This window comes from Brachybacterium aquaticum, assembly GCF_014204755.1.
GTDB classification, from domain to species: Bacteria; Actinomycetota; Actinomycetes; order Actinomycetales; family Dermabacteraceae; genus Brachybacterium; species Brachybacterium aquaticum.
Genome location: NZ_JACHLZ010000001.1, coordinates 57,672 through 173,014, shown reverse-complemented (window position 1 = coordinate 173,014; position 115,343 = coordinate 57,672). Strand labels below are relative to the sequence as shown.

Annotated in this window: 85 protein-coding genes, 1 tRNA gene, 5 pseudogenes and 1 riboswitch (2 of these 92 cut by a window edge); of the genes and pseudogenes, 43 read left to right on the top strand and 48 right to left on the bottom strand. The window is 70.6% G+C overall.

Going from position 1 to position 115,343, the window contains the following annotated elements:
* A protein-coding gene (gene pknB, locus HNR70_RS00700) for a Stk1 family PASTA domain-containing Ser/Thr kinase (RefSeq protein ID WP_184323962.1) crosses the window boundary here: on the top strand, nt 1-2,192 show its 3' portion. It extends 121 nt beyond the left edge of the window; the window shows 2,192 of its 2,313 coding nt (coding positions 122-2,313); its start codon lies beyond the left edge, outside the window; it ends in the stop codon at nt 2,190-2,192.
* On the top strand, nt 2,179-2,841 hold the full coding sequence (locus tag HNR70_RS00695) for an anthranilate synthase component II (RefSeq protein WP_184323961.1): 663 nt from the start codon (nt 2,179-2,181) through the stop codon (nt 2,839-2,841). The genes pknB and HNR70_RS00695 overlap by 14 nt, the downstream gene beginning before the upstream one ends.
* 66 nt (nt 2,842-2,907) lie before the next feature.
* Here HNR70_RS00695 and HNR70_RS00690 read toward each other — a convergent pair whose 3' ends face one another.
* Genes HNR70_RS00690 through HNR70_RS00680 form a run of 3 tightly spaced genes read right to left on the bottom strand, consistent with a single transcriptional unit; the run spans nt 2,908 to nt 4,720 of the window.
* Entirely contained in the window at nt 2,908-3,099 is a 192-nt protein-coding gene (locus tag HNR70_RS00690) for a hypothetical protein (RefSeq protein WP_184323960.1), read from the bottom strand.
* Nucleotides 3,099-3,869 carry a class E sortase gene (locus HNR70_RS00685; RefSeq protein WP_184323959.1) on the bottom strand — a complete coding sequence of 257 codons (771 nt, stop codon included), beginning with the start codon at nt 3,867-3,869 and terminating at the stop codon, nt 3,099-3,101. The genes HNR70_RS00690 and HNR70_RS00685 overlap by 1 nt, the downstream gene beginning before the upstream one ends.
* On the bottom strand, nt 3,866-4,720 hold the full coding sequence (locus tag HNR70_RS00680) for a DUF881 domain-containing protein (RefSeq protein WP_246375112.1): 855 nt from the start codon (nt 4,718-4,720) through the stop codon (nt 3,866-3,868). The genes HNR70_RS00685 and HNR70_RS00680 overlap by 4 nt, the downstream gene beginning before the upstream one ends.
* Nucleotides 4,721-4,837: 117 nt before the next feature.
* Between HNR70_RS00680 and HNR70_RS00675 the strand changes: the two genes are divergently transcribed.
* From HNR70_RS00675 to HNR70_RS00665, 3 genes are all read left to right on the top strand, one after another.
* On the top strand, nt 4,838-5,362 hold the full coding sequence (locus HNR70_RS00675) for a cell division protein CrgA (RefSeq protein WP_184323958.1): 525 nt from the start codon (nt 4,838-4,840) through the stop codon (nt 5,360-5,362).
* Between the two features lie 150 nt (nt 5,363-5,512).
* A complete protein-coding gene (locus tag HNR70_RS00670) occupies nt 5,513-6,637 on the top strand; it encodes an LppM family (lipo)protein (RefSeq protein ID WP_184323957.1) in 1,125 nt (374 codons plus the stop codon).
* Between the two features lie 108 nt (nt 6,638-6,745).
* Nucleotides 6,746-6,818, top strand: a tRNA-Arg gene (locus HNR70_RS00665).
* Nucleotides 6,819-6,998: 180 nt separating this feature from the next.
* Here HNR70_RS00665 and HNR70_RS00660 read toward each other — a convergent pair.
* Nucleotides 6,999-7,346: an ArsR/SmtB family transcription factor gene (locus tag HNR70_RS00660; protein ID WP_184323956.1), complete on the bottom strand. Its 348-nt coding sequence runs from the start codon at nt 7,344-7,346 to the stop codon at nt 6,999-7,001.
* Nucleotides 7,347-7,404: 58 nt separating this feature from the next.
* Between HNR70_RS00660 and HNR70_RS00655 the strand changes: the two genes are divergently transcribed.
* Nucleotides 7,405-8,511, top strand: a complete 1,107-nt coding sequence (locus HNR70_RS00655) for a cation diffusion facilitator family transporter (RefSeq protein ID WP_184323955.1) — start codon at nt 7,405-7,407, stop codon at nt 8,509-8,511.
* Here the strand turns inward: HNR70_RS00655 and HNR70_RS00650 are convergent.
* From HNR70_RS00650 to HNR70_RS00620, 7 genes are all read right to left on the bottom strand, one after another.
* The gene (locus HNR70_RS00650; protein ID WP_312857526.1) at nt 8,498-9,730 is read right to left on the bottom strand and encodes a Gfo/Idh/MocA family protein; all 1,233 of its coding nucleotides are present in this window, start codon (nt 9,728-9,730) and stop codon (nt 8,498-8,500) included. The two genes, HNR70_RS00655 and HNR70_RS00650, sit on opposite strands and share 14 nt — an antisense overlap.
* Nucleotides 9,720-10,484 carry a ThuA domain-containing protein gene (locus tag HNR70_RS00645; protein ID WP_184323954.1) on the bottom strand — a complete coding sequence of 255 codons (765 nt, stop codon included), beginning with the start codon at nt 10,482-10,484 and terminating at the stop codon, nt 9,720-9,722. The genes HNR70_RS00650 and HNR70_RS00645 overlap by 11 nt, the downstream gene beginning before the upstream one ends.
* A 431-nt stretch (nt 10,485-10,915) precedes the next feature.
* Nucleotides 10,916-11,344 (bottom strand): hypothetical protein, encoded by a 429-nt coding sequence (locus tag HNR70_RS00640; RefSeq protein WP_184323953.1) that lies wholly within the window; start codon nt 11,342-11,344, stop codon nt 10,916-10,918.
* The gene (locus HNR70_RS00635; RefSeq protein WP_184323952.1) at nt 11,341-12,108 is read right to left on the bottom strand and encodes a histidine phosphatase family protein; all 768 of its coding nucleotides are present in this window, start codon (nt 12,106-12,108) and stop codon (nt 11,341-11,343) included. Before HNR70_RS00635 ends, HNR70_RS00640 begins: the two co-directional genes overlap by 4 nt.
* 32 nt (nt 12,109-12,140) lie before the next feature.
* A complete protein-coding gene (locus HNR70_RS00630; RefSeq protein WP_184323951.1) occupies nt 12,141-13,847 on the bottom strand; it encodes an FAD-binding oxidoreductase in 1,707 nt (568 codons plus the stop codon).
* Nucleotides 13,844-15,061 (bottom strand): lysophospholipid acyltransferase family protein, encoded by a 1,218-nt coding sequence (locus HNR70_RS00625; protein WP_246375111.1) that lies wholly within the window; start codon nt 15,059-15,061, stop codon nt 13,844-13,846. Before HNR70_RS00625 ends, HNR70_RS00630 begins: the two co-directional genes overlap by 4 nt.
* 4 nt (nt 15,062-15,065) lie before the next feature.
* Nucleotides 15,066-15,842, bottom strand: a complete 777-nt coding sequence (locus HNR70_RS00620; RefSeq protein WP_184323950.1) for an SDR family NAD(P)-dependent oxidoreductase — start codon at nt 15,840-15,842, stop codon at nt 15,066-15,068.
* Nucleotides 15,843-15,986: 144 nt separating this feature from the next.
* On the opposite strand from HNR70_RS00620, the gene HNR70_RS00615 reads away from it, so the two are divergent.
* Entirely contained in the window at nt 15,987-18,293 is a 2,307-nt protein-coding gene (locus tag HNR70_RS00615; protein WP_184323949.1) for an HAD-IB family hydrolase, read from the top strand.
* Between the two features lie 273 nt (nt 18,294-18,566).
* Nucleotides 18,567-19,502: an endonuclease domain-containing protein gene (locus HNR70_RS00610; protein WP_184323948.1), complete on the top strand. Its 936-nt coding sequence runs from the start codon at nt 18,567-18,569 to the stop codon at nt 19,500-19,502.
* A 202-nt stretch (nt 19,503-19,704) separates the two neighbouring features.
* Here HNR70_RS00610 and HNR70_RS00605 read toward each other — a convergent pair whose 3' ends face one another.
* From HNR70_RS00605 to HNR70_RS00585, 5 genes are all read right to left on the bottom strand, one after another.
* Nucleotides 19,705-20,529: an amino acid ABC transporter ATP-binding protein gene (locus HNR70_RS00605; RefSeq protein WP_246375110.1), complete on the bottom strand. Its 825-nt coding sequence runs from the start codon at nt 20,527-20,529 to the stop codon at nt 19,705-19,707.
* Entirely contained in the window at nt 20,529-21,521 is a 993-nt protein-coding gene (locus tag HNR70_RS00600) for an amino acid ABC transporter permease (RefSeq protein ID WP_312857525.1), read from the bottom strand. The genes HNR70_RS00605 and HNR70_RS00600 overlap by 1 nt, the downstream gene beginning before the upstream one ends.
* Entirely contained in the window at nt 21,518-22,450 is a 933-nt protein-coding gene (locus HNR70_RS00595; RefSeq protein ID WP_184323947.1) for an ABC transporter substrate-binding protein, read from the bottom strand. The genes HNR70_RS00600 and HNR70_RS00595 overlap by 4 nt, the downstream gene beginning before the upstream one ends.
* Nucleotides 22,451-22,837: 387 nt before the next feature.
* A complete protein-coding gene (locus tag HNR70_RS00590) occupies nt 22,838-25,033 on the bottom strand; it encodes an ABC transporter ATP-binding protein (protein WP_246375108.1) in 2,196 nt (731 codons plus the stop codon).
* Nucleotides 25,033-26,769: an ABC transporter ATP-binding protein gene (locus HNR70_RS00585; protein WP_376768811.1), complete on the bottom strand. Its 1,737-nt coding sequence runs from the start codon at nt 26,767-26,769 to the stop codon at nt 25,033-25,035. The genes HNR70_RS00590 and HNR70_RS00585 overlap by 1 nt, the downstream gene beginning before the upstream one ends.
* Nucleotides 26,770-27,024: 255 nt before the next feature.
* On the opposite strand from HNR70_RS00585, the gene HNR70_RS00580 reads away from it, so the two are divergent.
* Together HNR70_RS00580 and HNR70_RS00575 are read left to right on the top strand one after the other, a co-directional pair.
* Entirely contained in the window at nt 27,025-27,702 is a 678-nt protein-coding gene (locus HNR70_RS00580; RefSeq protein WP_184323946.1) for a DUF6318 family protein, read from the top strand.
* Nucleotides 27,703-28,103: 401 nt separating this feature from the next.
* Entirely contained in the window at nt 28,104-29,099 is a 996-nt protein-coding gene (locus HNR70_RS00575; protein WP_184323945.1) for a type IV toxin-antitoxin system AbiEi family antitoxin domain-containing protein, read from the top strand.
* Nucleotides 29,100-29,267: 168 nt separating this feature from the next.
* Here HNR70_RS00575 and HNR70_RS00570 read toward each other — a convergent pair whose 3' ends face one another.
* The 4 genes from HNR70_RS00570 to HNR70_RS00555 form a co-directional block, all read right to left on the bottom strand.
* Nucleotides 29,268-30,197, bottom strand: a complete 930-nt coding sequence (locus HNR70_RS00570; RefSeq protein ID WP_184323944.1) for a class I SAM-dependent methyltransferase — start codon at nt 30,195-30,197, stop codon at nt 29,268-29,270.
* A gap of 68 nt (nt 30,198-30,265) precedes the next feature.
* The gene (locus tag HNR70_RS00565) at nt 30,266-32,149 is read right to left on the bottom strand and encodes an ABC transporter ATP-binding protein (RefSeq protein ID WP_184323943.1); all 1,884 of its coding nucleotides are present in this window, start codon (nt 32,147-32,149) and stop codon (nt 30,266-30,268) included.
* The gene (locus HNR70_RS00560) at nt 32,146-34,383 is read right to left on the bottom strand and encodes an ABC transporter ATP-binding protein (protein ID WP_184323942.1); all 2,238 of its coding nucleotides are present in this window, start codon (nt 34,381-34,383) and stop codon (nt 32,146-32,148) included. The genes HNR70_RS00565 and HNR70_RS00560 overlap by 4 nt, the downstream gene beginning before the upstream one ends.
* Nucleotides 34,380-34,892, bottom strand: a complete 513-nt coding sequence (locus HNR70_RS00555) for a DUF456 domain-containing protein (protein WP_184323941.1) — start codon at nt 34,890-34,892, stop codon at nt 34,380-34,382. The genes HNR70_RS00560 and HNR70_RS00555 overlap by 4 nt, the downstream gene beginning before the upstream one ends.
* A 335-nt stretch (nt 34,893-35,227) precedes the next feature.
* Here HNR70_RS00555 and HNR70_RS00550 point away from each other — a divergent pair, with 335 nt between their 5' ends.
* On the top strand, nt 35,228-35,617 hold the full coding sequence (locus HNR70_RS00550) for a hypothetical protein (protein ID WP_184323940.1): 390 nt from the start codon (nt 35,228-35,230) through the stop codon (nt 35,615-35,617).
* Between the two features lie 4 nt (nt 35,618-35,621).
* Here the strand turns inward: HNR70_RS00550 and HNR70_RS00545 are convergent, their stop codons facing one another.
* The gene (locus tag HNR70_RS00545) at nt 35,622-36,623 is read right to left on the bottom strand and encodes a beta-ketoacyl-ACP synthase III (RefSeq protein WP_184323939.1); all 1,002 of its coding nucleotides are present in this window, start codon (nt 36,621-36,623) and stop codon (nt 35,622-35,624) included.
* A gap of 100 nt (nt 36,624-36,723) precedes the next feature.
* Between HNR70_RS00545 and HNR70_RS00540 the strand changes: the two genes are divergently transcribed.
* The gene (locus tag HNR70_RS00540) at nt 36,724-37,518 is read left to right on the top strand and encodes a VanZ family protein (protein ID WP_184323938.1); all 795 of its coding nucleotides are present in this window, start codon (nt 36,724-36,726) and stop codon (nt 37,516-37,518) included.
* Between the two features lie 124 nt (nt 37,519-37,642).
* Nucleotides 37,643-37,999: a TetR-like C-terminal domain-containing protein gene (locus HNR70_RS00535; protein WP_184323937.1), complete on the top strand. Its 357-nt coding sequence runs from the start codon at nt 37,643-37,645 to the stop codon at nt 37,997-37,999.
* A gap of 70 nt (nt 38,000-38,069) precedes the next feature.
* Here the strand turns inward: HNR70_RS00535 and HNR70_RS16340 are convergent, their stop codons facing one another.
* Together HNR70_RS16340 and HNR70_RS00525 are read right to left on the bottom strand one after the other, a co-directional pair.
* Nucleotides 38,070-41,354 carry an AAA family ATPase gene (locus HNR70_RS16340; protein WP_184323936.1) on the bottom strand — a complete coding sequence of 1,095 codons (3,285 nt, stop codon included), beginning with the start codon at nt 41,352-41,354 and terminating at the stop codon, nt 38,070-38,072.
* Nucleotides 41,351-42,529 carry an exonuclease SbcCD subunit D gene (locus HNR70_RS00525; RefSeq protein ID WP_184323935.1) on the bottom strand — a complete coding sequence of 393 codons (1,179 nt, stop codon included), beginning with the start codon at nt 42,527-42,529 and terminating at the stop codon, nt 41,351-41,353. The genes HNR70_RS16340 and HNR70_RS00525 overlap by 4 nt, the downstream gene beginning before the upstream one ends.
* Nucleotides 42,530-42,656: 127 nt before the next feature.
* Nucleotides 42,657-42,748: riboswitch (TPP riboswitch) on the top strand.
* A gap of 29 nt (nt 42,749-42,777) precedes the next feature.
* Here HNR70_RS00525 and HNR70_RS00520 point away from each other — a divergent pair.
* From HNR70_RS00520 to HNR70_RS00500, 5 genes are all read left to right on the top strand, one after another.
* Nucleotides 42,778-44,520: a bifunctional hydroxymethylpyrimidine kinase/phosphomethylpyrimidine kinase gene (locus HNR70_RS00520; RefSeq protein WP_312857524.1), complete on the top strand. Its 1,743-nt coding sequence runs from the start codon at nt 42,778-42,780 to the stop codon at nt 44,518-44,520.
* Entirely contained in the window at nt 44,517-46,052 is a 1,536-nt protein-coding gene (locus HNR70_RS00515; protein ID WP_184323933.1) for an MFS transporter, read from the top strand. Before HNR70_RS00520 ends, HNR70_RS00515 begins: the two co-directional genes overlap by 4 nt.
* Nucleotides 46,049-46,849 carry a hydroxyethylthiazole kinase gene (gene thiM, locus HNR70_RS00510; RefSeq protein WP_246375106.1) on the top strand — a complete coding sequence of 267 codons (801 nt, stop codon included), beginning with the start codon at nt 46,049-46,051 and terminating at the stop codon, nt 46,847-46,849. The genes HNR70_RS00515 and thiM overlap by 4 nt, the downstream gene beginning before the upstream one ends.
* Nucleotides 46,846-47,532, top strand: coding sequence for a thiamine phosphate synthase (locus HNR70_RS00505; protein WP_246375104.1), 687 nt, complete (start codon nt 46,846-46,848; stop codon nt 47,530-47,532). Before thiM ends, HNR70_RS00505 begins: the two co-directional genes overlap by 4 nt.
* A gap of 96 nt (nt 47,533-47,628) precedes the next feature.
* Entirely contained in the window at nt 47,629-49,233 is a 1,605-nt protein-coding gene (locus HNR70_RS00500; RefSeq protein ID WP_184323932.1) for an FAD-dependent oxidoreductase, read from the top strand.
* Nucleotides 49,234-49,499: 266 nt separating this feature from the next.
* On the opposite strand, the gene HNR70_RS00495 is transcribed toward HNR70_RS00500, so the two are convergent.
* From HNR70_RS00495 to HNR70_RS00475, 5 genes are all read right to left on the bottom strand, one after another.
* Entirely contained in the window at nt 49,500-50,180 is a 681-nt protein-coding gene (locus tag HNR70_RS00495; protein WP_184323931.1) for an SRPBCC domain-containing protein, read from the bottom strand.
* Between the two features lies 1 nt (nt 50,181).
* Complete coding sequence (locus tag HNR70_RS15540) at nt 50,182-50,688, bottom strand: ArsR/SmtB family transcription factor (RefSeq protein ID WP_312857523.1); 507 nt, start codon at nt 50,686-50,688, stop codon at nt 50,182-50,184.
* 530 nt (nt 50,689-51,218) lie between these two features.
* Nucleotides 51,219-52,592, bottom strand: a complete 1,374-nt coding sequence (locus tag HNR70_RS00485) for an APC family permease (RefSeq protein ID WP_184323930.1) — start codon at nt 52,590-52,592, stop codon at nt 51,219-51,221.
* A gap of 191 nt (nt 52,593-52,783) precedes the next feature.
* Nucleotides 52,784-55,576 (bottom strand): ExeM/NucH family extracellular endonuclease, encoded by a 2,793-nt coding sequence (locus HNR70_RS00480; protein ID WP_184323929.1) that lies wholly within the window; start codon nt 55,574-55,576, stop codon nt 52,784-52,786.
* Between the two features lie 213 nt (nt 55,577-55,789).
* Entirely contained in the window at nt 55,790-58,345 is a 2,556-nt protein-coding gene (locus tag HNR70_RS00475) for a bifunctional metallophosphatase/5'-nucleotidase (RefSeq protein WP_184323928.1), read from the bottom strand.
* Nucleotides 58,346-58,906: 561 nt separating this feature from the next.
* On the opposite strand from HNR70_RS00475, the gene HNR70_RS00470 reads away from it, so the two are divergent.
* The gene (locus HNR70_RS00470) at nt 58,907-60,367 is read left to right on the top strand and encodes an NAD(P)/FAD-dependent oxidoreductase (RefSeq protein WP_184323927.1); all 1,461 of its coding nucleotides are present in this window, start codon (nt 58,907-58,909) and stop codon (nt 60,365-60,367) included.
* Nucleotides 60,368-60,591: 224 nt separating this feature from the next.
* Here HNR70_RS00470 and HNR70_RS00465 read toward each other — a convergent pair whose 3' ends face one another.
* From HNR70_RS00465 to HNR70_RS00455, 3 genes are all read right to left on the bottom strand, one after another.
* Nucleotides 60,592-63,189: a transglutaminase TgpA family protein gene (locus HNR70_RS00465; RefSeq protein ID WP_184323926.1), complete on the bottom strand. Its 2,598-nt coding sequence runs from the start codon at nt 63,187-63,189 to the stop codon at nt 60,592-60,594.
* Between the two features lie 61 nt (nt 63,190-63,250).
* Nucleotides 63,251-64,630 carry a DUF58 domain-containing protein gene (locus HNR70_RS00460; RefSeq protein ID WP_184323925.1) on the bottom strand — a complete coding sequence of 460 codons (1,380 nt, stop codon included), beginning with the start codon at nt 64,628-64,630 and terminating at the stop codon, nt 63,251-63,253.
* Nucleotides 64,627-65,655 carry an AAA family ATPase gene (locus tag HNR70_RS00455; RefSeq protein ID WP_184323924.1) on the bottom strand — a complete coding sequence of 343 codons (1,029 nt, stop codon included), beginning with the start codon at nt 65,653-65,655 and terminating at the stop codon, nt 64,627-64,629. Before HNR70_RS00455 ends, HNR70_RS00460 begins: the two co-directional genes overlap by 4 nt.
* Nucleotides 65,656-65,787: 132 nt before the next feature.
* On the opposite strand from HNR70_RS00455, the gene HNR70_RS00450 reads away from it, so the two are divergent.
* Nucleotides 65,788-67,101 carry an LPXTG cell wall anchor domain-containing protein gene (locus HNR70_RS00450; RefSeq protein WP_184323923.1) on the top strand — a complete coding sequence of 438 codons (1,314 nt, stop codon included), beginning with the start codon at nt 65,788-65,790 and terminating at the stop codon, nt 67,099-67,101.
* 65 nt (nt 67,102-67,166) lie between these two features.
* Here HNR70_RS00450 and HNR70_RS00445 read toward each other — a convergent pair whose 3' ends face one another.
* Both HNR70_RS00445 and HNR70_RS00440 read right to left on the bottom strand, forming a co-directional pair.
* Nucleotides 67,167-68,420: an MFS transporter gene (locus tag HNR70_RS00445; RefSeq protein WP_184323922.1), complete on the bottom strand. Its 1,254-nt coding sequence runs from the start codon at nt 68,418-68,420 to the stop codon at nt 67,167-67,169.
* Complete coding sequence (locus HNR70_RS00440) at nt 68,417-69,109, bottom strand: TetR/AcrR family transcriptional regulator (RefSeq protein WP_184323921.1); 693 nt, start codon at nt 69,107-69,109, stop codon at nt 68,417-68,419. The genes HNR70_RS00445 and HNR70_RS00440 overlap by 4 nt, the downstream gene beginning before the upstream one ends.
* Nucleotides 69,110-69,302: 193 nt before the next feature.
* Between HNR70_RS00440 and HNR70_RS00435 the strand changes: the two genes are divergently transcribed.
* The 6 genes from HNR70_RS00435 (at nt 69,303) to HNR70_RS00410 (ending at nt 75,272) form a co-directional block, all read left to right on the top strand.
* Nucleotides 69,303-70,127: a sugar phosphate isomerase/epimerase family protein gene (locus HNR70_RS00435; RefSeq protein WP_184323920.1), complete on the top strand. Its 825-nt coding sequence runs from the start codon at nt 69,303-69,305 to the stop codon at nt 70,125-70,127.
* Nucleotides 70,124-71,260, top strand: a complete 1,137-nt coding sequence (locus tag HNR70_RS00430) for a Gfo/Idh/MocA family protein (RefSeq protein ID WP_184323919.1) — start codon at nt 70,124-70,126, stop codon at nt 71,258-71,260. The genes HNR70_RS00435 and HNR70_RS00430 overlap by 4 nt, the downstream gene beginning before the upstream one ends.
* Nucleotides 71,261-71,656: 396 nt before the next feature.
* Nucleotides 71,657-72,733, top strand: a complete 1,077-nt coding sequence (locus HNR70_RS00425; RefSeq protein WP_246375103.1) for a patatin-like phospholipase family protein — start codon at nt 71,657-71,659, stop codon at nt 72,731-72,733.
* A gap of 227 nt (nt 72,734-72,960) precedes the next feature.
* Nucleotides 72,961-73,620 carry a hypothetical protein gene (locus HNR70_RS00420; RefSeq protein ID WP_184323918.1) on the top strand — a complete coding sequence of 220 codons (660 nt, stop codon included), beginning with the start codon at nt 72,961-72,963 and terminating at the stop codon, nt 73,618-73,620.
* 138 nt (nt 73,621-73,758) lie between these two features.
* Nucleotides 73,759-74,589 (top strand): M23 family metallopeptidase, encoded by an 831-nt coding sequence (locus HNR70_RS00415; protein WP_184323917.1) that lies wholly within the window; start codon nt 73,759-73,761, stop codon nt 74,587-74,589.
* Between the two features lie 101 nt (nt 74,590-74,690).
* A complete protein-coding gene (locus HNR70_RS00410) occupies nt 74,691-75,272 on the top strand; it encodes a GNAT family N-acetyltransferase (RefSeq protein WP_184323916.1) in 582 nt (193 codons plus the stop codon).
* A 34-nt stretch (nt 75,273-75,306) separates the two neighbouring features.
* Here HNR70_RS00410 and HNR70_RS00405 read toward each other — a convergent pair whose 3' ends face one another.
* The gene (locus HNR70_RS00405) at nt 75,307-76,080 is read right to left on the bottom strand and encodes a DUF6270 domain-containing protein (RefSeq protein WP_184323915.1); all 774 of its coding nucleotides are present in this window, start codon (nt 76,078-76,080) and stop codon (nt 75,307-75,309) included.
* Nucleotides 76,081-76,484: 404 nt separating this feature from the next.
* On the opposite strand from HNR70_RS00405, the gene HNR70_RS00400 reads away from it, so the two are divergent.
* From HNR70_RS00400 to HNR70_RS00360, 8 genes and pseudogenes are all read left to right on the top strand, one after another.
* Nucleotides 76,485-78,215, top strand: a complete 1,731-nt coding sequence (locus tag HNR70_RS00400) for a glycosyltransferase family protein (protein WP_246375101.1) — start codon at nt 76,485-76,487, stop codon at nt 78,213-78,215.
* A 50-nt stretch (nt 78,216-78,265) separates the two neighbouring features.
* Nucleotides 78,266-79,936: a hypothetical protein gene (locus HNR70_RS00395; RefSeq protein WP_184323914.1), complete on the top strand. Its 1,671-nt coding sequence runs from the start codon at nt 78,266-78,268 to the stop codon at nt 79,934-79,936.
* Between the two features lie 328 nt (nt 79,937-80,264).
* Nucleotides 80,265-81,347, top strand: coding sequence for an IS110 family RNA-guided transposase (locus tag HNR70_RS00390; protein WP_184323913.1), 1,083 nt, complete (start codon nt 80,265-80,267; stop codon nt 81,345-81,347).
* Between the two features lie 62 nt (nt 81,348-81,409).
* A pseudogene (locus HNR70_RS16555) lies at nt 81,410-82,391 on the top strand (IS3 family transposase); the annotation flags it as partial.
* 44 nt (nt 82,392-82,435) lie between these two features.
* Nucleotides 82,436-82,920: pseudogene (locus tag HNR70_RS15680) on the top strand (helix-turn-helix domain-containing protein); the annotation flags it as partial.
* A 118-nt stretch (nt 82,921-83,038) separates the two neighbouring features.
* On the top strand, nt 83,039-84,289 hold the full coding sequence (locus HNR70_RS00370) for an IS256 family transposase (protein WP_184323911.1): 1,251 nt from the start codon (nt 83,039-83,041) through the stop codon (nt 84,287-84,289).
* 43 nt (nt 84,290-84,332) lie between these two features.
* Nucleotides 84,333-85,295 (top strand): annotated as a pseudogene (locus tag HNR70_RS00365) (IS30 family transposase); the annotation flags it as partial.
* 10 nt (nt 85,296-85,305) lie between these two features.
* Nucleotides 85,306-85,617, top strand: a pseudogene (locus HNR70_RS00360) (integrase core domain-containing protein); the annotation flags it as partial.
* A 105-nt stretch (nt 85,618-85,722) separates the two neighbouring features.
* Here HNR70_RS00360 and HNR70_RS00355 read toward each other — a convergent pair.
* The 5 genes from HNR70_RS00355 to HNR70_RS00335 form a co-directional block, all read right to left on the bottom strand.
* Nucleotides 85,723-87,036, bottom strand: a complete 1,314-nt coding sequence (locus tag HNR70_RS00355) for a polysaccharide pyruvyl transferase family protein (protein ID WP_312857702.1) — start codon at nt 87,034-87,036, stop codon at nt 85,723-85,725.
* A gap of 321 nt (nt 87,037-87,357) precedes the next feature.
* Nucleotides 87,358-91,014: a bifunctional glycosyltransferase/CDP-glycerol:glycerophosphate glycerophosphotransferase gene (locus HNR70_RS00350; RefSeq protein ID WP_184323909.1), complete on the bottom strand. Its 3,657-nt coding sequence runs from the start codon at nt 91,012-91,014 to the stop codon at nt 87,358-87,360.
* Between the two features lie 14 nt (nt 91,015-91,028).
* Nucleotides 91,029-91,421: a glycerol-3-phosphate cytidylyltransferase gene (tagD, locus tag HNR70_RS00345; protein ID WP_184323908.1), complete on the bottom strand. Its 393-nt coding sequence runs from the start codon at nt 91,419-91,421 to the stop codon at nt 91,029-91,031.
* A 54-nt stretch (nt 91,422-91,475) separates the two neighbouring features.
* A complete protein-coding gene (locus HNR70_RS16335; protein ID WP_312857701.1) occupies nt 91,476-94,859 on the bottom strand; it encodes a bifunctional glycosyltransferase/CDP-glycerol:glycerophosphate glycerophosphotransferase in 3,384 nt (1,127 codons plus the stop codon).
* Between the two features lie 90 nt (nt 94,860-94,949).
* Complete coding sequence (locus tag HNR70_RS00335; RefSeq protein WP_184323906.1) at nt 94,950-95,951, bottom strand: NAD(P)H-dependent glycerol-3-phosphate dehydrogenase; 1,002 nt, start codon at nt 95,949-95,951, stop codon at nt 94,950-94,952.
* A gap of 435 nt (nt 95,952-96,386) precedes the next feature.
* On the opposite strand from HNR70_RS00335, the gene wecC reads away from it, so the two are divergent.
* The 4 genes from wecC to HNR70_RS00315 all read left to right on the top strand — a co-directional run bounded on the left by wecC (nt 96,387) and on the right by HNR70_RS00315 (nt 101,786).
* Nucleotides 96,387-97,664, top strand: coding sequence for a UDP-N-acetyl-D-mannosamine dehydrogenase (gene wecC, locus HNR70_RS00330; protein WP_184323905.1), 1,278 nt, complete (start codon nt 96,387-96,389; stop codon nt 97,662-97,664).
* Entirely contained in the window at nt 97,661-98,656 is a 996-nt protein-coding gene (locus tag HNR70_RS00325) for a hypothetical protein (protein WP_184323904.1), read from the top strand. Before wecC ends, HNR70_RS00325 begins: the two co-directional genes overlap by 4 nt.
* A gap of 3 nt (nt 98,657-98,659) precedes the next feature.
* A complete protein-coding gene (locus HNR70_RS00320) occupies nt 98,660-100,906 on the top strand; it encodes a glycosyltransferase family protein (protein WP_184323903.1) in 2,247 nt (748 codons plus the stop codon).
* A gap of 151 nt (nt 100,907-101,057) precedes the next feature.
* Nucleotides 101,058-101,786 carry a hypothetical protein gene (locus HNR70_RS00315; RefSeq protein ID WP_184323902.1) on the top strand — a complete coding sequence of 243 codons (729 nt, stop codon included), beginning with the start codon at nt 101,058-101,060 and terminating at the stop codon, nt 101,784-101,786.
* 40 nt (nt 101,787-101,826) lie between these two features.
* Here HNR70_RS00315 and wecB read toward each other — a convergent pair whose 3' ends face one another.
* The 7 genes from wecB to rfbA all read right to left on the bottom strand — a co-directional run bounded on the left by wecB (nt 101,827) and on the right by rfbA (nt 110,406).
* A complete protein-coding gene (gene wecB / locus HNR70_RS00310) occupies nt 101,827-102,993 on the bottom strand; it encodes a non-hydrolyzing UDP-N-acetylglucosamine 2-epimerase (RefSeq protein ID WP_184323901.1) in 1,167 nt (388 codons plus the stop codon).
* A gap of 126 nt (nt 102,994-103,119) precedes the next feature.
* Nucleotides 103,120-104,049: an ABC transporter ATP-binding protein gene (locus HNR70_RS00305; RefSeq protein ID WP_312857522.1), complete on the bottom strand. Its 930-nt coding sequence runs from the start codon at nt 104,047-104,049 to the stop codon at nt 103,120-103,122.
* Between the two features lie 112 nt (nt 104,050-104,161).
* A complete protein-coding gene (locus HNR70_RS00300) occupies nt 104,162-105,064 on the bottom strand; it encodes an ABC transporter permease (protein ID WP_184323900.1) in 903 nt (300 codons plus the stop codon).
* On the bottom strand, nt 105,057-106,862 hold the full coding sequence (locus tag HNR70_RS00295) for a glycosyltransferase family 4 protein (protein ID WP_184323899.1): 1,806 nt from the start codon (nt 106,860-106,862) through the stop codon (nt 105,057-105,059). The genes HNR70_RS00300 and HNR70_RS00295 overlap by 8 nt, the downstream gene beginning before the upstream one ends.
* Nucleotides 106,863-107,075: 213 nt before the next feature.
* A complete protein-coding gene (locus HNR70_RS00290; RefSeq protein WP_184323898.1) occupies nt 107,076-108,509 on the bottom strand; it encodes a sugar nucleotide-binding protein in 1,434 nt (477 codons plus the stop codon).
* Nucleotides 108,506-109,519 (bottom strand): dTDP-glucose 4,6-dehydratase, encoded by a 1,014-nt coding sequence (gene rfbB / locus HNR70_RS00285; protein ID WP_184323897.1) that lies wholly within the window; start codon nt 109,517-109,519, stop codon nt 108,506-108,508. The genes HNR70_RS00290 and rfbB overlap by 4 nt, the downstream gene beginning before the upstream one ends.
* On the bottom strand, nt 109,519-110,406 hold the full coding sequence (gene rfbA, locus HNR70_RS00280; protein ID WP_184323896.1) for a glucose-1-phosphate thymidylyltransferase RfbA: 888 nt from the start codon (nt 110,404-110,406) through the stop codon (nt 109,519-109,521). The genes rfbB and rfbA overlap by 1 nt, the downstream gene beginning before the upstream one ends.
* Nucleotides 110,407-110,800: 394 nt before the next feature.
* Between rfbA and HNR70_RS00275 the strand changes: the two genes are divergently transcribed.
* On the top strand, nt 110,801-111,265 hold the full coding sequence (locus HNR70_RS00275; RefSeq protein WP_184323895.1) for a hypothetical protein: 465 nt from the start codon (nt 110,801-110,803) through the stop codon (nt 111,263-111,265).
* Nucleotides 111,266-111,275: 10 nt separating this feature from the next.
* Here the strand turns inward: HNR70_RS00275 and HNR70_RS00270 are convergent, their stop codons facing one another.
* Nucleotides 111,276-111,425 carry a hypothetical protein gene (locus HNR70_RS00270; protein ID WP_184323894.1) on the bottom strand — a complete coding sequence of 50 codons (150 nt, stop codon included), beginning with the start codon at nt 111,423-111,425 and terminating at the stop codon, nt 111,276-111,278.
* 474 nt (nt 111,426-111,899) lie between these two features.
* Between HNR70_RS00270 and HNR70_RS00265 the strand changes: the two genes are divergently transcribed.
* The 4 genes and pseudogenes from HNR70_RS00265 to HNR70_RS16440 all read left to right on the top strand — a co-directional run bounded on the left by HNR70_RS00265 (nt 111,900) and on the right by HNR70_RS16440 (nt 114,499).
* Entirely contained in the window at nt 111,900-112,637 is a 738-nt protein-coding gene (locus tag HNR70_RS00265; protein ID WP_184323893.1) for a CoA transferase subunit A, read from the top strand.
* 1 nt (nt 112,638) lies between these two features.
* Nucleotides 112,639-113,280, top strand: coding sequence for a CoA transferase subunit B (locus tag HNR70_RS00260; protein WP_184323892.1), 642 nt, complete (start codon nt 112,639-112,641; stop codon nt 113,278-113,280).
* 42 nt (nt 113,281-113,322) lie between these two features.
* A pseudogene (locus tag HNR70_RS16330) lies at nt 113,323-114,043 on the top strand (thiolase family protein); the annotation flags it as partial.
* Between the two features lie 138 nt (nt 114,044-114,181).
* On the top strand, nt 114,182-114,499 hold the full coding sequence (locus tag HNR70_RS16440; protein ID WP_376768831.1) for an acetyl-CoA acetyltransferase: 318 nt from the start codon (nt 114,182-114,184) through the stop codon (nt 114,497-114,499).
* A gap of 256 nt (nt 114,500-114,755) precedes the next feature.
* Here the strand turns inward: HNR70_RS16440 and HNR70_RS00250 are convergent, their stop codons facing one another.
* On the bottom strand, nt 114,756-115,343 hold the 3' portion of the coding sequence (locus HNR70_RS00250; RefSeq protein ID WP_184323891.1) for a 3-hydroxyacyl-CoA dehydrogenase family protein. The gene runs 378 nt beyond the window's last position; 588 of the gene's 966 nt are visible here — the last part of the coding sequence; its start codon lies beyond the right edge, outside the window; it ends in the stop codon at nt 114,756-114,758.

Genomic DNA, 115,343 nt, shown 5'->3' with positions numbered 1-115,343 from the left:
AGGTGCTGCGCTCCGACCTCGCCCGCGACGCGAACTTCCAGGAGCGCTTCCGGCGCGAGGCGCACAGCGCCGCCGCGCTGAACCACCCCTCCATCGTCGCCGTCTACGACACCGGCGAGGAGCAGCAGACCACCATCACCGGGGCCGAGGTCACGATTCCCTTCATCGTGATGGAGTACGTCCAGGGCAAGACCCTGCGCGAGTACATCGACCCCGAGCACCCGATGGACGCCGTCCAGGCCGGGGAGATCATGGCCGCGCTGCTGAGCGCGCTGGAGTACTCCCATCGCGCCGGGATCGTGCACCGCGACATCAAGCCCGGCAACATCATGATCAACGAGGCCGGGGCCGTGAAGGTCATGGACTTCGGGATCGCCCGCGCGATCGCGGACGCGACCAGCGCCATGACCGCCACGCAGGCCGTGATGGGCACCGCCCAGTACCTCTCCCCCGAGCAGGCGCGCGGCCAGCTGGTCGATGCCCGCTCCGACATCTACTCCGCCGCGTGCGTGATGTACGAGATGCTCACCGGGCGCCCGCCGTTCACCGGCGACACCCCCGTCTCCATCGCCTACCAGCACGTGCGCGAGGAGCCGCAGCCCCCGTCGGCCCTGAACCCCGCGATCACGCCCGCGCTCGAGGCCGTGATCCTCACGGGCCTGGCCAAGGACCGCGAGCAGCGGTACCCGAGCGCGGTCGCGTTCTCCCGCGACATCGCCGCCGTCGTCGCCGGGCGCGCCCCGGCGCTCGTGGGCGGCGCGGTGCCGGGGGCCGACGACCCCGAGGCCACCACGATCCTCTCCCCCATCGACGACGCCACCGAGGCGCTGCCCGCCACCACCGGGGGCCTCGCCGCCGTGGGCGCCGCCGGCGTCGGCGCTGCAGGTGCTGCCGGTGCCGGGGCGCTGGCCGCCCAGAACTGGTCCGGCTCCTCCGCGCCGAGCCCCGCGACCGGTCCGCTGGCGCTGCGCTCGGGCGACGAGGTCGAGCCGGAGAACACGCGCAAGCGGCCCTGGTGGCTGATCATCCTCGTGGTGCTCGCCGTGGCCGCGCTGCTCGGTGCCGCCGCGTACTTCCTGTTCGCCGGCAACCGCGGACCGGACACGGTCCGGGTCCCGGACGTGTCCGGGCAGACCGAGGAGCAGGCGCGCACGGAGCTGACGGATCTCGGGCTGGACCCGACCTTCGAACCAGCGCAGTCCACCGACGTGGAGCAGGGCCGGGTCATCGACACCAACCCGCCGGCGGGCGAGAGCGTCGAGGTCGGCTCCGCCGTCACCGTCAGCGTCTCCGCAGGTCCGGACTCCGTGCAGGTGCCCGACGACCTCGAGGGCATGACCCGTGACGAGGCCCGTGCCGCGATCGAGGCGGCCGGACTGACCATGACCGAGGGCGATCCGGAGGACGCACCGCAGGAGGAGGGGACGGTCACCCGCACCAACCCCCAGAGCGGCGCGACCGTCGACCGCGGCAGCGAGGTCGTGGTGCGCTTCGCCTCCGGCGACGTGGCGGTCCCCGATGTCACGGGCATCGACTTCGACCGGGCCAAGGAGACCCTCGAGGCCAGCGGCTTCGAGGTCCCCGACCCGTCGTCCCGCGAGGACGAGGAGCAGGCGCCGGGCACGGTCCTCACCCAGTCCCCGACGGCCGACGGGGGCGTGCGCCCCTACGGCTCGCGGATCGACCTCGTGATCGCCGCCGAGCCCGGCCCCGTGGCCGTCCCGAACGTCACCGGTCGCGCTCTCGCCGATGCGCAGTCGGTGCTGGCCGATGCCGGCTTCGGCACCGAGCAGCGCACCGAGGCCTCGGACTCCGTGCCCGAGGGCCAGGTGATCCGCACCGAGCCCGGGGCCAACGAGCAGGTCTCCCGCGGCTCCACGATCACGATCATCGTCTCCTCGGGGCCTGAGCCGACGCCGAAGCCGACCACGCCCGCACCGACCACGCCGTCCCCGACCCCGACTCCGGAGCCGACCCCGGAGCCGACGGAGCAGCCGAGCGAGGAGCCCACGCCGACGGACCCCCCGACGGAGAGCGGGGAGGCCCAGGGCGCCGGCGTGACCGGGAACAGTACCGGGAACAACGGCAACGGGAACGGCAATGGGAACGGCAACGGGAACGGGAATGGAAACGGCAACGGGAACGGGAACAACGGCAACGGGAACGGGAACAACGGCAATGGCAACGGCTGAGCGGGACTCCGCGCGCATCCTGGTGGTGGACAACTACGACAGCTTCGTCTACACGATCGTCGGCTACCTCCAGCAGATGGGCGCCACCACCGTGGTGGTCCGCAATGACGAGGTGCCCGAGACGGCCGACGGCGCCGTGGACCTCAGCGGCTTCGACGGTGTGCTGATCTCCCCCGGGCCGGGCAACCCCTCCACCGCCGGGCGCTCCCTGGACGCCATCGGCGCCTGCGCGGAGCAGTCCGTGCCGATGCTCGGGGTGTGCCTCGGCCACCAGGCGCTCGGGCAGTACTTCGGCGCGACGGTCGACCATGCCCCGCAGCTCATGCACGGGCGCACCAGCGAGCTCACCCACGAGGGACGCAGCGTCTTCGCCGGCGCCCCCTCCCCCATGACAGCCACCCGCTACCACTCCCTCACGGTGGTGCCGGAGACGATCCCCGCAGAGCTCGAGGTCACCGCCCGCACCGCCGACGGCATGGTGATGGGCCTCGCCCATCGCGAGCTGCCCCTGCACGGGGTCCAGTTCCATCCCGAGTCGGTGCTCACCGAGAACGGGCACCTGATGCTCGCGCGCTTCCTCGAGCTGTGCGACGGGCAGGACGCCGTGGAGCGCTCCGCGGGGCTGAAGCCCCTCATGACCGCGGGCTGAGGCCCGACGCGATCGTCCAGCGGCCGACGGGCTCGTCGGCCGCTAACCCTGGCGCGTCGCCCGGGGTCAGGAGTGTGGGGCGGGCACCGCCGCGTGCTCGGCCCCGCCCACGAGTCCGTCGTTGAAGGGCATGTAGGGCGCGATCGCGGGGAACACCCACCCGAACAGGGCCACGACCACTGCGGCGAGCAGCAGCACCGTCAGCACGATCCGCATCCACAGCGGGCCCGGCAGGTGCCGGAAGAGCCATCCGTACATCAGTTCCCGCCCTCCTCGGCGGCAGAGCCGGCAGAGCCGTCGGAGAGCGCCTCGGGGATGCCGTCGGCGCGGTCGGTCCAGTAGGCGAACTCGGCGTGGACGATGTACCGCTCGCGCGCCGAGAACATCGGGTGGCAGGCGGTGAGGGTCAGCATCCGGTCGGTGGCCTCGACGCCGGGCTCTCCCGGGACCGGGGCGATCACCTCGACGTCCTGCGGCATCACGACCAGCGACTCGGTCACCTCGTACACGTAGAACGCCTCGTCGGTCTCGATGACGATCGGGTCCCCGGGCTGCAGGCGCGCGATGTCCTCGAAGACGCGACCGTAGGTGTTGCGGTGGCCGGCGATGGAGACGTTGCCGACCTCGCCGGGCAGCGCGGTCTCGGGGTAGTGCCCGGCGCCCTTCACGTTCAGGACGTCCTCGAGGCCGACGCCCTCGGCGAGCGGGAAGGTCTCCCGGTCGAAGGCGGGCACGTGCATGGTGCCGAACACCATCGTGTCCCCGGGGGTCGCGGGCACCGGCGGCGGGCCGTCCTGGGCCGGGGCGATCTGCTCGCGGTCCACGTCGCCCCATTCCTGCTCGAGGCCGGAGAGGATGTCGGCCTGCTCGCGGTCGGCCATCACGTCGGTCCACCACAGCTGCCACACGAGGAACAGCCCGAGCAGCACTCCGGCGGTGACGAGCAGCTCGCCGAGCACCCCGAGCACGCCGGGGCCGCGCGGGGCGGCGCGATGGGTGCGGGAGGTGTCCGTGCGGCGCGCGGTCATCGGGGCACCGTCGCATCGAGGGTGAGGGAGCCGGTGTAGGCGGGCAGGGTCGTGTCCCCGAGGTCCTCGACCTTCTCGCCGAGGCCGACGTAGTCGACCCATTCGCGGTAGACCTGCACCCCGGGGGCCTCCTCGAGGGCGGCGTTCATCTCGTCGACGGGGCCGATGACGGTGATGACGAAGGGCGGGGAGTACACCCGGCCCTCGAGCAGGAGGGTGTTGCCGGCGCAGCGGAAGGCGCTGCCGTTGATGACCCGCTGGTCCTGCAGCATCATCGCCTCCGCGCCCCCGGCCCACAGGGCGTTGATGTAGGCCTCGAGATCCTGCTGGTGGACGACGAGGTCGTTGGGCTCGGTGCCCGGGATCGCGCCGAGCGCGCTCGAGGGCGCATCGGTGAGGGTGATCCGCAGGCCCGGGCCCTCGACCTCGCTGAGGCCCACGACGTCGAAGACCTGGTCGGTGAGCGCCGCGGTGTCCTCCCCCGCGACGGCGCCGCTGCTGTCGCGCAGCGCGTCGATCTCCGCACGCTTGTCCTCGTTGTCCTCGGTGAGCTGCTCGATGGTGCGGCCGCGGTCGGCGAGCACGCCCGAGACGTCGCTGCTCTCGTCGCGGATGGAGCCGCCGCCGGAGAGGCGGGCCGTGGTGGCGAACAGGACCCCGCACAGCACCATCACCGCGGCGACGCCGACGCGGCCGAGGCGTCGGGTGCGGGCGGGGGCGGCGTCGGCGGTGGGAGGAGAAGGAGGCTCCGATGGCTCCGGGGCGCTGATGGGGTCCGGGGCGTCTGAGGGGTCCGGGGCGTCTGAGGGGTCCGGGGCGTCGGGAGTGCCGGGGGCGTCCTGTGTGCCCATCGTCGCTCCTCGCTTCGCGCCGTCCGTCGACGACCATTACCCTAAGCCAAGGTCCGCACCCCCGCGGACCCGCGCGGCGGCGCCGCGCGCACGGCCTCGTCGAGGGAGCATCAATCCATGGCCAGGAGCAGGAAGAAGTCGTCCGCCAGGGCGACGTCGAGCGCGAAGGCCGCAGCGTCCGACGCCCCCGAGGTGGAGGACCTCGACACCGATGCCGCCTCGACGGACGCCTCCGCGACGGACACTGCCGCGACGGGCACCACCGGGGACGACGCTCCTGCGGAGGAGACCTCCGCGAAGACGTCCACCAAGGGCAAGGACCCCGTGAAGCGCAAGGCGTCCAGGAAGACCGCGGGCGGCGAGGTCCCGGAGAAGGCCAAGGACTCCACCCGCTCCGCCACGGTGCGCCGCACGGCCGCCGAGGAGAGCTCGCGGACCGCTGGTCGACGCGTCGCGGCGGCCACCCAGAACCCCACCTGGCTGGCCCCGGCCGCCGTGGTGTTCCTGATCCTGGGTCTGGCCTATCTGGTCACCTACTACATCTCGGCCGGGCAGCTGCCCCTGCCGATCGGCGACTGGAACCTCGCCGTGGGCTTCGGCGTGCTGATGGTGGGCGGCGGCATGCTCATGTTCTGGAAGTAGTGCGGATCCTCTGAGGTCCGAGCACAGGCGCGCGGTGGGGAGTTCTCCCCACCGCGCGTCTGTGCACCTCCCGGTACGCTGATCGTGACGCGCGTCGCGCCCGGTGACGCTCCACAGCATCACCACGGTGCACAACCCGACGGGGGATCCATGACCAGCATCTCGAGGCGACGACGGCTCGTCGCCCTGCTCCTTCTTCCCTTCATGCTGGTGCTCGCCGGCTGCGCGAAGTTCCACGGGGACTTCGACATCCAGGACGCCGACACCATCAACATCAACTACGACTTCGCCATCGACACCGAGTACCTCGAGGGCTACTACTCCTCCGCCGAGGAGCTCTGCGACGAGATGGAGGGCGAGATCGGCGTGGCCGGCGAGATGGCGCCGACGGTCGAGCCCTACGAGGCCGACGGTCAGTGGGGCTGCCGCGTCACCGGGGTGATGACCAGCGACAACTACGGCAGCGGCTTCGACCTCGTCGAGGAGAACGGCGAGCTGCACCTCACCATCACCTCCTCCAGCACGGAGGCCGCGGCGTTCGACGACCCGATGTACACCGACATGGGCATCGACTTCCGGATGACCTTCACCTTCCCCGGCGAGATCATCGAGTCCTCCGGCGGCCAGATCGACGGCAACTCCGTCACCTACACCGACATCACCGAGTTCGCGGGCGGCGTCGACATCCGCGCGGAGGCCGGCGGGTTCCCGTGGGTCATCGTCATCGTCATCGTCCTGGTGGTGGGCTTCCTGCTCCTGCTGGCGCTCGCGGCCATCACCTTCTTCGTGATCCGCAACCGGAAGAAGAACGCCTCCGGTCAGGGCGGTGCCCCGGCGGCCTACGCGGGAGCGTCTGCCGCCGGCGCGGGCAACGTGCCGCCGGCCGCTCCGGGCAGCCCGCAGTCCGCGGGCCCGCAGTGGGGCCAGTCCTCCCCTCCCGCCGCTCCCTTCGGCGGCCAGTCGCCGCAGGGCGGTTCCGCGCCGCAGGGTGGTTCCGCGCCGCAGGGCGGCCAGCAGTGGGGACAGTCCTCGCCGCCCCCGGCCCCGCAGGGCCAGCAGGGTCAGCAGGGCCAGCAGGGTGAGCAGCAGTGGGGCCGACAGCCCGGCCAGCAGGGTCAGCCGCAGCAGCCGCAGCCCTGGGATCGCCCCGATGCCCAGCAGCAGGGTCCGCAGCCGGGTCAGCGGCCGTCGGGCGAGGCACCGTGGAACCGTCCTCCGGGCGAGGGCCAGAACCCGGGCCAGGGGCAGCAGCCCCCGCAGCAGCCGGGCTGGTGAGCCCCCGTCGGCCGCGCCGGCCTGGGCCCTGTGAGCAGGGTCATGGCCCACGGATTGGCGCAGACCTGGGCGGACCGTTAAAGTAGTTCAGGTCGGCGCGACCGACAAGCGCCCGTAGCTTAACGGATAGAGCATCTGACTACGGATCAGAAGGTTGGGGGTTCGAATCCCTCCGGGCGCACTTCGGGAAGAGCCCCGTCACCCCAGGTGACGGGGCTTTTTCGTGCCCTCCATCGGTCAATCCGATCCTGGTGACGAGGCCTTCGCAGCACCGTGACGACCGCCTCGCCACCCGCCCCGAGACCATCACCGATGGTCGTTCAGCGCCGGGGCGATGGCAGTGCGGCGCCGGGGCCGGCGCTCAGTAGCCGTGGGGGTCGTCGCCCTGAGCCGCGCCGGTCACATGCTCGGCGTGCGAGAGCGTCTCGGCCAGGAGGCGGTGCACGTGGGCATCGGACGCGCGATAGAAGGCATAGGTGCCCTCCTTGCGACTCTCCACGAGTCCGGCCAGGCGCAGCTTCGCCAGGTGCTGGCTCACCGCTGCGGCGGTCGCCCCCACCGAGTCGGCCAGGGAGTTCACGCTGCGCTCCTCCTGGAAGAGCGCCCAGAGGATCTTCACCCGGGTGGGATCGGCGAGCATGCGGAAGGTCCTCGCGGCGATCTGTGCGTGCTCGTCGTCGGGCACCGGATGCACGGGAGAGGGATGCATGGGCGCCATCCTATCGACCACCTTGCTATCTGCGCAGTTGCGCAGATAGATTGCTTTCGTGAACCACTCCCCCGCCCCCGCCGGGCACCACGACGGCGCCGCGCACGAGCCTCCGCACGGCCATGCCGATGAGCACGAGCACGGCCACCCCCACAGCCACGGCCATCCTCACGGCCATGACCACGCGCACGGTCACGACCACAATCACGACCACGGGCATTCCCACGACCATTCCGGCCCCTGGGCCCGGCTCCGTCACGCCCTGACCCCGCACAGCCACGACCACGGCGAGGCGATCCGCACGGCCGAGGAGGCCAGCGCCGTCGGCATCCGCGCCGCGTGGATCAGCCTGGCGGGGATGGGGGCGACCGCCCTGCTGCAGATCGCGATCGTGTGGCTGAGCGGCTCGGTCGCCCTGCTCGCGGACACCCTGCACAACCTCGGCCACCTCGCCACGACGATCCCGCTGATCATCGCGTTCCGGCTGGGCAGGCGCGCGCCCACGAGGCGCTACTCCCACGGCTTCCGTCGGGCGGAGGATCTCGTCGGCCTGCTGATCGGGGCGATGATCGCGCTGTCGGCGGCGCTGATCGTGTGGGAGTCGGTGCGGGCGCTGACCTCTGCGCGGGACATGACGCACCTGGGTTGGGTGCTCGCCGCGGCGCTGATCGGCGCGGCGGGCAACGAGCTGGTGGCGATCTATCGCATCCGCGCCGGGCGGCGCATCGGCTCGGCCGCCCTGATCGCGGAGGGGCAGCACGCCCGCACCGACGCCCTCACCTCGCTCGCGGTGGTCGTCGGCGTGATCGGCGCCTGGATGGGTCTGCCCTGGATCGACCCGCTGATCGGCCTGGTGATCGCCGCGGTCGTGGTGCTAGTGCTGATCTCCTCGATGCGCACCGTGGTCCGTCGACTCATGGACGGCATCGAGCCGGGCACGCTGGATGCGGTCGAGTCCGCCGCGGCGGGCGCGCCCGGGGTGCTGTCCGTGCATGACGCCCGGGCGCGCTGGTCGGGGCACCGCCTGGAGGCGGATCTCGCGATCGCGGTGGACCCGGGCCTCACCGTCGCCGCCTCGCAGGAGGTCGTCGGCGCGGTCCAGGAGCGGCTGCACGAGGCGCTGCCGCACCTGGACCGGGCCTCGGTACGGCTCACGGCCGGCTGAGGGCCTCCCGCACGCTCGGCCAGGAGCGCAGGATCTCGCGGGCGTCGTCGTCGGTCTCGGCGGCGATCGCCTCGAGCCTCGCCTGCTCCAGCAGCGGGTCGATCTCGATGCGGGTGCCGCTGTCCACGGAGGCGACCGCGGCCTCGACCATCGCGAAGCTCAGCAGGTTCTCGTGGACCTCGCACATCGGGGTGCGGCCCTCGCGAAGGGCGCTGACGAACTCCACGAGCGACGCGGCGATCTGATCCTTCTCCGGTGCGGCCTCGGCGGCGACGCGCTCGACCTCGGTCTCGGCCTGCAGACGCGCCGTCACCTCCTCGTCCTCGGTGCCGAGCACCGGGGCGCCGGTGCCGTCCCAGGTGGCCGAGCCGTGCTGGGCACCGATCCGCCACTCGCCGTTCCACCAGGTCGGCAGGCCGCGCGCGTTCCACGTGCCGTGATAGGCGAACAGCGCCCCGCCCTCCATTTCGAAGGTCGCCGTCACCGTCGCGTCGTGCGCATACACGCTCCACTTCGGGCGGGCGCCCACCGCGGTGACCGCCACCGGGTCGGTGCCGGTGATGAAGCGGGCGGCGTCGAAGGCGTGGATGCCCATGTCGCGCAGCAGCGGATGGTCCTGGCTGCGGCGGAACCCTTCATGCTCGACGAAGAGCGAGAAGAACGCGCTGGTCATCACCGTCGGGCCGTGCTCGGCGACGAAGTCGCGCAGGCGCCGCACCTGGGGGAAGAAGCGCCGCGACTGGGAGACCATGACCGGCACACCGGTCAGCTCGGTGTGCGCCATGAGGCTCAGCGCCTCCGGGAGGGTCTCGGTGACCGGCTTCTCCCCCAGCACCGGGATCCCCGCGTGCAGGGCCTTCACGGTGACCGGGTGGTGGGCGAGAGGGACCGTGGGGTTCACCAGCAGGTCCGCGCCGGTGGCGAGCGCGAGCTCGACCCCGTCGGCCCCCGTCGCGATCGCGGCGGGATCCTCCACGCCGGACTGGGCGATGACCTTCTCGGGCGCGCCCTCGACGAGGTCGGCGACGCCGACCAGCTCGGCGACGTCGCTGGCGACGATCTCGCGCGCCCACCAGCTGCCCATCAACCCGGCGCCGACGACGACCACCCGGGCGGGCCGGTCGGCCGGCAGCGGCAGGGCGACCCCGCCGGGGCGGGTGGCGGTGCGGGTCGAGGCGCCGTCGTCGGGAGGGATGTCCGAGCGGGCGTCAGATCGCACGCACGGACTCCTCGCCGCGGAACCAGTCGCGCTGGGCGTTGGCGATCCGCACCGGCTGCGCGGGGCGGTCCTCCGGACGGGCCCACTGCACGGCGTTGGCGAGCACGCGCTGGATCTCGGCCTGGTGGTAGACGGGGTACTCCTGGTCGCCGGGGCTGAAGTAGAAGATCTTGCCCTTTCCACGGCGGAACGCGGCGCCGGAGCGGAACACCTCGCCGCCGGCGAAGGAGGAGACGAACACGAGCTCGTCGGGCGCGGGGATGTCGAACATCTCCCCGTACATCTCCTGCTCGGGGACGATGATCGGGTGCGGCACGCCGCGGGCGATGGGGTGGGAGCCGTTGACGGTCCACACCCGCTCCTCCTCGCCCTCGTTGCGCCACAGCAGGTTGCAGGTGGTGCCCATGAGGCGGGTGAAGGGCTTGGAGTAGTGGGCGGAGTGCAGCGGCACCAGGCCCATGCCCTCGTGGACGCGGCGCACCACGCGGTCGGCGATCTCGTCGGGCACGTCGTCGTGGGCCATGTGGCCCCACCAGGTCAGCACGTCGGTCTCGGCGAGAGCCTCCTCGGAGAGGGACTCCTCGATGTCGTCGAGCAGCGCGATCCGCACCTCGGCCTCGACCCCGTCGGCCGCGAGCAGGCGCCGCAGCGCCTCCGCGATCACCGTGTGCATGCCCTCGGGGTAGATCTCCTGGACCCTCTGGTCGACCTTCTCGTGCCGGTTCTCGCCGAAGACGGCGATGCGCAGTGTCATGACTTCTCTCGTCCTGTCGCTGGTCGTTCGCGGTCCGCCCCTACTCTGGCGGTCCGCACCATCGTAGGGGCGCGGGGGCGGGTCGGGCGGATGGCGGCCGACGGGGCCGGGCGCCGGGGCGCGGCTCCGGCGTGGCAGGCCGGCGGGCCGGGACGGGGCGCGGCCGACGGGGCGGAGGCCCCCTTGCCCCCCGGCCGACAGGAACCGTGACCGTGATGTGACCTGATTCTCACGATCGGGCCGCTAAGGTCGACCCCAGGCTCCTTCAACGGAGAGGGGGCCTCTTCTCATGCCGGGGTCCATCGTCGCCGGGGCCTCGTCACGTCGCCGGGGCCTCGTCTTCTGTTGGTGCCCGCTTCCTCGTCTGCCGGGGCCCGCGACGCTGCGAGCGGGTCCGGCTCGCTGCGAGCGGTTCCGCGAGACGTCCGCGCTCAGGTCTCGCGGCTGTCCACCAGGCGTCCGTCGGCCGCGAAGCGCGCGGCGAGGGCCGCCGCGGTGCGGGCATGGGCGCGGGCGGCGCGGGAGCGGCCGACGGTGCCGCCGAGAGCCCGGCCGGCGGTCCTCCCCCAGCGGTATCCGATCACGGTGACCTGCCCGGCGACCGCGCCCTGCGCGTCACGCTCAGCGACGAAGGTGAGCGGGGCGGAGAGGTGGAAGCCGGAGCCGGCGAGGGCGCCGAGGAGCACGGTGCGGCGTCGGCTGCCGCGCTCGAGGACGAGGTGACCGGGCGAGTCCTCGGCCACGCGCCAGCCGCGTTCGACGAAGAAGGATGCGGTCTCCGACTGGACGGCCTCGAGGGGGCCGCGCACCCGCAGGACGCGCCCCGCCGGGGGTGCGTCGGGAGCGCGGCGCTTACTCATGGCTGCGGGGTGGTCCCGTGGCCGGCCGGGGCTCCGGACTGGGCGGCAGTCCTGCCGACGGGCGCCGCCCCACGGCCGGAGCCGAGGCGACGCAGCTCGGCGTTGCCCAGGTGCGGCACCTCGCGGTGCTCGTGCGGGTCACGGCCCTCGCCGAGGGCCAGCGCGATCTGGAGGACGTCCCCGTGGGCGACGAGGACGACCGGGCGGGCGTCGGCCGCACCCTCGGCGCCGGCGCTCGCGACGGCCGCGAGCCCGTCGGCCGACCCCCGACCCGCGGCGAGGGCGTCGGCGTCGCGCAGCGCCGCGAGCACGCGGGCGGCGACGCCGCCGACCTCCTCGACCTCGTCGGTCTGGGGCGTGCGGTCGCGGTCGCGGGCCCACACGGTCTCGTACGCGGTCGCGAGGCCCTCGTCGTGCGCGCCGAAGCTGCGCTCGCGCAGGCGTTCATCGATGGTCGGGGCGGCGGCGCCGAGCACGGCGGCGAACTCCTCGGCCGTCTGCCGCGCGCGAGCGAAGTCGCTGGTCACCACGCGCGTGTCCGGGCCGAAGCCGTGCCCGAGCGCACGGCAACCGGCCGCGCGGGCCTGCTCGCGGCCGAGAGAGGTCAGGCCCACCTCCTCGAGCGCCCGCGGGCCGGGCACCGAGACGATCAGGCCCGCGACGTTCGCGACAGACTCGCCGTGGCGCAGCACCCACACCCCACCCGCCGGACCCTGCGCGATGACGGCAGGTGCGGCGCACGGGGCGGGATCAGTGCTGGTCATGACGAGGTCGCTGGACTCGGGGCCCGAGGGGCTCAGGGCTCGAGGACCTTGCCGGGGTTGAGGTTCCGGCCCGGGTCGTTGTCCGCGAACAGGCCGCGGATCATGCGGGCTCCGGTCTCGCCGAGGTCCTGCTCCATCCAGGGACGGTGCTCGACGCCCACGCCGTGGTGGTGGGAGACGCCGGAGCCGATGTCCACGAAGGTCTGCTGCACGGCGTTCTTCGCGCCGTAGTACTCCTCCAGCGCCGTCTCGTCCGAGGTGTACGGGAAGGCGAAGGTGAAGTAGAGGCAGGCGCCGCCGTGGTAGCTGTGCGACATGTGGCAGAACATGAAGCCCGGGCCGCCTGCCTCCTTCCGCGAGCGGTAGTAGGCGTCGTACACCTTGGAGTGGACCTCGTTGAGCGTCGACCAGCTGGCACCGGTCTCGCACACGTCGCCGAAGACCTGGTAGTTCAGCAGGAAGTCGCGCAGGTAGGGGGTGTCGAACTTCTTCTGGTCGTACACCGCGCCCGGCCCGGCACCGAGGGTGATGCCGCCGTTGCGGGAGACGATCTTCTTCACGATCGCCTTCTCGCGCTCGACGCGCTCCTTGCTGCCCTCGAAGCAGACGTAGCTGATGCACATCTCCTCGGTGGTGTCCCAGCCCTTGGAGCGCAGGTAGGCGAACAGGCCGTCCTGGACCTTCGCGGCGACCTTGCCCTTGGTGGAGCTGGGCTCCTTGACCAGGGCGAGGCTGAAGCGGGTCTCGGGCCCGTCGGACAGCCGCGTGAAGGTGGGCTTGACCTCGGAGCGGGAGATCGCGTGCATGCCGCGGATCCCATGCTCCCAGTCGGGGTACATGTAGGCGATGACCTGGCGCACCGGGGCGATGCGGTGGACCTGCACGGTGCACTCGGTGATGATGCCGAGGCGGCCCTCGCTGCCCAGCACCATCTCGTGGACGCTCGGACCGGCGTCGCGGCCGGGGATCGCCTTGGTGCGCACCACGCCGTCGGGGTGGACCATGCGCAGGCCGCGCACGATCTGCTCGATGTCGCCGTACTTGTCCGACTGCATGCCGGAGGAGCGGGTCGCGGCCCAGCCGCCCACGGTCGAGTAGGTGAACGAGTCGGGGAAGTGCCCCATCGTCCAGCCCTCGGCGTTCAGCTGCTCCTCGAGGTCCGGGCCGTACACGCCGGCCTGGACCCGGGCGAGGCCGGAGGTGTCGTCGATCTCGAGGACACGGTCCATGCGGCCGAGGTTCATCGAGAGGATCGGGCGCTGCTCGGAGATGTCCGGGGTGAGGGAGCCGGAGATGCAGGAGCCGCCGCCGTAGGGGATCAGCACCAGGTCGTGCTCGATGACCAGGCGCAGCACCGCCGCTACCTCGTCCTCGTCACCGGGGTACACGATCGCGTCGACGAGGCGGGTGAAGTCGCCGTGGCGGACGCGGAACAGGTCCGGCAGGGAGCGGCCGAAGGAGTGGACCACGCGGTACTCGTCGTCGTCGCGCAGGTTCGCCTCGCCGACGACGTGCACGATCGCCGCGCGGTGGGCGGGGTCCAGGCGCGTGGCGGGGACGGGGAAGTCCGCGAGGTCGGGCTCGACAGGGTCAGGCATCGTGCGCAGGTCCAGGCCGATCTTCTCGTCGGCCAGCGGTGCGAAGCCGGGCTTGTTGCGCCAGTTGAAGGCGACGTCGTCCAGCCCCCAGCCCCACCACTTGTGCCGCTTGACGTCGCCTGCGTCCACCGATGCGCTCATGCGTTCTCCTCCTCGTCCCGCGGCGCGATGCCCAGGACCTCGTCGTGGTGCCCGTCGTACAGTTCCTTCACCCGCGCGCGGATGCGCGCGATGTAGTCCACGGCCGTCTCGTCCTCGAGGTTGACCATGGGCTCACCGAACACCACCGCGACCGGGGGCCGGCCCTTCTTCGGCCAGCTGCGCCCCTTGGGCATCGCCTCGTGCGCGCCGACGATCGCGGCCGGGATCACGGGCACGCCCACCCCGATCGCGAGCGCCGCGGCGCCGGGCTTGAACTCGGACATCTTCCCGTCCTTCTGGCGCGTCCCCTCGGGGAACACCAGGATCGGCACGCCGGCGCGCAGCAGGCGCCGCGAGAAGCCCGCGTGCTTGCGGCTGCCGCCGCGGTCGATCGGGAAGGCGTTGAACAGCAGGCGCACGAACAGGCGCCGGTGCCACTTGGTGAAGAAGTAGTCGTAGGCGACGCCGGTGGAGAGGAACCGGGCCTGCGCCCAGGGCATCCCCTGCATCAGCATCGGCGCATCGATGTGGCTGGTGTGGTTGGAGACCAGCACGAACGGGCCGCGGACCGAGCGGACGCGGCGCGGCACCACGGCCGACGTGGTCAGCTGTGAGTTCACCACCCCGCGGAAGATGACGCGCTGGAGGATGCGCCGCATCCCCGAGCGCCAGCGGGAGCGGTACTTGGCCAGCTCCCCCTCGGGCGTCTCCCAGCCCTCGCCGCGGGAGCGGGCCGAGAGCGAGGCGAACAGGCGCTTGGAGCGCTGACGCAGCTCCTCGGCGGTCATCGCCGCGGAGGACGAGGGCTTGGCGGAGGGGGCTGCCGGGGCGCCGGCTGCGGAGCCGGCGGCGGGGCCGTCGGGGGTGGGGTCGCCGGCGGAAGCGTCGCCCGGCACGCTCGTCGGGAGGTCGTCGGCCGACGGGGACTCGTCGGCGGCGCCGACCTCGGAGGTCGCGTCGGACCCGCCGGCCGAGCCCGCGCCGTCGGCCGAGCCAGCGCCGTGGATCGAGCGGGCGCCGTGGATCGAGCGGGCGCCGTCGGTCAAGCCGGCGCCGTCGGCCGACGGGGTCGGCTCCTCGCCGTCCACGAGCTCCTCGGAGCTGTCCCCGTCGGCGCGGGCATCCGTGCCGAGCGTGCCGAACACGGGCAGCCCCTCGGGGATCACCTCCTCGGGGAGGTCGTCATCGGGGGTCGTGCTCCTGGGGACGATCATGTGCTCACTTCTCCCGGCTGCGACGATGGCTGAGCAGCTCGCTCAGCCGGGCCACGAGGCCTCGTGGGGTGGTGCGCAGCACGGCGGAGATGAGCTTCCAGCGCAGCGACGGGACCGACACCGGCTTGCCGCGGGCGACGTCCTTCAGGCAGTCCTCGACGAGCCGGTCCGCGTCCAGCCACAGCACCCCGGGGATCGAGGAGCCCTTGATCCCCGCGCGCGAATGGAACTCTGTGCGCACCCAGCCCGGCATCAGCGCCGTGACCTGCACTCCCGTGCCGGCCAGCTGCACGCCGAGGGACTCGGAGTAGTTGCCCACCCACGCCTTGATGGCGGAGTAGTTGTTCTGGGTGACCAGCGCCGAGACGGAGCCGACGTTGATGATCCAGCCGTGGCCGCGGCGCTTCATCGCCCGGCCCGCCGCACCGCCGAGCTTCAGGACTGCGCGGATCATGACCTCGAAGCCGAGGTCGTGCGGGGAGATGTCCTCGTCCAGCAGTCCGGCGCGGACGGAGAATCCGGCGTTGTTCACGAGCACGTCCACGGGATCGGTGTCCGATTCGAGGCGGTCCGCCACGCGCTGCTGCGCCTCGCGATCGGCGAGGTCCGCGACGATGGTCTCCACCTCGACACCGTGCTCGCGCGTCAGCTGCGCGGCGGTCTCGGCGAGGCGCTCGGGATCGCGGGCGACCAGCACGAGAGCTGTCCCCCGCCCCGCGAACGCTCTGGCGAAGGCGGCCCCGATGCCTGCGGTGCCGCCGGTGATCAGGGCCCTATGCATGGCGGCTACGATACACTAGCGCCGCCCTGACCAGCGCGGAGAAGCCCCCTGGTGGGGAGCCCGCCGAGCGTGCCGCGCACGCGTGACGACCGCCGCCGGGCCGCCCCTCACCGCTCCCGCCGTACCCGTTCCGCAGAGGATCACATGACGCACAGCACCTCGCCCGTCGAGCCCACCGCCACCGCCGGCGGCTCCGATCACGGAGGCCGACGGATCCTGCTGACGGGCGTCACCGGGTTCCTCGGCCAGGCCGTCCTGCGCTCCCTGCTGGAGACCACCGAGGACGTGCGCGTCCTCGCCGTGGTGCGCCCCAAGGGCTCGGTCACCGGGCGCAAGCGCCTCGAGCAGCTGCTGCGCAAGCCCGTGTTCGCCTCCTGGGCCGAGGAGATCTCCAAGGGGTCCGGTGCTGAGGGTGCCGACCCGGTGGACGGGAAGGCCGTGGTGAAGTCGCTCTTCGACGAGCGCGTCGAGGTGCTCGAGGGCGACCTCACCGACATGCCCGAGATCACCGTCCCGCTGGACACGGTCATCCACTCCGCCTCCTCGGTCTCCTTCGACCCCCCGATCGACGAGGCCTTCCGCACCAACGTCGGCGGCGCGCGCAACCTCTACGAGGCGCTCCTCGCCTCCGGCCAGGACCCGCACGTCATCCACGTCTCCACCGCCTACGTCGGCGGCATCTCCAAGGGCCTGCGCCGCGAGGGCTCCCTCAAGGCCGACGTCGACTGGCGCGCCGAGTACGAGGCCGCGCTCAGCGCCCGCGAGCGCGTCGAGGCCGAGTCCCGCAAGCCCGAGACCCTGCGCTCCCAGATCCGCGCCGCGAAGCTGCGCGACGGACGCATGGGCCCCAAGGCCGTCGCCGCCTCCTCCGAGGAGGCGCGTCGCGCCTGGGTCGACGAGCGCCTGGTCGACTTCGGCCGCACCCGCGCCCAGTCCGTCGGCTGGACCGACATCTACACCTTCACCAAGGCGATGGCCGAGCAGGTCGCCGAGGAGCTGTGGGCCGGCAACGGCCACCGCGTCTCCTTCGTGCGCCCCTCCATCATCGAGTCCGCCATGAAGAAGCCCTACCCGGGCTGGATCGACGGCTACAAGGTCGCAGACCCCCTGATCATGGCCTACGCCCGCGGCATGCTCCCCGAGTTCCCGGGCCTCGCGGACTCGATCCTCGACGTCATCCCCGTCGACCACGTCGTCAACGTGATCGTGGCGCTCGCGACCCAGGAGACCACCCGCCGCGGCGAGGACGCCTACTTCCAGGTCGTCTCCGGCGCCTCGAACCCGCTGCCCTTCCACGAGATGGTCTCCGCGGTGCGCGAGTACTTCGTCGCCCACCCCCTCGAGGACGACAAGGGCAACCCCATCTCCGTGCCCGAGTGGAGCTTCCCCGCGGTCGAGATGGTCGAGCAGCGCTTCCGCGCCAAGGAGCTCTCGGCGAAGGTCGGCGCGGCCGCGGTCGCGTACCTGCCCGCCACCAGGCGCACCCGCCAGTGGACCTCCAACCTCCACAAGGCCACCTCGGGCCTGACCACGCTGCGCAAGTACATCGAGCTGTACCGCCAGTACACGAAGACCGAGATGGTCTTCGACGACGCGAACACCCGCGCCCTGCGCGAGGAGCTCCCGGCGGACTTCCTCGAGACCCACGACTTCGACGTCACCCACATCTCCTGGCGCGAGTACTTCCAGGAGCAGCATCTCCCCGCGGTCACCGACCTCACCAAGGCCTACTCCCGCGCGAAGTCCGCGCAGAAGCGCCGCGCCGCGCGCCCCGCGCCCCAGCTCGCCGAGCGCGCCGACGCCCTGGCCGTGTTCGACCTGGACGGCACCGTGCTGGCCACGAACATCGTCCAGCAGTACTTCGCCGTGGTCCGCGCGACCAAGCCGCGCCGCACCTGGCCCGCCGAGCTCAGCGGTCTGCTCGCCGCCGTCCCCGGCTACCTGCGCGCCGAGAAGCGGGACCGCTCCGAGCTGATCCGCCTGGTCAACCGCCGCTACAAGGGCTACCGCAGCGACGACCTGCGCCGCCTCATGCAGGGCGAGGCCGGGCGCCGCATCCGCGCCTCGATCCGTCCCGAGGCGCTGGAGACCATCGAGCGCCACCGCGCCGCCGGGCACCGCACCGTGCTCGTCACCGGTGCGCTGGACGTGCTGGTCGAGCCGCTGCAGGACCTGTTCGACGAGGTCATCGCCACCCACATGGACGAGGACGCCTCCGGTCAGATGACCGGCTACCTCGCCACTCCCCCGCTGGTCGACGAGGCCCGCGGCAACTGGCTGCTGAAGTACGCCGACGAGCACGGCGCGGACCTCTCCGCCTCCTACGGCTACGGCGACTCCCACGCCGACGCCGCCTGGCTGGCGCTCGTGGGCACGCCCGCCGCGGTGTCCCCGGACCTGGGTCTGTACGCCGTGGCGAAGAAGAAGCGCTGGCAGATCCTGGAGTGGTGAGGGGCCGGTGGCCTGAGCCGGGGCGAGGCTGCGGCCGGTGCCGGTGTCTCCTGCCGTTGCCGGGCGGTGCCGGTGAGGGGTCGGCCCTGAAGTTCTGTCGTCAGCGTCGGAGCAGCGCCGTATGGCGCGACCTCCGACGCTGACGACATTTTTCCAGGGCCCCTCCCCACCCGAACCGTTTCCCGGGCCCCACCTCTCCTCCCCATCCCCTGGTTCTCCACACACACCCCCCCCCGCCCACCGGACCTCGCCACCAGCGGCCACACTCGCCGCATGCAGGGACCGAGCCGACTGGTACTGCCCGCAGGGGCTTACCTCCCCACCCGACCGCCGCGACAGGGCCGCGGCACGCTTCGCCTGACCTCCTCGGACCTCGCCGTCGCCTCCCGCACCGAGCTCCTCGCCCAGGGGTGGACGGACTGGACGCTGCGGAAGGCGGTGCAGCGCGGAGAGATGCGCCGCATCGCCCGGGGGTGGTTCGCCTCTCCCGACGCAGACCAGCGGGTGGTCCGTGCGCTCGCCCTCGGACAGCGACCCACCTGCGTGGACGCGGCGCGCATGCACGGCCTCTGGACGCCGCACGACTCCGACGAGGACCGTCTGCACGTGTACCGCTACGACGACACCGTCGCGCTGCCGCGCACGATGACCGCCCACCATGCAGCGGGCCGGACCTGGCCGGAGCCCGATGCGGTCGCCTCTCTGCTCCTCGCGCTCGAGCATGCAATCCGCTGCCGCACCGGCGAGACCGCCGCGGTGCTCCTGGAGTCCGCGATGGAACGAGGCCTGCTGGATCCCGCCGAGGTGCAGCAGCTCCTGGACCGCACTCCCCACAGATATCGCTCCCGGATCGGAGAGCTCTCCACGGCCAGCGACTCGGGGTCCGAGACCAGGGTGGCGAGGTGGCTCAGACGACGCGGACTGAGAGTGGAGCAGCAGCCGTATGTAGAGAGGGTCGGGTTCCTCGACATCTACGCCGGCGAGATCTTCCTCGAGATCGACGGTCACCAGCACCATGCCGGAGAGGACGCGTTCGAGAGGGACCGGACCAGAGACCTCACCACCACCCGGCACGGCCTGCAGGTTCTCCGCCTCAGCTACGCCCAGGTGTGGAGGCGGTGGGAGCAGACGCAGAAGGACATCCTCGCCGCCATGAGCGAGGTCGGCGCCTTCGGGCGGCGGAAGGTGGAGCAGCTGCGGCGGAGGTGAGTGGCGCTGGAGCTGCTGCGGACAAGGGGCTCTGAGAAAATGTCGTGAGCGTCGGAGCAACTTCATATAGCGCGAGCTCCGACGCTGGTGACAGATCTTCAGGGCGGGGCCGTCAACATCCCCAGCATCAGCACCGCTGTCGGTGGTTCGTGCAGCAGTACCGCCGGCGGAAGCCGCAACCCCGGCAGCAGCCGGCCCGCCGTCACAGCACCGAGGCGAGGAATCCCTTCAGGCGCTCGGACCGGGGGTGGTCGATGACCTGCTCAGGGGTGCCCTCCTCGACGATCGCCCCGTCGTCCATGAACACGACGTGGTCGGCGACCTCTCGGGCGAAGCCCATCTCGTGGGTGACCACGACCATGGTCATCCCGTCGGCCGCGAGATCCTTCAGCACCGTGAGCACCTCGGAGACCAGCTCCGGATCCAGGGCGCTGGTGGGCTCGTCGAAGAGCATGAGCTCGGGGTCCATCGCCAGCGCCCGGGCGATGGCGACGCGCTGCTGCTGACCGCCGGAGAGCTCCGAGGGGTAGTGGTCGGCGCGGTCGCCGAGGCCCACCCGGTCCAGCAGCTCGCGGGCCTTCTTCTCGGCGGCGGCCTTCGGCAGGCCGCGCACCTGCACCGGCGCCTCCATCACGTTGCCCAGCGCCGTGAGGTGCGGGAAGAGGTGGAAGCGCTGGAAGACCATGCCGATGCGGGAGCGCTGGGCGGCGATCTCGGCATTGGAGAGCTTCTGCCAGCGCCCGTCGGGCAGGGGGTCGGAGCGGTAGCCCTGCACCACGCCCTCGATGAGCACGCGGCCGGCCGAGGGCTCCTCGAGCTGGTTGATGCAGCGCAGCAGGGTGGACTTGCCGGAGCCGGAGGGGCCCACGAGCACGGCCACCTCGCCGGCGCGGACGGTCAGGTCGCAGCCCTTGAGGACGTGCAGGTCGCCGAAGGACTTGTGGACGTCCTGGACCTGGATGACGACCGGCGCGCCGGAGGCGGCACCCTCGGCGGACGGGGTCTGGGCGGTGTCGTTGCTCGTCATCAGAGCTCCACCTCCGGGAGCGAGTTCTGGGGGGTGGTGCCGGCGGAGGTCACGGCGGCCTGGCGGGAGCGCTTGCCGCCCGGCGCGCCGCCGCCCTTGCCGGGGGTGCGGGCGTCGAAGCCGCGGCCGAAGTACTTCTCGAGGTAGTGCTGACCCACCATGAGCACCGAGGTGATCGCGAGGTACCACAGCGCCGCGACGATCAGCAGCGGGATCGGGGTGAACAGCTTGTTGGCGATGCCGTTGGTGGCGAAGGTGAGGTCGAGCGTGAAGGGCACGGCGAGGACCAGCGAGGTGGTCTTCAGCATGCCGATCGTCTCGTTCCCCAGCGGCGGCACGATCACGCGCATGGCCTGCGGCACGATGATGCGGCGCAGGATCCGGCCATCGCTCATGCCCAGCGCCTTGGACGCCTCGGTCTGGCCGCGGTCCACGGAGTTCAGGCCCGAGCGGATGATCTCGGCGAGGTAGGCGCCCTCGTTCAGGCCCAGGCCGATAACTGCGGCCCAGAAGGCGGTGAGCAGGTCGCGGGTGGAGAAGCTCAGCAGCTCGGGCCCGAAGGGCACACCGATCACGATCTTGGGGACGATCACCGTGAACAGGCCCCAGAACACGAGCTGCGTGTAGACCGGGATGCCGCGGAACACGAAGATGTACGCCCAGCTCACGCCGCGCAGCACGGGGTTGGCGCTGCGGCGCATGATCGCGGCGGTGAGTGCGACGACGGTGCCGAGCACCATCGACAGCAGAGTCAGCAGCAGCGTCCAGCCGACGCCCTGGACCACCTTGATGTCGAACAGGTACGTCGCCACCGTGTTCCACTCGAGCACCGGGTTGGTGACGAGGAACGAGACCAGCGCCAGTGCGAGCAGCGCGACGATCACGGCGGAGATCCAGGTGCCCGGGCGCGGGGCGGCCTTGGCGCGAATGGGGGTGTATCCCTGGGCCCGCTCGGCGGGGGCGGAGGGGCTGGGTGTCTGGGTGGTGCTCACGGCTGGGGGTTCACTTCCGCGGTCGGGATCATTCCTGCCTCGTTGCCCCATGCAGCGAGGATGCGCTCCATGTGGCCGTTGTCGATGAGGTGCTGCAGCGCCGCCCGGATCGCCTCGGCCAGCTCGGGCTGGTCCTTGGCGACGACGATGCCGTTCAGCGCCGACTCCTCGATCTCGCCGATCTCCTCGAGGGTCCCGCGGGAGCGGGCCACCGCATACGCGGTCACCGGGGAGTCGGCCATGAGGATGTCGCCCTTGCCTCCGGCGACGTTGGTGGCGGCGTCGGAGTTGGAGGCGTAGGCGAGCATGTCGTAGGCCCGCTCGCCCTGGTCGCGGCACTCCTGGGAGCGCTCGATGGACAGCTCCTCCTGGTAGGTGCCCACCTGGAGGGCGACGCGCTTGCCGCACAGGTTCTCGGGGTCGATGTCGTACGGGTTCCCGGTGCGCACCGCGTAGGAGATGCCCGCCTGGAAGTAGGACACCATCGACACCGCCGCGAGGCGCTCCTCGTTGATGGTGAAGCTGGAGATGCCGACGTCGTACGTGGAGCCGACGGCGGGGATGATCTGCGCGAACACCGCTGCCTCGGTGCGGGTGCGCAGGCCGAGGACCGCGCCGATGCCGGCGAGGATGTCCATGTCGTAGCCGATCGCCTGCCCGTTGGAGCCGACGAACTCGCCGGGGGCGTAGTTCAGGGCGGCGCCGTTGACGATCTCGCCGCGCTCGCGGATGTCCGCGGGGACGAGGGCCGCGATCTCGGGGACCTCGGCGATGTCGCTGAGGTCGACCTCGGGCACAGCGTTCGACTCGGCGTCCAGACGCTCGGAGGCCCGGGTGCAGGAGGCCAGCGCCGGGGTCAGCGCGGCCGTGGCCAGGGCCAGGGGCGCGGCGCGCAGCAGGGTGCGGCGGCGGGGTCGGGAGGAAGTCACTCGTGAATAGTATTCACAACACTGCATGACCACAACTCGCTGTCGGGTGGGTCACCGCCCGACGGGGCGCGGTGCAGGGGCTGATGCCGTGGACAGACAGGTCGCGTCCACGCTTCGCCGATCCGGCGCCCCGTCTCACCCCTCCACATCGCCACCCCGCCGGGCCACGGTGCCTGGTGCGTCGCTGAACTCGCCGTGTAGCGACGCCTCAAGCACCGTGGCTAAGGAATAGCGACAGCTCGAGCACCGTGGCCGCGCGATAGCGACGCGTAAGGCACCGTGACCGTGAGGCAGCGCCGCGCCGCACGCCCTTACCGCGGCACGGCGACGCCTCACGCACCGCGGCACCCGCGCCTGGACGCCACGGCACCTCACGCCACCCTCAACTCACCCCAGCGGGATCGCACCGGTGGTGGCCGGGGGCTCGCTGTCGGAGGTCTGCGTCCCCGCCGCCACCTCCGCATCGAGGTCCACCGCGGCGCCCTCGAACTGGGAGCGGTACAACCGCGCATACGCGCCGCCCACCTCGAGCAGCTCCTCGTGGGTGCCCTGCTCGACGATGTCGCCGGCCTCCATCACCAGGATGAGGTCCGCGTCGCGGATGGTGGAGAGGCGGTGGGCGATGACGAAGCTCGTCCGACCCTCGCGCAGCCGGTTCATCGCCTGCTGCACGAGCACCTCGGTGCGGGTGTCCACGGAGCTGGTCGCCTCGTCGAGGATCAGCAGGCTCGGCCGGGCGAGGAAGGCGCGGGCGATCGTGACCAGCTGCTTCTCACCGGCGGACAGCGTCGACTCGTCGTCGTCCACGATGGTGTCGTAGCCGTCGGGCAGCTGCCGGGCGAAGTCGTCGACGTGCGTCGCGATCGCGGCCTCGATCACCTCCTCGTCGGTCGCGTCGAGCCGTCCATAGCGGATGTTCTCGCGCAGGGTGCCCTTGAACAGCCAGGTGTCCTGCAGGACCATGCCGGTGCGCTCGCGCAGCTGGGCGCGGGTCAGGTCGCGGATGTCGATCCCGTCGATGGTGATGCGTCCGCCGTCGACCTCGTAGAAGCGCATCACGAGGTTGACCAGGGTGGTCTTGCCCGCCCCCGTCGGCCCCACGATCGCGACCGTGTGGCCGGGGTCGGCGACCAGCGACAGGTCGCGGATCAGCTCGCGGTCGGGGCCGTACGAGAAGCGCACGTGCTCGAACTCGACCCGGCCCTCCCCGATCCCGTCGGCCGCCCCGGCCTTCGCGGTCTCGGGCTCCTGCTCGTCCGCGTCCAGCAGCTCGAAGACCCGCTCGGCGCTGGCGATGCCGGACTGGAGCATCGTCGCCATCGAAGCGACCTGGCTGAGCGGCTGGGTGAACTGGCGCGAGTACTGGATGAACGCCTGCACGTCGCCGAGGGTGAGCTGGCCGGACACGATCCGCAGACCGCCCACGATCGCGATCGCGACATAGCTGAGGTTCCCGACGAACATCATCAGCGGCATGATCAGCGAGGACACGAACTGGGCGCCGAAGGTGGCGCGGAACAGGCGGTCGTTGCGCTCCTCGAAACGGGCGGCGACCTCGTCGCGTCGGCCGAACACGGTCACGAGCGAGTGGCCGGTGTAGGCCTCCTCGACCTCGGAGTTCAGCACGCCGGTGGCGTCCCACTGCTGGGCGAACAGCTTCTGCGCCTTGGAGCCGACGCCGGCGGTGAGCACGAGCGCCACGGGGATCACGGCGAGCGCGATGATGGACAGCTGCCAGGAGATCATCAGCATCATCACGAGCACGCCGATGACGGTGAGGATCGAGTTGACCAGGCCCGTCACCGTGTTCATGAGGGTGTTCTGGATGTTGTCGATGTCGTTGGTGACGCGGGAGAGGATCTCGCCGCGCTTCATCTTGTCGAAGTACGCGAGCGGCAGGCGGTGCAGCTTCTCCTCGACCTGGCGGCGCAGTCGCGAGACCATCCGCACCAGGATGCGGTTCAGCGCCAGGCCCTGCAGCCACATCAGCAGCGCGGAGATCGCGAACAACCCGACCGCGAGGCCCAGCGTCTGGTAGAGCGCGGCGAAGTCGATCCCCTGGCCGGGGGTAAGGGTCATGCCCGAGAGCATGTCCGCGTACTGCTCCTCACCCTGGGCGCGCAGGCCCGCGATCACCTCCTCCGGATCGGTGCCGGCGGGCATGCCGCGGGAGATGAGGCCGGTGAAGATGATGTCGGTGGCGTGGCCGAGGATGCGCGGGCCCACCACGGAGAACCCCACGGACACCAGGCCGATGAGGATCGCGGCGATCAGGTACTTGCGCTCGGGGCCCATCTCGGCGATCAGGCGCTTGGCGGAGGGCCAGAAGTTCTTCGCGCTCTGCCCGGGGCGCAGGCCGCGCTTGGCGTCCTTCTCCGCGGCGATCTCTGCGGCGGTCCCGGCCTCGTCGCCCGCGGGGCGGGCGGGGGCAGGGGCCTGCGCATCTGCGGGGGCGCCGGAGGGTGCGGGGGCGCCGGAGGTCGGGGTCGCGTCGGCCGACGGGCCCTGCGCGGGGGTGCGGTCGTCGGCCGGAGTACGGCCGGCAGGCGCGTCGGCCGACGGGCTCTTCTCGTTCTCGCTCATCACGCGACCTCCTCCTCGACGCCCTGGCTGCGGACGATCTCCTGGTACGTCTCCGAGCTCTCCAGCAGCTCGGCGTGGGTGCCCTGGGCGACGATGCGGCCGTTGTCGAGCACGAGGATGAGGTCCGCCGACGTGATCGTCGAGACGCGCTGGGCGACGATCAGCACGAGCGCGTCCTCGGTCTCGGGGGCGAGGGCGGCGCGCAGCTTCGCGTCGGTGGTGAGGTCGAGCGCGCTGAACGAGTCGTCGAACAGGTACAGCGACGGCCGCGCCACCAGCGCACGCGCGATGCACAGACGCTGGCGCTGGCCGCCCGACACGTTCGTGCCGCCCTGGGCGATGGGCGAGTCGAGCTGGGTGGGCATCGCGGCGACGAAGTCACGGCCCTGGGCGACGGTCAGGGCGTGCCAGAGGGCCTGTTCGTCGGCCGACGGATCCCCGAACCGCAGGTTCGAGGCGACCGTGCCGGAGAAGAGATAGGGGCGCTGGGGCACGAGCCCCACCCGGTCCCACAGCACGCGCGCATCCAGGTCGCGCACGTCCTCGCCGTTCAGGAGCACCCGGCCGGTGGTCGTGTCCATGAGGCGCGGGACGAGGTTCAGCAGGGTGGTCTTGCCGGCGCCGGTGCCGCCGATGATCGCGACGGTCTGCCCGGCACGGGCGGTGAAGGAGATGTCCTCGAGCACCGGACGCTCGGCGCCGGGATAGGTGAAGGACACATCCTCGAAGGTCAGCTCCAGCCGGCCCGAGAGCTCGCGGATGCCGTCGGTGCGCTGGACGACGCTGGTCTCGGTCTCCAGCACCTCGGTGATGCGCTCGGCGGAGACCATCGCGCGCGGGATCATCATCGTCATGAAGGTCGCCATCATCACCGCGATGAGGATCTGCATGAGATACGCGATGAAAGCGGTGATCGAGCCGACCTCCATCTGGCCAGAGTCGATGCGCGGGGCCGCGACCAGCAGCACCATGACGCTGGAGATGTTCAGGATGAACATGATGATCGGGTTGATCAGGATCATCAGCAGACCGATGCGGCGGTTCAGGTCGGTGAGCTGGTCGTTCACCACGGCGTAGCGCTCGCGCTCGCGGTCCTCGCGCACGAAGGCGCGCAGCACGCGGATACCGGTGATCTGCTCGCGCAGCACGCCGTTGATGTCGTCGATCTTGCCCTGCATCTGCTTGAACAGCGGCGCGGCGCGGAAGATCAGGATGCCGACGGCCACCAGCATCACCGGCACCATCACTGCGATCAGCCAGGCCATCCCCGGCTCGACCCGCAGCGCGAGGATCACGCCGCCGATGCCGGTCACCGGTGCCTGCACCAGCATGTTCAGGGAGAAGAACACCAGCATCTGGACCTGCTGGACGTCGTTGGTGGAGCGGGTGATCAGCGAGGGCGTGCCGAACTCGCCCAGCTCCCGCGGGGAGAACGAGTTCACGCGCGCGAACACCTGCGAGCGCAGGTCCCTGCCTACGTTCATCGCGGAGCGGGCCGAGAAGTAGTTCGCCAGCACGAGCGCGACGATGTTGCCGAGCGAGATCAGCAGCATCAGCCGGCCGAGCTGCCAGATGACCGGCACGTCGGCCTTGGCGACGCCGTCGTCGATGATGTCGGCATTGAGAGTGGGGAGGTAGAGGGCGGCCAGCACCCCCGCGATCTGGAACAGCACCACGAGGACGATCCACAGCCAGTACGGCTTCAGGCTCCTCAGCACCATGCGCAGCAGGGTCAACGTCAATCCTTCCGAAGGGGTCGGCCGACGCTGCGGCGGCGGACGACCTGCGAAGCATAGGCCGCGCGAGTGCGCGGTGGCATCCGACTTCGGTGGGGGTGCGGGGTGGCGGTGGCCACGCGGCGGCCGACGGGGCGTGCGGGGGCGGCGGGGGCCGACTGGGGCGTGCGGGGGTGGCGGTGGCCGACGGACGCCGCCGTGGCGAGGGCCACCGCGCCCGGGGGACGTGGAGGCGGGTCGTCTACCGTGGGTGGGGTGAATCGCCCCGTCCAACGCCTCATCGTCATCGCGCTCGCGCTGCTGCTCGTCGTGCCCATCGGCGCCCTCGGGCTCAGCCGCCTCATGGGATCGAGCGGCGAGGAGCAGGCGGCACAGGAGTCGACGCAGGAGGCGGCGCAGAACCCGGACGACCGGCCGACGGCGGATCCCGCGGACCAGCCCCAGCGCCCGGACCTCCCCCGCCCCGAGGAGCCCGCAGGGATGACCGAGCAGACCGCGGAGGGCGCCCAGGCCACCCTCACCTATCTGCTCGAGTCCTACGACTACATGATGTCCAGCGGCGACACCTCCGTGTGGGAGGACTCCGTGGACCCCAACTGCACGGTCTGCGCCACCTTCCTCGACAACGCGAAGGTGCTCGACCAGCAGGGCGGTTACATGGTCGGCGGCGCGTTCACCGTCCACTCCACCACCTTCGAGGGCACCGGGGAGCCGCCCGCCACCGGCACCGCGGTCGCGGACTTCACCGAGGATTCCGCGATCCTCGTCGACGACCCGAACCTGCAGGCCAACGCACTGGAGTCGGTGTCCGGGCAGCTCATCGCGATGATGGCCTGGGACGGCGACCGCTGGCGGGTCACGGACATGTCGCTCGCGCCCACGGATGCCGAGGCCTCGGACGCAGGCGGGGCGTCGGATGCGGGCGGGGCGTGACGCATCGCCGAGGCGGGGGCACGGCGCCTGACGCGTCGCTATCCGTCGGCCACGGCGCCTGACGCGTCGCTACCGGGCGCACTTGGCGACATCTCAAGCACCCTGCCCCCTCACGTCGAGGTGTTCATAGGGCCAGGGTGCCTGACGCGTCGCTGTCCCGCGGCCACGGTGCCTGACGCGTCGCTATCCCCCGGGCACGGTGCCTGGCGCGTCGCTACCACGCACACGTGGCGACGACTCAAGCGCCCTGCCCCGGGCAGAGGTCGCGTGGAGAGGTGCACGGAGCTCCCGGAGCGGAGTGCGACGGCGCCTCACCGCAGCGTCTGCACTGAAGCACCGCCCCACCTGCGCATTGTGGATGACTCACCGCCGCCGTCGGGTGCGACGGCGATGCTGTGCCCATGTCCCGCGCCTCTGCTCCCCTCGCCGCACGCATCCCCTGGCCGGTCTTCACCCGCCAGGAGGCGATTGCGGCCGGGGTGCATCCGGAGCGGCTGCGTCGGTCGGACCTGGTGCGGCTGCGCAGAGGTCTGTACGCCCTGGCAGGGCACGTGGTCACCGAGCTCGACATCGCCCTGGCACTGTGCCGCAGCGATCGGCGCGCCGTGATCGTCGGCCTGTCCGCGGCGCGGCTGCACGGCATGCCGCTCCCCCACCCCCATGACACGCGGAGTCGGCCCGTCCAGGTCTCCCTCCCCGAGGGCCGGAGAGGCTCAGACAGGGTCATCACCTGGCGCAAGCTCGCCTTCCCGTCGGACGACATCGAGCACCGCCGCGTCCAGGCGCCGTTCCCGGGCGGCGGCACCGATCCGGGGCGCGCCGCCGTGCTCCGGCTCACCAGCCGGGCGCGCACCTGGCGCGATCTCGCCGGCAGCGTGGAGCTCGACCGTCTCGTGAGCATTGGCGACAGCCTCGTGCGCCAGCCTCGCCCCGGGCTTGAGGCAGGACGCACCGCCCCCTGGTGCACTGTCGACGACCTGCGCGCTCAGGGCACGGGCAGGTACGCCCCGGTTCTCCAGCGCGCCGCCGACCTCGTGCGCGTCGGCGCCGACTCCCCGATGGAGACCGTGCTCCGCCTCGCCTTCGCCCGGGCGGGGCTACCAGCTCCCCAGCTCAACGTCCCGCTCGTCGGGGCCGACGGGACGACGCTGCACACCCCGGATTTCCAGTGGGCGGAGTACCGGGTGTGCGCCGAGTACGACGGCCGCGTGCACAACGACCCGGAGCAGGTCGCACGCGACATCCGCCGGGCGCGACGGGCGGCCGAGGGCGGGTGGACCGAGGTGCGCCTGCACCACGGGGACCTCGGACCGCGGTGCGAGGGCGCCGTGCGCGAAGTGCGTGCTCAGCTGGTGAACGCTGGTTGGTCCGGCGCACAGCGCGCCGCCGCTGGCTGACGCGGGCGACGCGACAGGGCGCACCGCGCCGAGGCAGCGCACGACCGGGCCGGGCAGGGCGTCTGAGGCGTCGCCAAATGTGCCCAGTAGCGACGCGCCAGGCACCGTGACCACGGGGAAGCGACGCGTGAGGCACCGTGGCCCGCCACGTGGCGCGCCAGTGCTCCCTCACCCCGCGCGGTAGAGGAAGAGGTCCGTGCGATAGGGGACGCCGACCACGTCGCCGCGGGCGTGGCCGAGGTGGTCGTGGAGGTACCAGTCGAGGTTCGCGAGCACCTTCTTCTGCTGCGTCTCGGGTGCGGTGAGGAAGTAGCTGCGGGTGCGGGCGAGGTCGATGATGTCGCCGGTGGGCATCGGGTCCTCCCACGTGATGGCGTGCCGCTCCACCAGCTCGAGCCCGCTGCCGACGGTCGGGCGGAAGTCCTCGCGGTGGACGTCGCCGGCGTGCATGATCCGCGAGAGGCGGTGCACCCAGGGGATCGTCACGTCGAGCATGTTCCACACGAGCGCGAGCACCCCGCCCGGCGCGAGCAGCCGCAGCACCTCGGCCGACGCCGCCTCCGCGTCGAACCAGTGCCACGCCTGCGCGACGGTCACGAGCTCGGCGCTGCGATCGGGAAGGCCGGTCGCCTCGGCCGGGGCGAGGTGGGTGGTGAGGATCGGGGCGGCCGACGGGGGCTGGTCGGGGGCGGGCGTTGCGGCCGACGGCGCCTGGTCCGGGCCTGCACCTGTGGAGGATGCGCCGCGCCGTCGGGCGGTGGCGAGCATGGCGGCGCTGGTGTCCACGGCCGTGACCTGGAGCCCGCGCGCGACCAGCGCCCAGGAGAGCTTGCCGGTGCCGGCGCCGAGGTCGATGGCGCGAGCAGGGGCACTCGACCCACGCGAAGGCACCGCCTCGAGGATCGCGTCGAGCACCGGTGCCGGGTAGCCGGGGCGGAGGCGGTCGTAGTCCTCGCCCTGGTCGGCGAAGGCTCCGGCGAGCGCACTCTTGCGCTCGGCGCTGCCGAAGCGCGGCTCGTCCCGCGCAGAGATCGGGGGGACCGGCGGGTGCAGCGGCGAGACGGGATCAGGTGCGGCGGGGGTGAGCGGGTCGGACACGACCAGCAGTCTAGGAGCCGCCGCGACGCCCACCCGTCGCCGACGGTTCACCGCAGCGAGCCCCCGCCTCACCGCGTCGCGCGGTGCGCGGTCCAGGACCGGTGCAGCCCCGCGTAGATCCCGTCCTCGATCCCCACCAGCTCGTCGTGGGTGCCGTGCTCCACCAGGTCGCCGTGGTCCAGGACCATGATCCGGTCAGCGCGCTCGGCGGTGGAGAGGCGGTGAGCGATGGTGAGCGTGGTGCGGCCGCGGGCGAGGCCGTCGATCGCCTGGGCGAGGCGCACGTCGGCCGCGGGGTCGACGGCGCTGGTGGCCTCGTCGAGCACGATGATGTCGGGGTCGGCGAGGTAGGCGCGGGCGAGCGCCACGAGCTGCCGCTCCCCGGCGCTGAGGGACTCGCCGCGCTGGCCGACGGGGGTGTCCAGCCCCTCCGGGAGCTCGTCGGCCCAGGCCTGGAGCCCGAGCTCGGCGAGTGCCCGGTGCATGTCCTCGTCGGTCGCGTCGGGGCGGCCGTAGCGGAGGTTCCCGGCGACGGTGGTGTCGAAGAGGAAGCCCTCCTGCGGCACCATCACCACGCGCGAGCGCAGGGACGAGTAGGGCACGAGGTGCAGCGGCACGCCGCCCACGGTGATCGACCCGGAGGTGGGGTCCATCATGCGGGTGAGCAGCTTGGCGAGGGTGGTCTTGCCGGAGCCGGTCTCGCCCACGATCGCGATGCGGGAGCGGGCGGGGATCGTGACGTCCAGGCCGTGGATGACCTCGGGCCCGGTCGGGTAGCGGTAGCGCAGCTCCCGGATCTCGATGTCGAGCGGGCCGACCGGCAGCGGCGTCGCGCCGGGGACGGGGTCGGTGCGTCGGCCGGTGTGGGGGTCCATGGAGCCGGCCGGGTCGGCGACGTCGGCCGGGGTGTCGAGCACGCCGAGCACGCGACGCCAGCCGGCCACCGCGTTCTGCGCCTCGGAGAGCATCTCGATGCCCATGCGGACGGGCTGGCTGAACAGGGAGACGAGGAAGACGAAGGCGACCACGCCGCCGGCGGTGAGCTCCGCGCCAGGCAGGTCGATGCCGAGAGCCCCGGTCCCGAGCACGATGCCGACCACGACCACGACAGCGGTGGCGAGCCCGTCGGCCGTCTCCGAGAGGAAGAAGGAGACGGACTGGGGGCGCAGGACCGCCATCTGCGCGTCGCGGACCTCGCCGATGCGGTCGATCTGGCGGTCGCGGGTGCGCTCCTCGATGCCGTAGGCGCGCACGGTCGCGGAGCCGACGAGGGACTCGGAGATCGCGCCGAGCATGGCGCCGACCTTGGTGCGCACCACCTGGTAGCGGGCGCGGATGCGCTTCTGCAGGGCGCCCATGAGGAACAGGATCGGCAGGTAGCAGATCCACACCGCGAGCGCGAGCGGCCAGGAGTAGAAGGCCATGACGCCGGTGGCGAGGACGAGCTGGAAGCTCATCACCACCAGCATGATCCCGCCGAAGCTCATGAACTGGCTGACGGTGTCGACGTCGCTGGTCACGTGCGAGACGAGCGCGCCGCGCTGCTCGGTGCCCTGGGTGAGCAGGGACAGGTCGTGGATGTGGCGGAAGGCGCGGGTGCGCAGGGTCGCCAGCGACGTCTCGGCCAGGCGGAACAGGCGCCGGTTCATCAGGACGTTGCAGGTGGCGGTGGCGAGCAGCACGAGGGCGGCGAGGCCCGCGGCGCCGGTGACGAAGGCGAGGTCGGGCACCTCGGGCTCGATGATGCCGCGGTCGAGGATCGCCTGGACGGCGATGGGGACGACGACCTTGCCGGCGGTCGCGATGACGGCGAGCAGCAGGGTGATCCACAGCCCGCGCAGCAGTTCGGGGGTGAGCGCGAGGCCGCGCCCGATGGTGGAGAGCGCGCCCTCGTCGGTGCGAGTCTCGCCGTCGAGCGCGGAGGAGCCGGCGCGGGCGTTCGCGGCGGTCATCGGGCGTCCTCCTCGTCCTTCGGGGCGGCCGACGGGGGCGCGTCGACGATGCGGCTCGCGTCGGCGGTGCGCTCGGGGCGGCCGACGAGGGCGCGGCCCTCGGGCCCGCGGGGCCTGCCGGCCGGGCGTCCCTCGTCGGCCGATCCGTCCCCGCGGCCGACGGCGCGCAGCGCGCCCGTCCTGGTCGGGGGTTCCCAGCCGGTGTCCTCGTCGGCCCCGTGCTCCTCGCGGCGCACGCGCCCGGCGCCGTGCCGCTCGACCGCGTCCTCGAGGGTGCGGGCGCGGGCGGCGTCGACGCCCTCGGCGGGATCGGGGCCGTCGCCCGGCTCGGGACGATTCGCCTCGAGGAGGCTGTGGGAGATCGCGGCCTCGTCGTACGCGTCGACGAGCGCGCGGTAGCCCTCGGAGCGTCCGCGCAGCTCCTCGTGGGTGCCGGTCGCGGCGACGCGGCCGTGGTCGAGGTAGACGACCTGGTCGGCGAGCGAGATCGTGGACTTGCGGTAGGCGACCAGCAGCAGGGTCGACTCGGTCATCTCGCGGCGGATCCCGTCGAGGATCGCGAGTTCGACGCTCGGGTCGCAGGCGCTGGTGGCGTCGTCGAGGATGAGCAGCCGGGGCCTGCGGGCGAGGGCCCGAGCGAGCGCGATGCGCTGGCGCTGTCCGCCGGAGAGGCTGCCGCCCCGCTCCCCGAGCTCGGTGTCGAGCCCGTCGGGCAGGGCGTCGACGAAGGCCTCGGCCTGGGCGACGCGCAGCGCCCAGCGCACGGTCTCCTCGTCGATGTCCTCGCCGAGGGTGACGTTCTCGCGCACGGTGTCGTCGAAGACGAAGGCCTGCTGGAGCACGAGGGCGACGTCGGCCGTGAGCGCCTCGGCGGTGAGCGTGCGCAGCTCGGCGCCGTCAAGGCTGATGGTGCCGGAGGTCGGCTCGATGAGGCCGGCGGCGAGGAGGGCGAGGGTCGACTTGCCGGAGCCCGTGGAGCCGACGACGGCGAGGACGCGGGTGCCGGCGGTCGGGTCGGCGGTGAGGGTGACGCCGGTGAGGGCGTGGCCCTCGCGCACCCGCAGGTCCTCGGCGCGGGTGCCTCGGCCGAGGATCACCTGGGAGGGGTCGTCGCGGTAGACGAAGGAGACGCCGCGCATGGCGAGCACGCCGGGGCCGTCCGGGAGGGGGGCGGGGCCGTAGGTGCGCTGCTCGGTGACGTCGAGGATCTGCTGGACGCGGCCGCCGCCCACGACGGTGCGGGAGAGGTCCCCGAGCACCCATCCGAACGAGCGGATCGGCAGGGACATCAGCGTGAACAGGTAGGACACCTCGACGAGCTGCCCGGCGGTGAGGTGCCCGTCGCCGATGCGCCACGCGCCGAGCACCGCGACGGCGAGGATGCCGAGGTTCGGCAGCGCATCGATCGCCGGATCGAACCAGCCGCGGATGTAGCCGAAGCGGATGCCGGTCTCGCGCAGCTCCTCGGCGGTGCGGGTGAAGCGCCGCTCCTCGACGTCCTCGCGGCCCAGCGACTTCACCACGTTCGCGCCGTCGAAGGACTCGTGGGCGATCTCGGCGACCTCGGCACGCAGCTGCTGGGAGCGCATGGCGATCGGGGTGGCGAAGCGCTGCAGCAGCACGTTCAGCACGATGAGCAGCACGATCAGCGCGAGCATGACCAGCAGAACCACCGGATCGATGCGGGCGACGACCACCGTCGCGTACACGAGCATGACCACGGTCGCGAGCGCGAAGGGGAAGGGCGCCATGGCGAAGAAGGTCGCCTCGACGTCGGAGTACATCGAGCTCAGCAGCGTGCCGGTGGCCTGGCGGCGGTGCCACAGCAGCGGCACCCGCGCGTACACGGCGGCGAGCCGCTCGCGGTAGAGGCGGAACAGGTCGTACTGGGTGGCGGCGGCGAAGATGCGCCGCGCCATGACGGTGACCGCGCGGGCGACCGCGATGCCGAGGATCGCCGCGCCGCCGCCGAGCAGCAGCGCGGGCGCGGCCTCACCGGAGAGGAACGAGGGCACGACCACCTCATCGGTGACGCGGCCGATGACGGTGCTGGTCGCGATCTGCAGCAGCGCGAAGGCGATCGCGCCGAGGGTGGCGAGCACGAACCAGCGCTTCTGCTCCCAAGCGCCGGTGAGCAGGCGCTTGAGGCCGGGGAGCAGGACGGCGGGGTGCTGCGAGGGGGTGGGTGCGCTGGGGCGTGCGGGGGCGGTGGTGTCGTCGGCCGGAGAGGTCATGCGGTGACGAAGTGGACGATGATCGCGACCGCGAAGGTGATCGAGGAGAGCATGGCCATGCCGAACTCGATCAGGATCCCCAGGCCCAGCGCCTTCAGCGCGATGATCGTGTTGTCCAGGCCCTTCTTCCAGTCCTTCAGTCGCAGCGACTCCGCGACGTACAGGCCCACGAGGAACCCGATGGGCAGGCCGAGGAAGGGGATGACGAAGAAGCCGACGATGGCGCAGGCGATCGCGATGTAGATCGGCCGCATCGGCACCTCGGCCGCGTGGAGGCGTCGGCCGGTGAGGACGTAGCTGGTGGCCATGCCGATCGCGGAGAACACCAGCACCAGCGCGAAGGCGATCCACGCGGGCGCGCCGCCCAGCACGATCGCCCAGATCAGGGTGGCGATGACGATCGTGATGGTGCCGGGCAGCACGGGCACGATGATGCCGGTGAGGCCGACGACGTAGGCGAGGCCGGCGAGGACCGTGACGATGATCTGGACGGTGAGCGAGTCGACCACGGGGTCCTCCGGGGAAGGGCTGATGGGGGCCGATGAACAGGTGGCCACGTGAGAACCTCCCTGGGTCACCCGGAGCGGATGAGGGGAGGGCGCCGAGCCGGCGGGCTCCATCCTATCGGCGCCGAGGAGCAGAGCTCTCGGCACGGCGGGGACTGGGGCCGCTCCGTGCCGGGCTCGGTGCACAGCGTTGTCGGTGCAGGCCGGTTGCGCGGGACGGTCGTCGCAGACCCGATGCGGGATCCCGTCGTGGTGAGGGCGGGGCATGATGGGCCATGTCGCGGGATGCGGCGCGGCGGACCGTGCCGCGCGCGGCCCCGCCGGGAAGGAGCCTTCGCATGGTGTCCCGACGTCGCGCTGCCGGTGTGCTCGTCGCCCTGGTCGCCTCTCTCGCCGCCTGCAGCTCGCGGGAGTCCGACCAGCGCCTGGTCACGCTCGACCGCACGCGGACGTCACCCTCCGGCGAGGTGGTCGCAGCACTGGTCGCCGAGGATGACGTCCTGCACCCGATCATCTGCGACCGCGAGGGCGAGGAGATGTGGCGGGACGACCTCGAGCACGTCGAGCGCTACGTTCCCGGTGTGCTGTGGGAGAGCGGAGCGGACGTGCTCTGGATCCTCTCCACCGACCACGGCAACGCCAGCGTGCGCCGGGACTCCTCGGGGGCGTGGGCCAGGACCATGGGCTCCGACGGCATGCCCGAGGATGTCGCGGCTCTGGTCCGCTGAGCCCTCAGGGCAGGCGGACCACCTGGCCGGCCCAGGAGAACCCGCCGCCGAATCCGACCAGCAGCGCCGTCGCGCCCGACGGGATCCTGCCCGCCTCCCGCAGGCGGGAGATGGCCAGCGGGATGGTCGCGGCCGACGTGTTGCCGGAGGTGATGATGTCGTCGGCGACGACCGCGTCCTCGCGCAGCCCGAGCGCCGCGGCGAGCGGCTCGATCATGCGCAGGTTCGCCTGGTGCGGGACGAACACGTCGATGTCCTCCATGGTCAGCCCCGCCGCGTCGACGATCCGGCGGGAGATCTTCGGCGCCTCGCGCAGCGCCCAGCCGAGGACCTGCCGGCCCTGCTGGGAGAAGTACGGGCCCTTGCCGTCGACCTCGTCGATGACCACGGCGTCGGCGAGCTCCGGGACGGTCCCCCACACCACCGGGGAGATCGTGGGCTCTTCGCTCGCGGTGAGGACCATCGCCCCTGCGCCGTCGGCGGTGAGGATGCAGGTGGTCCGATCGGTGTAGTCGGTGACCGCGGAGAGCTTCTCCGCACCGATGACGAGGGTGGTGGTCGAGGCACCCGTGCGGAGGGACATGTCGGCCACGGCCAGGGCGTGCTCGAAGCCGGAGCAGGCGGCGCCCACGTCGAAGGCGGCCGGGGCGGGGATCCCCAGAGCCTGGGCGACACGACCGGCGACGCTCGGGGAGCGCTCGAGGTTCGAACAGGTCGCGACGATCACCTGGGTGACGTCGGCGGCGTCGACGCCCGCGTCGGCCAGCGCAGCGCGAGCGGCGGGGATCGCGAGATCGCGGACGTCCTGGTCCTCGTCGGCGATGCGGCGCTCCTCGATGCCGGTGCGCTGACGGATCCACTCGTCACTCGTCTCGACCAGCTGCTCGAGGTCGCGGTTGGTCATCACACGGTCGGGCCGGTGGTGGCCGGTGCCGACGATGCGGGATCCAGGCACCGCGGCCGAGGCGGCGAAGGGACGCGCGGCGGCGCCGGTCTGAGTGATCATGAACGGGCTCCTGGGTGGCGAGGGGATGGTCCGATGGTAGGTCCCCGCGCGCTCCGCGGCGACGCGCCGGCGTCCAGGGTAGGCCCCGTAGCGTTCTGCCATGACCGAACTGGCGAGACTGGCCCTGGTGGGCATCGTGGGCGGCATCGCCGTCTTCGTGCCCGTCGCGCCGGTCGCCGCGCTCCTGCAGCGCCGCCGCTTCGGCAGGGTGCGGCCGACGCGCCTCGCCGCCATCGCCGCGATCTGCATCTACACCATGGCCCTCGCAGGCCTCACCATCGCCCCCGCCTACGAGATCGCAGCGACCTGCCGGAGCCGCGTGGGCGGCGAGCTGCGGGCCGAGCCCTTCGCGGCGGTGGCGAGGATCCTCGAGGTCCGCGCCGGCGGCGCGAGCCTGCTCGAGGTCGCGACCTCCTGGCCGATGATGCAGCTGCTCGCCAACATCGCCCTGTTCGTGCCGCTGGGGATGATCCTGCGCGGCGTGTTCCGCCTGGACACAACGACCACCCTCGCGATCGGCCTGATGCTCTCGGTGCTCATCGAGGTCACGCAGTACACCGGTGCGTGGGGGCTCTACCCCTGCGGAGTGCGGATCGCGGACATCGACGACGTGTTCACCAACGCCGCCGGCGCCTGGATCGGGGCGCTCTGCGCGCCGCTGCTGACCCGGCTCGGGGTGCCGCTGTTCGGCCGCGAGGAGCGCCACTGGCCCGAGTCTCTCGGCGGGACGGGGGCCGGCGGGGGCGCGGGGGGCGACGGGGGCGCGGGCGACGGAGGTGCGGCCGACGGTCGCACGCTCGACGACCACGACGCGCTCTTCGGCGAAATCGGCGCGCAGCAGGAGCGCGGCCGACGTCGGGCGGACCGTCGCCGCGCCGGGCGCCACAGGGACTGAGGGCGCGCCGCCGCCGGAGCACCCACCGAGGAGCTGCACGTTTGCGTCGCAATTTCACATTCTGACGACGCAAACTACAACCTCGCCGCGCTGAAGCGACGCGAACCGCACCCTCGCCTCGCCGGTGCCGGAGACCGGTGACCTGCGCGCCGATCTCGGTGCCTGGCTCGCAGAGCGGGCGCGCACGATCCTCGCGCCGGGCGGTCGGTCGGTGGCCCGCGCGCTCGCGACCGCGTCAGCCGCGGGGCCGGATCAGCGCGAGCTGTTCGACGAGGTGCTCACCCGCCCGGCCGGAGCGGTGGTCGTCGCCCGGCTGGAGCGCGCATCGGCCGACGGGGAGGAGGTGCCCGCGGTGCCGCCGGAGGTGACGGCGGACCTGATCACCGGCTACCTCACCCTCGCGACCCTCGGCGCGGCACCGCTGGACGAGGTGCGGCTGCGCCAGGTGCTCGACGCGGTGCTGCCGCCCGCGGCGGAGTAGCACGCCCCCACCCGCGACAGCGAGGCACGCCCCCGCCCGCGGCCGAGTAGCACGCGGCCCCACCCTCGCGTCAGGCGGTGATGGTGAGGGTGGAGCGGCTGTCGGCGCCGCGGCGCACGTGGATCTGCTCGGCGATCTGGGACTTCATGTCGCCGACGTGGCTGACGATTCCGATGGTGCGCCCGTTCTCGGCGAGGCGTCGGACCTCCCGCACCACGGTCTCGAGCGTCGCGGGATCCAGGGACCCGAAGCCCTCGTCGATGAAGAGGGTCTCCATCTGCACTCCCCCGGCCTCGCCGGTGACGATGTCCGCCAGGCCCAGGGCGAGGGCGAGCGAGACGAAGAAGGTCTCGCCGCCGGAGAGGGTCTCGGGCACGCGCACCTGGTCGGTGCGACGGTCCAGGACCAGCAGGTCCAGGCCTGTCTTCTTCGCACCGCGGGCGCCGGTGTCGCGCAGCAGCTCGAGGTCGGAGCCGGAGAAGAGGGCGAGGCGCGCATTCGCCGCCTCGATGACCGCGTCGAGCCGCCACATGAGCACGTAGGTGGACAGCTGCACCCGCTCCCCGTCGGCCGAGCGGCCGGTGGCGAGGTCGGCCACGCGCACCACGACGCCGGCGTCCTCGCTGACGGTGCGGACCTGCACGGACGCTGCGGCGAGGGCCTCCCGGGCGGCGCCGGCACGCTGGGCGATACCGGCGCTCTGCGCGGCCCGCCCTGCGGCCTCGCGGGCGGCGGACTGCGCCGCGGCGAGGGTCTCGGTCGCGGACCTGACCGCCGTCTCGGCCTGCTCACGCGCCTCGTCGGTGGCGACGGTCCCCGCGATGCCGTCCTCGGCGAGGCCGTCAGCGAGGCGCCCCTCGTCCACGGCGCGGGTCTGGACGAGCTTCTGCAGGCGGCTGCGCTCCTCGGCCGGGAGCACGGCGGCGCGGGCGGCCTCGGCGGTGGCGAGTGCGCTGGTGGCGAGCGCGGTGTCCGCCTCGGCGGCGAGCTCGGCGGCGCGCTGCTCGGCCCCTGTCCGGGTGCGAAGTGCCTCGCGCAGCGCGGTGGCGGCGCGGGCGCGGAGGGTGTGGCGGCGCCGACGGGCGGCGATGGTCTCGTCCTCGCCGCGGGCCTCGATGAGCCGCGAACGGTCGGCGGTGAGGGCGCGGTCTGCCTCGTCGATGCCGGTGCGCTCGCGGGTGACGGTGAGGGCGAGCTGTTCCCTCGCACGGGTGGCCTTCTCGGTCCCGGCGTCGAAGGCGGTGAGCTGCTTCTCGAGCGCCTCGGAGCGGGTCGCCGCAGTGGTCGCCGCGGTGACGGCGGCGGTGCGGGTCTCGACCTCGGCGCGCGCGGTCTCGGGGGTGTGCTCGCCGGCCTGCTCGCGCAGTCGCTCGAGCTGCTGGCGGGCGAGGGCGAGGGCCTGCGCGTCGGCGGCCTGGAGCTTCTCGGCCTGCTGGCGAGCGGCCTCAGCGACCTCGACCTGCTCGGGGCTGACGGCGTCCTCGGACGGGTCCGCCGGGTGGGGGTGCTCGAGGGAGCCGCAGACGGGGCAGGCGGTCTCGTCCTCGAGATCGGTGGCGAGCTCGGCGGCGATCCCGGCGAAGCGGCGGCGGCGCAGCGTCGCCTCCTCCTCGGCGCGGGTGCGGGCGGTGCGCAGGGACGTCTGCGCCTTCTCCTCCGCCGTCGACACCGCGGCGGCCTGGGCGGCTGCAGCGGTCGCGGCCCTCAGCACCTCCTGTGCGGCGGCGAGGGCGAGCTTCGCCTCGGCGAGGCCCGCGGCGGCGGTGCGCGCCTCATCGCGCTCGGTGACCAGGGCCGTGCGCTGCGCGGGACGCTCGGCGAGCTGCGCGGTCGCGGTCTCGAGCTCCCTCTCACGCGCGGCGAGGGTGTCGCGCCGGCCGGCGAGGGCCTGCTCCCGCTCGGGCAGGGCGGTCTCGAGGGCGACGAGGTCGGCCAGGGCGCCCGCGGCGCCGGTCGCCTCGTCGGCCGCGGCCGCGAGTGCCTCCGCGGCACCGTCCGACGACGTCTCCGCAGGTCCCTCGAGGGTCCCGGTCGTGTCGAGGGCGAAGAGGGAGGGGGTGCTCTCGTCGGGCTCCTCCTCCGGCCTCTCGGTCGCCGCTCCCTCCCCCATCGGCCGCTCGAGGAGCGCCACGAGGTCGGGGTGGTCGCCCTGGGTGCGGGCGGCGAGGGCGGTGAGCACCTCGATCGCCTCGGTCGCGGCCGACGAGGCGGCGTCGCGGCGGCGCAGCACGTCGACGACAGGCCGGGCGGCCTGGTCGCGCTCGATCGCCGCGGATGCCTCAGTGACCTGCGGCTTCTCCGCCTCGAGGCGGGTGGCGAGCTGGTCGAGGACGCGGCGCCGGTCGATGCGCGCAAGCGCGGTGGTAGCGGCGTCGGCCGCGGTACGGGCCGTCTGCTCCCTCTCCTGCGCCGCGGCGGAGGCGGTGGCGGCCTCGGCGGCGCGGGCGGTGACGTGGGCGAGCTGCGCGTCCGCGCCCTCGGCGAGCGGCTCGAGGCGCAGGGCGGTCGCGTGCTCGGCGAGCGCGGCGGAGGAGAGGAGCGCGGCGGGTGCGGCAGGGCCCTCGCCGTCGGCGGCGTCGAGTGCGGCGGCGTCGGGTGCGGCAGCGTCCTGGTCAGCGGTCACAGCGGGATCGCCGCCGTCGAGCGCGGTGGCCTCCGTGAAGCGGGCGAGCGCCCCGTTCAGGGTCTGCTGGGCGGCGTCGACCTGGCGCTTGGCCTGCTTGCGCATCTCCTCGAGCTGCTTCTCCACGGCCGCGTAGGTCTCGGTGCCGAAGACGCGCTGGAGCACCTGCTGGCGCTCCCCGGTGCCGGCGCGCAGGAAGCGGGCGAACTCGTTCTGGGGCAGCAGGACGGTCTGAGTGAACTGGTCGCGGGTCAGGCCCACGGCCCGCTGCACCTCGCGGCCCACCTCGTCGAGACGGCTGGCGACCACCTCGACGCCGGCGCCTGCTCCGGCCCGGTCGGCGATGACGTCGGGAAGCGCCTGCGGAGAGCCGATCCGCCACATGACGGCCTTGGCCTGCTCCTTCGTGGTGCCCGTGCCGCGCAGCTTGGGGCGTTGGAACTCGGGGCTGCGGCGCACGCGGTGCAGGCCCGACGCGGTCTCGAAGACGAGGTCGACGACGCTCGGCTCGGTGGGCGCGGCGAACTGCGAGCGGATCCGGTCGGCGCTCGTCGCAGCGCCCGCGACCTGCCCGTAGAGGGCGTAGACGATCGCGTCGAGGATCGTGGACTTGCCCGATCCCGTCGGCCCCTCGAGCAGGAACATGCCGCTCGCGCCGAGGGCGGCGAAGTCGACGTCGACGGTGCCGGCGAAGGGGCCGATCCCGGTGAGGCGGAGGTGGTGGAGCTTCACGAGGCCTCCTGCTGCCGGCGCACGGCGGTGTAGGCGCGGTCGAGCACGTCGTGCTCGGCGGGGGTGGGGGTGCCGCCGGTGACGTGGGCGAGGAACTCGTCCATCACCTCCAGCGGGTTCTGCTCGCGCCGCACCACGGGCGTGCCCTCACGGGCCTCCCGCCCCTCGGGCGCGTACTCGGTGAGCAGCAGGTGCGGGTAGGCCTCGCGCAGCTGCTCCTGCAGGTGGGCGGGGCGGGCGGGGTCGGTGACCACGGCCTTCAGCCAGTCCCCGGCGTGCTCGTCGCGGCGGGCGAGGATCTCCTCGAGGGTGCCGCGCAGCTCGGTGAGGCGGCGCGGCACCGGGGTGGGGATGCGCTGCACCGACGCCTCGGCCCGGCCCCCGTCGGCCGTGGGCGCTCCCAGCTCAACCAGCAGCACCGACTTGCGGTGGTTCTTCTCGGAGAAGGAGAACGCGAGCGGCGAGCCGGAGTACCAGGCCGGCGCGCCGACGAGGCCGGTGAGGTCCTGGCAGCCGTGGAGGTGGCCGAGGGCGAGGTAATCGATGCCGGCGAGGACCCCGGCGGGGACGGAGTCGACGCCGCCGACGGAGAGATCCCGCTCGGAGTCGGACGCCTCGCCGCCGGTGACGAAGGTGTGGGCGAGCACGACGGTGCGGGCGCCGGGATGGGCGGCGGCCTTCTCGCGCACCCGGTCCAGCGCCGCGCGGGTGACGGCCTCGTGGCTGCGGGCCAGCGGCTCCTCCCCCTCCCCGGCCAGCTCCGTGCGCGCACGATCCGGCTCGAGATAGGGCAGGCCGAAGAACATCACCTCGCCGTGCTCGTCGGCGACGGAGACGGGATGCTCGATGCCGGGCACGTCGGTGAGCAGGTGGATGCCCGCGCGCATGAGGGAGCGGCCGAAGCCGAGCCGCTCCGGGGAGTCATGGTTCCCGCTGGTCAGCACCACGGTCGCGCCCGTGTCCGCGAGGCGCGCGAGGGCCCGGTCCAGCAAGGTCACGCTCGAGACGGCGGGCACCGCCCGGTCGTACACGTCCCCGGGGACCACGACCACGTCGACCTGCTCGTCCCGCACCAGGTCCACCAGCCAGTCGAGGAACGCGGCCTGGTGCTCGTGGAGGTCGACCTTGTGCAGGGTGCGCCCCAGATGCCAGTCCGAGGTGTGCAGGATCTTCATGCCCCCGAGCCTACGAGCGGGGTGGGACAGCCGGCGGCGCGGCCGGGTCGTCGTGGACGGAGGGGCTGCTCTCCCGCACCCTCCGACGGACACCCCCGCCCCCTCTCCGCGCCCTCGCCTAGACTCGGACGCGGACACGGGGTGCGCCCAGGCGCTGAGATCACACCCGTGGAACCTGATCTAGTTCGTACTAGCGAAGGGATGTCCGCATGAGCTCGGATCCTCGCACCCTTTTTCCGTCTGCCCCCGTGCCCCCCGCGATCCCGCGGGTGCTCTCGATCGCGGGGACCGATCCGACAGGGGGCGCCGGCACCGCCGCCGACCTCAAGTCGATCACCGCCGCGGGCGGATACGGCATGGCCGCGGTGACCGCGGTGGTCGCCCAGAACACCCACGGCGTGCGGGAGATCCACCTCCCGCCCGCGACGATGCTCGCCGCACAGCTCGAAGCGGTCGGCGATGACGTGACCCTCGAGGCCGTGAAGACGGGCATGCTCGGCACCGCCGAGATCATCCGCACCGTCCAGGACTGGGTGGCCCGGCAGGGGCCCGACGTGCTCGTGGTCGACCCGGTCATGGTCGCGACCAGCGGTGATCGTCTGCTGGCGGCCGAGGCGGAGGAGGCGATGCTGCACTTCTGCCGCCTCGCCACCGTCGTCACGCCCAACATCGACGAGCTCGCCGTGCTCACCGGCTCGCCCCGCGCCGCCACCGAGGCCGAGGCCCTCGCCCAGGCCGCCGACTGGGCCGAGCGGACCGGCGTCGCGGTCGTCGTGAAGACCGGCCACCTGGAGGACGAGCGGGTCACCAACACCTGGATCTCCCCCGACGGCTCCCGCCACGCCGCCTCCTCCCGCCGCGTAGACACCGAGAGCACCCACGGCACCGGCTGCTCGCTGGCCGCGGCGCTGGCCACCCGGCTCGGTGCGGGCGACGACCCCGCGACCGCGCTCGCCTGGGCGACCGACTGGCTGCACGAGGCGATCACCCACGGCGCCGACCTTCGCGTCGGCTCCGGGCACGGCCCGGTCGACCACTCCCATCGCGCGCGCCGGCTCGCGTCGGCCGGCTCGGCCGCGCCCTGGCTCGCGGCCGACGCGATCCCGGCCCGGCTCGAGTCGCCGACGGACCTGCGGGTCTCGGCGGGTGCGTCGGCCGACGGGTCGGCGCGGGCCGGTGCGTCGGGGACGGGCGCGGCCGACGGGTCGGCCAAATCCGGCACGGCCGACGGGTCGGCCAGGTCCGGCACGGCCGACGGGCCCGCCCGGCCCGTCGCGGCCGAGATGCCCGCGCCGTCGATCGCCCCCGTCGGCCCCTGGACCGCCGCGCTGTGGGAGGCCGGCGCCCCGCTCGCCGCCGACATCGCGGACTCCGGCTTCGTGCGCGCTCTGGTGGACGGGTCCCTGCCCGAGGCGCAGTTCTCCTTCTACCTCGCCCAGGACGCGCAGTACCTCGACCGCTACTCCGAGGCGCTGCAGGCCCTCGCCGACCGGGCAGGCGACCCCGCCGAGGCCCAGTTCTGGGCGGAGTCCTCGAGCGGCTGCATCGAGGTGGAGGCGGAGCTGCACCGCTCCTGGCTCGCGGACCGGCCCTCCGCCGCGGACCTGCCCGCCTCCCCCGTGACCAGCGCGTACACCGACTTCCTGCTGGCCCGGGCGCTGACCGCGCCGCCGGCCGTCGCGGCCGCCGCGGTGCTGCCCTGCTTCTGGCTGTACGCCGAGGTGGGGGCGTCCCTGCCGGACGTCGCCGCGGACCACCCCTACGCGGCGTGGCTGGAGACCTACCGCGATCCCGGCTTCGTCGCCGGGGTGCTCGGGGCGCAGGCCGCCGTCGAGCGGGAGCTGGAAGCGGCGACGCCGGAGGTGCGGGCCGAGGCCGTGCGCGCGTACCTCCTCGCGTGCCGTCATGAGCTGGAGTTCTTCGAGCAGGCCCGGCGGGTCGACCCGTCGGCTCTCGGCAGCGGTGCGCGCCTGGCGATGGTCGCCCGATGAGCGCCGCCGCCCCCTCACGCGACACTGCGCCGCGCCGCGACCTCACCGCCCTCCCGCCGGAGGGTCGGGCCGCGCTGCGCGCGGGCGTGGTCGGCAACTGGATCGACAACATCCACGTGTTCCTGCCGGTCACGGCGCTGGCACCGGCGATGCTCGTGCTCGCCGGACCGGCCGCGACCGCCTCCACCGGGGCGCTGATCATCGTGGCGATGCTGATGGGCAGACCCGTGGGCGGGGTGGTCTTCGGCCGGATCTCCGACCGGCTGGGCCGCACCCGCACCACCCGCGTCGCGATCGCCGGCACGGCGCTGTGCGCCCTGCTGATCGCGGCGATGCCCACCCACCAGCTGCTCGGCGCGGGCACGGTCGCGCTCGTCCTCGCGCTGCGGTTCCTCGGCGGCATCTTCGTCGCCGGCGAGTACTCGGCCGCGATCCCGCTGGCCATGGAGTGGTCCGCGCCGCGCCGACGGGGCCTCATGAGCGGGCTCATCCTCTCGATGGCGCCGTGGGCGCAGGCCACCATCGCCTTCGCCGTCGCGGCGCTGCTGACCCTGCTCGGCCCGGACCAGTACGCGGCCTGGGGCTGGCGGCTGCTGTTCGTGCTCGGCGCCGCGCTGTCGCTCGGGATGCTCGTCTACTACCAGCGCCACGTCGCCGATGCGCCGCTGTTCCGCCGCGCTCAGAAGGCGCGGGAGGAGCAGGAGGGCACGTCGGCCGACGGGGAAGGAACCGGCACGATCCCGGCCGACGGGCGCACCGCGGCGAGCGCGTCGGCCACGGCAAGCGCGTCGGCCGCGAGCGCGCCCGTCGACGCCGACGCACCCCGGCGACCGGGCCGCCAGGCCCCGTCGGCCGAACGCCACGCCGGCCGCCCCGCCGACCGCCCCGCGGGGATCCGCGCGCTGCTCACCGGGCGCTGGGCGCCCGCGTTCTGGCAGGTGTTCGTGCTGATGACGGGGCTGTGGCTGCTCACCGATTCGACGGTGCTGCTGCTCACCGCGCGGTTCGGCAGTGACTCCGTGCTGGACCCCACCGCGGTGCCGATCGCGATGGGCCTCGCGTCGATCGCGCAGGCGCTCGTGATGGCGCTGGCCGGGCACCTCTCCACCCTGGTCGGGCGGCGCACGCTGCTGCTGGTGTGGGGCGGGGTCGCGATGGTCGCCGGGCCCGTGCTGTGGCTGTGGGCGGTGACCGCGCCGACCCTCGCCGTCGCCGCGGCGTTCGCGGCGCTGCTGCAGGTCGCGACCGTCTCCGCCTACGGGCCGATCTCCGCGTACCTCTCCGAGCGGTTCCCCACCGAGGTGCGCTCCACCGGCTACGGCGCCGGGTACTCGCTGTCCCTGGTGCTGCCCGCCCTCTACCCGTTCTACGTCCCCCTGCTCGAGCCGTGGCTGGGCCGGCACGGGACCGTCATGGCGCTGGTCGCGCTCGGCGGACTGCTGGTGATGGTCGGCGCCGCGCTCGGCCCGCGCCTGTCCCCCACCGACGTCGACGCCGACCTCGACACCGTCGCCGGAAGGACCCGCCGATGACCTACGCCCCGCCTCTCGACTCGATGCGCCCCGACCCGGAGCTCGAGGCGGTCCTGCCCGTGCTCGCCGCGGTCCGGGAGCGGGCGCCGCTCGTGCACTGCCTCACCGCGACGGTGTCGATGTCGCTGGTCGCGGACGGTCTGCTGGCTGCCGGGGCGCGGCCGATGATGACCGAGACCGTGCAGGAGGCGCCCGTGGTCACCGCCGTAGCGGACGCGCTCTCGATCAACCTCGGCACCCTCTCCACCGACGCGATGGACGGCATCCCCGCGACGGTCGAGGTCGCCGCGCGCGACGGCCGGCCGTGGGTGCTGGATCCGACGGCGATCGGGATCGCGCCGGTGCGCACGCCGCTCGCGCGCCGGCTGGTCGAGCAGCGGCCGACGGTGGTGCGGGGCAACGCCTCGGAGATCCTCGCTCTGGCCGGGACCGGGACCGGCGGGCGCGGCGCGGATTCGACCGCGACCAGCCGAGACGCCGCCGAGGCCGCGGCGCAGCTGGCTTCGCGCACCGGCGGGGCGGTCGCCGTCTCCGGCGCGGTGGACCTGGTGCTGGACGGCTCCCGACGCACCGAGATCGCGCGCGGCCATGCGCTCCTCGCCCGGGTGACCGGCACCGGCTGCCTGCTCGGCGCGCTGACCGCCGCGTGCACGGCCGCGTGGGAGGACCCCTTCGAGGCGGCACGGGCCGCGACGACCTGGCTCGACCTCGCCGGCGAGCGCGCCGCCGCCCGGGCGCCGGGTCCGGGGAGCTTCCGCATGCACATGCTGGACGCACTGGACGAGGTGGGGCGATGAGCGAAGAATCGATGAGTCGCGGCGGAAGGTTGCGCCCTCCGGACCTGGACCTGCGCTGCTACCTGGTCACCTCCGGCACCGGCCGGCGCACCGTCGAGGTCGCCGCCGACGCCGCCGCCGCGGGCGCGGGGGTGGTGCAGGTGCGGGCGAAGGACGCGTCCACGACGGAGCTTCTCGAGCTCGTCCTCGCCGTCGCGGATGCCGTCCACGCCGCGAACACGGCGACGGCGGTGCTGGTCGACGACCGGGCGGACGTGGCCTGGGCGGCCCGTCGGCGCGGCGCCCCGGTCGCGGGCGTCCACCTCGGCCAGGACGACCTGCCCGTCGCCGACGCCCGCGAACTGCTCGGCGAGGACGCCGTGATCGGCCTGACCACCGGCACGCTCGACCTGGTCCGCGCCGCGGAGTCGCTGAGTGAACACCTGGACTACCTCGGCGCCGGACCGTTCCGCCGCACCCCCACCAAGGACTCCGGCCGCGAACCGCTCGGCGTCGCCGGCTACGCCCCGCTGCTCGCAGCCTCCTCTCTGCCGATCGTCGCGATCGGGGACGTCACCCCGGCGGACGTCCCCGCGCTCGCGCAGGTGGGGGTCGCGGGGACGGCGCTGGTCCGCGCGGTGATGGACGCTGCGGACCCGGCCGCGGTGGTGCGGGAGGTGCTCGCGGGGCACGCGGGGCGGTGAGAGCAGGAGCGTGAACGCAGGGCGGTGAGCGGGCGACGCCCCGTGAGCGGGCGACGCCCCGTGACCCCGCGCCGCGCACGGCGTAGCGTGCAGATCATGGCCTCCGACGACACCCCCACCCCTGCCACCACCCCCGCCGACTCCGACGTCCTCACCGCCGACGTGATCGTGCTCGGCGGCGGACCCGTCGGCGAGAACGTCGCCCAGTACGCGATCGAGGGCACCGACCTCACCGCGGTCCTCGTCGAGGGCGAGCTGCTCGGCGGCGAGTGCTCCTACTACGCGTGCATGCCCTCGAAGGCGCTGCTGCGCCCCCTCGCCGTCGCGGACGCCGCCGCGCACCTGCCGGGGATCTCCACGCCCGAGGTCGACGTCCCGGCCCTCCTCGCCCGGCGCGACGACTGGGTCTCCCACTACGACGACGCCGACCAGGTCTCCTGGGCCGAGGGCGCGGGCATGCGGGTGGTGCGCGGGCACGGCCGACTCGTCGGCGAGCGCGAGGTCGAGGTCCGGGTCGAGGTCGAGAGCACGAGCGACTCGGCCGACGGGCGCACCCCGCAGCGGCTGCGCGCCGAGCGCGCCGTCGTCCTCGCCACCGGCTCGGTGCCCGTGCTCCCCCGCGCCCTCGCGCACCTCGCGCCGTGGACCTCCCGCGACGTCACTGGGGTGGTCGAGATCCCGAAGGAGCTGGTGATCGTCGGCGGCGGCGTGGTCGCCGTCGAGGCCGCGACCTGGATGGCCGCGCTCGGCTCCCGGGTGCGGATGCTCGTGCGCGGCGACGCGCTGCTGCGCGGCATGGAGCCCTTCGCCGGGCGCCACGTGCTGAAGGCCCTGCGGGCGCTCGGCGTGGAGGTGGAGCTCGGCGCGTCGGTCGTCTCCGGCGAGCGGGACGGCGCGGAGGAGACCGGGCTCGGGAAGATCCACGGCGGGCGGGTGGCGCTGCAGGTCGCGGGCACGGGCGGGGCCGGAGGCCCGTCGGCCGAGGGAGAACGCGCTGCCGACGGAACCGGGGCGGGCGCGACCCGCGAGGTGTCGGCCGACGAGGTGCTCATCGCGACCGGCCGCCGCCCGCGCCTGGACGACGTCGGTCTCGAGAGCCTCGGCCTCTCCCCCGCCGACATCACCGGCGCCGACGCGAGGTCCGCCGCGTCGGGCGCCGCGACCTCGGACGATGCGACCGGCGCGCCTCTGCCCGCGTGGCTGCACGTGGTGGGCGATGCGAGCGGCGAGGCGCCGCTGACGCACTGGGGCAAGTACCGCGCCCGTGTCATCGGGCAGGCGATCCGCGCCGAGGCGACCGGGGAGGAGCCGGAGCCCGTCCCCGAGGTCGTGCCCGTGCCGCAGGTGGTGTTCACCGATCCGCAGGTCGCGGCCGTCGGACTCACCGAGGCCGAGGCGACCAGCGCCGGCCTCGACGTGGTCACTGCGCGCGTACCCTTCGGCGGTGCCGCCGGGGCGGCGCTGCTGCGCGACGACGTCACCGGCACCGCCCAGCTGGTGGTGGACCGGGAAGCGGGGACGCTGGTCGGGGCCACGTTCGTCGGCCCCGAGGCGGCCGAGCTGCTGCATGCGGCGACCATCGCGATCGTCGGCCGCGTGCCGATCCACGTGCTGCGCCACGCCGTGCCCAGCTATCCGACCGCGTCGGAGCTGTGGCTGCGTCTGCTCGAGGAGCTGCCGAGGGAGCTGCGGCGGGGGTGAGGGCCGCGGCGTCCTGAGCAGAGCCGGGGCGGCCTGCGCAGTGCGGAGGCCCTCCGCGGCACAGCACGGATCGCGGCGGCCCACGTCTCCTCACGGATCGCCGCATGCCTGCTTCCCCCAGTGGCGACGGCATTTGGTGGCGAAATACGAAGGAGCAGGCCCCGAATCGGACCTGCTCCTCCGTATTCCGCCCGTGATCGCTGTGATGCCCGCGAACGCCAGGGTTCCGGCGGTCACCGGCGGGGTGGCACCTCAGTTGCTTGGTGTCAGCCCTCCTGGCCTTCGCCTTCCTGGCCGGTGCCGGTGTAGAAGCCGTAGCAGGCGTCCGCGTGGCGGGCAGCGGTCTCCGCGTCCACGCCGGAGGCGGCCTCGGCCACGGCCCAGCCGTCGGCAGCGCCGCGGTAGAAGGAGCGCCCCTCATCGGTGAACGCCCAGGCCTGCGCCTCCTCCGGGGAGAGCGACCCCTCCGTGGCACCGAGGTGCAGACCGAGGCCCAGCAGCCCACCGTCCCAGCCCACGCCGGTGGCGCCGGGGCCGAACATCTCCCACATCTCCGCGGGGACGTCGGCGACGAGGCTCGTGTGCTCGAGCTCGAAGGTGGTGTGGCTGTCGTCGACCTCGGTCAGGCGCACGGTCAGCCAGGACACGCCGCCCATGGCCTCCCAGGTCGCCGAGTACTCGGCGACCCCGTCGGCCGGCGGCTCGCAGGCGGTGATCGCCCCGCCCGCGTTGCCCTCGAACTGGTAGCGGCCGCCGAGCTCCAGGTCACCGGAGATGGGCAGGAACCAGCGCTGGATGCGGTCGGCGGTGGTGACCGCCTCCCACACGTCGGCGAGCGCAGCGGGGTAGGTCTGCTCGAGGGACTGCACGTGCGCGGGCTGCCCGTCGCGCTCACCGGTGGTGTAGGCGCGGGTGACGGCGGCGAGCTGGGTGGGGACGTCGACCATGTCAGGTCTCCTTCTGGGTGGGCGGCGGGGTGCCGCGATCGGGGTCGGTGGTGGTGTCGGCGGCAGGGGCCGGGCCGGCGCGATCGGCGGCATCGGCCTCAGACGCAGTTTCCGCCTCGGCTGCGGCCGTAGCTTCCACTTCAGCTGCGGCCGTACCGTTCTCTTCGGCCTCGGCGGCCAGTCTGCGCTGGCGCTTCCCGCGCGCGAGCTCGGTGCCGAGGGCGTCGAGCTTCGGGAGCCAGAAGCGCTCGAACGGGGTCAGCCATTCACGGGCCTCCTGGGGGCCGCGCGGGTCCAGCGCGTACAGCCTGCGCCTGCCCTCGGGACGGACGGACGCGAAGCCGTGCTCGCGCAGCAGGCGCAGGTGCTGGGAGACCGCGGGCTGGCTGATCCCGAACTCCTCCTGCACCACCTGCCCGATCTCCCCGGCGCTGAGTTCCCCGTCGTCGGCCAGGAGCTCGAGGATCCTGCGCCGCACGGGGTCGCCGAGGACATCGAGCGCGTGCACGGGGACAGCATCGCCCTCCACGGATATATAAGTCAAGTCTTATGCGACGGGGAGTGGGGCGAGGTGCGACTCGACGGCACGCGTGGCGTTGCGCCCGGGGCGCGGTGCCTGACGCGTCGCCATTCGCGGGCCACGGTGCCTGGGGCGTCGCCAAACCTGCCACGTAACGACAACTCACGCACCCTGCCCGGGGGCGGGTGCACGGCACGGCGACCCGAGCCCGGCCGCGGTGCTTCACGCGTCGCCATTCACGGGGCACGGTGCCTGGGGCGTCGCCAAACCTGCCACGTAGCGACAACTCACGCACCCTGCCCGGAGACAGGGACACCGCACGGCGACCTGCGGCCGGCCACGGTGCCTCACGCGTCGCCATTCACGGGGCACGGTGCCTGGGGCGTCGCTTTTCACGGGCCACGGTGCTTCACGCGTCGCCATTCACGGGGCACGACGCTTCACGCGTCGCTACACCTGCCGCGTAGCGACGCCTCAAGCACCCTGCCCGGGGGCGGGGCCGAAGCTGCGGCGCGGCGTCACCCCGCTGCGCGCCCCGCGACCCTCCGCACCGCCACGCGGTACGCCACACCCACCGCGATCACCACGAGCCCCGCGACGATGGTCCGCCCGGGCAGCGCGCCGACCAGCAGCACGCACCCCACGAGGCCCACCCACTGCATGACCTTCGGGAACAGCCGCCACTCCCCCACCTGGGTGAGCGCGGCGAGGTTCGCGATCGCGTAGTACAGCAGCACCCCGAAGGAGGAGGCGGCGACGGCGACGAGCACGTTCGACGCGAACAGCACCAGGAGCAGCACGGCGACGCCCGCCGCGACCTCGGCGCGCTGCGGGACGGAGAAGCGGGGGCTGACGTGCGCGAGAACCGGAGGGAGGTCGCGCTCCCGGGCCATGGCGAGCACGGTGCGGGAGACCCCGGCGACCAGCGCCAGGAGAGCGCCGCTCGCCGCGGCCACCGCGCCGACGGTGACGATCACGTGCCAGATGCCGCCGGCGCCGACCGCGTCGAGCGCGGCGAGGAAGGGCGCCGGGCCCCAGCCCTGGCCCCCCGGTGCGGGCCCCACCAGCACGAGCACCACGGACAGCACCACGTACAACCCGCACACGGCGGCGAGGGCGAGCAGGATCGCGCGCGGGATCGTCCGGCGCGGGTCGGTGACCTCCTCGCCGAGGGTCGCCACGCGCGCGTACCCGGCGAATGCGAAGAACATCAGCGCCGCCGCCTGGATCACGGCCAGCGCGATCCCGCCGACGCCGCCGCTGCCCGCGCCGAGCACGGCGGCGAGGCCCCCGTCCCACAGTCCGGCGGCGGCTCCGGCGAGGGGGCCGGGGATCGCATCGGCCAGAGGATCGCCACCGCCCGCAGCGCCATCGCCGACGCCGCCGACCAGCAGACGCACCCCGGTGAGCACGAGCGCCGCGATCGCGACGGTGACGAGGATCCGGGCGAGCGCCGCGGTGCGGGTGATGCCCACGAGGTTCACCGCGGTCAGCACCGCCACCACGAGCGCGGCGACTAGACGCTGGGCGGGCTCGGGCGCGAGGTAGGCGGCGATGACCAGGGCCATCGCGGCGCAGGAGGCGATCTTGCCGATCACGAAGCACCAGCCGGCGAGGAAGCCCCACCAGGGTCCGAGCTGCGCGCGGCCGTAGTGGTAGGTGCCGCCGGAGGTGGGGTGCTGGGCGGCGAGCTGCGCGGTGGAGGTCGCATTGCACAGAGCGACCACGGCCGCGACGAGCACGGCGAGCGGGGCGAGGGCCCCGGCGAGGTCCTGCGCGGCGCCGAGGGAGACGAACGCTCCGGCGCCGATCATCGAGGCGAGGCCGATGACCACGGCGTCGGCGAGGCCGAGTCGGCGGGAGAGGGTGGCGGGGCCGGGGGTGGCGGTCATGCGATCCGTTCGTCGTGGGTGGTCGGAGGTCGGCCGACGGGCCGGGCTCATCCCGTCGGCCGACGGCGCGGCCCGGGAGTGGCCTGAGCGGCACGGCCCGCGTCGGGGGACGCGCGTCGTGCCGCTCAGGACCGGGGCGGGTTCGTCAGGACAAGCCTGTCAGACCTGGCCCCTCGGGGACGAGCAGGGGCTCAGTTGTTGCCCTTGCCCTTGCCGGAGTTGTTGCCCGGGCCCTTGTTCGGGTTGTCGTTCCCGTTATTCCCGTTGCCGTTCCCGTTGTTGCTGCCGGGGCCGTTGCCGTTGGAGTTCCCGTTGCCGGAGTTCTGGCCGCCGGGGGTGCCGGAGTTGTTGCCCGGGCCCTTGTTGGGGTTGTCGGTGCCGGTGCCCGGCTCCTGCGGCTCGCCCGGCTCCTCCGGAGCGGCGGGGAACTCGGCGTTCAGGCCCACGATGATCGGGTCGTGGTCCGAGGACCCGAAGGGACCGGACTCGTAGACGTCCACCACGTTGTTCTGATAGCGGGCGTACTGGGTCATCACGGACTCGGGGCCGTTGATCTGCCAGTCGGTGGCACCGGTGAGGCGCTCAGCGGCCGACGGGTTCGCGAGCACGTGATCGAGCGAGCCGACCATGCCGCCATAGCTGTAGGACCAGCTCTCGGCGTCGTAGGTCTCGCCGACATTGATGAAGCCCTGGTCGTAGAACAGGTGCAGCGGGTCCTCCTGGGTGTAGGAGTTGAAGTCGCCGCCGTAGAAGATGTCCTCGACACCGGCCGCGGCCGCGGTCTCCTCACCCCAGGTCAGCAGCGCCTGGGCCTGCTGGAGGCGAGAGGTGCGGGAGTTGCCCTGGACCGGGTCGGCCACGAGACCCGCGTCCTCGGCGTCCGCGGAACCCTTGGACTTGAAGTGGTTGATGGAGAAGAAGAACGGCTCGCCCTGCACGGACTCGCCATCCGCACCCTCACCGAGCGGCGCGAAGACCTGGCCGATCGGCTCGCGGGCGTTGTCGAAGGCGGGATCGCCGGCGAGGATCTGCGCGCCGCCGACGGGGGTGACCGCGGCGGGCTTGTAGATGATCGCGTTGGTGATCGCGTCCTGACCACCGGTCAGGCCCTGCGCGGCGTAGGCCTCCGCGGTGGGGACGTAGGCCCAGGTGCCCTCGCCGTCCTTGACGTTCAGCGCGGCGACCAGGGTGGCGGTGGCCTCGTCGGGCGTCTCGCCGAGTCGGGCGGAGTTCTCGATCTCGGTCAGGCCCACCACCTCGGCGCCGGTGCCGGAGATCGCGTCGACGATCTTGGACTGCTGGCGCTCGAGGTCGCCCTCGTCCCATGCGCCGCGGAGGTCGCAGCCGCCGCGCACGTTGGTGCCGTCACCGTGGATGTTGGTGTACGGGGTGCAGCCGGGGGTGTCCGCGCCGAGGGTGGTGAAGTAGTTCAGCACGTTGAAGGTGGCGAGCTGGAGGTCGCCGCCCACCTCGTCGGGGGCGTCCTGGCGGGTGTTCTCGAAGTCCACACCGTCGGTGGAGGCCGACTCCCACGGGGTGGTGGTGTTCAGACGCCACTGCTTGAAGGAGTAGGCGACCACGACGGGCTCGGTGAAGGTGGGGTGGGCCCCGACCCGCACGGGCTCCTCGGTGGTCAGCCAGCTCATCGGCTGGGTGGGGTTGGACTGGAAGTTGGTCGTGCGGCCGTCGTCGAGCAGCACCAGCTGATCGGCGCGGCTCTCGTAGTAGGCGGTGGCCTCCGCGCCGGGGCGCATGATGTCGCCGGCCTGCCACAGCGGCTCGTCGCCGATGGCGAGACCGACCTCGCCGTACGTGTTGGTGCTGTACACGTCGGTGACGGTGAAGTCGCCCTCGCCGGGCAGGTACAGCATGTGCTCGATCGACTCGCGCTGCGCCTCCTCGGTGGGGAAGCCGCCCGTGAGGGTGGCGGGCTGGACCGGCTCGAGGGCGGTGTCGAGCTTCGCAAGGCCAGTGGCGCCGACGGAGATCTGGGTGGAGCCGTTGTACTCCGAGACCTGGCCGGTCACGCGCACCGAGTCGCCGATGGCGACCTGGGAGGCGGTGGCGGACGAGTACACGAACACGGCGGTGGAGCCGGTGTGGGTGGAGAAGTCGAGCGCGCCGCCGGTGCCGCCGGTCTGGATGACGTAGCCGTTGAGGCCGCCGGTCGCGTAGACGGCGGTGACGACGCCCTCGGTGGTCACGGTCTGGCCGACCAGCGGGCTCGTGGCGCCGGTGCCCTGGATCTCGGCGATGGAGACCTCGCGGGTCTCGCCCGGCTGGCCGGGCTCCTCCGGGTCCTCGGGATCCTCGGGATCGGTGGTGGAGCCGCCGGACGGGGCCGGGGTGGGGGCGCCGGCGACGAAGTCGGTCGAGTTCTCGCCGGTCGCGGCGACGCGGGAGATCGAGGTGGCGTTGGTGGTGCCGGGCGCCGGGGCGGTGCCGGAGAAGCGGGTGGCGCCGGAGCCCCAGCCGACGAGGTCGACAACCGCGGGATCCTCGGCGCAGGCCGCGCCCGCGCAGACCAGCTCACCGGAGGTGTTGGTGAGAAGGAAGACGCCGGTGGTGCCGGAGGCGTTGAGCCCGCCGGTCAGGTCTGCGGTGGGGAGGTCGGCCCCGTTGCCGTTGCCTGCGGCGAGCTGGATGAGGAAGGTGCCGCCGGCGGGAACGGTGCCGGTCAGCGCCAGACGGCCGCCGATGCGGTCGCCGGCCGCGGAGGCATAGTGCAGCATCCACCCGTCGATCGAGATGTCCTGGTCGGAGGTGTTGACCAGCTCGACGAAGTCGTTCTTGAAGGTGGCGCCGGAGTTGCCGCCACCGCCGTAGACCTCGTTGATCTGGACGTCACCGGGGGTGACGACGGCGGCGTTGGCGGCCGGGGACATGCCAGGCAGGGCGGAGAGCCCGAGGGCGAAGGCGGCGGCGGTGATGCCGATGCGCGTGAACGGGGTGCGCAGCGCGTCGCCGGTGAGGCGGGGTGACATAGGTGCTCCTGGGAGTGGGAGAGGGGTGGGAAGAGTGATGTCGTCGCGGCCGACGAGCGCCGGGACGGGGCGCCCCGGCGGGGATGCCGGGGAAGGGCGCCCCGGCGGCTGCGCCAGGGCGGGAGCTTCGAGAAGGGAAGCGGGCAGAGCGAGCGAAGGGGCCGAACCTCGCGAGGAGATCCGGCCCCTCCCTCGTGCGTGGTGGGTGGTGCGTCAGCCGCGGGTGAAGCGGCGGTGCAGGCCGAGGGCGCCCAGACCCGAGAGGGTCAGGAGACCGGCAGCTGCGGCCATCGCGCCGGCGGGAGCACCGGTGCGGGGCAGGTCGGAGCGACCGTTGTTGGAGCCACCGTTGTTGGAACCGCCATTGTTGGTGCCGCCGTTGGTGGAGCCACCATTGTTGGAACCACCATTGTTGGAGCCACCATTGTTGGAACCACCGTTGTTGGTCCCACCATTGTTGGAACCACCATTGTTGGAACCACCGTTGTTGGTCCCGCCGTTGTTGGTCCCACCGTTGTCGGAGCCACCGTTGTCGGAACCGCCGTTGTCGCTCGGGGGCGGTGTGGTGGAGTCGTCATCGTCGTCGCCGGGCGGCGGGGTGGTGGTGTCGTCATCGTCACCCGGGGGCGGGGTGGTGGTGTCGTCGTCATCATCGTCGCCGGGCGGCGGGGTGGTGGTGTCGTCATCGTCGTCGCCGCAGAGCTCGCTCGGGGCGCTGCCGGAGGTCCAGGTGAAGGACTCGACCTCGAAGACGATCTCGGTCCCGACCTCGGGGATCGCGGTGACGGTCAGCGGCACCTGGGTGTCCGCGGGGACGCACAGCCAGTCGGTGAGGGTGACGTCGGCGCGGTACTTGCCGGTCTCGTCATCGAGCTCGTAGGGCGCCTCGAAGGTGCCGTACTCGCCGGCGTCCACGGTCACCGAGGTGATGCGGGGAGCGCCGAGGCTGAGGGACTCGAGGCGGGACAGGCGCAGGACCGGGTCCTGGTCGATGCCGGCCGCGGAATCGTACTCGCCGGCCTCGAGGACCTGCACGTCGATCTGACGCTGCGAGTAGTCGGGGGCGAGATCCGGGAAGGCGCCGAGGTACTCGGTGAAGGCATCGCGGTCCAGAACGCCGGAGTCGCGCACGTCCTGGGCACCGGCGAGGGTCTTCATGCCGTCGCCACCCTCGAAGAGGAAGCTGGCGGTGACGATGGTGTAAAGCGCATCGTCCTGGATCGGCTCGCCGTTCACGCGCACCTGGATGATGCGGCCCTCACGGTCGGCGGAGGAGTCGAAGATGTACTCGACGTTGTTCGAGACGCTGAAGGCGAGGAACGCGTCGGTGTCATCGTTCCACTGGTCCTCGAGCATCTGCACGAACTGGGCGCCGGTGACCTCGCCGGAGTTCAGGGTGTTACCGAAGGGCACCATGTTGTTGGCCTCGGCGTAGGTGACCACGCCATCGCCCTCGGCGCCCGCGGCAGCGTCCCACAGCTCGGCGCGGATGCCGCCGGGGTTCATCCAGCCGATGACCTCGTGCTCGCCGGCCTTGCCGGACTCCTCGAGGTACCACTTCATGGAGTCGGCGAGCATGTTGCCGGCCGCGGAGTGGCGGGTGCGGTCATCACCCTTGGTGGTGGCCTGGTTGGCACCGGCGACGTCGGCGAGCGGGACGCGCACGCCGTTCTCGTCGTAGGTGGCCTTGGAGTCGTTCCAGGAGGTGGTGATGTCACCGCCGATGGTGCCGACCTCGACGGAGCCCAGCACCGCGGCCTCGTCGATCGCGTCGGCCGCGACACCGGCGGCGGCGTCGAAGACCGGGTCGCCGGCGCAGCTGGCCGGATCCACACCGGAGGTGGCGATCAGGTTCGGGTCCTCGGAGACGTCCCAGTCCCCGTCGGCCCCGAGCTCGAGGGTGACGGTGCCGAGGTTCGCAGCGCTGGCTCCGGTCTGGATGATCGGGCGGACCTCGCCCTCCTGGCTGGGGACCGGCGCGTTGTACGCGTAGGTCTGGTGGGAGTCGCCGTTGAAGATCGCATCAGCCTCGGCAGAGGTCTCGCTCACGATCTTGTCGAAGATGGCCTCGGTACTCGCCGGGGCGGAGCCGACCTCGGCGGAGCCGGTGGCACCCTCGTGGTAGGAGACGACGAGGACGTCGTACTCGACACCATCCCGATCCATCTCGTCGATCGCGGCGTTGACCGAGTCGACCGGGTCGCGGAACTCGAGGCCCTGGATCGCGGCGGGACTCACCTTGGCGACGGTCTTGGTGGTGACCGCACCGACGACGGCGACCTTCACGTCGCCCTGGTCGACCACGGTGTAGGCCTCGTGGAGGCGGGTGCCGTCGGCCTGGTAGACGTTCGCGGCGAGGTCCGGGAAGTCGGTGTGCGGCTCGATGCGGTCCTTCAGGTCGTCCTGACCCTGGTCGTACTCGTGGTTGCCGATCGCGCTCGCGTCGACGCCGAGGGCGTTGAGGAAGTCGATGGTCGGCTCGTCGTTCGCGACGGCGGAGACGAAGGCGGAGCCGCCCACGTTGTCGCCGGAGGAGATGAGCACGGAGTTCGAGGCCTCGGCGCGGGCGTTGGTGACGGTGCAGGCGAGGGCCGCACCGCCGTTGAGGGCGCCGTGGAAGTCGTTGAAGCCGAGCAGGGTGACCTGGTCGCCGGGCTCGGCGGCGGCAGCGGCGCTGATCGGGACCACGGCCGTCGCGAACGCGAAGGCAGTGGCGCCGAGGCCGACGGCCGCGCCGCGCGCGACGCGGCGGACGGGGTTGTCGATCATGAAGGAGGCTCCTGGAGACAGGGAGGGGCGACGGGAGTCGAGAAGGGGACGCACGTGTGCGCCATGTCATCTCACCCCATCGACAGCCGTTCCGTCCCCGGTTTCGCCCATCCGGTATCGAGCTGTCATCCAGAATTCATCTGAGACGCCCACCTGGCCCCGCGCGCTTGACCTGCGGCAAAGCCGCGCTTTGCCAAGATTTGACGCTTGTCGGATGACGGCGGGAGAGCGTGGGGAGCGGGGCGGGCAAGCGTTCGCCGGGCTCCCCGAGGCGACCCCGACCCGCACCCCGCGCTTGTGATGCCTGACCACTACCGCCCCTCGGGCTCGTGCCGTCGGCCCCGCGAATGGGTAGCATCGGCGAGGACTCAGGACGGACCGAGAGCTCCGCACGTCGCGGATCCGGCCCCGATGATCTCGGATCCGGTTCCGCGGACCGCCCCCGGCCCCGCCCGCAGCCCGCTCAGCTCCGCCGCTCTCCCCTCGACAGACGCGGTCCAGAACCTGGCCGGCCACCCGCCGCGCCCGGCCCCGGGATCCCGTCGCCCAAGGAGTCTCCCCATGATGATGCCGTTCCTCAGCCGCCGTCCCACCGTCCCCGCGAAGGACGGTGCGAGCTGGCCGCACGTGGTCATCCTGGGCGGTGGCTTCGCCGGCGCGAATGCCGTGCTGGGCCTGCGCGATGCGCGCGTGCGCGTCACCCTGATCGACCGCAACGTCTACAAGACCTTTCAGCCGCTGCTCTACCAGGTGGCGACCGCGGGCCTGAACCCGGGCGACGTCACCATGTTCCTGCGCGGCCTGTCCCTGAAGGTCCCCAACATGCGCTACCGCCAGGGCGAGGTGCTGAACGTGGACCCCGAGCGCAAGGTCGTCACGCTGGACGAGGGCCAGCGCGGCGAGCAGGAGCTCTCCTACGACTACCTCGTGGTCGCCAACGGCGCGACCACCACCTTCTTCGGCACCCCGGGCGCCGAGGAGCACGCGATGCCGATGTACACGCGCTCGCAGGCCCTGGCGATCCGCGATCGCGTCTTCTCCGAGCTCGAGCGCTCCAGCCGTGAGGCGGGCACCGGCCGCGGTTCCACCACCCACGACAAGCTGCACGTCGCGATCGTGGGCGGCGGGCCGACGGGCGTGGAGATCGCCGGTGCACTCGCGGACTTCCGCATGCAGGAGCTGGACATCCTCTACCCGGAGATGGACCCCGGCACCCTCCAGGTCACCGTGCTCCAGCGCGGCGAGGAGCTGCTCAAGGAGTTCTCCACCAAGTACCGCGGCTACGCGGCCGAGGAGCTGCGCAAGCGCGGCGTGATCCTCAAGCTCGGCCACGGCGTGAAGGCGGTGGGCTACGACCACGTGGTCCTGGACGACGACACCGTGCTCGAGTCCGACATCACCATCTGGGCCGCAGGCGTGGGCATCCCCGACTACGTCAAGGAGTGGGGCCTGCCGCAGGACAAGCGCGGACGCCTCGCGGTGGACGACTACCTGCAGGTCAAGGGTTTCCCCGGGGTGTACGCCGCCGGCGACATCGCCGCCCAGGACGAGGCCCTGCCCCAGCTCGCGCAGCCCGCGATCCAGACCGGCCGCGCCGCCGCGAAGAACATCGCCGCCGAGGTGGCGGGCACGCCGCGCAAGAAGTTCTCCTACACGGACCTGGGCACCATGGCCACCATCGGCCGTCATGCCGCGATCGCGGAGATCCCCCACTTCGGCGGGCTCGCTGGCTCCCCGGGGTGGGGCGCCTGGCTCGCCGTGCACATCACCAAGATGCTCGGCCACCGCAACCAGCGCGCGGTCGCGATGAACCTCATCTCCCTCTACGGCGGCACCCGCGGCACACACCAGCCGAACCCCGTGGTCGGCGAGGTCGACTCGCTGCGCGCCGCGAAGATCTTCGAAGAGCAGGCCCCCAACCGCCTCTACGGCGAGGGTGCGGGCTCGGCCGACCCGGTCGCGCAGGCCGCGGCCGACGAGGCCCCCGGCGCGGCCGACGTCGCCTCCGGCTCGGGCGACTGAGCGGCGGGGCACCGTGCCCCGGGGCGCGCCCCACCCCACCCCGCCACCGGCCCGGTGAGCTACCCACAACTCGCCGGGCGGGCGGGTTACCCGTAAGTCATGAGCGTCTGTGTTCCACCTATGGAACACAGACGCTCATGCCTTTTCAGCAACCGGGGTCAGCGCCTCAGCAACCGGGGTCAGCGCTCGACGCAGGGCTCGGAGACCCCTTACCGGGGACTCGGTCAGCGCGCGGTGCGGATGAGCTCGACGAGACGATCGGCGTCGTGGCGCAGCGGGTGCACGGGGCGCGCGGGGCGGGTCGCGGGCGACGCGGCGGGCTCGGTCGTGGCCGACGACGCGGGCGCGGCCGACGGGGCAGCGCTCACCGCACCGGCCGCCCCCTCCCCCGCCTCCGGCAACCGGGCGGCGTAGACCGCGGCGGTATGGGCGTCGGCGACACGGCCTGCGGCGGCGCGGTCCTCCGCGGTGACCTCGCGGGACCCGGCCGCGATCTGGTCGAGAAGGTCGTCCAGGGCGCGGTGCGGGGGCAGGGTGCGGTCCAGTGTGAGCTGCTGCGGCGGGCGGCCCCAAGCGCCGGTGATCCCGAGCCAGCGGATAGCGAGCCGGCGCACGGACAGCTCCCGCTCGAGCTCGGACCAGGCGAGCTCCCCGGCCCGGCGTCGCAAGCGCTCGGCGGAGTACGGGTCGGCGGGCGCGCCGCCGCGTCCACCGGGCGCGGGGGCTCCGCCCCCGTCGGCCGCACCCCCGTCGGCCCCGCCCCCGTCGGCCGCGCCGCCCCCGACGCCCTCAGCGAGCGCCGCCCAGCGCTCCTCGCGCGCTGTCACCCGCCGTCGGCGGATCATCAGCACGGTGGCCGCGGCCGCGACCGTGACCAGCACGCCGAGGCCGAGCACGGTGAACATGCCGAACTCGACGCGGCGCACGGTCCCGGTCGAGACGCCGCCGGCGTCCGATGCCTGCGCCTCGGCCGAGGACTGCTCCTCGGTAGTTCCCTCCTCGGTGCTCGAGGGCGAGTCGCTGGGCGCCTCGGTGGTCGGGGCGTCGGTCGGCGCCTCGACGTCGTCCGCCCCGGCGGTGGCATCGGTGACGGCGGGCGTGCGCACGCCGTTCGCGGCCGCGGCGGGGGTGGGCTCGAACTGGACCCAGCCGTACTCGGGCCCGAACCACACCTCGGGCCAGGCGTGGGCGTTGCGGGCGGTGACGGTGCGCTCCTCGCCGTCCACGTCCCCGGCGGTGAAGCCGATGACCACGCGGGTCGGGTAGCCCTGCGAGGTCATCATCAGCGCGAACGCCGCGGCGAACTGCTCGCAGTACCCGATGCGGTCCTCGAGGAAGGACTCCAGCGGGTCCGCGCCGGGCGGGGTGGAGACGGTCAGGGAGTAGGCGAAGGTGTTGCGGAAGTAGTCCTGGTAGGCGAGCGCGGTGTCGAAGGCGTTGTCGGCCCCGGCGTTGGCCGCGACCTCCTCGGCGAGGTCGGCGGCGACCTGCGGCACCTCGTCGCTGGAGGTGTAGCCGGTGTCGAAGGGGGCGCGGAGCTGGGAGTCGGGGACGGTGCGCAGCTCGTCGGGGGTGGCGGCGGTCGGCTCGGAGAGGATCTCGTACTGCTGGCCGACGAGTCCCATGGCGGTCGCACCGGTCCTCGCCTCGCCGCTGACGGGGTCGAGGGACACCGCGTCCTGCAGCGCGGGGTCGTCCGCGTCGAGGCGGCGGAGGTTCTCGGGGACGGGCAGGCGGTCCCCGGCATAGCTCTGGATCTGCATCCGGGTGACGTCGCCCGACGCGTCCCCGAGGGTCCGGCCGTCGTCGCGCGCGGTGGAGAAGGCGTCCAGGCCCAGGTCCACGCCCTCGCCGGAGGCGGTGGCGCGGAAGGTCTCGCCGTCGAAGCTGTTCAGGGTGCGCAGGCGCAGGTAGGAGGGGTCGGTGGAGGTGGTGGTGTAGCGCAGCACCTCGGTGTCGCTCTGCTCGAGCAGGGCGCGGCGCACCGAGACGGAGTCGTCGACCATGACCGGGCCGAGCGCGGGCGCGTCGGGGTCCTGCCAGCGGTTCAGCAGCTCGACGTTCAGGGCGACCCGCGGCTCCACAAGCTGGGGCAGGGCGGGGGCGAGCAGCGGGGTGAGCCCGGCGACGAGCGCGACGCTCAGCGCCGCCGCGCCGAGGGTCCGCCAGGGGCGGTGGAGGGGCCCGGCCTGGGGGCGCCGGTCCCCCACGAGGTAGCGGGGGTCGCCGTGGGCGGTGCGGGTGGCGAGGATCGCGGCACCGGCGGCGACGGGCAGCACCACCTGCCACCAGGGACCGCCGGCGGGCTGCTGCAACGAAGGGATGAGCAGTGACCCCATGAGCGCGAGCCCGGTGGGGGTGTGCCAGCCGAGGTCGAGGAACATCATGTCCAGCACGAGCACCACGAGCGCGCCGATGGCGACGGCGAGCACGGTCCCCTCGGGGCCGAGCAGCAGCGGCGCGACGCCGGAGGCGAGCTCCCGCACGCCGAGGCGGAACACCTCCTGCTGGGCGGCGATCACGGCGAGCGGCCCTTCGCTCCAGGGCGCTACCCCCACGAACGTCTCGACGACCAGCAGCAGCACCACGATCAGGACCAGCTGCAGCACGGGCACGAGCAGGGTGCGGCGCAGCAGGTGACGCAGCACGAGCCCGCCGAGGATCACCGGCATCGCACACGTCATGGCGATGAGGAACCAGGACGACCCGGCGAGCAGCTGGGTGATGGGGGCGGCGGCGAGGAGCACGGCGACGAGCAGCAGCAGCGCGCGGCCGGTCAGGGCGCCGCCCTCGAGGGTGGGTCGGCCGAGCAGCGGGCTCACGGCGTCTCCTCCCGGCTCTCGTTCTTCCCGCTCGTGTGCTCCCCGCTCACCCTCTTCCCGCTCATGCCGTCTCCTCCTCGGCCGCGGTGAGCAGGTCGCTGAGGGTGTCGGCGCTGGTGCCGCCCACGAGGGTCCAGGTCCAGATCCGGGAGTGGCGCGGCGGGCGCTCGGCGCGGGCGGCGGCGAGCTGCTGCGCGTAGCGCTCATGGGCGTGGCCGAAATCGTCCCCGTCGGCCGGGCCGATGCGGCGCGCGCGCCGCGCCCCGCGCCCCCCGTCCTCGTCCTCGTCGGGCAGGGCCGGGCGCAGCGCGATCGCCGTGCGGTGGGTGGCGCGGCCGGCGAAGCGGTCCAGCTCGAGGCCGGAGAAGGGCTCGCCGGTGTCGGGCCCGAGCGCGATGGCGAGCTCGGCGTGCCCGGCCGCGTGGTCGTGCCCGACCCCGTCGGCCGCGATGTCGTCGTCGAAGTCGACGTCGGCGAGGGCGAGCAGGGAGGCGCGGCGCTCGAGGGCATCGGCCTCGCTCCCCAGCGGCGACGGGCCGGGGATGCCCCGTCGACGCTGGGTGCGGGTGATCTCGTCGCCGGCGGCGTCGACGATCCGCACCTCCCAACCGTTCAGGCCCAGTGCCTCGAGCACGGTCGCGGCGTGCGAGACGAGCGCGTCCTCGACCTGGGCGGTGAGGCCCTCGCGGCGGGTGGTGTCCAGGACGACCACGGCGCTGCGCCCGGCGGCGGGCTCGTCCTCGCGGGTCATGAGGCGGCCGACGCGGGCGCTCGCGCGCCAGTGGATCCTGCGGATGTCGTCGCCGCTGGCGTAGGGGCGGGCGATCGGGCCGATCTCGCCGATGCCCGGCACCGGGGCCACGCCGACGACGGCCTCGGGGGCGATGCCGGTGGCGCGCTCGGCCGCGGGGGTCATCTCGGCGACGACGGGCAGGCCCGTGATCCGCTGCGCGTCCACGACGGTGCGGCGAAGGTGGAACAGGCCGAACACGTCGCGGACGATGAGGGAGCAGGGGCCGAGGTCGTGGCCGCCGCGGCGGGTGACGTGCAGGACGTGGGGCATGCGGCGGGCGAGCGGCAGGTCGCCCTGGCCGCCGAGCGCGGCCGGCAGGTGCTCGCGCACGATCCCGCGGCCGAGCGGGAGGGTGGTGATCAGGGCGCTGCCGGTCACCTCGAGCATCACGCGGGCGACGCCGCCGACGGGCACCGCATCGTCCACGACCCGCCTGCTCACGCGCAGCCCCACCGAGATCACGGCCATCGAGACCGCGGAGACGACGAGGATCAGCAGGAGCGCGGCGGCGAGCTGACGCGCGGGGGTGACGCGGGTGAGGTCGCTGAGCAGCCACAGCGCCGGGCAGGCCAGGAGGATCACGAGGCCGCGCCCGGTGGGGCGCAGGAGGCTGCCCGGTCGCGCCCCGGTGGCCGCTCGGGGGCTCACGTCTGCGCCGTGCTGCGCAGCACCTGATCCAGCAGATCGCCCGCGCTCGCCCCGCGCGAGAGGGCCTGCGGGGTCAGGTGCAGGCGGTGGCGCCACACCGGCATGATCACGTCGTGCACGTCCTGCGGGGTGACGTAGGTGCGGCCCGACAGCGCCGCCTTCGCCTTCGCCGCGCGGACCAGGTGCACGGCCGCGCGGGGCGAGGCGCCGAGGGTGATCTGCGGGTGGGAGCGGGTCGCATCCGCCAGACGCACCACGTAGTCGAGCACCACCGGGGAGGCGTGGACGGCGCGCACGGCCCGCACATGGGCGGCGATCCGCTCCGGGCTGGTGCGCTCGGTGACGGCGTCGAGGATGTCGCGGTCCCCGATGGGGACGGGGCCGGCCTGGGCGGCGAGCATCCGCGCCTCGGCCGACGGGACCGGGTAGCCCATGGAGGTCTGGGCGAGGAACCGGTCGCGCTGCGCCTCGGGCAGGCGGTAGGTGCCCTCCATCTCGACAGGGTTGGCGGTGGCGACGACCATGAACGGCTCGGCGAGGGCGTAGGTGGTGCCGTCGACGCTGACCTGCCGCTCCTCCATCGCCTCGAGGAGGGCGGACTGGGTCTTCGGAGAGGCGCGGTTGATCTCGTCGGCCAGCAGGATCTGGGTGAACACGGCGCCGGGACGGAACTCGAACTCGCCGCTGGCCTGGTTGAACACGCTCGCGCCGGTGACGTCGCCGGGCAGCAGGTCGGGGGTGAACTGGATGCGGTGGCGCTCGGCGCCGAGCGCTGCGGCCAGGGACTTGGCGAGCATCGTCTTGCCGACGCCCGGGATGTCCTCGACCAGGAGGTGCCCGCCGGCCAGCAGCACGAGCACCGCGATGCGCGCGACCTCGTCCTTGCCCTCGACGATCGTGGCGATCTCGCGGACCACCGCGTCCGCCTCCTCGGCGATCTCGTGGACCTGCGCCTCGGTGAGGGTCTCCCCGGTGGGGCGCTCGTCGGTGGAGGGCTCGGGGTCGCCGGGCACATTCTCGATCATGTCGGCTCCTCGGGTCCGCTCCCGGACGGCTGTTCATGAAGAGTTTGCCGCGCGATGAACACATCGTGGGTCACGGGAGCACTGTCGCCCCATACAGTATGACCGGTCCTGCATGCCACCTGAGAGGTTCCGATGATCGTCCGCCGCACCACCGCCCGCGTCAGCGCCGGGCTCCTGCTCGCTGCGGCGTGCGCGATGGGGCCGACGGCCGCGTTCGCGGCGCCGGGCGACGCGTCCGACGGGGGCGGGGACCCCGCCCCGTCTGCGGACTGCCAGGACCAGAATCCGCAGGCCAGCGCGTCCTCGTCGTCGATCACCGTCGGTCAGTCCGTGACGATCTCCGGTACCTGCTTCGCCCCGTACCCCGGGTCCGGGACCATCGAGATCTTCATTCCCGGGAACTCGGACTCCCAAGAGGACGCCGATGTGACCGCCGATTCCGATGGCGGCGTCTCGGCGACCTTCGCTCCCGAGACCGAGGGCGACTACTCGGCCATCGTCACCGTCAACAGCGTGCAGGACACCGTCGGGTTCACCGTGGCTGCGCCGCCCGAGGAGGAGCCGCCCCCGGATCCTGAGCCCTCTCCGGACCCGGAGCCGACCCCGGATCCCGAGCCCACTCCGGAGCCGACCCCGGAGCCCGAGCAGCCCAGCGATCCGCCCGCCGAGGAGCCCGGTGACGGTGGGGAGACGACCCCTCCCTCCATGGACGACGGCACCACCACCCCGACCCCGGGCGACGGCGCCGACGACGGCCAGAGCACCGACGGCTCCGGAGACGGGGCGGACAAAGGCAGCAGCTCGACCGACGAGAGCCAGACGGGCGGCCAGCAGACCGGCGATCAGACCGGCGGGACCAATAACAACGGCCAGCCCTCGGCGAGCGCCGGAGAGGACAGCACCTCCGGCCAGAACACTCCCCCGCCGGGCGCCAGCGCCCAGTCCCCCACGGCCACGGATCCGGCCGCACCGAGCACGGCGACGAACCCGTTCCCGCGTAGCGGTGACCCGTCGGCCGCGGGCCGGCCCGCCCCGGCGGCGCACGCCCCGCAGCAGCCCCCGGCCGCGCCGAGCAATGCGACCAACGACTTCCCGGCCGCGATCCCGGAGTACACCCAGGCGCAGGTCGAGAAGGGCAACCTCGCCCTGCTCATGACCTCGCTGTTCGCGCACGGTGTCTCCGAGGGCCAGGTGGGCACCGCCCCGGCCGATGCGCATGCGGTGATCGACCCGGCCACCGGAGCGCAGAACGGTCAGGCGACCGACGCCACCGGCGCCACCGCCCCGGCCGCATCCGACGGCGGCGGTGAGGGCTCCGAGGCGTCCGACGGCGGCGGCGAGCTCGCCGAGACCGGTACGAGCGTCATGCTGCCGGCCGCGGTCGCTGTCCTCGCCCTGCTCGGCGGAGTCGGCGCGATCTGGCTCCAGCGCCGACGCAACGGCTGACTGCCCAGCTCCGCACCAGCTGACCACGACGCCCCGGGGGAATCTCCGGGGCGTCGCCGCATGTCTCAGGCCGCGCGCCCTCGCCGGGCGTGGAGAGCGATCAGAGCGGCGATGAGCGCGGTGCCGGCGATGAGGCCGACGCCGCCGACGGCGACCGCGCCGCCCACCCCGAGCACAGTGCCGATCGCGCCGAGGGTGATGCCGTTGCCGGTGCGCATTCCGCTGCCGATCATCGAGTACGCCCCGACCACGCGGCCGCGCTGTTCCTCGGGGGCACGGATCTGCACGAGCGCCTGGCCGACCGCGGTCGCGGCGAGGTTCGCGACCCCGCCGATCACGAGCGCAGTGAGCACCAGGGCGTAGCTTCCGGAGGTGACCGCGATGATCGACGTCAGCCCGTACACGATCGCGGCGAGGACGGCGCTGCGCACCTCGACGCGGAGCACGCCGGTGGCCTCGATGAGGATTCCGCCGACCACCCCGCCGACGCCGTTGGCGAACAGCAGCGCCCCGTACCCGAGGCCGCCCTCGTCCCCGGCTCCGAGGCCGTCCGCGACGGACGGCATGACCACCTGCAGCGAGGTGCCCATGCACACGGCGATCAGTCCGGCCAGGGCGATCATCCCCACCAGCACCGGATCGCGGCGCACGGTGCCGAGCACCCGCGGGGTGTCCAGGATCGAGATCCGCTCCCGACGCACGTAGCCGGAGCGGGTGTGGCCGGTGAAGGGGGTGCGCAGCATGAGCAGGGTCATCGGCAGGTAGAACAGGATGTTGGCGAAGATCCCCCACGTCGTGCCGAGCAGGAGCATGAGCGCCGAGCCGACCACCGGCCCAGCGAGGACACCGAGGCTCTTGAACGTGGCGTTCAGCCGCACGGCGCTCGGCAGCTCCTCCGGGGTGGCGAAGTCGTGGAGCATCAGCTGCTCGGCCGGACCCCACAACGCGCCGGCGCAGCCGTGCAGCACCAGCAGCACGCAGGCGCTCCACATCTCCAGCGTCCCGGTGAGGAACAGCAGCCCCCAGCTCAGCGACACGAACGCGAACAGCAGCTGGGCGATCTGGATGAGGCGTCGGCAGTCGTACTTCTCGGCGAGCCCGCCGAAGACAACGGAGAAGAGCAGGAAGGGCAGCCAGTGACTGATCAGCTGGAAGCCGACCAGCCACGGCGAGGCGAACACCTGCCACAGCACCCAGTAGGTGATGACGTGCTCGATGTTGTCGCCCATCATCGACAGCCCCGCCGTGATCAGGTACGGGCGGGAGTGCTTGTCGCGCAGGGGGCCGAAGCGGCGGGGTGCGGGGAGGGCGGCGGTCACGGGGTCCGCTCGCCCGGCGGCGCCAGCAGCACCGCGAAGTCCTCCAGCGTCTCCTTCAGCGCGATGGACGGCTCGAGCAGCCACTGGATCTGCAGGCCGTCCGACGCGGCGACGATCAGGGCCGCGATCCGGGCGGGGTCCAGGTCGTCGCGGACCCGTCCGGCGGCCTGGTCCTCGCGCAGGCGCTCCGTGAGGTCGGAGCGCACACGCTCGAAGCGGCTGGTGAAGAACTCGCGGGAGGGCCCCTTCTCGGACTCGAGCGAGGTCGCCACCAGGGTGGAGTAGAGCTGGACGAGGCCCGGGACCTCGAGGTTCGCGAGCGCCGCGTTCGTGAGCACGTCGACGGCGAAGCCCTTCCCGTCCCGCTCGTCCGCGGAGCCCTCGGTCTCACCGTCGCCCTCGGTCGCGCCCTCGTCGGCCGACGCCTGCTCCTCCAGGTCGCGTCGATGCTCTGCATGCTCGTACACGGCCACCAGCAGCTCCTCGCGGGAGGAGAAGTAGTGCAGCAGCGCGCCATGCGAGACGCCGATCGCCTCGGCGATGCGGCGCAGAGAGGTGCCGTCGGCCCCGCGATCGCGGAACACCTCGATCGCTCGGTCGAGGATCTCCTGGCGCCTCGCGATGCCCTTGGAGTAGGAGCCGGGACGGCCGATGCGGGAGGTGTCCAGGGGACCGTCGTCGGTGCTCATGGGCTCACAGTACCCATCAACTAAAACTCGCACCACCAAAAACCTCCAACTGGTGGGATCTGGTGCTACGCTGGCGCCACCCTCCCGCGGGGTGCACATTCGTGCCACCCTGGGCCGCACGGCCCGGCACCGGCATCGACGCCCCGCGCGGTGCGGACCGCCCCCGACGACGACGTACGAAAGCAGGTCTCCCGTGGCATTGCCCCTCGCCTCCGTCCAGCTGTACACGCTGGCCGCGGAGTTCTCCGCCGACATGAACGGCTCCCTCGACAAGCTCGCGAAGATCGGCCTCAAGCACGTCGAGGCCTTCGACTTCGTGCGCCGTCCCGCGGAGATCCGTGCGGCGCTGGACGCCTCCGGCCTCGACTCCCCCACCGGCCACGCGCCGCTGCTCTCCGACGAGCTGTGGACCCCGGACGGCTCCATCCCCACCCCCTCCAACGAGGTGGTCTTCGAGGCCGCGGCCGAGATCGGGATGAAGACCGTCATCGACCCGATGGTCCCCACCGAGCGCTGGCTCACCGAGGACGGTGTGAAGGACATCGCCGAGCGCCTCAACGCCGCCTCCGAGAAGGCCAAGGAGTTCGGCCTGAAGGTCGGCTACCACAACCACGCCCAGGAGTTCCTCGCGGACTTCGACGGCCAGACCGCCTACCAGCGCTTCCTGTCGCTGGTGGACCCCGCCGTCGAGATCGAGCTGGACCTGTACTGGGCGCTCGTGGGGGGCCAGGACGTGGTGGGGCTCGTCAAGGAGCTCGGCGACCGCCTCGTCGCCATCCACGTCAAGGACGGCATCAAGCCGCCGTCGAACCCCTTCGCGCCCGACGCGCCGAAGTTCAACTCCTCCTCCCTGGACCAGCGCCACGCCGGCGAGGGCGAGGTGCCCACCATCGACGCGATGAACGCCGCGACCAGCGTCAAGTACGCCGTCATCGAATACGACAACGTCCCCGGCGACGTGTTCGAGGACATCGAGAACAGCTACCGCTTCCTGATCGACGGAGGACTCGCACAGTGACCACCCCCTTCACCGGCCCCGTCGGCGTCGGCTTCATCGGAGCCGGCGTCATCTCGGACCAGTACCTCACCAACCTCACCACCTTCCCGGACGTCGAGGTCCTGATCCTCGGCGACCTGGACACCGAGCGCGCCGCCGCGCAGGCCGCCAAGTACGGCGTCCCCGCCTCCGGCACCGCCCAGGACGTCCTGGACCACCCGGGCGTGCAGGTCGTCGTGAACCTGACGATCCCCGCCGTGCACACCGAGATCTCCTCCCAGGCGATCGCCGCGGGCAAGCACGTGTGGACCGAGAAGCCGCTGGGCCTCGAGCGCGAGGCCAGCAAGGCCCTGCTCGCGCAGGCCGACGAGGCCGGGCTGCGCATCGGCTCCGCGCCCGACACGGTGCTGGGTGCCGGCGTCCAGACCGCCAAGCGCGCGATCCTCGACGGCCTCATCGGCCGCCCGCTGTTCGCGCAGACCTCCATGCAGTGGCAGGGCCCCGAGGTGTTCCACCCGAACCCCGGCTTCCTCTTCGCCAAGGGCGCCGGCCCCCTGCTGGACATGGGCCCGTACTACTTCACGACTCTCGTGAGCCTGTTCGGGACCGTGGACAAGGTCGCCGCGATCGGCCTGAAGGCCACCGAGGAGCGGGAGATCCGCGTCGGCGACAAGGCGGGGACCACCTTCCCCGTCGAGGTGCCCTCCACCATCTCGGTGCTCACCCAGTTCGAGGCCGGCCAGACCGGCACCTCGCTGCTGAGCTTCGACTCGCCGCTGGCCCGCCAGGGCATCGTCGAGATCCATGGCACCGAGGGCTCGCTGGTCGTGCCCGACCCGAACATGTTCGAGGGCCGCATCGCCTACGTGCGCCCCTTCGAGACCTTCGGCGAGCGCCCGCCGGAGCAGGAGTGGATCGAGATCCCGCAGGAGGGCCCGGTCACCGGCCGCGGCCTGGGCCTGCTGGACATGGTCCGTGCGATCAACGAGAACCGCCCGCACGTCGCCACCGGCGAGGTCGGCTACCACGTCCTGGACATCATGCTCTCGGCCGAGGAGTCCGCCGCGAGCGGCGAGTTCGTCACCGTCGAGTCCTCGGTCGCTGAGATCCCCGCGGTGCCCGCAGACTTCGACCCGCTGGCCAAGACCCTCTGAGGCGGGTGACGGGGCGCTGAGGCGTCCTGCTCCCTGCGCATCACGATGCCCGTCCCGGCTGCTGCCGGGGCGGGCATCGTGATGTTCCGGGTGCGTGCGATGACAAGCGCTAAGGTTCATCTCCCGGCTGGGCCGAGAAACTTTAGGGCTTATCCTTTCGCCGCCGCCCTCCCCGGCCAGCCGGCGGGGAACACTTGTCGTTACTGCGGCGCTATTCGAGCACTTCTTCCCCGCACACTCCCGACGGCTCCGCGACGCCACCCGTAGCCGCACGTCCGCGGGGAACACTTGTCGCTACTGCGGCGTCATTCCAGCACCTCTCCCCCGCGCGCCCGCACCCCTCCCGCCCTCGCCGCACCACGTCCCGCGTCCCACCTCTCCCCTAGCCTGGCGACCATGACCTCCCCCAGCGCCACCCCCACCCCCACGCCACCGATGGACAAGCGCGTGGACCTCGTCATGGAGGGCGGCGGCGTGAAGGGCATCGCCCTTGCCGGTGCGATCGAGGTGCTCGAGGAGCGCGGCTACCGGATCCACCGCGTCGCCGGGTCCAGCGCCGGCGCGATCGCGGGAGCCCTGGCCGCCTCCGGGGTCAGCGGCCGCACGATGGTGCAGATCCTCCGCGAGACCGACTACCGCCTCTTCGAGGACGGCGCCTGGTGGACGCGGTCCCTGGTCGGCAAGGGCCTGTCGATCCTGCTGCACAACGGCATCCACCGCGGCGACCGCCTCACCACGTGGCTCGAGGACCTGCTCGCCCAGTACGGCGCCCCGGGCCTGTCCGGCACCTTCGCGGACCTCCGCGTCGCCGACCCCGACGACCTCGACCCCGCTCCGCACGACCACGCCGCGACCCCGCCGCGCCCCGAGCAGTTCCGCCTGGTCGTCACCGCCTCGGACCTCTCCTCCGGGCGCCTGCGCTTCCTGCCCACGGACGCCGCGGTCTACGGCCTCACCCCGGAGCGGCTGCGGATCGCGGACGCGGTGCGGGTCTCCTCCTCGATCCCGCTGTTCTTCCGGCCCGTGACCTGGAAGGACGGCGCCGAGCTGAAGTCCGTGCTGGTGGACGGCGGGATGCTCTCGAACTTCCCGGTCGCGGTGTTCGACCGCCCCGACGGTAAGGTGCCGCGCTGGCCCACCTTCGGCATCAAGCTCTCCGCCAAGCCGGAGGCGGACTTCGGCACCCGCAACCGCATCGCCGGCCCGCTGAGCTTCGGCAAGGCCGTGGTGGACACGGTCACCGGGTTCTACGACCGGATGCACATCGACGCGCAGCACGCCGTGCACCGCACGATCTTCATCGACACCGCCGCGGTGCGCCCCACCCAGTTCGACCTCTCGGCCGAGGAGCGGGAGCTGCTGTACCGCAAGGGCCGCAAGGCGGCGCTCGCCTTCCTGGACGGCGACCACGAGCAGGAGCCGTGGGACTTCGCGAGGTACGTGGCCCGGCACCGAACTACGCCCGCCGCCTGAGCTTTGAGCTCACGTTCGCGCCCTCGGCCGACGGTGCCAGCACATCAGGGTCGACCGAGACAGGGAACGACTGCGGAAACGCCCGTAGATTGCCTCTCGACCGAAGCCTCACCCCGGGCGTAATATTCAGCTCCGGTCGCCACTTCCGACGCGCTCACGATGGTGTGACCCGCCGCAGAAGTGACGACGTCGAGACGACGTCGTTTGCATAGAAGCGGGAGCTGGCCATGACTACTGATGTCACTAAAAAGGACAGCAACGGGGCCACCGAAGATAGACGGCTGACACTAAAGGCTCGTGGCGCGTCCGGTGTGATCGCCGGAATTCTCCTGTTGGTAGTCGCCTACTACTTGTTCTGGCCACGAACCAACCTTGCAGCAGCTCCGGCCTGCGAGGGTATAGAAGGTTGCACTGTTAGCGTCTCCGCCCCGGTCGACGGAGTGATCGCGGGTGTCCTCTTCGTGCTCCTCACCTTGTTCACCCTTATGGCGATCACAGGCCTCGTCTGGGTGCCGACTTTCGGGGCTGGAGGGTTGACGATCGGCCAACGGGCCAAAGCCACTACAGCCCTCCGAGTTTCTGCCAATGCGGTACCGATTCAGCCCAATCGGTCGTTCGCCGCTCCAGCGGGCCCCGATGCAGACAGCGAGGAAATCCTTTCCAGCTCGTCGTTGGCCCTCTGGACTGAGCTCCCAATCAGCGTCCAGTCAGCAGCAGTCAGCTTCGCTGAGAAAGAGTGGGATGTGCCGAAGGGGGATCTACAGATCAGCCTCATCGAAGCCTCGCAGGATTTCACCCAGCCGCACGCGCCCTACTACCTCAAGTTTGTCCTCTATGGCACGGAGCAGATTCTGAAGGTCACGGACACAGCATCTGCACATGATTGATCGCGGTTGGAGCCAGCGATTACGCTGAGCCCGTGAAGGCTAGGGCATATCCCGATCGCTCATCGCCCCCCCTGGCCTCCCCACCACCACCCCACCTACGGTGGAGCCACACCCGCCCCCGACCGACAAGGCTCCCCCATGCCGGCCCTGCAGCGACTGTCCCTCCCCGCCGCCCTGCTCGGCGCCGTGCTCGTGGTCGTCTCAGTGACGCAGGGCCGCGGGATCGGGCCCATGTACCTGCTCGGCGTCGCGCTGCTGGTGGTGGGTCTGGTCGGGATCGTCGTCGGCCCCCGCCGCCAGCGCCCCCGCACAGGCGTCCCGCCCCGCCCGATCGCGATCCCGGTGCGCGGGCGGTGGCGGGGCCTGAACTCGCCCACCTCGAAGGTCCCCTCGCACACCCATGCCCTCGCGCAGACCTACGCGCTGGACATCACCCACGAGCCCGTCGGCGCCGAGCCGCGGCGCTTCGACCCGTGGCACCGGCCGATGCGCCGCCCGGAGACGTTCCCGTCCTTCGGCCAGGAGGTCCTCTCCCCCGTGGGCGGGGAGGTGATCGCCGTGCACGGCGCGGCCCGCGATCACCTCAGCCGCCAGTCCGTGCCGGGGCTCGCGTACCTGCTGGTCGAGTCGCTGGTGCGCAGCGTCGGCGCGCCGCGGCATCTGCTCGGCAACCACGTCATGGTGCGGTCGGCCGACGGGACCGTCGCGGTCCTCGCCCACCTGCAGCAGCACTCGCCGGTCGTCGGGGTGGGTGAGCAGGTCGAGGCCGGGCAGGTGGTGGGCCGGTGCGGGAACTCGGGCAACTCCTCGGACCCGCACGTGCACGTCCAGCTCATGGACGGCCCGGATCTGCGCACCGCGACCGGTCTGCCGTTCACCTGGACCTATGTGGGCGAGAACGGCGAGGTGCGGGAGGGTGTGCCCGCGGACGACGAGCTGTTCACGGCGCCGGCCCCGGCGGTGCGATGATCGAGTCTGCGCCCCACCCCCGCTGAGCCGGCCACAGCTGCCACCGGGACGGGCCGCGCCCGCCCGCTTCTCGGGCGCGCACCCGAGCAGAAGGACCCCTCGTGCAGATCATCGACGCCCAGAGCGTCCACGCTCCCGGTATCGCCGCCATCTACAACGACGCGGTCGCGCACACCACCGCCGTGTGGAACGAGCAGCTGATCGGCGCGGACAACCGCGCCGCCTGGCTCGCGGACCGCCAGGCGGCCGGGTTCCCGGTGCTGGTCGCTCTCGGGTCGGACGACGGGGCGAGGTCGGCCGACGGGGTCGGCACGTCGGGTGCGGCCGACGGGCCCGCCGGCACGGGCGAGGTGCTCGGCTATGCGACCTACGGTCCCTGGCGGGCGTTCGACGGGTATCGCCATACCGTGGAGCACTCGGTGTACGTGCGCGGGGACCAGCGCGGCAAGGGGCTCGGGCGCACGCTCATGGAGGCGCTGCTCGAGCGCGCCGCCGCGCAGGGCATCCACGTGATGGTCGCCGGGATCGAGGCCGGCAACACCGGCTCCCTGATCCTCCACGAGAAGCTCGGCTTCGAGAAGGTGGGCCACCTGCCGCAGGTCGGCGCCAAGTTCGGCAAGTGGCTGGACCTGGTGTTCCTGCAGAAGACGCTGGATCAGCGTGAGGTGCCGCCGGGGCGGTGAGGGGACCTCGTCCCGCCGGAGAACGCTCCCGGCGTCAGTCGGACTCGTCCCTCCGCAGAGTCTCGAGCACCCGTTGCGCGACCTCCTCGTACACCTCCTGGGTGTAGTGGAAGGGGGCGAGCCCCCAGCGATGCTCGGGGTCTGCCAGCACGCCCAGCGGCTGCAGCTCGATGATCGTGAACCCGAGCTCGCGGAGCCGCTGGTAGTAGCGCAGGTATTCGACGTTCGCCTCGCGGGCGGACTTCCCCATGCTCCACGGGGTCGTCTGGCCGTCAGAGGTCACGAGCGCCCACGGGACCTGGAGCACGATCGTTCTGTCGAAGAGGCCGAGTCGCTGGAGCTCCTCTCGCAGCTGCTCCGCGCGAGGCGCCCACAGCTCATAGTGCTCGTCCGTCCCGAAGGGGATATGGCGGGCTCCCTCCACGGCGCCGACCACCTCAGGAGCCCGCACCATGTCGATGCTGCGGGTGACGATGCTGCCGTCCTCGAAGACATGCACACCGTGCCGTTCGTCGGCGAGGTCCCACAGGAGCACATCCGTGTCCGGCGCCGCCTCGGCGAGGCGCTTCTCCAGATCTCCCGCGAAGTCCCCGGTCATCATGCGGAGCTGGAAATCGGAGTCCACGCCCGGATCCGCGGGGAAGTGCGAGGACGCATCGACCTCGGCGGAGATCAGTGACTGCCGAGCGATGTAGGCGACGACGTCGAAGCGACCAGATCCCGCAAGGTCAATCGTGTCCCGCGCGACGCAGCTGCCGTAGACGGCCGCACGGACCGCAGGAGCGGCGGAAGGTGGCTGGTCGGACACAGGAATCCTCTGGCGCTGGGGCCCGCGGCCCGGTGCGGGCCGACGAACGGGGGCTCGGTGGTGAGCACAGACTACTCAGCGGCCCCAGCACCCGCCCGCACTCCCCCTCCACCCGTGGTCAACGCAACGATGCCCGGAGAGCGGCCTACCAGATGGGCGACTCCGTCCAGACCGCTGGACGCCGCCTCATAGGATGATCCTTGCACTGCCCCTCACCTCCGGAGGTTTCGATTCCTGTGCCGTCTTCGTCCCCGCTGCGGACGCTCCGCACCGGTCTCTGGCATCTGCGCACGGGGGGCTTCGGCCAGTTCCGGGACTGGAGGCGACGTCGGCGCACCGCCTCACTTGGACCGGCCAGCAGCATCGGCAGTGGGGACGAGCGGGAAGGACTGACGTTCCCCGAGATGCAGATGCCTGAGCGCCGTCCACGTCTGCCCGGACTGCGCGCCGCGGTGATCCTCGACGACTTCTCGATGCTGGCCTGGTCTTACGAGTTCGAGACGGTCGCCGTGACACCGAGCGGATGGCGCGAAGAGCTGGCTAGGATCCCCGTCGACCTGCTCTTCGTGGAGTCCGCTTGGCATGGCAATCAGGACGCCTGGCAGTACCATCTCACGGGCTCCAGTGCCCCCTCCGCCCCGTTGCGTGAGCTGGTCTCCCACTGCCGCGAGGTGGGGATCCCGACGGTCTTCTGGAACAAGGAGGATCCGCCGCACTTCAGGGACTTCCTCGAGACGGCGAAGCTGTTCGACCAGGTCTTCACCACCGACGTCACCCTGCTGCCCCGCTATCGGGAGGAGCTGGGCCATGACCGCGTCGCCGTGCTTCCCTTCGCCGCACAGTCCGCGGTGCACAATCCGATCCGTCCGCAGCACGGCCATCAGGTGCGCGACGTCGCCTTCGCCGGCATGTACTTCGCGCACAAGTTCCCCGAGCGTCGCGAGCAGATGGACATGCTGCTGGGCGGTGCGCTGGACGCCTCCGGGCGCATGGACAAGGGGCTGGAGATCTTCTCCCGCTTCCTCGGGGACGACGAGCGTTACCAGTTCCCCGGCGAGCTCGCGGAGCGGGTGGTCGGCTCGCTGCCCTACGAGCAGATGCTCACCGCCTACAAGGCCTACAAGGTGTTCCTCAACGTGAACTCGGTGGTGACGAGCCCGTCAATGTGCGCGCGGCGCATCTTCGAGATCACGGCGTCGGGCACCCCGGTGGTCTCCGCCCCCTCGCCCGCGATCCGGGAATTCTTCGACGAGGACGAGGTGGCGGTCGCGGCCACGCGGGAGGAGGCCGCCCACGCGGTCCGCGCACTGGTGCGCTCCTCCGAGCTGCGCGACCGGATGGTGCATCGTGCACAGCGCCGGATCTGGCACGAGCACACATACACCCATCGGGCGCGGCAGGTGCTTCAGTCGGTGGGGCTCGGGGAGCAGTCCGGCTCCGCCGGTCTACCGACGGTCAGTGTCCTCGCGGCGACGAACCGGCCGGACCAGCTCGACCACCTAGTGGATCAGGTGGCGCGCCAGGTGGGCATGGAGCGTCAGCTGCTGTTGGTCACGCACGGCTTCGCATCGCCCGGAGCGACGGCCGAGCGCGCTCGCAAGCTCGGCGTGGAGAACGTGGTGGTGCTGGAGGCGCCGCGCGACTGGACTCTCGGGGCGTGCCTGAACGCAGCGGTCGAGCGGGCCGACGGGACGGTCTGCGCGAAGATGGACGACGACGACCTCTACGGTGAGTTCTACCTCCACGACCTGCTGCGTGCGCGGGACTTCGCCGCCGCGGACGTGGTCGGCAAGCACGCGCACTACATGTACCTCGCCGGCTCGGACGCGACCCTGCTGCGCTTCCCGTGGCTCGAGCACCGCTTCACCGACCGGGTCATGGGGCCCACGATCACCGCGGGCCGCGACGTGTTCCGCGCGCACCCCTTCCATGACGTGAACCGGGGGGAGGACACCGGCTTCCTCACCGCCGTTGCCGAGGCCGGCGGCCGGATCTACTCCGCGGACCGCTTCAACTTCACGCAGATGCGCCGCGGCGCATCGGGCGGGCACGCCTGGTCGGCGAGCGACCAGGAACTCCTCGCCACCGCGGATGTCGCCTGGTTCGGGCGGAACGACGCACACGTGATGTTCTGACGCGTGCCGTGCGGAATCCTGATGCGCAACAACGGGCGAGGTGGCAGGCGATGACCCGGGCCCGCTGGACTCTGCTCGCCGCTGTCCTCGTTCTCGCTCTCGTAGCGACCGTGGACATCCTCGTGCTGCGGCCGCAGCAGCCTGCCGCTCCCTCCGCCGGTCCGAGCAGCACGACCACCGCCTCTCCTGAGCCGACCTCTCCCCCTCCGTGGGAGTCCACCCGTCTGCCCGGCTACGACCCCGATCCCGGCCCGTTCACGCTCACCCCACTCGAGGACGCGACCGGTGACGGCATCACCGTCTCGCTCGCACTGGAGCCCGACGCTCCCCGCTTCGGCAGAACGGTGGGGCTGAGCTTCGATGCCACCGAGCTCGCGAATCCGATGTGGGACTCCCCGGAATCGAACTTGACGCTCACCCTTGCAGAGCTCGACCGACCCGTGCTGCGCTTCGGCGGCAACGGCGTGGACCGCCGCATGTGGTGGACCTCCGCCGACGAGCCCGCACCGGGCTGGGCGGACGTGACGGTCACGCCGGAGGACCTGGAGCGGGTCGCGAACGTCGCCGAGGACGTCGATGCCGAGGTCACCCTGGTACTGGATCTGGGGCACGACGACCCTGCCCGCGCCGCCGACATGGCCGCCCATGCGCAGCTGGCGTTCGGGGACAGGCTGCTCGCGGTGTCGATCGGCAATGAGCCCAACGGCTTCTTCCACGAGAACCAGCCCCAGCTGGCCGTCCGCACCGACTTGTGGGGGCCCGGGCCCTATCAGGACTCGCTGCGGGGGTACTCCGATGCTCTGCAGGAGGACGTTCCGGGCATTTCCGTCGCGGGCCCCGGCGCGTATGACGCGACCTGGTGGCGAGCTTTCGCAGAGTCCGGCATCCCTGACCAGCGGGCCCTGTCCATGCACTGGTATCCGCTGTGGGACTGCGACGGCCAGGAGGACTCGATCGCAAATCCGACGGTCGAGGATCTCACTGCACCAGCGATCAGGGACCAGGCTCGGAAGATCGTGGGCCAGGGCGTCGAGGTCGCCGACGAGCACAACCTGCCGCTGTGGATGGAGGAGACGGGCCCGACGTCATGCCCAGGGACCACTGACGTCTCCCGCACCCATGCGCAGGCCCTGTGGACCGTCGATTATTCGCTGACCATCGCCGAGCTGGGGGTGGAGCGCATCGCTTTCCATTCGACGCTGCAGGCCTGTGACGGCGGCGCCCCCATGAGCCCGCTGTGCGCGACGGGCCCGTACCAGAACCCCGGTCAGATCGTGGAGGGCCAGGGCAGCTTCCTGGCGCTCATGCTGCTCAGCCAGATCCCGGACGGACAGGTGCTCACGCCCACCGTCTCCGGCGGCGGCACTGTCATGGCGCATGGGGTACTCGGTGACGACGGCTCACTCTCGCTCCTAATCGTCGACCTGCGCAATCCCGTCACCGCAGATCCGTTGCCTGTACGACTCTGCGGCCCGTCCGGGATGCCCAAGGAGGAACCTGAGACGTGGAGAGTGAGGTACGCGTCGCGACTCGCAGGCACTGACCTCTCGGATTCCCGCAGCACGCTCGGAGCGTCGGCAGATGTCTCGAGTGAGCTCAGGTCCCTCCAGCTCGGCTCCCAGGATCCGATAACTGTCACCACCTCTCCCGGCACCGTGACCGCCCTCGAGCTCATCCCAGAAGAGAGCGCGTCCACAGGCTCAGGACCGTCCCCCGATTAACGGGCTCTTCGCAAATGTGAATCGGCTGTAAGTGTTCGTGGTGGCCGGCCCGGGGCTGGCTGGCAGGGTTGGTGCTGGTAGCCCGGCGCCCGTCGTGACTCCTGAATCGGCTGACCCCTGCGGGGTGTCATTCCCGGGATCTGTCCGGCGGGGGCCGGGTGCCGGCGCCAGCCCTGGCCCACCACGATGGCTTGATCAGAAGCATGTCCACCGCCGGGAGCTCGATCTCGGCGGCGTGGCTCATTACAGGCCCGCCTCGTAGTGACTCTCATCCTGGGCCGACGCCGGCAACGACGTCCCGTCCCAGCGATTCGAGAGGAACATCGTCATGAACAGTCTGCCTGCCACCGTAGGGGACTTCTACCGATACGTCGTCGGAGTCGACACCCACGCCGCAACCCACTCCTACGCGATCATCGAGGCTCCGAACGGCGGCCTCATCGATCAGAATGTCTTCCCGACCAGCCCTGCAGGGCTGCGACGCGCACGAGAATGGATCGCGCGCCGCACCGAGGGAGACCTCGACGGTGTGCTGATCGCCGTGGAAGGAACCGGCTCTTACGGGGCAGTTCTCAGCGACGTGCTGCAGCAGGTCGGCTACCGAGTCGTCGAGGCACCGACCCCGCGTCGTGCACGAGCCCGAAGCAAGACCGACGCCCTCGACGCGCTACTCGCCGCCCGATCGAGTCTCGTCATGCCGTTGACGACGTTGCGAGATCGTCGCACCGGTGACCTGCAGTCGGCGCTCCAAGTCCTCACCGGTGCCCGCGACCAACAGAACGCCGACAGATTGCGGTGCATCAACGCCCTCACCGCACTCGTGAGAACCCACGACCTTGGAATCGATGCACGCCGGGCCTTGACCGGAATGCAGATCGCGACGATCGCGAGCTGGCGTCGCCGAGAAGAGACGCTGGGGACAGCAACCGCCCGCGCCGAAGCGACACGCCTCGCGAAGCAGATCACGACGCTCGAGAGGGACCTCGCCGAGAACCGTGAACGGATCACTCACCTCGTGGAGACCACAGCTCCCGAGCTGCTGGACCTGCCAGGAGTCGGCGCAGTCACCGCAGCCGTGATCTTGACGGTCTGGTCGCACCCCGGCCGAATACGCAACGAGGCCGCATTCGCCATGATCGCAGGAGTCTGCCCGATCCCGGCCTCCTCGGGTAACACCACGAGGCATCGCCTCAACCGCGGTGGAGACCGACGGCTGAACCGCGCGCTGAACACCATCGTGCTCACCAGGATGCGCACCGATCCTGCCACCCGCACCTACATCGAGCGGCGCCAAAGCGAGGGCAAGACATCCAGAGAGATCCGACGCTGCCTCAAGCGCTACATCAGCCGCCAGATCTTCCGATCACTCACAGTTGCCCACCCCGTCCCGGACGCCGCCGCCGCGGCTTGACACAACATAGAAGCATCCCAGGTTTGATGCCGCTGCTGTTTGAGTCCGAGAGGATGGACAGCATGCCGAAGAAGATCGATCCCCAGCTGCGCGCGAGGTGCGTGCGGCTCGTGCGCGAGCACCAGCAGGAATACCCCACTCTCACGGCGGCCACTGCCGCGGTCGCGCGTCAGGAGGGTGTCTCGCGGGAGACCGTGCGGCGCTGGCTGGCCCAGGCCGAGGTTGACGACGGGGCCCGCCCGGGCGTCACCAGCGAGGAGTCTGCCGAGGTCAAACGCCTGAAAGCGGAGAACAAGAGGCTGCGGGAGGACAATGAAATCCTCCGCCGGGCTTCAATTTTCTTCGCGGGAGAGCTCGACCCCCGAAACCGCTGATCTGCGCGTTCATCGACGAGATGCGAGCCGAGGGCTATGCAGTCGAGCCGGTCCTCCGCGTCCTGCGTCAGCAGGGCCTGAGCATCGCTGCAGGCACTTACCGGTCCTGGAAGCACCCGGCCCGCGTCGCCGCTCGGACGGTCACAGACGCTCTGGTCGAGGACAAGATCCGTGAGCTGGCCTGGACGTTCAACGCCACCACCCAGCGGTGGCAGATGACCCCTGAAGGGCTCTACGGGCGGCGGAAGTGGGTCGCGCTGCTCCGCCGTCAGGAAGGCCTGGCCGGCACCTCCCGTGGGGCGGTGGACCGGGCGATGCGCACCCTCGGCTTCGAAGGTATTCGGCGGGCGAAGAAGCTGCGCACCACCATCCCGAACCCTAATGGGAAACGGGCGGGTGACCTGCTCAATCGCGACTTCACGGCCCGGCTCCGAACCTGGTCTGGGTCACCGATTTCACCTACGTTCGCACCTGGGCCGGGCTCGTGTACGTCGCGTGCGTCGTTGACGTGTTCGCTCAGCGGATCGTGGGCTGGCACGCGTCCTCGAGCATGCGCACCGATCTCGTCATGACGCCACTGCGGATCGCGCTGTGGCAGCGGGAACGCGACGGAAACCAGGTCTCACCAGGTGATTTGATCCATCACAGCGATGCCGGATCTCAGGGCGGATTCAACTGGTCGTCGCAACACCTCGACTTCGGAGGTGTTCGAGCATGGCCACGGGAGACTGGAGCAAGAAGACGAGCGACGCGCCGGTGGAGCTTCGTCGTCAGTGCGTGCTGACCGGGCGCTGAGACCGCCGATGCGCTCGCCCGGACGCCCTGCCCCGTCCCGGGCGGTGCAACGGCAGTTCTGGCGCCTGATCGCCACGGGCATCACGTCGGCAGAAGCGGCGCTCGCGGTCGGCGTGTCCGTGCCAGTCGGGTCCCGCTGGTATCGCCACGCTGGCGGGATGTCGCCTATCTCGCTGGCTGAGCCCATCGGCCGATACCTGAGCTTCGAAGAACGCGAGGAGATCGCCATCCTGCACGCCCAGGCCAAGGGCGTTCGAGAGATTGCCCGCGAGATCGGGCGTGACCCCGGAACCGTCTCCCGCGAGCTGCGCCGCAACGCTGCGACTCGTGCCGGGAAGCTGGAATACCGGGCCACGGTTGCCCAGTGGAAGGCGCAACAGTCGGCCAAGCGGCCCAAGGCCGCAGTTGAGTCCCGCATAGTGGTGTAGCGCGGTGGCCCCGTGATCGTCTCGGACGTGGGCGCGGCCACCGTGTGATCCTTCGAGTGAACCTTCCACAGCACTCTCGAACGGAGTCATCACGATGACCGCTCCTCACATTGTCGACCCTTCCGGCCTGCTCGGTGAAGCCCTGGCTGAAGCGTCCCCGGATCTGATGCGCAGCCTGCTCCAGGACGTGATCAATACCCTGCTCTCCGCGGACGCAGACGCTGTCGCCGGCGCGGAGTACGGCCGCCCCAGCAGCGGCCGGGTCGCGCAGCGCAACGGCTACCGCCACCGCGACCTCGACACCCGCGTCGGCACGATCGACGTCGCGGTCCCCAAGCTCCGCTCTGGCACCTACTTCCCCGAGTGGCTGCTCGAGCGGCGCAAGCGCGCCGAATCCGCCCTGATCACGGTCGTCGCGGACTGCTATCTCGCCGGTGTCTCCACGCGCCGGATGGATAAGCTCGTGAAGACCCTGGGCATCCACAGTCTTTCGAAGTCGCAGGTCAGCAGGATGGCGGAGTGGTTGGACGAGCATGTCGAGCAGTTCCGCCACCGGCCCTTGGACGAGGCCGGGCCGTTCACGTTCGTCTCCGCTGACGCGCTGACGATGAAAGTCCGCGAGGGTGGGCGCGTGATCAACGCCGTCGTCCTGCTCGCGACCGGCGTGAACGGCGACGGGCACCGCGAAGTCCTCGGCATGCGTGTTGCCACCTCCGAGACCGGAGCGGCGTGGAACGGCTTCTTCGCTGACCTCGTCGCTCGCGGCCTCGCCGGGGTCCGCCTGGTCACCAGTGATGCGCACGCGGGACTCGTCGAGGCGATCGCTGCGCACCTGCCCGGCGCGGCCTGGCAACGGTGCCGCACCCACTACGCCGCGAACCTCATGGCCGTGACGCCCAAGAGCATGTGGCCGGCGGTGAAAGCGATGCTGCACAGCGTCTATGACCAGCCCGACGCACAAGCGGTGAACGCGCAGTTCGAGCGGCTGCTGGGCTACGTCAGCGAGAAGCTCCCGGACGTGGCCGAGCACCTCGATGCCGCCCGCGCAGATCTGCTCGCGTTCACGGGGTTTCCCAAGGACGTGTGGGTCCAGATCTGGTCGAACAATCCCACCGAGCGTTTGAACAAGGAGATCCGTCGCCGCACCGATTCCGTCGGCATCTTCCCGACCCGCGAGGCGATCGTCCGCCTCGTCGGCGCGGTCCTGGCCGAACAGACCGACGAGTGGGCCGAGGGGCGCCGCTACCTCGGCCTCGACGTCCTCGCCCGCTGCCGCCTCACCGTCGTCCCCGAAACCAGCACCGAGGAGGTCACCACAAGCTCTCTGCCCGCCCTGACCGCCTGACCCCCAAACGAAGGATCGCTACACCACTTCCAGGGACTTGACCAAGGCCGCGAAGCTGCTTGAGAACACGCAGCTGCGCCAGTACGTCCACGACCGGCTCGCCGGCAACGTTCGCCGACCCGACGGCACGATCGTCACTGGCCCCACCCCGGCCCCGTGGAAAGGGCTGAACAAGCCGCACCGTGCCGACCGGCGGTGGGCGCTGGCCTGGAGCCCGGAGCAGATCGCACAGCGCTTGAAGATCGACTTTCCCGATGATGAGTCCATGCGCATCAGCCACGAGGCGATCTACCAGTCGCTGTTCATCGAGGGTCGCGGCGCTCTCAAGCGGGAACTGGTCACGTGCCTGCGCACCGGTCGCGCGCTACGGAGGCCCAGGGCCCGGTCGCGGAACAAGCCCGGTGGGCATGTCACGGCCGATGTGGTCCTCAGCGAACGCCCCGCGGAAGCCGCAGACCGCGCCGTGCCCGGTCACTGGGAGGGCGACCTGATCATCGGCACTGGCCGGTCGGCGATCGGGACGATCGTTGAGCGCAGCAGCCGCTCAACGATCCTGGTCCACTTGCCCCGCATGGAGGGCTGGGGCGAGCAGCCCTACGTGAAGAACGGTCCATCGCTCGGCGGCTACGGCGCTCTCGCGATGAACGCGGCGCTCAGTGCGTCGATGACCACGCTGCCCGAGCAGCTGCGGAAGACCCTGACCTGGGATCGAGGCAAGGAGCTCTCTGGTCACGCACAGTTCTCCGTGGAGACTGGCACGAAGATGTTCTTCGCCGACCCCCACTCGCCATGGCAGCGGCCGACGAACGAGAACACCAACGGCTTGCTGCGCCAGTACTTCCCCAAGGGCACGGACCTCTCACGATGGTCCGCTGAGGACCTCGAGGCCATCGCGCACGCGCTCAACAACCGACCCCGCAAGGTCCTCGAGTGGAAGACCCCTGCCGAGGTATTCGAAGAACAACTACGCTCACTCCACCAACCCGGTGTTGCATCGACCGATTGAACCCAAGTAGTACACGTCGATCCGGTACACCGAGCACCTCGACCTCGAGGGCATCGCTCCCTCGATCGGGACCGTCGGCGATGCGTTCGATAACGCGCTCATGGAGACGGTCAATGGGCTGTTCAAGACCGAGTGCACCCGCACCACCGTCTTCCACCACGGCCCGTTCCGGACGCTCTCAGACGTCGAGTTCGCCACTGCCGGCTGGGTCGACTGGTACAACAACCGACGCCTCCACGGCCCCCTGGGGCTGCTGACCCCGGTAGAGTCCGAGACGCTCCACTACGAGGCCCTCGCCCGAGAGCCCGAACCCGCAAAGTAGCGGCAGAGAACCTGGGCCGAGTCAAGGCCTTCATCGATCCCGTCCGATTCATGAACGGTCCCGGATAGGTTTACGGCCCAACAGAAAGACTACAAACGCTCCGCGTCACGCCGACGCCTGCAGCCACTGCTTGAACACAGTCATTGCACCCTGCGCCTCCACGCTCCACGCACCAGCCATCGGCATCTGGTCCGCCACAGGGAAGCCGGACGGCATGTTAAATGTCCCATCTAGGGCAAGGTCGGCCACACCATCCCACAAACCACACTGATACGCCGACGCAGACTTCCTAATCGACAGGAGATGCGAAGAAAGCTCTGAGCTCCTGTCCCACGCCTCATCCAACGCAGGCAGAAGCAGATTCCAGGCAGCCGTAGGCACTGCGAGCGCGGACATACCAGCATTCTCTAGCGCTCCTTGCAGCTTCACAAGCGAGTACCGCGAAGTTGGAACACCGACAACCGGCGAAGCTGAAGGCAAAGCGAACACGGCCGGGTGATACCGCGAAGAGACCGACGCCCGCGACATCTCCATCAGCGCTACCAGCGTCTTTGCCCGAATGCCGGGGAGCGCACGAACCAGACCGCTTTGACTCGAGGCAACGATTGCTGCATGGGATAGCTGATCCGCCTTATCGTGCCCCGCCGGCAACGAAGCCATATGGGGCACCAGCAAGACATCACACCCATGGGAGAGCGCAAACTTGTCCAACAGTGCCGAAACGCGCGCAACATGCTCTTCCTCCGACCAGGGAAGACTTCCATTACGACCAGGAAAAGACCCGATGACAAACGGCCTTCCCTTCGGGGCATACATCGCAGCCTCATCGCGATCCGCGCCGTCGGCATTCAACAAGATGGCGTCGTCAAAACTTCGGACAACCTTCTGCCCATCAAGATCAAGACCCAATGTGAGGTCATACGAAATCGACTCTCGACAGCCGACAACCTTAGCCATGCGGAGTACGGATTGAACCAGCTCACCCACGCGGCCCTCAATCGTTGGGCCAATAGTTTGACTAAGGACTACGAGAGGTTTACCAAACTTCGTGGCCGCGAGCGCAAAGGCGTAGCGCTCAAAGACATGACTTGGGAATTGAGAAGCTAGATTTCCTCCGCCCGCAATGATAGCGATGTCACATTTCCGCAATGCCTCAAGGAGGGATGACTCAGAGGCTTCGCCGCGATCTAGATCGCGTTCGACCTTGCTCAGCAACTCCTCATGCTCGGCCATCTTCCACTTCGACCGGAAACCAAACCTCGCAACCGATGAGACCCCATACATCTCTCGAGCCACGGCAGGACTGCCAGCCACGACAACAGGCTCTACATCCCGCCTCCGGAGCTCCGCAACAGCCGCTTCCGTCATCGCCTCGTCGCCAAGATGATAAAGATATCGCCACCCAATATCCCCGAGCACAACGGCAGTAGCCACAATACGCCTTTCAACGAAATCCAGTAACGGCAAGCAAAGCCTTGCCCATTACGCGATACTATTCACAAGCTGGAAAATAGGAACTTACCGAACCGCTCGCGCTTGCAAGTCACACGGCAGTACCGGCTGACTCGCCCCTGCAACGATGAGCTCACCGTTTGAAGCATGCCCCAATGCGTTCTGATACCAGTCGACCCATGATCGAATGATCAACTCATCACCATAATTGGGGACTCCCGCCCCTCCAACAAGATAGTGCATATAACTCTCCGTTCGTCACCCACATTGCTTTAGTGACCATAGAAACTATTGTTGCTTGGTCCTATTTGGGTCCGAGATCGCATTCAGGATGGCGTCGACTGCGCGTGAGCTTGCCCTGCCGTCGTCCCACGAGATAAAGGCTTCCGCCAACGCCTCATACTGCGGACCGAATCTTTCCTCGAAAGTGTCAAGGTGGACGAGTTCTGAAACCAGATCGGGCACGTTCTGCACAAGCGGACCAGCAAGAACATCTTGAAGCTCCATGTACATGCCACGATTCGCAAGATATTCGTCCAGATCGGGAGCAAAGTAAACAATAGGCTTGCCGGTGCACAGATAGTCGAACATGATGGACGAATAGTCTGTGACCAAGACATCCGAAGCAATCATGAGTTCATTTACATCTGGATACGATGTCACGTCGATGACACGCGACCTGTCCTCTCTCCGCCCGGCCCCAGCGCGAAGGTTGAATGAGTGTCCCCGGACGAGGAACGTGGTCTTCCCACCTATCTGTTCAGCGAGGTCCTCTGGATCAAAGAACTCAACCATAGGACTCGCATAACCGCTCGCCCCAACATCACGCCAAGTTGGTGCGTACAGCACCGCGCGGCATTCCTCAGGTATCCCGATGCTCGCTCGAAGCTCGGCCCTCTCCTCGGGGGTTGAGTTCACAAGCCGGTCGTTACGAGGGTACCCGATCTCCAGGACCTTCCCTTCGTAATAGAATTCTCGGCTCGCTATAGACGTGAAGAACTTGTTGGGCGAGATCAGCGCGTCCCACTCCCCCGCCTCTCTACGAGCCCGTGCAGCCTTGCCGGCAGCCCAGCGGGCCTCTTGCTCTATCTCCGAGCGCCCAATGAACTTTAAGGGAGTTCCGTGCCAGGTCTGCAGATAGTACTGGAAAGCGCGATCACCGTAGGAATCAATGCCACCGTAGTTGTTCACAACAACGCGTGCCGTAGATAGCAGTTCAAACCATTCAGATGAACCTCTGACCAACTTACGTACGCCCAGCGGCACATCAATCGAGGTGTCCGTAACGGCCCAAAAATACTCGAGTGGGAGATCGCGTTTCCGCATCTCCTGCAAAATCGCAAGTCCCGAATCTCCCGCGGGCCCACCCATATTTACAGAGAACACGACCGCTTCACGCGGGGTGACATCATCGTCTCCCAACCCGCGCCAAGCATCACGCATACGGTCATGGTTGTATCGCCCACGCTCATGAATGGTGAGTGGGGCCTTGATCCCTAGTGAGAACTCCAGTGTATCTGAGAGGACGTGCAGGCGCGCGTGACAAAGAGACCCGGTCCATTCAAGCGGCAGGGCGGACTGGAGGAGGGCAGTGGAGGAGCGTACTCGCTGCTTGCAGTGAGTTCCGTCTGCATGCCACAGGCGAATTCTATACTCGCCGGGCTTCCATGCTGCCGCGTTGCCGAACCGGTCCTCCACTTCTAGGTTCACACGAAACTCAAACCGGTTGCCCTCCAGGTTTACGAATTCGCAATGGCGGATATTATTGCCATCGGCGCCCCAGAATTCTCCCTTGTGGTCCATTGCGTCGCCGCCGAAGTTGACCCCCGACAGGATGAGTCTATTTTCTTCGAAATGTGCTTCGGTTACTTCAAATAGGCAGCACTTGTCAATAAGTAGCAACTCTTGGGCAGAATTGTTGCGCACCTCCCACCCGGCCGAGTCAGTTAGCAGGCTGCTTGAGTCGGTGGCGCAAGAGGGGTACAAGGTGCTGCCGTCATCCAGAGTTACCGAAGGGCGCCACGCGTTTAGATTACCGCCTGCTTCGCCTCGATCCGCCATGTCGTGGGTATCAAATTGAACGAGGAGTCCGCCATTCTTGCCCGTTCCGAGCAATTTACCACTGATCTCGCCCGAATCCCACGAGCGCATCATAGCGGCGCCCGTAATTCTTTCTTTCGTGGGCGAAAGCTCGATGTCGATGAGGTTATCATCTACTCTGACCACGAGCACTTCCACGCGAGGGGGATGCGTTATGAAAGCAAGCGGTTTACCCCACGGCTGCCATGAAAACATTCCGTGATGCGCTGTTCCGACGTGGGCACTGACTCCGGCCCGAATGGTCCCACCACGCCAGTAAGCGAAGGCGACAGATTCCCAGGAGCGCCCGCGATATTGCACTCGCACCCACACATCCCAACGTTGAGTGGATTCTAGGTGGACATCACCGAATATGGAATCTAGGGACTGGTCGATCCGGAACCCACAATCTGTGCGATCCGCATTCCCGGATCCCCAGTAGCCATTGGCTTCAGGGGATGGGAACGATTGCGGCTCCAGCGAAACATTCGTTCCTTCAGCATTACGCAAAGAAACTTCGATTGTCGCTTCTTGAGGATCTGGCACGTACTCGAGGAACGCGAACCCGGTTATTTGCATCCTCCCCCCGCCGACCCTTGCGTCAGTGATGCATTGCCGGAGATAGACGTAGCGTTCCATCGACGCATCGCCTCCCGGTGCGAGGACTCCCAGCAACCTGGGATCCCAATCAATGTCGGCAACGAGGCCCGCATCGCCTGCGATAATCGGAATCTCGTGGAATCGGTTTCGGACTTCTCCCGCGTTGGTCTCTGCCTCGCTAGGGTCACCAAAAAGCTGGGTAAGATACAGCACTCTTCTGTCGAGGGCGAGCCGGTCCTTCGTCTCTCGCGTCGCCAGTCCCCAGTACTTTCTTAGGCTGCGCATGTAGATCGCGTCAAAGTCTTTCGCCCTCCCTAGGTAAGGAGAGTATACTGGCAGATCTCCCTCTAGGGCCTTGAATACAATCGTCTGCACTTCTTTGGCGGGCGCGCCGAGGCCGAGGCGTAGATCTAGAATCCTGTCGACCATCTCCATCTTGTCGCCGAGATTGTTAACCTCGCCGCGCTTTTGGGTTATAGAAGTCTTGTCTTCGCGTTCGCGATAAAGATACGTAGTGTCGAGCACGACGTCGATCGATCGGGCCGCCGAGAATGCCTGCGCCATAGGAAGCATGTCTTCGTAAAGCTTGCCCTCGGGAAAGGTTATCTTTGATCGACGGAAGAAATCCCTGCGGAATACTTTATTCCAAGCAGTGGTGTCGAACAGCAATTCCGGATGGCTCTCAAGGGTGACCGCCCTTGCGACCTTATGATCCTCCTCCAGCGCGCCAAAATTATCTCGCCGATGGCTGTAGGTCTGATTCCAGGCCTGCCACTGGCGTCCTCTCTGGAAGCGCTGTACGTTTCCGGTGGAAACATCTGATCCGGTTGTTTCCAGGGACTCGACCAAGAGCTTGAATGCGTCTTTGGGGACGATGTCGTCTGAGTCTACAAAGGCGAGGTACTTTCCGGTCGCAAGCCTTGCGCCATTATTCCGCGCATTGGAGAGCCCGCCATTGACCTGATGTAGGACTTTTATGCGACCGTCTTCCCGCTTCCAAGCGTCACACATCGCGCCGCAATTATCTGGCGAACCATCATCCACAAGGATGATTTCGAGGTTTGAATATGTTTGTTCAACCAGTGAACTTATGCATTCATCTAGGTAATCTTCGACCTTGTATACCGGCACAATAATTGACAGGAGTGACTCATTCTTTGCCCTTCGGCGGGCGAATAGCTCGCGCCTCGTCGACTCGGGAATTGTCGCCCGCCACAACCTCTGCATCGGCTTGCGGAGAGCGGGATTAAGATTATTGAACATCATCGTTTTACGTTCCCTCAGGCCCTCTGGTGAAGATCTGTCTTGATGCGGGTGGTAGAAATGTCAGGCGTGCGCGGCAGGTAGACGACCTCGCATTGGTCGCGGAGGAAGTCGAACTTGCCCTCCCAGTCGTCGCCGATGACGAAGGTGTCGATGTTGTAGCGTGCCACGTCGTCGACCTTCTGCTCCCAGGTGGTCTCGGGGATCACGAGGTCCACGAAGCGGATCGACTCGAGCATGCGCCGGCGCTCCTCCCACGAGTAGTAGCACTTCTTGCCCTTGCCCGCGTTGAACTCGTCCGTGGACAGCGCCACCACGAGGTAGTCACCGAGGGACCGTGCACGTCGGAGGAGCTCGATGTGCCCGTAGTGGAGCAGGTCGTAGGTGCCGTAGGTGATCACGCGCTGCATGACTTGCCTTTCCTGGGCGTCAAGGACCCCCGTTGCCGTGTGTTCATCCAATATTCAGGGATTCAGTGGGCAGTTGTCATCCTGCTGTGCGGGATGATGTGACCCGTCTGTGCCGTGGATCGCTTTCAGGACCTCGCCTCGAAGCCAGGAGATGTTCTCCCTCGCAGTGCTGACCGGGTCTGGTCGGTGGTGTGCAACCGTCAGCGCGCCGTTGACGAGGACCGTGAGCTCCTCTTGGGTCCTGGACATCGGAAGGCTCAGGTCAACGGGCCATCGTCCGTAGAAGCCCCGCTCGACGTCGCGGTACCACTCGAGGTCGGGAGCGTGCACGATCATCGGCTGTCCCGTGAGTCGGTAGTCGTAGAAGATGCTCGAGTAGTCGGAGACGAGCACATCGCTGGCCAGCATCAGATCTTCGACATGCGGGTAGCTGCCCACATCGATCACCCGCGCCCCCTCCGCACGGAGCCCGTTCATGTGGTGGCTCCGCACGAGCACCCACGCGCCTGTCTCAGCCGCTAGACCTGCGGGATCCATGAGTGCCTTCAGCGAGTCCTCGCCCGAAGCGCGTCGCATCTTCTCTCGCCAGGTCGGCGCATACAGGACCGCACGAGCTCCTGTCGGGATGCCGAGCTCATCGCGCACTCGTTCGCGGCCCTTCGCCCCCTGCTCCAGGCGGACGTTCTGAGGCTGGTCTCCGAGACGCACGGGTCCGTCGTACCTGAGCGCAGATCGGAGGCGACGCTCCGCCTCCTCGTCCTGGGCCAGCAGCAGATCCCATTGCGCCGCCTGGCGCTCGATCAAGCGGCGATACACCAGGGGAGTGAAGTTGGATGGGGCGTCGTGGATCAACTTCTTGATCGGGGTACCGTGCCACGTCTGCACGATCATCTGCCCTGGCACCTTGGTGAACCAGTGAGGGAAGTTGTTGTTCGTGACCAGGACACGTGCAGTGCGGAGGGCCCGGAACCAGGGCTCAGATCCTGCGACCACAGGAGTCGCACCGGGTGGCACAGGGACTGTCCCGTCCGCTACGGACCACCACAGCGGCCCCTCGGTCTCCTGGAGAAGCGCGTCGAAGAGCGCCCGGGGGTTCCCACCCGAGGACTTCCCGTTGAAGGACTCGAAGAAGATACCGGGCGTCAACGGGCCGAAGTCCATCGCGATCAGCCGTGTTCTGCCCGCCCGCGTGCGCTCGGTCCGTGAAAGTGGGGGGCCCAGAGTGATTCCGAGCGGGCCGCCCTGCTTCGGCGAGAGCCGCACACTGCGGCACGTGCCCTCGACGTAGTGCTCACCCTTCCGCAGGTCACGTCCGGCACGAGCCCACCCCTCGGGTTGCTCTTCCGGGGTGAGGGACCATCGGACGAAGTAGCCATCGGAGGCGAGCGAGGGATCCGAGAGATCCACGTCTGCGCTCCATCGCCCCTTCCGCCGTTGCACTGGCTCCAAGCGTGCGCGCGCACGGGAGGAGACGAGCCAGATCTGCGGTACGAGCCCGGGAGGATCAACGCGGCCCGACAGTCGAGCGACGGGCCCCTCGACGTTGACACCGTCGATGGTCACGCGTGCGAAACGCTGCTCGATCTGGAGATCGCCTGCCCTGTCGGGGATGGCACGCACCGCCCGGGCCCTCGCTGCCTTAACCTTCCGATCCCAGGAGACGGGGAAGGAACGTCCGCCCACGAGGATCTGGACCTCGAAGCCCCTCTCCCCTCGATAGGTTGGCCCCTCCTTCATCCCAGGCAGATCGAACCGGATCTCCAACTGCGTCCAGTCGCGCGAGATCCGCCCTTCGATCTCCGTCCCCTGACGGCGTGCAACGGCTCGAACCTCGCCATCGAGGACCGGGAGATCCGTGCAGAGGACGTGGAGCTCGACGTGCTCGGGGCCAGTGCGCACTCGCTGGATGACGAACGGTGAGACGTTGATGGCCGTAACCAGCGCGGCACCATCGTCGGCAGCCATGAGGGCAGACTGCCGGCTCCCCTCGACGGGCCCCAGCCGGTAGCTCAGCGAGGTCACCGGCAGCGGTACCACCGCCTCGAGCGCCCTGCCTCCCACCGTGGTGCGCACCCAGAACTGCTGCGCCTCCGCATCCGCCAACGGGACTCGCGCTCGAATACCTGCCGAGGTGTAGGAACGCCATGGGTCGTTCGCAACAAGGTCCGCCCACGGTGCCTTCACCCGCTCCACCGTTCCGTGCACTTCCGCGGTGCCGTCCACGCTCACCGCAGCGATCTCGACATCCAACGGCGAGCGTCGAGGGTCGAGACCCGCGAGGTGCACTTCGGCTTTCATCTCGACATGGTGAGCGTCGGCGAACCGCATCTTCCGGGCGGTGCAGACAAGCCGTATGTCGAGTGGCGAGAGAGCCCGCACGTGCTGGGGGACCTCTGGCCACCGTTCGAGAAGGGGGTGCGCGGCACGCAGTTCGCCTGTGTCCTGGTCGAGGAAGAGAGGAAGCGCGCTCGTCTCCTCCCACCGCGTGGCGAGCACGTCATCGAGCACTTCCGGATCGGGGTGGCTCAGCGCCCAAGCTGTCATCCGTTCCCAGAACCCTAAGGTGTTCCAGGTCCCCACATCCACCAGCGCGGTGAGCTCAGCACCGATCAGGCGGAGCTCCTCCCTGAACGTCGGGACCGCGCCAGGGACCTTCTCCGCGTACATGAGGAGGTCACGTCCGAGCCAGACCGCCAGCAAGTGCTGGCGAACTGCATGGGAGGCGCCGTGCTCGTCCAGCATCACGCGCATTCGGTGGAGAACGGTTCGCCGGTCCGCGAGGTCCTCAAGACTCGACTTCGACTGGGACCGGGTGGCCCGTTCCTCCGGCAGTCGCCACGAGTAAACGTCCGTGGGCAGCACGTCGACGCTCCGCGCCTGCAGCGCAGCGGCGAGGCTCGGCTCCTGGTCCTCGTAGTTCACGTCCTCCGGGATCGGATGCACTCTGCTCTTCCAGAATGTGGTCCGATACAGCCCGTTCCAGAGGACCGGCTCGTCGAGCAGATCCGGGAACTCCTCGGGCGTCGTGCCCAGCCGCTCCTCGGCGTGCACTCGCGCCGTGAGCTTGGGCCGGTGGGACCCCATCGCGCTGTGCCGTCGGTACGAGCCCTTCACTACATCGGAACCACTCCGGCGAGCTGCGGCAAGCATTGACTCGAGGGCGCCGGGGAGCATGACATCGTCCGCGTCGACGAACGCGAGGAAGGTCCCGCGAGCTCTCTCGACACCGCGGTTACGTGCAGACCCCGGACCTCGTTGCTCCCCGTCCAGGACGACTACGCGACGGTCGCGCGCGGCGAGGCCCGAGGCGACGTCTCGGGAGCCGTCCGTCGACCCGTCATCGACGACGATCACCTCGATGTCCCGCACGGATTGGTTCAGTGCGCTGCGGATCGCGGCTTCCAGGTACGGCTCGGCGTCCTTGCACGGGATCACCACGCTGACCTCAGGTCGTCGTGTTCGTCTCCATGCCGCAGCGACCCCTCCGAGGATACGCCGCGTCGCTGTCTCGCGAGCCACCTCCGCGCCTCACTCCGGCCTGACGGAGCGTGCGAGGAGATACGAGGTGGCTTCCTCGATGGTCACGCCGTGGTCGACCACGCCCACGAGGGTCTTCGTGATGGGCATGTCGATGTCGAGTCGCTGCGCCAGCTCGTCCACGGCTCGTGCCGTGGCGACGCCCTCGGCGGTCTGCCCCACCTCGAGGAGTGCGGCCTCGACGTCCAGCCCCCGGCCGAGTGCGTGGCCGAGGCGGTGATTGCGCGAGAGCGGCGACGTGCAGGTAGCGACGAGATCTCCCATGCCCGCCAGACCCGCGAACGTTGCGGGGTGGCCACCGAGGACGACGCCGAGCCGGGTGATCTCGGCGAGGCCGCGAGTGATAAGGGTGGAGCAGGTGTTTGTCCCGTATCCAAGGCCCACCGCAGCCCCGACGGCTATCGCGATGACGTTCTTCATCGCCCCGGCGATCTCGACGCCAACGACATCCTGGGACACATACGACCGGAACCCGGGCGCGGCGCACCACGCGGCGACCTCATGGGCGAGAGCTTCGTCCGCCGCAGCGATCACGCTCCCGCTGGGCTGCCGTGCCGCGATCTCGCCAGCGAGATTGGGCCCCGAGAGCACCGCGATGAGTGCCGGGTCCACGTCGACCGCCTCAGCGATCACCTGGCTCATGCGCTGATCGGTCCCCCGCTCGATCCCCTTGGCGAGAGAGAGGACCGGGACCTTGGGAAGGGCGATGCCGTCGTCCTTCCACCCCACGAGGTTGTCCCTCAGCCGCTGGGTGGGCAGCGCGAGCACCACGCCGTCGACCGCCTCGAGAGCCTCGGCGACGTTCGCGGTGGCGGTCACCGATGCGGGAAGCTCCACATCCCCCAGGTACTCGGCGTTGCGATGCTCCTCCCGGATCGCACGGGCTGCCTCCTCACGACGCGCCCACACCACGACATCGCAGCCGGCGTCACCGAGGACGAGGGAGAAGGTACTGCCCCAGCTTCCTGCTCCGAGCATCGCGATGCGCGTCATGCCGCGTCCCCCCGATCCATCGCACGCATCGCGGTTCGGAGATCCAGCCGGCCGGGAACCAGGACGAGGAGAGAAGGCACCATGGCCGAACTCTAACCAGTCGGTGAATTCTCGGGAAACCCCGACCATCCCAACAGGTACTTCTCCAGAGCGAGCGCGCGTCGCGGAAGAACACTCGCTCCCGCGCAGGCCACGAGCAGGTGAACAGGCAGTCCGACGGTTTCTTCCCCCGCAGGTCGCGCTGAGAAGAGAGGACGGTGCGAGGACCGCATCCGATGACGTGCAGTAATCATCACGGTGACGTCCAGGTGAACTGTGAGTACTCATCACGCCCGCGTCCCACGAGCGAGAGATGGGCATCTCCACCGAGGCCTTGCGAATCGACGGAACGTAGCATACTCGCGACGCCTCCCCCATCGATCCGTCCCGGCGTTCATGCCCTCTCCAGGAGCCACTTCAGTGAGTTCGCAGCACCCTCTCGACACCGTCGCCGTCATCGGCCTCGGCTACATCGGCCTGCCTACGGCGGCAGTCCTCGCGCAGGCGGGGAAGAAGGTCATCGGTGTGGATGTGTCCCAGCGGACCGTCGACGCGGTCAACGCGGGCACGGTGCCCTTCGTCGAGGAGGGCCTCGAGACGGTCGTCGCCGGCACCGTCGCGCAGGGGAAGCTCACCGCGCAGGCCCAGACCCCCGAGGCGGACGCCTACATCGTGTCCGTGCCCACCCCGTTCCTCGCTGACCACGAAGCGGACCTGTCGTACATCGAGGCAGCTGCGCGCGGCATCGCCCCGACGCTGTCCGGTGGCGAGCTCGTCGTCCTCGAGTCCACCGCTCCTCCCGGCACCACCGAGCACATGGCGGACGTGATCCTCGAGGCGCGACCTGACCTCACTCGAGACCCTGGCCTGCCCACCTCGCTCTACTTCTCCCACGCGCCTGAGCGGGTTCTGCCCGGACGCATTATGATCGAGATGGTCGAGAACGACCGCATCATCGGCGGGCTCACCCCACAGGCCGCTGAGCTGAACCGCGATCTCTACGCGAGCTTCTGCCGAGGCGAGCTGCTCCTCACCGATTCACGGACCGCGGAGATGGCCAAGCTCACCGAGAACGCGTTCCGCGACGTGAACATCGCCTTCGCCAACGAGCTCTCCCTCATCACCCAGAAGCAAGGGATCGATGTATGGGAGCTGATCGAGCTCGCCAACCATCATCCGCGGGTGAACATCCTCCAGCCCGGCCCGGGCGTCGGCGGGCACTGCATCGCGGTCGACCCCTGGTTCATCGTCTCCGCGGACCGCGAGAACTCACGGCTGATCGCCACGGCGCGCGCCGTCAACGACTCGAAGCCCGAAGCGGTGCTGGCCAAGGTGCTCGCCCGTGCCGATCGGCTGAAGAACCCGACGGTCGCGGCTCTCGGACTCGCCTTCAAGGCGAACATCGACGACCTCCGGCAGTCGCCGAGCAAAAACATCGCCGTCGCGCTCACCGAGCGCCTCGGCGAGGGGACGGTCCTGGTCGTCGAGCCCAATATCGACGCGCTCCCCCCGGAGTTCGACAGACACGACAACGTGGAGCTCGCCGAGCTCGACGACGCCGTCGAGCGCGCGGACATCGTGCTCCTGCTCGTCGATCACGACCCCTTCCGCGCCCTCGACCGGGACAAGCTCCAGGAGAAGGTCGTGATCGACACCAAGGGACTCTGGCGGTGAAGCGCCTGCGGGCCCTCCGCCCGACCTCGGCCTCGCAGGCCGTCCTCGCACTGGTGCCTGCCCTCATCGCCGCCGGCACCCTCGCCCTCGTCATCGCCGGTATCGGAGACGGGGTCCTGATCGCCGCAGCAGGTGCCGCCCTCGCGCTCCTCGCGATCGCGCTCTGGCAGACGGACCGGCGCAGCGAGGCCCGCCGGGCGCTCACGAATCGCCAGCTCGCCGCGATCCGTGAGGACGTCGCCGCGGCGGACCGGGGTCAGCGCAAGGAGCTCTCGCGGGTCCTGTACTTCGTGGGCTCCGGCCCTCACACCAAGGCTACCGTGGGCAACATCCGCAAGGACCTCCACCGTGTCCACGAGACGGTGACACGCCTCGAAACCGTACTGGACGAGCAGAGCCTTCGCCCGGTCGACGACGCGGCGGGGCGCTCCTCCTCCGTCCGGCCCCGCCGAGCTCCCTCTCAGAACCGCGCCTCGGTGCCGCTGAAGCACGACGACACCGGCCTCACAGCCGGGAGGATCGCCGCCTCCGTGGCCCCGGATCCCCACCGCCGCCGCAGACTCTGCGCACTGCTCGAGCAGACCTCCTCGGATGCGGAGACCCGTCCTCTGGTCCAGACGATCGCCCTCCCCGGGACCCTCGCCAGGCTCCAGAACAGCTACTCCGTGCGGGCGCTCCGACCGGATCTGCTGGAGCTCGACCCCGGCACCTCGTTCCTCGTCATCGAGTCACGCGCCCTGCACAGCGGGATCTGGCACGGAACACTGCACGCCTCGCACGCGCGGAGGTATCGCGCGCTGCGCGACCTCCTCCTCGCCGCCCGCAAGAACTCCGTGCTCGTCATCCTCCTCGAGGACGACGACGCGACGTGGCACTTCGATGCGGAACTGCGCGACAAGGCCCACCTGACGCTCCGCCCCGGGGAACAAGCGTCCGGCGCTCCCTGGGCGTCTGACCGTCCGCTCGACATCGTCTCGACCCTCTCGGAGTAGTCCATGCCCCTCCACGACGGCCCGCAGCGCGTGCTCCTGTACGGCGACGTCAGCCCCAACATCACCGACGGCTCCTCCATCTGGCTCGCCACGATGGCCCAGATTCTCTCGGGGATCTTCGATGAGGTCCACCTCCTGCTCAAGGAGGACGACGTGACGGGCCGTGTGCTGATGCCCGTCCGCGATCTCCCGAACGTGACCTTCCATCCACCGCTCCAAGCACGCCCTGGCGCGGAGCCCTCCTCCTCGCGCGAGTCCCTCCCCCCGCGCCGTGCCGCTCAACGGATCGCCGGTCTCGCCGGCTCAATCGAGCCCGACGCGATCGTCACCCGGGGCACAGATGTCGCAGCGTTCGTCAGCGGGAACGATGCACTCGCCCAGGTCCACTGGGCCTACATCACTGATCTCCCGTACCCCGCCGACCGCCTCTCGACGAACAACCTCACGAAGCTGCAGCGCATCACCGAACGATCGCACCGCATGTTCGCGCAGACCGAGGACGCACGCTCATACCTCGAGAGCATCGCTCCCGCCGCCGCGGGGAAGACCGTGCTGCTCACCCCCACTGTCCCGGATCAGTTCTTCGCCGAACCCACTGCCGAGGATGCACCACTGGGGCGTCCGCTGCGTCTCGTCTACAGCGGGAAGCTCGCGCGCAACTGGCGCACCCTGGAGATGCTCGACCTACCACGCCTGCTCGGTGAGCTCGGCGTCGAAGCCGAACTCGCCGTCATCGGGGACAAGCTCCAAGTGGATCCATCCGCCCCCGAATGGGCACCGTCGATGCAGGAGGCGCTCGATCGCGTCTCACGCGGCGATGTCCCCGGCGTCACGTGGCTCGGGGGGATGGACCGTGCGAGCGCAGTCGCACAGATCTCCCGCGCGGACGTCGGCATCAGTTGGCGCTCCAGCGCCCTCGACAGCAGCCTCGAGCTCTCCACCAAGGCGCTCGAGTACTCCGCCGCCGGTACTCCTCCGCTCCTGAACGCCTCGATGTCGAATCGCATGGTCTGGGGCGAGGACTACCCGCTCTACTGTCATGACGATCCCGTCTCCGCCGCCCTGGCGATCCGGGACGCTCTGCCTGTGCTCGCAGACGCGCGTCGCGCAGCGGCGGCGAAGGTTGCCCCGTACTCACTCTCCCGCTCGGCCGAACGGCTCCGCACCTCGTTCCACCGGGGCGGAGCGCTCCCGGACCAGCGACCCACCGGAGTACCCACCAGGGTCCTCGTCGCCTCCCACGACCTGAAGTTCTTCGGAGAGATCCTGGACTGGATGGAGCGCTCCCCCGCCTTCGAGTTGCGCATCGATCGCTGGACGAAGCTCGCGGAGCACGACACCGCTGCCAGCACCGAGCTGCTGGAGTGGGCCGACGTCATCTTCTGCGAGTGGGCGGGTCCCAACCTCGCCTGGTACAGCAACCACAAGAAGCCCCACCAGCGACTCGTCTCCCGCCTCCATCGCTTCGAGATCAACGGCCCCTGGTGGAGCCAGGTGGACATCTCGGCGATCGACGAGATGGTCTATGTCTCCGACTACTTCCGCCGCCGGGCTGAGACCGCGCTCGGTCTCGGCACCCTCTCGTCCCGCGTCATCCCGAACGCCCTGGACGTGCTGGACCTGGATCGCCCCAAGCTCCCCGGGGCCGAGTTCCACCTCGGGATGATCGGCTTCGTCTCCTTCGGCAAGCGTCCCGACCGCGCGCTGGATCTGCTCTCAGCGCTCCTCGAGGTCGATGACCGATACGTCCTGCACCTCAAGGGGCGCATGCCGTGGGAGTACGGCTACGAGTGGGACAAGCCCGCCCAGCGTCACCTCTACCTGGACTTCTTCGACCGACTCGCAGATGACGAAAGGTTGCGGGAGCACGTGGTCTTCGACGAGTTCAGCCCGGACATCGCCTCCTGGCTCCGCGGGATCGGCACCGTTTTGTCCCCTAGCGTCGACGAGTTCGAGAGCTTCCATCTCGCCCCGGCCGAAGGCATGGCCTCGGGCTCCGCCGCTGTGTTTTGGGACCGCGAAGGCGTGGCCGAGCTGTTCGGCGCCGACCTCATCGCCCCGACGCTCGAGGATGCCCGTGACCGGATCCTCGCGCTGCGCTCCCCCGAAGCCCGGGAGGAGGTCGCTCTCACCTCCCGGCAGCGCGTGGCACGGTGGGACATCACAATGCTCAGCGCCGCCTGGTCCGAGTCGCTTCGCCGGCCCGTCCCCGCAGAAGAGACCGCGTCCCTTGCTCCCGCCGTTTCCTGAGCCACGACGCCGGCACGTCACCCCGGCCGGTGCGATCGAGCATGACTCCGTCGGGGAGTTCCTCGCGAGCGAGATCCGTCCAGGCCCTCACGAGATCCACCGCGGGCTGCCCATCGACCTGCTCGTGGAGGACCGCGGAGCGAGCACCACTTTGATCGCACTCCACGCCGCCGCGCCGGACCACGTCACCACACTCCCCGTGTTCTCGGGACGAGGCCTTGCCGCAGCGACCGGCGTCAACCTCCTCGCCATCGCAGATCCGTCCCTTGCAATGCACCCCGATCTGAAGCTCGGCTGGTATCTCGGGAACCGTCCGCAAGGGCGCTTCCGCACACTGTCCACCCCGATCATCAAGCATGTGCTGGAGCAGCTCGGCTCCACCCGCACGGTATTCTTCGGAGCGTCCGGCGGAGGATTCGCGGCGGGCGAGCTGTCACAGAACTTCCCCGAGAGCCTCGCGCTCCTGTGCAATCCTCGCCTGGATTTCAGGATGCAACCCCGGGCCGCCGTCCGCGAATATCTCGTGCACTGCCACTCTGCGGTCTCACGGACGCCACAACTGCGCATTCGCGCGGAATTCGTTCCCACCGCTCTGGACAGCGAGTGGAACGGCAGCCCTGCCAACACCATCGCGATCATCCAGAACACCGGTGACCGCATGTACCACGACCATCAGTTCCTGCCTTTCGCGCAGCGCCATGCTGATGACCCTTCGGTCCTCCACCTCCTGCGCGACGACGGCGAAGGGCACCGGCACGTCCCCCGCGCCGAGCCCGAGCGCGTCATCACAGGACTCGCCGAGGCGGAGAGCCCCCCTGCGGCGCTGCGAGAGCTCGGCTTCCGCACCGGCATCCCGGGCGGCACCAGCGCTTCGCAGTGATCCCTCCGGGGCAGGCGCCTCGACCCGCCCCGAAGTTCCGTCAGGCGTGGAAGTCGACCGGGCGCTCCCCGGCACCGAGAAACTTCCATCGGATCGCCTCGACCGTGCGCCTCGCCGCGTCGCCGTCACCGTACGGATTCACGGCGTTGGCCATGCCGAGGTAAGCCTCCTCGGAGTCCAGCAGCATCGAGACCTCGTCCACGAGACGTTGCGGGTGGGTGCCGATGAGTTTCACCGTGCCGGCGACCACGGCCTCCGGTCGTTCGGTGTTGTCCCGCATCACCAGGACAGGCTTTCCGAGACTCGGAGCCTCCTCCTGCACTCCTCCCGAGTCGGTGAGCACCACGTCCGCAAGGCTGAGCGCGCGTGTGAACTCGGCATACGGCAGGGGCTCGAGGAGCAGTACGTTGTCGAGGCCGTCGACCGCCGGACGGATCGCGGCGCGCACCTTCGGGTTCCGATGCAGCGGAAGGATGATCGTGAGATCGGCGTACTTCCGCGCGATATCGGCGACGGCCTGGCCGATCCCCTCCATGACGGCACCGAGGTTCTCCCGACGATGGGCGGTCACGAGCAGAATCCGACCGGCCTTCTCGGCGAGGTGCTCCTGCTGCAGGGCCTCGAGCCGCTCGTCCTCGAAGCGGACGGCCAAGTTCTCCGTCGCGTACTTGAGCGTGTCGATCACCGAGTTGCCGGTCACCACGATGTCGTTCTCGCGGACGCCCTCACGGGTAAGGTTCGACTTGGAGGTCTGCGTCGGGGCGAGGTGGAGCGCCGCGATCTGGCTGGTGAGCTTACGGTTGGCTTCCTCCGGGAACGGCGAGTGGATATCACCGGAGCGCAGTCCCGCCTCGAGGTGGACCACCGGGACGCGCCGGTTGAAAGCGGCGACCGCCGCCCCCATCACTGTCGATGTGTCCCCCTGGACGATGACCACATCCGGCTTCTCGGCCACGAGGATCGCGTCCACCCCGGTGATCACCTTGGCGACGACCTCGTTGAGGGACTGCCCACCGGACATGATGTCGAGGTCATGATCCGGCTCGATTCCAAAGAGAATGTTCACCTGATCGAGCATCTCCCGATGCTGACCGGTCACCACGATGACATTTTCCATCTCCTCGTCGACCTGGATCGCCCGAATGATCGGCGCGACCTTGATGGCCTCAGGACGGGTGCCGTAAATGGTCATAACCCGCAATGTCATCGAGAACTCCTTGGGAGACGAATTAGTCAGGAACCATTATCCGGCAATCACAGTGTCTGCACGGTCACCGAGTGTGTGCAGCAAGTGTTCATCACTCCATGTTTTCTCATTCCGTTCAACCTCGATTCACCGGGGCGCGCGATCTGAAGGGAACGTCTTCTCCTCGGAATCCCGGGCAAAGACCCGCATGAAGGGATCGGGCTCGAGCTCGGGGATCTCGCGCCAGCGTCGGCGCCCTTGCGACGGGGGGTCCTGCGTGGCCGGGTCCTCGAACTGCAGTTCCGTCAGCCGCCGCTCCTCTGCACCCTCCTCCATCGCATCGTGCAGGAGCGAGGCGGCCTTCTCCTCGTCGCCCTGGGCGAGATTGTGCGCGAACCATCGGTACTTGCGCGCCACCTCGACGGCGTCCCCGTCAAGCACGATCCGGCCCCGTTCCATCCAGATCGCACGGGAGCACATGTTCTCGATCGTCTGCGCAGCATGGTTCACGAGGAACACCGTGCCGGCCCGAGCGAGCATGTCGTCCATCGCGCGCTTGGATCGCTCGGCGAACGTCGCGTCACCCGTGGAGAGTGCCTCGTCGATCATCAGGATCGACGGATCTGCGCCGAGCGAGATCGCAAACTTGAGCCGAGCCGCCATTCCTGATGAGTAGGTGCGCATCGGCAGATCGATCGCATCGCCGAGAGCGGAGAGCTCGACGACCGGCTCGAACATCTCCTCGACCTGCCCAGGGCTGAGACCCATCGCAAGCCCGCCCAACGTGATGTTCTGGGCACCCGTGAGGTCAGGGATGAGGGCTGCGCTCACCCCGAGCAGCATTGGTTTCGCGGAGGTGAGGACAGTACCGCTCGTCGGCGCCTCGAGGCCCGCGAGAACGCGCAGCAGGGTCGATTTCCCGGAGCCGTTGCGACCGATGATGCCGATGAACTCGCCCGAGCGCGCAGTGAAGGAGACCCCGCGGACGGCCGCCACGGAAACCATCTGCCGGCGCGTCAGTCGCCCGCGCAGTGTCTTCGACGGGGTGCGGTCGGTGCGAGGGGTCTGGTAGCGCACTCGCACATCGTGTGCGACCACGGTGAGCGGGGAGCTGTCCGGAGCGACCCAGCGCTCCGAGCTCGTCTCGTCCTCCTCGCTGCGTTGTGCTCCAGTGCTGGCTCCCGTGCGGTCAGTGGGCGTCGCCATAGCTCGCCTCCCCTCGCCAGAACACGAAGAAACCGATGACAAGAATCCCCACCGACCATGCCGCGAGGATCAGCCACGAGTGAAACGGCGCCACAGCGTTGTCGATGAGCGCGCTCCGGTACAGCCTCAGCATCTGGTAGATCGGATTCGCCTCGATCGCGGCATCGAACCATGGGTTGTCGAATCGCCCCAGGTAGTGCTCGACGGGGAAGATCACCCCGGACCCGTACATGAGGAAGCGCGCGACGACGCCCATCAGCTGCGAAGTGTCCGGGAAGACGAACCCGAGGCGGGCCATGAGCAGCGCGATCCCCAGGTTCAAGAGCATCTGGAGAGCGAAGATCGGAACCACCAGAAGCCATGCCGGACCCGGCATCTCGTTCGGCGGGATCACCATGATCATGAGCAGGGTCACCGGGAGCGTGTACCGCATCTGCAGCGCTTCGCGGATCGCCCAGGCCAGCGGGATCGCGACGCGAGGGAACGAGAAGGCGCGGATCATGGCGCTTCCACCACGGATCAGCCCCGGTCCCTGGCTGAGGCTGCGCATCGTGGATTGGAACATGAGAACCCCGACCACCACGTACGCAGCGAAGTTCTCGATGCCTCCGCGGGCACCGCTGATGAGCACGCCGAAGACGAAGAAATAGAGCGCGGCGTCGAGCATCGGCCGCAGGATCAACCAGATGCGGCCGAGCCGGTTGCGCGAGTTCTTGGTGTCGAGCCGGTGGCGCGAGTCCACCCAGATGAAATGCCGTCGGTCCCACAGCTCCCGTAGGTACTGGCCCAGAGGCGGCCGCACGCCTACCGGTGAGAGTCCCTCCGTGGCGAACCCGCGGGCCTCGAGATTCTGCACGACCTGTGCGGCGGATCTGGCCTCAGCCACGTGTCATTCCTGTTCCTCGTTCCTGCGCGACGCTCGCGTATAACGCCCCGTATCGTCTCATCAGCGCCGACCAGGTTCGCTCGCGTGCGAGGACACGCCCCTCGGCGGCGAGGTCGCGACGCGCCCCTTCATCCCCGTGGAGGGAGCGGATCGCTCCGGCGAGGCTCTCGGCATCGCCGGGCGTCACCAGGACTGCGTGGCGCTGGCCGTCACCGCCGGTGACGGTCTCGCGGAGCGCCGGCAGATCACTCGCGATCACAGGGCGGCCCAGCGCCATGGCCTCGATCGGCTTTTGCGGGGTGACGGAGCGGGTGACCTCTAGGTCGAGGCGGGGAACAGACACCACATCCATCGCCTGCACCCAGCGCCTCGCCTCCGGGCGGGGAACCCGGCCTGGGAGGTGCACCCGATCCGAGATCCCGAGCTCACGGGCGAGAACGAGAAGATCCGGTGCTGCGGTGCCGTCCCCGACCACGACCACGTGCAGTCCCTCCCTCAGCTGCGCCGGTGTCTCGGGATCTTCGAGCAGGGATGCCGCAGCACGGAGCAGCACATGATGCCCCTCGTAGGGGACGACAGCACTCACGCCACCAACGACGAACGCCCCCTCCGGGAGATCGACGCCGACGGCGCTCCGAGCGGCGGCAACATCCAGCTCTTCGCCGAGGAGGGTCTCGTCGACCCCGTTGGGGACGAGAACGATCCGCTCCGCAGGGACGCCGCGCCCGACGAGTACGCCCGCCATCGCTTCCCCGAGGGTGACGACGCCTGCGGCGTCACGGGCGAGAGCTGCCTCGGTGCACGCGGTGGCGGTGACGCGCTGGGAGTGCGCCGCCTTCACCCGTGCCTCGAGCCTGCGGTGCGAGGCGATCCAGGTCTGTTCCATCAGCCCCCGGACCTCGTAGACCCAGGGGATCCCGGTCGTGGAGCTCACGGCCTGAGCGACCAGCGCGTTGCGGTAGTCGGTCGTCGCATGGAGCACGTCGGGCCGGAACTCGCGCACGAGCTCGAGCGCCTCTGCGACCTCCTGTTCGAGCCTGTCCGCCGGTGTCGTCCCGAGCCGGGTCGGGAGGGTACGGCGGTAGCGGATCCCGTCGACCAGGTCCTCCTGGGCGGCCTGCGCCTTGCCGACCATCACCGGGTATCCGGTACGGGTCAGGGCAACGGACTCGATCCCGTGCTCCGCGAGGCTGGTGAGGATGCTGTGGGTGCGCAGCGCATAGCCGGATTGCGTGTGCGGGAGCGAGTTCGTGAGGAAGTGAAGGGCGCGGTATCGCCCGTCTGGGACCGTGCGCGAAGGGATCGGAGCCGAACTATCTCTCGTCGCGAGATGGAAGTCTTGCCCCAGGAGCTCGAGCTCGCTCCGGTACCGGGCCGTCTGGACGCTGTCCCCGCGGCCGCTCTCCTCGAGCAGCGCGATCGCTCCGTCCAAGTCGCCCATAGCCCAGGCCGCCCGGGCTCGGGTCGCCGCCGGGGCCCGAGGCGGGATCAGGTCCGTGCGGTCCAGCAGGACGGCAACCTCGTTCCGAAGCCTCGAGCGGGACGGCGCGGACTTCTCGATCAGGGCCTCCGCACGTGCGACGTCCCCCGCCATGAAGGCACCGAGCGCAGCGGTGCCCGCGGCACCGGGGAGGCGGGTCCCGAGACCGTGGAGGGCCAGGCCGACCCGCCGGCGCACCGCCATCGGAAGCCGCCTGCTGATCTGGATCGCCAACAATGCCGGATCGTCGTGCAGGTGCTGTACCGCGGCGTCGACGACGAGTCGCACGTTACGGAAGAGGCGGCGGGGATTGGGCACGATCCTCCGTTCGGGGGGCACGACGACATGGGACTTCGAGAGCATACCGAGGGCATGCCGTCCGTCCCCTGCCCCCTGCATGCGACCTGGTGGGCGCCACCCCGCCTGCAATAGCCGTATGGCCTTCCAGTGCGTCCTCGCCGTCCTCGGTCTCGAGGTGTTCGCGACCTACGAGAACTGTTCAAGAACTCATGAGCCGGGGCAGCACCCGGCTCAGACGCCGAGGTACCCCGCCAGCCCCTCCCCCATCTCCCGCACCGCGAACCCGGCCGCCTCGATCTTCGCCAGGTCCAGCACCGACCCCCGCGGCCGCGGCGCGATCGTGCCATCGGCCTCGGCCCTGCCCTGCCCGGCGTAGTAGTCAACGGTCGCGATCGGGGTGACCCGCTCGGGGTCGTGGCCGGTGAGGGCGAAGACGTGCTTCGCGATCCCGGCCCAGGAGAGCGGCTCGCCGGCGGCGCTGAGGTTGTACACCCCGACCTCGGGGCGCAGCTCGAGCAGGTGCTCGATCGCGGCGGCGAGGTCATCGGTGAAGGTGAGGCGACCGATCTGGTCGTCGACCACGCTCGGGTCGATGCCGCGCTCGGCGAGGCTCGCCATCGTGCGGATGAAGTTCTTCCCCTCCCCCACCACCCAGCTCGTGCGGAGGATGTAGTGGTCGGGAAGGGTCTGGACGAGCCGGTCTCCGGCGGCCTTGGTCTGGCCGTAGACGCCGAGGGGGCTCAGCGGCTCGTCCTCGGTGTGCACGGCGGCGGTGCCGTCGAAGACGTAGTCGCTGGAGACGTGCACGAGGGTGGCGCGCTGGGCGCGGGCTGCCTCGACGAGCCGGGCGACGCCGTCGACGTTGGTCGCCCAGGCGGCGGCGCGCCCGTCGGCCGTCTCGGCGGTGTCCACCGCCGTGTAGGCGGCGGCGTTGACGATCGTGCCGTAGGGCGCGAAATCGAAGGCGGCGACCGACTCCGCGTCGGCGATGTCGAGGCGGTCGCGGCCGACGAGATCGACGTCGGCCCGTCCCTCCCAGCGCGCTGCGAGCGCACGGCCGAGCTGCCCGTTCGCGCCGACCACGAGGGTGCGCCTCGGCGGCACGGGGGTGACGTCGGCGAGCCGCGGATGGGCGAGGTCCTTTCCGGACAGCTCCGCCTGGTCGAGCGGGATCGGCCAGGGGATCGCGACGGTCTCGTCGGCGAGGTTCAAGAAGGTGTACTGCGCCTGCGCGGCCGCCGACCAATGGTCGTTGACCAGATACGCGTATGCGGAGGGTGCCTCGAGGGTCTGGAAGGCGTTGCCGACGCCGCGGGGCACGAAGATCGCGACGTCCGGGGTGATCTCGTGCCAGTACACGGCGCCGAAGCTATCGCCCTCGCGCAGGTCCACCCAGGCACCGAACACGCGCCCGGTCGCCACCGAGATGTACTTGTCCCAGGGTTCGGCGTGGATCCCGCGGGTCACGCCCTCGGCCTGGTTGAAGGAGATGTTGTTCTGCACCGGTCCGAAGTCCGGCAGGCCGACGGCGAGCATCTTCTCGCGCTGCCAGTTCTCCTTGAACCAGCCGCGGTTGTCGCCATGGACGGGCAGGTCGATGACCAGCAGGCCCGGGATCGGGGTCTCGTGGACGGCCAGCTGCTTGGCCTCGGATGTCCCGCTCACTGGCCCGCCTTCGCGTACTTCGCCTCGGTCGCCGCCTTCTGCGGGCGCCACCAGTCCTCGTTCCCGCGGTACCAGTCGATGGTCGCGGCCAGTCCCGCCTCGAAGTCGCGGAAGGCCGGCGCCCAGCCGAGCTCCGTGCGCAGCTTGGTGGAGTCGATCGCGTAGCGCAGGTCGTGACCGGGACGGTCGGTGACGTGGTCGTAGTCGCCGGCGTCGCGGCCCATGAGCCGCAGGATCGTCTCGACCACGTCCTTGTTGGACTCCTCCCCGTCGGCCCCGATGAGGTAGGTCTCGCCGATGCGGCCCTTTTCCAGGATGGTGAGGACGGCGGAGGAGTGGTCGTCCGCGTGGATCCAGTCGCGCACGTTCAGGCCCTCCCCGTACAGGCGGGGCCGGATCCCGTCGATGAGGTTCGTGATCTGGCGGGGGATGAACTTCTCCACGTGCTGGCGGGGGCCGTAGTTGTTCGAGCAGTTCGAGATCGTGGCCCGCACCCCGAAGGACCGCACCCACGCCCGCACCAGCAGGTCGGAGCCGGCCTTGGTGGAGGAGTAGGGGCTGGAGGGGTTGTACGGGGTGTGCTCGGTGAAGCGCTCCGGGTCGTCGAGCTCCAGGTCGCCGTACACCTCGTCGGTGGAGATGTGGTGGTAGCGCACGTCGTGCCTGCGCGCGGCCTCGAGCAGGGTGAAGGTGCCGGTGAGGTTGGTGTGCAGGAAGGGGCTCGGGTCGTTCAGGGAGTTGTCGTTGTGGGACTCGGCAGCGTAGTGGACGATCGCGTCGTCCTCGCCCGTCAGCCCACCGACGAGCTCGTCCACGAGAGAGGCGTCGGTGATGTCGCCCTCGACCAGGCGCATGCGGTCCTCGGGCAGTCCCGCCAGCGACGCGGGGTTGCCGGCGTAGGTGAGCTTGTCCAGCACGGTGACGCGGGCGTCGGTCGCGGCTAGCACGTGGTGGACGAAGTTGCTTCCGATGAAGCCGGCGCCGCCGGTGACGAGCAGGTGGGCGGGCATCAGCGGGTTCCTCCGAGGCGGGTCTCACGGTCCAGGACGTCCAGCAGGTACTGACCGTACCCGGACTTCACCAGCGGCTGGGCGCGCTCCCGCAGCTCGTCGTCGGTGAGGTAGCCGCGGCGCCAGGCGATCTCCTCCGGGGCGCTGATCGAGAGGCCCTGGCGCTTTTGGACGGTGCGGATGAACTCGGCGGCCGCGGCGAGGTCGTCGAAGGTGCCGGTGTCCAGCCAGGCGGTGCCGCGGGTGAGCACCTCGACCTGGAGTGTGCCGTCCTCGAGGTAGGTGCGGTTCAGGTCGGTGATCTCGAGCTCGCCGCGGGCGGAGGGCTTGAGCGCCTTCGCCCGTTCCACCACGGTCTCGTCGTAGAAGTACAGGCCCGGCACGGCGAGGTTCGACTTGGGCTCGGCGGGCTTCTCCTCGAGCGACAGGGCGAGGCCGTCCTCCCCCATCTCCACCACGCCGTAGGCGCGGGGGTCGCTGACCCAGTAGCCGAACACGGCCGCGCCCTCGACGTCCGCGTAGCGGCGCAGCTGGGCGCCCATGCCCTGGCCGTAGAAGAGGTTGTCGCCGAGCACGAGCGCGGCCTTCTCACCGTCCAGGAACTCTTCACCGAGGAGGAACGCTTGGGCGAGACCGTCGGGCGAGGGCTGGACCACGTAGTCCAGCGAGATCCCGAAGCGGGACCCGTCCCCGAGCACGCGCTGGAACGCGGCCTGGTCCTCCGGGGTGGTGATCACGAGGATGTCCCGGATCCCGGCGAGCATCAGCGTGCTCAGCGGGTAGTAGATCATCGGCTTGTCGTAGACGGGCATCAGCTGCTTCGAGACGCCGATGGTCAGGGGATGCAGTCGCGAGCCGGTGCCGCCCGCGAGGATGATTCCGCGCATAACGGACAGTCTGCCAGGGCTGGGGCGGGGGTGTCCGGATACGCGGGCGGTGGAATGATCGCGGCATGCTGAACCGCGGCACGGACGCCGCCGGCCTCGTGCGCGCCGCTCGCGTGGACATCGGCATGTCCCGTGGGGAGCTTGCGGGGGCCATGCCACTGTGAGCGGCGTGGAAGGCCTTGGAGCTGGAAGCAACTGCTCTGCTCCCATGCCGGCCGCCCCTCTGGCGTGTCACCGCTGCGCGACATAACATTGACAGACGTTGACGATGTGGAGTCGACACCGACGGGAGGCCCGGATGAGTACCGCACATGTACCGTCACCGAGGTCTGCGCCATCGCCCAGGTCCTGGCGGGATCAGGTCGTCGAGCGGTACGCCCGGGAGGTCGACCGCATGATCGAGGCGCGCGAGATCACCGTCTTCACCGAGAAGAGCGCGTCGGAGGTCGTTCGCGCCAGCGCACAAGGCGTTCGCGAGACGACACGTGGCACCGACCCCTACAGCACCTACCTCTCCACGGCCCGGGTCGCCGCTCTCCTCGGCGGCGTCTCCCGCCAGGCGATCTCCGGAAGGGTGGAGCGGCACACGCTGCTCCGGGTCACCACGAGCGATGGGCAGCAGGTGTTCCCGGAGTTCCAGTTCACCGACGGGCACGTCCCCGCCTCGATGAAGCGGATACTCCAGATCCTGCTGCCTGCCGCACCGGACCCGTGGGTGGTCGTGGAGTGGCTGACCATCCCTCTGAGCGAGTTCGACGATCGCACTGCCGTCGACGTGATCAGGGATGGGGACTGGCGCGAGCTGGATAACCTCAAAGCGCTCGCCCAGGACGTCGCCTCCGGATGGCGTGATCGATGACGAGCGCGGCTCAGCCGATCCCATAGTGGTCGTAGAAGTGGCCGACGGTCAGCGCGGTGGAGTCCCCGAGGTCCACGAGCTCGGCGACGAACAGCTCCGTGCCGTCCGAGGCGATGCCGGAGACGCCCTGGACGAGCCGGCCCCGCGCGCCCTCGTCCATGCCGTGAACGATGTCGATCCCGCGCCGCTATGCCTCCTCCAGCGCGCCGCGCAGCTCGGCCGGCTGCGGGGCCGACGGGCGGTCGCCGTCGGCCGGCGATCGCGTCGGCCGATCGCTCGCCGCCCGGAGTGGCCGCCCGGGCCCGCCCCGCCCCGTCGGCCGCGAGGCCCCGACTTGTGCGCGCTCACGGTCGATACTCGGGGCGACATCGACCGCCAGCGCGCACAACTCCGGCGGCCGGCGTGCGGGCGACCTGCCCCGTGGGCCGCCCGGCCCCGTCGGCCGCCCGTTGTAGATCCCTACAACTCCCCCGCCGGAGCGCTGTCCCACCCTCCGTGGCGCAGGTCACCCGCGCACGCCTAGGCTCGATCGGGCCTGCCCTCTCCCCTCACGGCATCGCGGCCGCGCGGGCGGGGCGGGGACCGACAGACCATCTGCACCGACAGACCACGCAACCCGACAGGAGGGACAGCGATGTCCAAGGTCTCGGACGACGTCGCCGCCGAGCTCAGCGCCGTGCTGCGCGAAGGCATGACCATCGCGGTGGGGGGATTCGGCCTCAGCGGCATCCCCACCGATCTGATCACCATCGTGCGCGACAGCGGGGTCACCGACCTCACCATCGCCTCGAACAACCTCGGGGTGGACGGCAAGGGGCTCGGGCTGCTGCTCGAGAACGGGCAGATCGCCAAGGTGCTGGCCAGCTATGTCGGGGAGAACAAGCTGTTCATGCAGCAGTTCATCGACGGGAAGCTGGACGTGGAGTTCGTGCCCCAGGGCACCCTGGCCGAGCGCATGCGCGCCGGCGGCTCCGGCATCCCCGCCTTCTACACCGCCACCGGCTACGGCACCCCGATCGCCGAGGGCAAGGAGACCGCCGAGTTCGACGGCCAGCACTACGTGCTCGAGCGCGCGATCACCGCCGACGTCTCCCTCGTCCACGCGCACACCGCGGACGTCTCCGGGAACCTGCGCTACCGCCTGACCGCCCGGAACTTCAACCCGCTCGCGGCGATGTGCGGGAAGGTCACCTTCGCCGAGGCCGAGCACATCGTCGAGCTCGGGGAGCTCGCGCCCGACGACATCCACACCCCCGGCGTGTTCGTGCACCACCTCTCCCGCGCGACCGCTGCGAAGGACATCGAGCAGCGCACCACCCGCCCCCGCCCGGGCGCCGACGCCGAGAAGACCGAGACGCAGGAGGTGGCCTGAGATGGCCTGGACCCGTGACGAGATGGCGGCGATCGCCGCGTCCGAGATCAACCACGGCGACTACGTGAACCTCGGCATCGGCATGCCGACCCTGGTCGCCAACAACCTCCCCGAGGGCGTGAACATCACCCTGCAGTCCGAGAACGGGGTGCTGGGCATGGGCCCGTTCCCCTACGAGGGCGACGAGGACCCCGACCTCATCAACGCCGGCAAGCAGACCATCACCCTGCTGAAGGGCGCGGCGATCTTCGACTCCGCGATGAGCTTCGGGATGATCCGCGGCGGCAAGATGGCCACCGCCATCCTCGGCGCCATGCAGGTCACCGCCACCGGCGACATCGCCAACTGGCAGATCCCCGGCAAGCTCGTCAAGGGCATGGGCGGGGCGATGGACCTGGTCGCCGGTGCGCGGCGCGTGGTCGTGATGATGCAGCACGCCGCCAAGGACGGCTCCGCCAAGATCGTGAACGAGTGCTCCCTGCCGCTGACCGGCGTGGGCGTCGTGGACCGGATCATCACCGAGCTCGCCGTCTTCGATGTGACCGAGAGCGGGCTCGTGCTCACCCAGCTCGCCCCCGGCGTCACCGAGAACGAGGTCCGCGCGCTCACCGAGCCCGACTTCACCGTGCAGCTCGCCGCCTGAGCGGCACCGCCCACGAGACTCCAAGAGAGCAGGAGACCCCCCATGCGCACCAGTGACGACCCGATCGTCGCCCTCGGCTTCGCCCGCACCCCCGTCGGCTCCTTCGGGAAGTCGCTCGCGAGCGTGCCCGCCCACGAGCTCGGCGCCACCGCCGCGAAGGCCGCGCTCGAGCGCGCCGGCGTCGCGGCCGACGAGGTGGACGAGTGGATCATCGGCTGCGTCGGCGCCACCGGGCGCGACGCCTACATCTCCCGCCGCGTCGCGATCACCGCGGGCGCCGCCGTGACCTCCACCGCCATGACCGTGAACCGCCTGTGCGGCTCGGGCATGCAGGCCATCGCCCTGGCCGCGGCCGAGCTGATGATCGGCGAGTCCGACATCGTCGTCGCCGGCGGCGCGGAGAACATGTCCGCCCAGCCGTTCCTGGACTACTCCGCCCGGAAGGGCTACACCCTCGGCGACCGGGTGCTCATGGACGGCACCAGCACCCTGATCACCGACCCCTTCGACGAGGTGCCGATGGGCGTGACCGCGGAGAACGTCGCCGACAAGTACGGCGTCACCCGCGAGGAGCAGGACGCGTACGCGCTGGAGTCCCAGCGCCGCGCTCGATGCCGGCGCGGTGGCCGACGAGATCACCCCGGTCACCGTCAAGGGTCGACGCGGCGACACCGTCGTGGACACCGACGAGCACCCCCGCGAGGTGACCCTCGAGAAGCTCGCCGCGATGCGTCCCGTGTTCCGCCGCGAGGGCGGCACCGTCACCGCCGGCAACGCGTCCGGTATCAACGACGCCGCCGCCGCGCTGGTGCTGACCCGCGCCTCGGTCGCGAAGGAGCGGGGCCTCGCGCCGCTCGCGGAGCTGGTGGACTTCACGAAGGTGGGCATCGAGCCGGAGATCATGGGCTACGCCCCGAAGCCCGCGGTGGACAAGGTCCTCGCCCGCAACTCTCTGACGACCGCGGACCTGGGCTGGGTGGAGCTGAACGAGGCCTTCGCCGCGCAGGCCGTGCCGCTCGTGCGGGACCTGGACCTGGACCCGGCGGTCGTGAACCCGCTCGGCGGCGCGATCGCGTGGGGCCACCCCATCGGCGCGACCGGCGCGATCATCTCCGGGCGCACCGTCCTGAATCTGCGCCGCAGCGGCAAGGAGCTGGGGCTCGCAACCATGTGCATCGGCGGCGGGCAGGCCGTGGCGAGCCTGTGGCGGGCGCTGTGAGCTGACGGGCCGAAGGCCGGCCGGCGGTCGCGGCGCCCGGCCGGCGGGACTCCAGGCCCCGTCGGCCGGGCTGCCAGGCCCCGTCGGCCGGGCTGCCAGGCCCCGTCGGCCGGGCTGCCAGGCCCCGTCGGCCGCACCTCCCCGACTTGTGCGTGCTCACGGTCGATGTCGACTCCGACATCGACCGTGAGCGCGCACAAGTCCGTCGGCCGCTCGGCGGACGGACGCACCGCGGCGGCGCGCCGCCGGACCGGGGTCAGTCGCGGGTGGCGTCGGGGGCGTCGCCAAGCTCCTGCTGGAGCTGGGACATGCGGGCGTAGGCGAGGTTGCGGTAGGTGGCGAGCTCGGTCGCGGTCTGCTCGTCGTAGCTGCCGCGCAGCCCCTGGCCGTTCTTCACGCCGAGCCTCCCCGACTCCACTGCCTTCTTCAGCAGGCGCGGGGTCGCGAGGCGCTCCCCGAGGGTGCGCTCGTAGGTGGCGTAGCAGGCGGCGTGGATGTCGAGGCCGCCCTGGTCGATCATGCCGAAGGGGCCGAAGAACCCCAGCCGCACTCCGAAGGTGGAGCGGACGATCGTGTCCACGTCCTCGATGGTCGCGACCCCCTCGTCGACCAGCGTGCACGCCTCCTTGATCATCGCGTGCTGGAGGCGGTTCATGACCATGCCGGGGGCGTCGGCGACGCGGGCGTGCTGCTTGCCGCAGAAGGTCAGCAGGTCCTCGACCGCCTCGAGGGTCTCCTCGGTGGTCGCCTCCCCGCGCACCAGCTCGACACCCGGGATGAACGGGGCGGGGTAGATGAAGTGGGCGGTGAGGAACCGCTCCGGCCCGACGACCACCGGGGCCAG

Bases quoted from the DNA above. Each gene is read 5' to 3' on its own strand.
- HNR70_RS00695 (WP_184323961.1), top strand. From the start codon at position 2,179: ATGGCAACGGCTGAGCGGGACTCCGCGCGCATCCTGGTGGTGGACAAC.
- HNR70_RS00690 (WP_184323960.1), bottom strand. From the start codon at position 3,099: ATGTACGGATGGCTCTTCCGGCACCTGCCGGGCCCGCTGTGGATGCGG.
- HNR70_RS00685 (WP_184323959.1), bottom strand. From the start codon at position 3,869: ATGACCGCGCGCCGCACGGACACCTCCCGCACCCATCGCGCCGCCCCG.
- HNR70_RS00680 (WP_246375112.1), bottom strand. From the start codon at position 4,720: ATGGGCACACAGGACGCCCCCGGCACTCCCGACGCCCCGGACCCCTCA.
- HNR70_RS00675 (WP_184323958.1), top strand. From the start codon at position 4,838: ATGGCCAGGAGCAGGAAGAAGTCGTCCGCCAGGGCGACGTCGAGCGCG.
- HNR70_RS00670 (WP_184323957.1), top strand. From the start codon at position 5,513: ATGACCAGCATCTCGAGGCGACGACGGCTCGTCGCCCTGCTCCTTCTT.
- HNR70_RS00660 (WP_184323956.1), bottom strand. From the start codon at position 7,346: ATGCATCCCTCTCCCGTGCATCCGGTGCCCGACGACGAGCACGCACAG.
- HNR70_RS00645 (WP_184323954.1), bottom strand. From the start codon at position 10,484: ATGACACTGCGCATCGCCGTCTTCGGCGAGAACCGGCACGAGAAGGTC.
- HNR70_RS00640 (WP_184323953.1), bottom strand. From the start codon at position 11,344: ATGAGTAAGCGCCGCGCTCCCGACGCACCCCCGGCGGGGCGCGTCCTG.
- HNR70_RS00635 (WP_184323952.1), bottom strand. From the start codon at position 12,108: ATGACCAGCACTGATCCCGCCCCGTGCGCCGCACCTGCCGTCATCGCG.
- HNR70_RS00630 (WP_184323951.1), bottom strand. From the start codon at position 13,847: ATGAGCGCATCGGTGGACGCAGGCGACGTCAAGCGGCACAAGTGGTGG.
- HNR70_RS00625 (WP_246375111.1), bottom strand. From the start codon at position 15,061: ATGATCGTCCCCAGGAGCACGACCCCCGATGACGACCTCCCCGAGGAG.
- HNR70_RS00620 (WP_184323950.1), bottom strand. From the start codon at position 15,842: ATGCATAGGGCCCTGATCACCGGCGGCACCGCAGGCATCGGGGCCGCC.
- HNR70_RS00615 (WP_184323949.1), top strand. From the start codon at position 15,987: ATGACGCACAGCACCTCGCCCGTCGAGCCCACCGCCACCGCCGGCGGC.
- HNR70_RS00610 (WP_184323948.1), top strand. From the start codon at position 18,567: ATGCAGGGACCGAGCCGACTGGTACTGCCCGCAGGGGCTTACCTCCCC.
- HNR70_RS00605 (WP_246375110.1), bottom strand. From the start codon at position 20,529: ATGACGAGCAACGACACCGCCCAGACCCCGTCCGCCGAGGGTGCCGCC.
- HNR70_RS00590 (WP_246375108.1), bottom strand. From the start codon at position 25,033: ATGAGCGAGAACGAGAAGAGCCCGTCGGCCGACGCGCCTGCCGGCCGT.
- HNR70_RS00575 (WP_184323945.1), top strand. From the start codon at position 28,104: ATGTCCCGCGCCTCTGCTCCCCTCGCCGCACGCATCCCCTGGCCGGTC.
- HNR70_RS00565 (WP_184323943.1), bottom strand. From the start codon at position 32,149: ATGACCGCCGCGAACGCCCGCGCCGGCTCCTCCGCGCTCGACGGCGAG.
- HNR70_RS00560 (WP_184323942.1), bottom strand. From the start codon at position 34,383: ATGACCTCTCCGGCCGACGACACCACCGCCCCCGCACGCCCCAGCGCA.
- HNR70_RS00550 (WP_184323940.1), top strand. From the start codon at position 35,228: ATGGTGTCCCGACGTCGCGCTGCCGGTGTGCTCGTCGCCCTGGTCGCC.
- HNR70_RS00545 (WP_184323939.1), bottom strand. From the start codon at position 36,623: ATGATCACTCAGACCGGCGCCGCCGCGCGTCCCTTCGCCGCCTCGGCC.
- HNR70_RS00540 (WP_184323938.1), top strand. From the start codon at position 36,724: ATGACCGAACTGGCGAGACTGGCCCTGGTGGGCATCGTGGGCGGCATC.
- HNR70_RS00525 (WP_184323935.1), bottom strand. From the start codon at position 42,529: ATGAAGATCCTGCACACCTCGGACTGGCATCTGGGGCGCACCCTGCAC.
- HNR70_RS00515 (WP_184323933.1), top strand. From the start codon at position 44,517: ATGAGCGCCGCCGCCCCCTCACGCGACACTGCGCCGCGCCGCGACCTC.
- thiM (WP_246375106.1), top strand. From the start codon at position 46,049: ATGACCTACGCCCCGCCTCTCGACTCGATGCGCCCCGACCCGGAGCTC.
- HNR70_RS00505 (WP_246375104.1), top strand. From the start codon at position 46,846: ATGAGCGAAGAATCGATGAGTCGCGGCGGAAGGTTGCGCCCTCCGGAC.
- HNR70_RS00500 (WP_184323932.1), top strand. From the start codon at position 47,629: ATGGCCTCCGACGACACCCCCACCCCTGCCACCACCCCCGCCGACTCC.
- HNR70_RS00495 (WP_184323931.1), bottom strand. From the start codon at position 50,180: ATGGTCGACGTCCCCACCCAGCTCGCCGCCGTCACCCGCGCCTACACC.
- HNR70_RS00485 (WP_184323930.1), bottom strand. From the start codon at position 52,592: ATGACCGCCACCCCCGGCCCCGCCACCCTCTCCCGCCGACTCGGCCTC.
- HNR70_RS00480 (WP_184323929.1), bottom strand. From the start codon at position 55,576: ATGTCACCCCGCCTCACCGGCGACGCGCTGCGCACCCCGTTCACGCGC.
- HNR70_RS00475 (WP_184323928.1), bottom strand. From the start codon at position 58,345: ATGATCGACAACCCCGTCCGCCGCGTCGCGCGCGGCGCGGCCGTCGGC.
- HNR70_RS00470 (WP_184323927.1), top strand. From the start codon at position 58,907: ATGATGATGCCGTTCCTCAGCCGCCGTCCCACCGTCCCCGCGAAGGAC.
- HNR70_RS00455 (WP_184323924.1), bottom strand. From the start codon at position 65,655: ATGATCGAGAATGTGCCCGGCGACCCCGAGCCCTCCACCGACGAGCGC.
- HNR70_RS00450 (WP_184323923.1), top strand. From the start codon at position 65,788: ATGATCGTCCGCCGCACCACCGCCCGCGTCAGCGCCGGGCTCCTGCTC.
- HNR70_RS00440 (WP_184323921.1), bottom strand. From the start codon at position 69,109: ATGAGCACCGACGACGGTCCCCTGGACACCTCCCGCATCGGCCGTCCC.
- HNR70_RS00425 (WP_246375103.1), top strand. From the start codon at position 71,657: ATGACCTCCCCCAGCGCCACCCCCACCCCCACGCCACCGATGGACAAG.
- HNR70_RS00420 (WP_184323918.1), top strand. From the start codon at position 72,961: ATGACTACTGATGTCACTAAAAAGGACAGCAACGGGGCCACCGAAGAT.
- HNR70_RS00415 (WP_184323917.1), top strand. From the start codon at position 73,759: ATGCCGGCCCTGCAGCGACTGTCCCTCCCCGCCGCCCTGCTCGGCGCC.
- HNR70_RS00400 (WP_246375101.1), top strand. From the start codon at position 76,485: ATGCAGATGCCTGAGCGCCGTCCACGTCTGCCCGGACTGCGCGCCGCG.
- HNR70_RS00395 (WP_184323914.1), top strand. From the start codon at position 78,266: ATGACCCGGGCCCGCTGGACTCTGCTCGCCGCTGTCCTCGTTCTCGCT.
- HNR70_RS00390 (WP_184323913.1), top strand. From the start codon at position 80,265: ATGAACAGTCTGCCTGCCACCGTAGGGGACTTCTACCGATACGTCGTC.
- HNR70_RS00370 (WP_184323911.1), top strand. From the start codon at position 83,039: ATGACCGCTCCTCACATTGTCGACCCTTCCGGCCTGCTCGGTGAAGCC.
- HNR70_RS00350 (WP_184323909.1), bottom strand. From the start codon at position 91,014: ATGATGTTCAATAATCTTAATCCCGCTCTCCGCAAGCCGATGCAGAGG.
- tagD (WP_184323908.1), bottom strand. From the start codon at position 91,421: ATGCAGCGCGTGATCACCTACGGCACCTACGACCTGCTCCACTACGGG.
- HNR70_RS00335 (WP_184323906.1), bottom strand. From the start codon at position 95,951: ATGACGCGCATCGCGATGCTCGGAGCAGGAAGCTGGGGCAGTACCTTC.
- wecC (WP_184323905.1), top strand. From the start codon at position 96,387: ATGCCCTCTCCAGGAGCCACTTCAGTGAGTTCGCAGCACCCTCTCGAC.
- HNR70_RS00320 (WP_184323903.1), top strand. From the start codon at position 98,660: ATGCCCCTCCACGACGGCCCGCAGCGCGTGCTCCTGTACGGCGACGTC.
- wecB (WP_184323901.1), bottom strand. From the start codon at position 102,993: ATGACATTGCGGGTTATGACCATTTACGGCACCCGTCCTGAGGCCATC.
- rfbB (WP_184323897.1), bottom strand. From the start codon at position 109,519: ATGCCCGCCCACCTGCTCGTCACCGGCGGCGCCGGCTTCATCGGAAGC.
- rfbA (WP_184323896.1), bottom strand. From the start codon at position 110,406: ATGCGCGGAATCATCCTCGCGGGCGGCACCGGCTCGCGACTGCATCCC.
- HNR70_RS00275 (WP_184323895.1), top strand. From the start codon at position 110,801: ATGATCGAGGCGCGCGAGATCACCGTCTTCACCGAGAAGAGCGCGTCG.
- HNR70_RS00270 (WP_184323894.1), bottom strand. From the start codon at position 111,425: ATGGACGAGGGCGCGCGGGGCCGGCTCGTCCAGGGCGTCTCCGGCATC.
- HNR70_RS00265 (WP_184323893.1), top strand. From the start codon at position 111,900: ATGTCCAAGGTCTCGGACGACGTCGCCGCCGAGCTCAGCGCCGTGCTG.
- HNR70_RS00260 (WP_184323892.1), top strand. From the start codon at position 112,639: ATGGCCTGGACCCGTGACGAGATGGCGGCGATCGCCGCGTCCGAGATC.
- HNR70_RS16440 (WP_376768831.1), top strand. From the start codon at position 114,182: ATGGGCTACGCCCCGAAGCCCGCGGTGGACAAGGTCCTCGCCCGCAAC.